104 protein-coding genes, 1 tRNA gene and 1 pseudogene (2 of these 106 only partly in view) are annotated in these 111,873 nt (G+C 71.4%); 56 read left to right on the top strand and 50 right to left on the bottom strand.

The annotated features are described in order from the left end of the window. The 4 genes from AC4BEG_RS12730 to AC4BEG_RS12715 all read left to right on the top strand — a co-directional run. Positions 1–766 carry the 3' portion of a flavin-containing monooxygenase gene (locus AC4BEG_RS12730; RefSeq protein WP_490706005.1) on the top strand. It extends 761 nt beyond the left edge of the window, so only the last 766 of its 1,527 coding nucleotides appear in the window; its start codon lies off the left edge, out of view; its stop codon occupies positions 764–766. Next, entirely contained in the window at positions 763–1,725 is a 963-nt protein-coding gene (locus AC4BEG_RS12725) for an alpha/beta fold hydrolase (RefSeq protein WP_490706004.1), read from the top strand. The genes AC4BEG_RS12730 and AC4BEG_RS12725 overlap by 4 nt, the downstream gene beginning before the upstream one ends. Further along, positions 1,722–2,627, top strand: coding sequence for an SDR family oxidoreductase (locus tag AC4BEG_RS12720; RefSeq protein WP_490706003.1), 906 nt, complete (start codon positions 1,722–1,724; stop codon positions 2,625–2,627). The genes AC4BEG_RS12725 and AC4BEG_RS12720 overlap by 4 nt, the downstream gene beginning before the upstream one ends. 121 nt (positions 2,628–2,748) lie before the next feature. Beyond that, on the top strand, positions 2,749–3,015 hold the full coding sequence (locus tag AC4BEG_RS12715; RefSeq protein WP_490706002.1) for a hypothetical protein: 267 nt from the start codon (positions 2,749–2,751) through the stop codon (positions 3,013–3,015). A gap of 102 nt (positions 3,016–3,117) precedes the next feature. Here the strand turns inward: AC4BEG_RS12715 and AC4BEG_RS12710 are convergent, their stop codons facing one another. Then, positions 3,118–6,438: a S41 family peptidase gene (locus tag AC4BEG_RS12710; RefSeq protein WP_490706001.1), complete on the bottom strand. Its 3,321-nt coding sequence runs from the start codon at positions 6,436–6,438 to the stop codon at positions 3,118–3,120. 132 nt (positions 6,439–6,570) lie between these two features. On the opposite strand from AC4BEG_RS12710, the gene AC4BEG_RS12705 reads away from it, so the two are divergent. From AC4BEG_RS12705 to AC4BEG_RS12680, 6 genes are all read left to right on the top strand, one after another. Further along, positions 6,571–7,185, top strand: coding sequence for a TetR/AcrR family transcriptional regulator (locus tag AC4BEG_RS12705; protein WP_490706000.1), 615 nt, complete (start codon positions 6,571–6,573; stop codon positions 7,183–7,185). Between the two features lie 134 nt (positions 7,186–7,319). Then, positions 7,320–9,536 carry an MMPL family transporter gene (locus AC4BEG_RS12700; protein WP_490705999.1) on the top strand — a complete coding sequence of 739 codons (2,217 nt, stop codon included), beginning with the start codon at positions 7,320–7,322 and terminating at the stop codon, positions 9,534–9,536. Between the two features lie 159 nt (positions 9,537–9,695). Next, positions 9,696–10,832, top strand: a complete 1,137-nt coding sequence (locus AC4BEG_RS12695; RefSeq protein WP_490705998.1) for an energy-coupling factor ABC transporter permease — start codon at positions 9,696–9,698, stop codon at positions 10,830–10,832. A gap of 2 nt (positions 10,833–10,834) precedes the next feature. Further along, entirely contained in the window at positions 10,835–11,599 is a 765-nt protein-coding gene (cbiQ, locus tag AC4BEG_RS12690) for a cobalt ECF transporter T component CbiQ (protein ID WP_490705997.1), read from the top strand. Further along, positions 11,596–12,393 (top strand): energy-coupling factor ABC transporter ATP-binding protein, encoded by a 798-nt coding sequence (locus AC4BEG_RS12685; protein WP_201876407.1) that lies wholly within the window; start codon positions 11,596–11,598, stop codon positions 12,391–12,393. The genes cbiQ and AC4BEG_RS12685 overlap by 4 nt, the downstream gene beginning before the upstream one ends. A gap of 117 nt (positions 12,394–12,510) precedes the next feature. Then, a complete protein-coding gene (locus tag AC4BEG_RS12680) occupies positions 12,511–13,734 on the top strand; it encodes a serine hydrolase domain-containing protein (RefSeq protein WP_490705996.1) in 1,224 nt (407 codons plus the stop codon). Between the two features lie 81 nt (positions 13,735–13,815). On the opposite strand, the gene AC4BEG_RS12675 is transcribed toward AC4BEG_RS12680, so the two are convergent. Beyond that, positions 13,816–14,727, bottom strand: a complete 912-nt coding sequence (locus tag AC4BEG_RS12675; RefSeq protein WP_490705995.1) for an EamA family transporter — start codon at positions 14,725–14,727, stop codon at positions 13,816–13,818. A gap of 287 nt (positions 14,728–15,014) precedes the next feature. Here AC4BEG_RS12675 and AC4BEG_RS12670 point away from each other — a divergent pair, with 287 nt between their 5' ends. Beyond that, positions 15,015–15,953, top strand: coding sequence for a TIGR03564 family F420-dependent LLM class oxidoreductase (locus AC4BEG_RS12670; protein ID WP_490705994.1), 939 nt, complete (start codon positions 15,015–15,017; stop codon positions 15,951–15,953). A 62-nt stretch (positions 15,954–16,015) separates the two neighbouring features. Beyond that, entirely contained in the window at positions 16,016–16,411 is a 396-nt protein-coding gene (locus tag AC4BEG_RS12665; RefSeq protein ID WP_490705993.1) for a cupin domain-containing protein, read from the top strand. A 95-nt stretch (positions 16,412–16,506) separates the two neighbouring features. Here the strand turns inward: AC4BEG_RS12665 and AC4BEG_RS12660 are convergent, their stop codons facing one another. Then, a complete protein-coding gene (locus AC4BEG_RS12660) occupies positions 16,507–18,135 on the bottom strand; it encodes a penicillin-binding transpeptidase domain-containing protein (protein WP_490705992.1) in 1,629 nt (542 codons plus the stop codon). Between the two features lie 127 nt (positions 18,136–18,262). Next, on the bottom strand, positions 18,263–20,029 hold the full coding sequence (locus AC4BEG_RS12655; protein ID WP_490705991.1) for a dolichyl-phosphate-mannose--protein mannosyltransferase: 1,767 nt from the start codon (positions 20,027–20,029) through the stop codon (positions 18,263–18,265). 104 nt (positions 20,030–20,133) lie between these two features. On the opposite strand from AC4BEG_RS12655, the gene rsmI reads away from it, so the two are divergent. The 9 genes from rsmI to AC4BEG_RS12610 all read left to right on the top strand — a co-directional run bounded on the left by rsmI (position 20,134) and on the right by AC4BEG_RS12610 (position 30,896). Further along, positions 20,134–21,009, top strand: a complete 876-nt coding sequence (rsmI, locus tag AC4BEG_RS12650; protein WP_490705990.1) for a 16S rRNA (cytidine(1402)-2'-O)-methyltransferase — start codon at positions 20,134–20,136, stop codon at positions 21,007–21,009. 175 nt (positions 21,010–21,184) lie between these two features. Next, positions 21,185–21,655 carry a hypothetical protein gene (locus AC4BEG_RS12645; RefSeq protein ID WP_490705989.1) on the top strand — a complete coding sequence of 157 codons (471 nt, stop codon included), beginning with the start codon at positions 21,185–21,187 and terminating at the stop codon, positions 21,653–21,655. Positions 21,656–21,750: 95 nt separating this feature from the next. Further along, positions 21,751–22,671, top strand: a complete 921-nt coding sequence (locus tag AC4BEG_RS12640) for a TatD family hydrolase (RefSeq protein WP_490705988.1) — start codon at positions 21,751–21,753, stop codon at positions 22,669–22,671. A gap of 48 nt (positions 22,672–22,719) precedes the next feature. Beyond that, the gene (locus tag AC4BEG_RS12635; RefSeq protein ID WP_490705987.1) at positions 22,720–23,982 is read left to right on the top strand and encodes a resuscitation-promoting factor; all 1,263 of its coding nucleotides are present in this window, start codon (positions 22,720–22,722) and stop codon (positions 23,980–23,982) included. Positions 23,983–24,069: 87 nt separating this feature from the next. Beyond that, positions 24,070–24,939 (top strand): 16S rRNA (adenine(1518)-N(6)/adenine(1519)-N(6))-dimethyltransferase RsmA, encoded by an 870-nt coding sequence (gene rsmA, locus AC4BEG_RS12630; RefSeq protein WP_490705986.1) that lies wholly within the window; start codon positions 24,070–24,072, stop codon positions 24,937–24,939. Positions 24,940–25,083: 144 nt separating this feature from the next. Next, positions 25,084–26,010, top strand: a complete 927-nt coding sequence (locus AC4BEG_RS12625) for a 4-(cytidine 5'-diphospho)-2-C-methyl-D-erythritol kinase (RefSeq protein WP_490705985.1) — start codon at positions 25,084–25,086, stop codon at positions 26,008–26,010. Between the two features lie 60 nt (positions 26,011–26,070). Further along, on the top strand, positions 26,071–27,888 hold the full coding sequence (locus tag AC4BEG_RS12620; RefSeq protein ID WP_490705984.1) for an ABC-F family ATP-binding cassette domain-containing protein: 1,818 nt from the start codon (positions 26,071–26,073) through the stop codon (positions 27,886–27,888). Positions 27,889–28,121: 233 nt separating this feature from the next. Then, a complete protein-coding gene (locus AC4BEG_RS12615) occupies positions 28,122–29,963 on the top strand; it encodes a PQQ-binding-like beta-propeller repeat protein (protein WP_490705983.1) in 1,842 nt (613 codons plus the stop codon). Positions 29,964–30,209: 246 nt separating this feature from the next. Further along, entirely contained in the window at positions 30,210–30,896 is a 687-nt protein-coding gene (locus tag AC4BEG_RS12610; protein WP_490705982.1) for a response regulator transcription factor, read from the top strand. Positions 30,897–31,117: 221 nt separating this feature from the next. Here AC4BEG_RS12610 and AC4BEG_RS12605 read toward each other — a convergent pair whose 3' ends face one another. Together AC4BEG_RS12605 and AC4BEG_RS12600 are read right to left on the bottom strand one after the other, a co-directional pair. Continuing rightward, on the bottom strand, positions 31,118–31,441 hold the full coding sequence (locus tag AC4BEG_RS12605) for a hypothetical protein (protein WP_490705981.1): 324 nt from the start codon (positions 31,439–31,441) through the stop codon (positions 31,118–31,120). Positions 31,442–31,466: 25 nt separating this feature from the next. Continuing rightward, the gene (locus AC4BEG_RS12600; protein ID WP_490705980.1) at positions 31,467–33,137 is read right to left on the bottom strand and encodes a sodium:solute symporter family protein; all 1,671 of its coding nucleotides are present in this window, start codon (positions 33,135–33,137) and stop codon (positions 31,467–31,469) included. Positions 33,138–33,317: 180 nt separating this feature from the next. Between AC4BEG_RS12600 and galT the strand changes: the two genes are divergently transcribed. The 4 genes from galT to AC4BEG_RS12580 all read left to right on the top strand — a co-directional run bounded on the left by galT (position 33,318) and on the right by AC4BEG_RS12580 (position 37,721). Further along, on the top strand, positions 33,318–34,361 hold the full coding sequence (gene galT / locus AC4BEG_RS12595) for a galactose-1-phosphate uridylyltransferase (RefSeq protein WP_490705979.1): 1,044 nt from the start codon (positions 33,318–33,320) through the stop codon (positions 34,359–34,361). Beyond that, positions 34,358–35,335: a UDP-glucose 4-epimerase GalE gene (gene galE / locus AC4BEG_RS12590; RefSeq protein WP_490705978.1), complete on the top strand. Its 978-nt coding sequence runs from the start codon at positions 34,358–34,360 to the stop codon at positions 35,333–35,335. Before galT ends, galE begins: the two co-directional genes overlap by 4 nt. Continuing rightward, complete coding sequence (gene galK, locus AC4BEG_RS12585) at positions 35,302–36,543, top strand: galactokinase (RefSeq protein ID WP_490705977.1); 1,242 nt, start codon at positions 35,302–35,304, stop codon at positions 36,541–36,543. Before galE ends, galK begins: the two co-directional genes overlap by 34 nt. A gap of 356 nt (positions 36,544–36,899) precedes the next feature. Next, complete coding sequence (locus AC4BEG_RS12580; RefSeq protein WP_490705976.1) at positions 36,900–37,721, top strand: LuxR C-terminal-related transcriptional regulator; 822 nt, start codon at positions 36,900–36,902, stop codon at positions 37,719–37,721. On the opposite strand, the gene AC4BEG_RS12575 is transcribed toward AC4BEG_RS12580, so the two are convergent. After that, positions 37,680–38,177: a MarR family winged helix-turn-helix transcriptional regulator gene (locus AC4BEG_RS12575; RefSeq protein WP_490705975.1), complete on the bottom strand. Its 498-nt coding sequence runs from the start codon at positions 38,175–38,177 to the stop codon at positions 37,680–37,682. The genes AC4BEG_RS12580 and AC4BEG_RS12575 overlap by 42 nt on opposite strands. Positions 38,178–38,309: 132 nt before the next feature. Here AC4BEG_RS12575 and AC4BEG_RS12570 point away from each other — a divergent pair, with 132 nt between their 5' ends. Continuing rightward, the gene (locus AC4BEG_RS12570) at positions 38,310–39,137 is read left to right on the top strand and encodes a trans-aconitate 2-methyltransferase (protein WP_490705974.1); all 828 of its coding nucleotides are present in this window, start codon (positions 38,310–38,312) and stop codon (positions 39,135–39,137) included. 63 nt (positions 39,138–39,200) lie between these two features. Here the strand turns inward: AC4BEG_RS12570 and AC4BEG_RS12565 are convergent, their stop codons facing one another. After that, positions 39,201–39,908 carry a TetR/AcrR family transcriptional regulator gene (locus AC4BEG_RS12565; protein ID WP_201876573.1) on the bottom strand — a complete coding sequence of 236 codons (708 nt, stop codon included), beginning with the start codon at positions 39,906–39,908 and terminating at the stop codon, positions 39,201–39,203. Continuing rightward, on the bottom strand, positions 39,908–40,888 hold the full coding sequence (locus AC4BEG_RS12560) for an acyl-CoA desaturase (protein WP_490705973.1): 981 nt from the start codon (positions 40,886–40,888) through the stop codon (positions 39,908–39,910). Before AC4BEG_RS12560 ends, AC4BEG_RS12565 begins: the two co-directional genes overlap by 1 nt. 246 nt (positions 40,889–41,134) lie before the next feature. Here AC4BEG_RS12560 and ppc point away from each other — a divergent pair, with 246 nt between their 5' ends. Further along, the gene (gene ppc / locus AC4BEG_RS12555; RefSeq protein ID WP_490705972.1) at positions 41,135–43,855 is read left to right on the top strand and encodes a phosphoenolpyruvate carboxylase; all 2,721 of its coding nucleotides are present in this window, start codon (positions 41,135–41,137) and stop codon (positions 43,853–43,855) included. 80 nt (positions 43,856–43,935) lie between these two features. Here ppc and AC4BEG_RS12550 read toward each other — a convergent pair whose 3' ends face one another. From AC4BEG_RS12550 to AC4BEG_RS12525, 6 genes are all read right to left on the bottom strand, one after another. Next, positions 43,936–44,466: a hypothetical protein gene (locus AC4BEG_RS12550; RefSeq protein ID WP_490705971.1), complete on the bottom strand. Its 531-nt coding sequence runs from the start codon at positions 44,464–44,466 to the stop codon at positions 43,936–43,938. Positions 44,467–44,534: 68 nt separating this feature from the next. Further along, positions 44,535–45,128, bottom strand: a complete 594-nt coding sequence (gene pth, locus AC4BEG_RS12545; protein WP_201876433.1) for an aminoacyl-tRNA hydrolase — start codon at positions 45,126–45,128, stop codon at positions 44,535–44,537. 105 nt (positions 45,129–45,233) lie between these two features. Next, positions 45,234–45,827 (bottom strand): 50S ribosomal protein L25/general stress protein Ctc, encoded by a 594-nt coding sequence (locus AC4BEG_RS12540; protein WP_490707072.1) that lies wholly within the window; start codon positions 45,825–45,827, stop codon positions 45,234–45,236. 207 nt (positions 45,828–46,034) lie between these two features. Then, positions 46,035–47,012 carry a ribose-phosphate diphosphokinase gene (locus AC4BEG_RS12535; RefSeq protein WP_490705970.1) on the bottom strand — a complete coding sequence of 326 codons (978 nt, stop codon included), beginning with the start codon at positions 47,010–47,012 and terminating at the stop codon, positions 46,035–46,037. Positions 47,013–47,083: 71 nt separating this feature from the next. Next, positions 47,084–48,541 carry a bifunctional UDP-N-acetylglucosamine diphosphorylase/glucosamine-1-phosphate N-acetyltransferase GlmU gene (gene glmU / locus AC4BEG_RS12530; RefSeq protein ID WP_490705969.1) on the bottom strand — a complete coding sequence of 486 codons (1,458 nt, stop codon included), beginning with the start codon at positions 48,539–48,541 and terminating at the stop codon, positions 47,084–47,086. Between the two features lie 117 nt (positions 48,542–48,658). Next, positions 48,659–48,730, bottom strand: a tRNA-Gln gene (locus AC4BEG_RS12525). A gap of 201 nt (positions 48,731–48,931) precedes the next feature. Between AC4BEG_RS12525 and AC4BEG_RS12520 the strand changes: the two genes are divergently transcribed. Beyond that, positions 48,932–50,362 (top strand): sensor histidine kinase, encoded by a 1,431-nt coding sequence (locus AC4BEG_RS12520; protein ID WP_490705968.1) that lies wholly within the window; start codon positions 48,932–48,934, stop codon positions 50,360–50,362. Between the two features lie 304 nt (positions 50,363–50,666). On the opposite strand, the gene AC4BEG_RS12515 is transcribed toward AC4BEG_RS12520, so the two are convergent. Both AC4BEG_RS12515 and AC4BEG_RS12510 read right to left on the bottom strand, forming a co-directional pair. Next, complete coding sequence (locus AC4BEG_RS12515) at positions 50,667–51,167, bottom strand: SUKH-3 domain-containing protein (protein WP_490705967.1); 501 nt, start codon at positions 51,165–51,167, stop codon at positions 50,667–50,669. Then, positions 51,164–51,685, bottom strand: coding sequence for a YwqJ-related putative deaminase (locus AC4BEG_RS12510; protein ID WP_490705966.1), 522 nt, complete (start codon positions 51,683–51,685; stop codon positions 51,164–51,166). The genes AC4BEG_RS12515 and AC4BEG_RS12510 overlap by 4 nt, the downstream gene beginning before the upstream one ends. 220 nt (positions 51,686–51,905) lie before the next feature. Here AC4BEG_RS12510 and AC4BEG_RS12505 point away from each other — a divergent pair, with 220 nt between their 5' ends. The 3 genes from AC4BEG_RS12505 to AC4BEG_RS12495 all read left to right on the top strand — a co-directional run bounded on the left by AC4BEG_RS12505 (position 51,906) and on the right by AC4BEG_RS12495 (position 56,804). Next, on the top strand, positions 51,906–52,883 hold the full coding sequence (locus AC4BEG_RS12505) for an SMI1/KNR4 family protein (protein ID WP_490705965.1): 978 nt from the start codon (positions 51,906–51,908) through the stop codon (positions 52,881–52,883). Between the two features lie 5 nt (positions 52,884–52,888). Beyond that, positions 52,889–55,627 carry an SUKH-4 family immunity protein gene (locus AC4BEG_RS12500; protein WP_490705964.1) on the top strand — a complete coding sequence of 913 codons (2,739 nt, stop codon included), beginning with the start codon at positions 52,889–52,891 and terminating at the stop codon, positions 55,625–55,627. A 247-nt stretch (positions 55,628–55,874) separates the two neighbouring features. After that, positions 55,875–56,804, top strand: coding sequence for a cellulose-binding protein (locus tag AC4BEG_RS12495; RefSeq protein WP_490705963.1), 930 nt, complete (start codon positions 55,875–55,877; stop codon positions 56,802–56,804). A gap of 656 nt (positions 56,805–57,460) precedes the next feature. On the opposite strand, the gene AC4BEG_RS12490 is transcribed toward AC4BEG_RS12495, so the two are convergent. Next, positions 57,461–59,053 (bottom strand): MFS transporter, encoded by a 1,593-nt coding sequence (locus AC4BEG_RS12490; RefSeq protein ID WP_490705962.1) that lies wholly within the window; start codon positions 59,051–59,053, stop codon positions 57,461–57,463. Positions 59,054–59,505: 452 nt separating this feature from the next. Here AC4BEG_RS12490 and AC4BEG_RS12485 point away from each other — a divergent pair, with 452 nt between their 5' ends. From AC4BEG_RS12485 to AC4BEG_RS12470, 4 genes are all read left to right on the top strand, one after another. After that, positions 59,506–60,294, top strand: a complete 789-nt coding sequence (locus AC4BEG_RS12485; RefSeq protein WP_490705961.1) for an ABC transporter ATP-binding protein — start codon at positions 59,506–59,508, stop codon at positions 60,292–60,294. After that, complete coding sequence (locus AC4BEG_RS12480; protein ID WP_490705960.1) at positions 60,291–62,870, top strand: ABC transporter permease; 2,580 nt, start codon at positions 60,291–60,293, stop codon at positions 62,868–62,870. The genes AC4BEG_RS12485 and AC4BEG_RS12480 overlap by 4 nt, the downstream gene beginning before the upstream one ends. A 198-nt stretch (positions 62,871–63,068) precedes the next feature. Continuing rightward, positions 63,069–64,055: an aldo/keto reductase gene (locus AC4BEG_RS12475; RefSeq protein ID WP_490705959.1), complete on the top strand. Its 987-nt coding sequence runs from the start codon at positions 63,069–63,071 to the stop codon at positions 64,053–64,055. A gap of 126 nt (positions 64,056–64,181) precedes the next feature. Next, entirely contained in the window at positions 64,182–64,598 is a 417-nt protein-coding gene (locus tag AC4BEG_RS12470; RefSeq protein ID WP_490705958.1) for a VOC family protein, read from the top strand. A gap of 77 nt (positions 64,599–64,675) precedes the next feature. On the opposite strand, the gene AC4BEG_RS12465 is transcribed toward AC4BEG_RS12470, so the two are convergent. From AC4BEG_RS12465 to AC4BEG_RS12430, 8 genes are read right to left on the bottom strand one after another with little or no spacing between them, the layout of a single operon-like run. Further along, positions 64,676–64,954: a gas vesicle protein K gene (locus AC4BEG_RS12465; RefSeq protein ID WP_490707071.1), complete on the bottom strand. Its 279-nt coding sequence runs from the start codon at positions 64,952–64,954 to the stop codon at positions 64,676–64,678. After that, positions 64,951–65,175: a gas vesicle protein gene (locus AC4BEG_RS12460; protein ID WP_490705957.1), complete on the bottom strand. Its 225-nt coding sequence runs from the start codon at positions 65,173–65,175 to the stop codon at positions 64,951–64,953. The genes AC4BEG_RS12465 and AC4BEG_RS12460 overlap by 4 nt, the downstream gene beginning before the upstream one ends. Beyond that, positions 65,172–65,966 carry a GvpL/GvpF family gas vesicle protein gene (locus AC4BEG_RS12455; RefSeq protein ID WP_490705956.1) on the bottom strand — a complete coding sequence of 265 codons (795 nt, stop codon included), beginning with the start codon at positions 65,964–65,966 and terminating at the stop codon, positions 65,172–65,174. Before AC4BEG_RS12455 ends, AC4BEG_RS12460 begins: the two co-directional genes overlap by 4 nt. Next, on the bottom strand, positions 65,963–66,304 hold the full coding sequence (locus tag AC4BEG_RS12450) for a gas vesicle protein (protein ID WP_490705955.1): 342 nt from the start codon (positions 66,302–66,304) through the stop codon (positions 65,963–65,965). Before AC4BEG_RS12450 ends, AC4BEG_RS12455 begins: the two co-directional genes overlap by 4 nt. Continuing rightward, positions 66,301–66,558, bottom strand: coding sequence for a gas vesicle protein GvpG (locus AC4BEG_RS12445; RefSeq protein WP_490705954.1), 258 nt, complete (start codon positions 66,556–66,558; stop codon positions 66,301–66,303). The genes AC4BEG_RS12450 and AC4BEG_RS12445 overlap by 4 nt, the downstream gene beginning before the upstream one ends. Next, positions 66,546–67,307 carry a GvpL/GvpF family gas vesicle protein gene (locus AC4BEG_RS12440; RefSeq protein WP_490705953.1) on the bottom strand — a complete coding sequence of 254 codons (762 nt, stop codon included), beginning with the start codon at positions 67,305–67,307 and terminating at the stop codon, positions 66,546–66,548. Before AC4BEG_RS12440 ends, AC4BEG_RS12445 begins: the two co-directional genes overlap by 13 nt. Before the next feature lie 3 nt (positions 67,308–67,310). Continuing rightward, positions 67,311–67,793, bottom strand: a complete 483-nt coding sequence (gvpJ, locus tag AC4BEG_RS12435; RefSeq protein ID WP_490705952.1) for a gas vesicle protein GvpJ — start codon at positions 67,791–67,793, stop codon at positions 67,311–67,313. A 38-nt stretch (positions 67,794–67,831) separates the two neighbouring features. Next, a complete protein-coding gene (locus AC4BEG_RS12430) occupies positions 67,832–68,161 on the bottom strand; it encodes a gas vesicle protein GvpO (RefSeq protein WP_490705951.1) in 330 nt (109 codons plus the stop codon). A 196-nt stretch (positions 68,162–68,357) separates the two neighbouring features. Between AC4BEG_RS12430 and mfd the strand changes: the two genes are divergently transcribed. The 3 genes from mfd to AC4BEG_RS12415 all read left to right on the top strand — a co-directional run bounded on the left by mfd (position 68,358) and on the right by AC4BEG_RS12415 (position 73,192). Continuing rightward, positions 68,358–71,894 (top strand): transcription-repair coupling factor, encoded by a 3,537-nt coding sequence (mfd, locus tag AC4BEG_RS12425; RefSeq protein ID WP_490705950.1) that lies wholly within the window; start codon positions 68,358–68,360, stop codon positions 71,892–71,894. Positions 71,895–72,193: 299 nt separating this feature from the next. Next, a complete protein-coding gene (locus tag AC4BEG_RS12420) occupies positions 72,194–72,706 on the top strand; it encodes a hypothetical protein (RefSeq protein ID WP_490705949.1) in 513 nt (170 codons plus the stop codon). A gap of 138 nt (positions 72,707–72,844) precedes the next feature. After that, entirely contained in the window at positions 72,845–73,192 is a 348-nt protein-coding gene (locus tag AC4BEG_RS12415) for a DUF1330 domain-containing protein (RefSeq protein ID WP_490705948.1), read from the top strand. Between the two features lie 69 nt (positions 73,193–73,261). Here AC4BEG_RS12415 and AC4BEG_RS12410 read toward each other — a convergent pair whose 3' ends face one another. Then, positions 73,262–73,855 (bottom strand): hypothetical protein, encoded by a 594-nt coding sequence (locus tag AC4BEG_RS12410; protein WP_490705947.1) that lies wholly within the window; start codon positions 73,853–73,855, stop codon positions 73,262–73,264. A gap of 371 nt (positions 73,856–74,226) precedes the next feature. Here AC4BEG_RS12410 and AC4BEG_RS12405 point away from each other — a divergent pair, with 371 nt between their 5' ends. Beyond that, complete coding sequence (locus AC4BEG_RS12405) at positions 74,227–74,766, top strand: helix-turn-helix domain-containing protein (protein WP_490705946.1); 540 nt, start codon at positions 74,227–74,229, stop codon at positions 74,764–74,766. A gap of 50 nt (positions 74,767–74,816) precedes the next feature. Here the strand turns inward: AC4BEG_RS12405 and AC4BEG_RS12400 are convergent, their stop codons facing one another. The 5 genes from AC4BEG_RS12400 to AC4BEG_RS12380 form a co-directional block, all read right to left on the bottom strand. Next, complete coding sequence (locus AC4BEG_RS12400; RefSeq protein ID WP_490705945.1) at positions 74,817–75,431, bottom strand: ClpP family protease; 615 nt, start codon at positions 75,429–75,431, stop codon at positions 74,817–74,819. Between the two features lies 1 nt (position 75,432). After that, positions 75,433–76,086: a ClpP family protease gene (locus tag AC4BEG_RS12395; protein ID WP_490705944.1), complete on the bottom strand. Its 654-nt coding sequence runs from the start codon at positions 76,084–76,086 to the stop codon at positions 75,433–75,435. 180 nt (positions 76,087–76,266) lie between these two features. Next, on the bottom strand, positions 76,267–77,178 hold the full coding sequence (locus AC4BEG_RS12390; RefSeq protein ID WP_490705943.1) for a phosphorothioated DNA-binding restriction endonuclease: 912 nt from the start codon (positions 77,176–77,178) through the stop codon (positions 76,267–76,269). Between the two features lie 74 nt (positions 77,179–77,252). Next, entirely contained in the window at positions 77,253–77,699 is a 447-nt protein-coding gene (locus AC4BEG_RS12385; protein WP_490705942.1) for a hypothetical protein, read from the bottom strand. 35 nt (positions 77,700–77,734) lie between these two features. Then, entirely contained in the window at positions 77,735–78,868 is a 1,134-nt protein-coding gene (locus AC4BEG_RS12380) for a substrate-binding domain-containing protein (protein WP_490705941.1), read from the bottom strand. Between the two features lie 437 nt (positions 78,869–79,305). Here AC4BEG_RS12380 and AC4BEG_RS12375 point away from each other — a divergent pair, with 437 nt between their 5' ends. From AC4BEG_RS12375 to AC4BEG_RS12360, 4 genes are read left to right on the top strand one after another with little or no spacing between them, the layout of a single operon-like run. Continuing rightward, positions 79,306–81,756 carry an ATP-binding protein gene (locus AC4BEG_RS12375; protein WP_490705940.1) on the top strand — a complete coding sequence of 817 codons (2,451 nt, stop codon included), beginning with the start codon at positions 79,306–79,308 and terminating at the stop codon, positions 81,754–81,756. Beyond that, positions 81,740–82,210 (top strand): roadblock/LC7 domain-containing protein, encoded by a 471-nt coding sequence (locus tag AC4BEG_RS12370; protein WP_201876465.1) that lies wholly within the window; start codon positions 81,740–81,742, stop codon positions 82,208–82,210. Before AC4BEG_RS12375 ends, AC4BEG_RS12370 begins: the two co-directional genes overlap by 17 nt. A gap of 54 nt (positions 82,211–82,264) precedes the next feature. Next, a complete protein-coding gene (locus AC4BEG_RS12365) occupies positions 82,265–82,726 on the top strand; it encodes a DUF742 domain-containing protein (protein ID WP_490705939.1) in 462 nt (153 codons plus the stop codon). Further along, complete coding sequence (locus tag AC4BEG_RS12360; RefSeq protein WP_490705938.1) at positions 82,674–83,288, top strand: GTP-binding protein; 615 nt, start codon at positions 82,674–82,676, stop codon at positions 83,286–83,288. The genes AC4BEG_RS12365 and AC4BEG_RS12360 overlap by 53 nt, the downstream gene beginning before the upstream one ends. 204 nt (positions 83,289–83,492) lie before the next feature. Here the strand turns inward: AC4BEG_RS12360 and AC4BEG_RS12355 are convergent, their stop codons facing one another. Beyond that, positions 83,493–84,092 carry a TetR/AcrR family transcriptional regulator gene (locus AC4BEG_RS12355; protein ID WP_490705937.1) on the bottom strand — a complete coding sequence of 200 codons (600 nt, stop codon included), beginning with the start codon at positions 84,090–84,092 and terminating at the stop codon, positions 83,493–83,495. Positions 84,093–84,163: 71 nt separating this feature from the next. On the opposite strand from AC4BEG_RS12355, the gene AC4BEG_RS12350 reads away from it, so the two are divergent. After that, on the top strand, positions 84,164–85,012 hold the full coding sequence (locus AC4BEG_RS12350; RefSeq protein WP_490705936.1) for a class I SAM-dependent methyltransferase: 849 nt from the start codon (positions 84,164–84,166) through the stop codon (positions 85,010–85,012). Here AC4BEG_RS12350 and AC4BEG_RS12345 read toward each other — a convergent pair. Then, positions 84,972–85,316 (bottom strand): hypothetical protein, encoded by a 345-nt coding sequence (locus tag AC4BEG_RS12345; protein WP_490705935.1) that lies wholly within the window; start codon positions 85,314–85,316, stop codon positions 84,972–84,974. The genes AC4BEG_RS12350 and AC4BEG_RS12345 overlap by 41 nt on opposite strands. Before the next feature lie 43 nt (positions 85,317–85,359). Beyond that, positions 85,360–86,097: an SDR family oxidoreductase gene (locus AC4BEG_RS12340; protein WP_490705934.1), complete on the bottom strand. Its 738-nt coding sequence runs from the start codon at positions 86,095–86,097 to the stop codon at positions 85,360–85,362. A gap of 99 nt (positions 86,098–86,196) precedes the next feature. Here AC4BEG_RS12340 and AC4BEG_RS12335 point away from each other — a divergent pair, with 99 nt between their 5' ends. Continuing rightward, the gene (locus AC4BEG_RS12335; protein WP_490707070.1) at positions 86,197–87,027 is read left to right on the top strand and encodes a helix-turn-helix transcriptional regulator; all 831 of its coding nucleotides are present in this window, start codon (positions 86,197–86,199) and stop codon (positions 87,025–87,027) included. A gap of 61 nt (positions 87,028–87,088) precedes the next feature. Here the strand turns inward: AC4BEG_RS12335 and AC4BEG_RS12330 are convergent, their stop codons facing one another. Further along, complete coding sequence (locus tag AC4BEG_RS12330; RefSeq protein WP_490705933.1) at positions 87,089–87,451, bottom strand: SH3 domain-containing protein; 363 nt, start codon at positions 87,449–87,451, stop codon at positions 87,089–87,091. Positions 87,452–87,701: 250 nt separating this feature from the next. On the opposite strand from AC4BEG_RS12330, the gene AC4BEG_RS12325 reads away from it, so the two are divergent. Further along, positions 87,702–87,989, top strand: coding sequence for a hypothetical protein (locus AC4BEG_RS12325; protein WP_490705932.1), 288 nt, complete (start codon positions 87,702–87,704; stop codon positions 87,987–87,989). A 73-nt stretch (positions 87,990–88,062) separates the two neighbouring features. Here AC4BEG_RS12325 and AC4BEG_RS12320 read toward each other — a convergent pair whose 3' ends face one another. After that, positions 88,063–89,187 carry a hypothetical protein gene (locus tag AC4BEG_RS12320; RefSeq protein WP_490705931.1) on the bottom strand — a complete coding sequence of 375 codons (1,125 nt, stop codon included), beginning with the start codon at positions 89,185–89,187 and terminating at the stop codon, positions 88,063–88,065. Positions 89,188–89,594: 407 nt separating this feature from the next. Between AC4BEG_RS12320 and AC4BEG_RS12315 the strand changes: the two genes are divergently transcribed. Further along, on the top strand, positions 89,595–90,644 hold the full coding sequence (locus AC4BEG_RS12315; RefSeq protein WP_490705930.1) for a right-handed parallel beta-helix repeat-containing protein: 1,050 nt from the start codon (positions 89,595–89,597) through the stop codon (positions 90,642–90,644). A gap of 146 nt (positions 90,645–90,790) precedes the next feature. Here the strand turns inward: AC4BEG_RS12315 and AC4BEG_RS12310 are convergent, their stop codons facing one another. The 3 genes and pseudogenes from AC4BEG_RS12310 to AC4BEG_RS12300 all read right to left on the bottom strand — a co-directional run. Continuing rightward, on the bottom strand, positions 90,791–91,015 hold the full coding sequence (locus tag AC4BEG_RS12310) for a hypothetical protein (protein ID WP_490705929.1): 225 nt from the start codon (positions 91,013–91,015) through the stop codon (positions 90,791–90,793). Positions 91,016–91,062: 47 nt separating this feature from the next. Next, entirely contained in the window at positions 91,063–91,326 is a 264-nt protein-coding gene (locus AC4BEG_RS12305) for a hypothetical protein (protein WP_490705928.1), read from the bottom strand. A 255-nt stretch (positions 91,327–91,581) separates the two neighbouring features. Continuing rightward, positions 91,582–91,890: pseudogene (locus AC4BEG_RS12300) on the bottom strand (transcriptional regulator); the annotation flags it as partial. A gap of 40 nt (positions 91,891–91,930) precedes the next feature. Here AC4BEG_RS12300 and AC4BEG_RS12295 point away from each other — a divergent pair. Further along, positions 91,931–92,494 carry a flavoprotein gene (locus AC4BEG_RS12295; protein WP_490705927.1) on the top strand — a complete coding sequence of 188 codons (564 nt, stop codon included), beginning with the start codon at positions 91,931–91,933 and terminating at the stop codon, positions 92,492–92,494. A 3-nt stretch (positions 92,495–92,497) separates the two neighbouring features. Here AC4BEG_RS12295 and msrA read toward each other — a convergent pair whose 3' ends face one another. Together msrA and AC4BEG_RS12285 are read right to left on the bottom strand one after the other, a co-directional pair. Then, positions 92,498–93,157, bottom strand: coding sequence for a peptide-methionine (S)-S-oxide reductase MsrA (msrA, locus tag AC4BEG_RS12290; RefSeq protein WP_490705926.1), 660 nt, complete (start codon positions 93,155–93,157; stop codon positions 92,498–92,500). Positions 93,158–93,229: 72 nt separating this feature from the next. Continuing rightward, on the bottom strand, positions 93,230–94,327 hold the full coding sequence (locus tag AC4BEG_RS12285; protein ID WP_490705925.1) for a hypothetical protein: 1,098 nt from the start codon (positions 94,325–94,327) through the stop codon (positions 93,230–93,232). A 118-nt stretch (positions 94,328–94,445) separates the two neighbouring features. Here AC4BEG_RS12285 and AC4BEG_RS12280 point away from each other — a divergent pair, with 118 nt between their 5' ends. Next, positions 94,446–95,603 carry a cystathionine gamma-synthase gene (locus AC4BEG_RS12280; protein ID WP_490705924.1) on the top strand — a complete coding sequence of 386 codons (1,158 nt, stop codon included), beginning with the start codon at positions 94,446–94,448 and terminating at the stop codon, positions 95,601–95,603. A gap of 37 nt (positions 95,604–95,640) precedes the next feature. Here AC4BEG_RS12280 and AC4BEG_RS12275 read toward each other — a convergent pair whose 3' ends face one another. The 3 genes from AC4BEG_RS12275 to AC4BEG_RS12265 form a co-directional block, all read right to left on the bottom strand. Then, positions 95,641–95,892, bottom strand: coding sequence for a hypothetical protein (locus AC4BEG_RS12275; RefSeq protein WP_490705923.1), 252 nt, complete (start codon positions 95,890–95,892; stop codon positions 95,641–95,643). Beyond that, the gene (locus AC4BEG_RS12270) at positions 95,889–96,443 is read right to left on the bottom strand and encodes a sigma factor-like helix-turn-helix DNA-binding protein (RefSeq protein WP_490707069.1); all 555 of its coding nucleotides are present in this window, start codon (positions 96,441–96,443) and stop codon (positions 95,889–95,891) included. The genes AC4BEG_RS12275 and AC4BEG_RS12270 overlap by 4 nt, the downstream gene beginning before the upstream one ends. 144 nt (positions 96,444–96,587) lie before the next feature. Next, entirely contained in the window at positions 96,588–97,136 is a 549-nt protein-coding gene (locus AC4BEG_RS12265) for a MarR family winged helix-turn-helix transcriptional regulator (protein ID WP_490705922.1), read from the bottom strand. A gap of 540 nt (positions 97,137–97,676) precedes the next feature. On the opposite strand from AC4BEG_RS12265, the gene ilvA reads away from it, so the two are divergent. From ilvA to AC4BEG_RS12250, 3 genes are all read left to right on the top strand, one after another. Further along, positions 97,677–98,840: a threonine ammonia-lyase gene (ilvA, locus tag AC4BEG_RS12260; RefSeq protein ID WP_490707068.1), complete on the top strand. Its 1,164-nt coding sequence runs from the start codon at positions 97,677–97,679 to the stop codon at positions 98,838–98,840. 365 nt (positions 98,841–99,205) lie between these two features. After that, positions 99,206–100,312: an ATP-binding cassette domain-containing protein gene (locus tag AC4BEG_RS12255; protein ID WP_490705921.1), complete on the top strand. Its 1,107-nt coding sequence runs from the start codon at positions 99,206–99,208 to the stop codon at positions 100,310–100,312. Then, a complete protein-coding gene (locus AC4BEG_RS12250; protein WP_490705920.1) occupies positions 100,312–101,175 on the top strand; it encodes an ABC transporter permease in 864 nt (287 codons plus the stop codon). Before AC4BEG_RS12255 ends, AC4BEG_RS12250 begins: the two co-directional genes overlap by 1 nt. 91 nt (positions 101,176–101,266) lie before the next feature. Here AC4BEG_RS12250 and greA read toward each other — a convergent pair whose 3' ends face one another. Beyond that, entirely contained in the window at positions 101,267–101,764 is a 498-nt protein-coding gene (gene greA, locus AC4BEG_RS12245; protein WP_490705919.1) for a transcription elongation factor GreA, read from the bottom strand. A 239-nt stretch (positions 101,765–102,003) separates the two neighbouring features. Then, positions 102,004–102,414: a DUF4307 domain-containing protein gene (locus tag AC4BEG_RS12240; protein WP_490705918.1), complete on the bottom strand. Its 411-nt coding sequence runs from the start codon at positions 102,412–102,414 to the stop codon at positions 102,004–102,006. A 95-nt stretch (positions 102,415–102,509) separates the two neighbouring features. On the opposite strand from AC4BEG_RS12240, the gene mca reads away from it, so the two are divergent. After that, a complete protein-coding gene (mca, locus tag AC4BEG_RS12235; protein ID WP_490705917.1) occupies positions 102,510–103,382 on the top strand; it encodes a mycothiol conjugate amidase Mca in 873 nt (290 codons plus the stop codon). Between the two features lie 7 nt (positions 103,383–103,389). Further along, positions 103,390–103,635, top strand: coding sequence for a hypothetical protein (locus AC4BEG_RS12230; RefSeq protein WP_490707067.1), 246 nt, complete (start codon positions 103,390–103,392; stop codon positions 103,633–103,635). Positions 103,636–103,765: 130 nt separating this feature from the next. Here AC4BEG_RS12230 and AC4BEG_RS12225 read toward each other — a convergent pair whose 3' ends face one another. Then, positions 103,766–107,047, bottom strand: coding sequence for a tetratricopeptide repeat protein (locus AC4BEG_RS12225; protein WP_490705916.1), 3,282 nt, complete (start codon positions 107,045–107,047; stop codon positions 103,766–103,768). Positions 107,048–107,200: 153 nt separating this feature from the next. Between AC4BEG_RS12225 and AC4BEG_RS12220 the strand changes: the two genes are divergently transcribed. Then, positions 107,201–109,237: a thioredoxin domain-containing protein gene (locus AC4BEG_RS12220; RefSeq protein ID WP_490705915.1), complete on the top strand. Its 2,037-nt coding sequence runs from the start codon at positions 107,201–107,203 to the stop codon at positions 109,235–109,237. 238 nt (positions 109,238–109,475) lie between these two features. Here AC4BEG_RS12220 and AC4BEG_RS12215 read toward each other — a convergent pair whose 3' ends face one another. Together AC4BEG_RS12215 and trhA are read right to left on the bottom strand one after the other, a co-directional pair. Then, complete coding sequence (locus AC4BEG_RS12215; protein ID WP_490705914.1) at positions 109,476–110,102, bottom strand: TetR/AcrR family transcriptional regulator; 627 nt, start codon at positions 110,100–110,102, stop codon at positions 109,476–109,478. Positions 110,103–110,194: 92 nt separating this feature from the next. Then, positions 110,195–110,896: a PAQR family membrane homeostasis protein TrhA gene (gene trhA / locus AC4BEG_RS12210; RefSeq protein WP_490705913.1), complete on the bottom strand. Its 702-nt coding sequence runs from the start codon at positions 110,894–110,896 to the stop codon at positions 110,195–110,197. 255 nt (positions 110,897–111,151) lie between these two features. Between trhA and AC4BEG_RS12205 the strand changes: the two genes are divergently transcribed. After that, on the top strand, positions 111,152–111,873 hold the beginning of the coding sequence (locus AC4BEG_RS12205; RefSeq protein ID WP_490705912.1) for a phosphoenolpyruvate carboxykinase (GTP). The gene runs 1,120 nt beyond the window's last position; the window shows 722 of its 1,842 coding nt (coding positions 1–722); the start codon lies at positions 111,152–111,154; its stop codon lies beyond the right edge, outside the window.

Raw genomic sequence — 111,873 nt, 5'->3', positions numbered from 1 at the left:
GAACGAACTCGGGCTGATCGAGCGGATGGCGGCCGCGCATATGAAGCGGGTGATCAGGGACCCGGGGCTGCGGGCCGTGCTGACCCCCGACTACCGCATCGGCTGCAAGCGCATCCTGCTCTCCAACGACTACTACCCGGCGCTGGCCCAGCCGCATGTGGACGTGGTCCCCGCCGGGCTGAGCGAGGTGCGCGGTCCGACCCTGGTGGCTGCCGACGGCACCGAGACCGATGTCGACGCGATCGTCTTCGGCACCGGCTTCCATGTCACCGACATCCCCATCGCCCACCGGGTGACCGGGGCGAACGGCACCACACTCGCGGAGGAGTGGAAGGGCGGGATGGAGGCGCTGCGCGGCAGCAGCGCGGCCGGATTCCCCAACTTCCTCACCATCATCGGCCCCAACACCGGGCTCGGGAACAGCTCGATGATCCTGATGATCGAGGCCCAGCTGAACTACATGACCGACTATCTGCGGCAGTTGGACGTCCTGGGCGGCAAGGTCGCGCTGGACGCCCGGCCGTCGGCGGTGCGCGACTACAACGACATGATCCAGCGACGGATGGAGCGCACCGTCTGGAACACCGGCTGCGACAGCTGGTATCTGGACAACGGGCGCAACACCACCCTGTGGCCCGGGACCACCGGCGAGTTCAAGAAGGTCACCCGGCGGGTGGACCTGGCCGAGTACAGGGTGCTGCGGCCCGCGGCGGTGCCCGCCAAGGCCACCGTCTCCACCGCCGACGCGGGGCGGGGATCCCGGTGAGCCGGCGGCCCGCCCCCTTCGCCTCCGGCCCGTACGCGCCGCCGGTCCCGGAGCGGGAGCTGACCGTGGTATCGGCCGACGGCAGCCGGCTCCACGCCGAGCTGCACGGCCCCGAGGACGCCCCCGCCGTGGTCCTCGCCCATGGCTGGACCTGTTCCACCGCCTTCTGGGCACCGGTGCTGCGCCGGCTGAGCGCCGATCACCGGGTGGTGGTGTACGACCAGCGCGGCCACGGCCGCAGCCCGGCCCCGGGACCCGGCGGCTACAGCACCGAGGCGCTCGCCGACGACCTGGTGGCCGTGCTGGACCAGGCGCTGCCGCCGGGGCGGCGCGCCGTGGTGGTGGGCCATTCCATGGGCGGAATGGCGGTGATGGCCGCCGCCGGGCGTCCGCAACTGCGCGAGCGCGCCGCCGCGGTGGTGCTGTGCAACACCGGCGCCGCACGGCTGGTGGAGCGGGCGCGGGTGGTGCCGCTGCGCGCCGGGCGGCTGCGCACCCGGGTGCAGCGCGCGGTGCTGGGTTCGCGCGCCCCGCTCGGCCCGGTCAACCCGCTCGGCAAGCGGGTGCTGCGGTACGCGACGATGGGGCGCGGCGCGGATCCCGCCATGGTGGCGGCGTGCGCGCGGATCGTGCACGCCTGTCCCCGTACCGTGCGCGCCGAGTGGGCCCATGTGCTCGCGGAGCTGGATCTCGACGCGCGGATCGCCGGACTCACCATGACCGCGGCCGTGATCGTCGGCACTGCCGACCGGCTCACCCCGCCCGAGCACGCCCATGCCCTGGTGGCCGGGCTGCCGCGGTGCACGGGCCTCACCGAGCTGCCGGGGCTCGGCCATATGACCCCGGTCGAGGATCCGGCGGCGGTCAGCGGTGTGATCCGCGGCCTCGCCGTCGCCCATGGACAGCCGGCCGAACCGGTTGCGGAAGCAGCCCCCGACACGGAGGAGCAGACGACATGAGTGCGCGCAGGAGCCTGGACGGCAAGGTCGCGGTGGTGACGGGCGCGGCACGGGGCGTCGGCGAACTGCTCGCCCGCAAGCTGTCCGCGCGCGGTGCCCGGGTGGCGCTGGTGGGGCTGGAACCGGACGGGCTCAAGCGGGTGTCGGAGCGGCTGATGACCGAGTCCGGCCATTGGTGCGCCGATGTGACCGACTCCGAGGCGATGGCGCGGGTCGCGCGGGAGGTCGTGGAGCGCTTCGGCTCGGTGGACATCGTCTGTGTCAACGCCGGGGTGGGGCAGGCCGGTCCGTTCCTGGACACGGACGAGACTTACTGGCGGCGGGTGATCGAGGTCAATCTGCTGGGCAGTGTCACCACCGCGCGCGCCTTCCTGCCCGCGCTGATCGCCAGCCGTGGCTATCTGCTTCAGATCGCCTCGCTCGCCTCGATCACCCATGCGCCGATGATGACGGCGTACTGCGCGTCCAAGGCGGGGGTCGAGGCGTTCGCCCACAGTCTGCGGGCCGAGGTGGGCCACCGCGGGGTGCGGGTCGGGGTCGGCTATCTCAGCTGGACTGACACCGACATGGTGCGCGGTGCCGACCGGGACGAGGTGATGCGGGAGTTGCGGCAGCGGCTGCCCTGGCCCGCGAACCGCACCTATCCGCTGGGCCCGGCCGTGGACCGGCTGGTGGCCGGGATCGAGCGCCGGTCGGCGCATGTGTACGCGCAGTGGTGGCTGCGCGGAACGCAGTCGGTGCGCGGTTATCTGCCCGCGATCATCGGGGCCGTGGGCGGCTGGGAGATGCGCCGCGCCGAACCGCGGCTCGCGGCCACCCGGGGGGAGCGCGGCGGTCTGCTGGGGGAGGGCGGGGCGGCCGACGAAAGGGCCCGCGCGGCGGGCACCCAGCGTCACCAGTAACGCTGTGTGGTCCGTTCTGACCTGCGCCTTCTCCATGAACACCGATCCGACATGCGGAGCGTGTCGCTGCGTGTAACTCTGGTCGGGCCCGACCCCCTTCACCCGATGAGGAGTGACACTCATGGGCACGAGCGACGAGTTCAACGAGAAGGCTCAGCAGGGCAAGCGCAAGGCTCAGGGCGAGCGGAGCCGCCAGCAGCAGCGCGGTCAGAAGTCCGGTGAGCGGATGGAGGAGCGCGCCCGTCAGGACATGGGCGCCCGCCCCCAGGACCGGCCGCGGAACCGGCCCCAGGACCGTGAGCAGGCGCAGGCCAAGAGCCAGGAGCGCCGTCAGCAGGGCGAGGGCAGGGAGACGCGGGAACAGCAGGAGCCCTTCGAGGAGATGTGACCTCCCGCGGCTGACGCCGGGGCGCCGCCCGGCCGGAGCCGAAGGGCAGCAAGGGGCGTGTCCGACGCGGGACACGCCCCTTGGCCGTGCGGCCGGTGTGTCTCAGTTCCCCTCGCGCGGCGGCAGTTTGGGGCGCCGCAGATCCGGGACGTCCGAGTAGTCGGGCGGGGTGGCCCCCGGATGGCGCTCCAGCAGATCCAGTGCGGTACGGACCGCGATGCCCAGCTGCGGATGGCGTCCCTCGGCCCAGTCCAGCGGGGAGCGGAGCACCTCGATGTCCGGCTCCACACCGTGGTTCTCCACACCCCAGCCGTAGGCGTCGAACCACGCGGCGTTCATCGGCACGGTGATCGCCGTACCGTCGGCGAGGAGATGACGGCCGGTCATCCCGACCACCCCGCCCCAGGTGCGCCGTCCCACCACCGGGCCGATGCCCTGGAGCTTGATCGCCGCGGTGATCATGTCGCCGTCGGAGGAGGTCATCTCGTCGGCGACGGCCACGATCGGGCCGCGCGGCGCGTTGCTGGTGTAGGACACCGGCTGGGCGTTGCGGGTGAGGTCCCAGCCCATCACCGTACGGGTGAGCTTCTCGACCACCAGCTCGCTGATGTTGCCGCCCGCGTTGCCCCGGACGTCCACGATCAGCGCGGGCAGCGACATCTCCCGGCGTACATCCCGGTTGAACTGGGCCCAGCCCGAACCGCCCATGTCGGGGATGTGCAGATAGCCGCACCGCCCGTCGCTCAACTTCCGGACCACCGCGCGGCGTTTGGCCACCCAGTCCTGGTAGCGCAGCGGCCGGTCGTCGATCAGCGGGACGATCGCGACCCGGCGCGGCGGCCCTTCCCCGTCGGCCGATGTGAAAGTGAGCTCCACCGTGGTGCCGCCCGCGGCGGTCAGCAGCGGATACGGTCCGGCGAACGGATCCACCGGGCGTCCGTCGACATGGGTGAGCGTGGCGCCCTCCCGGATGCCCGCCCCCGCCAGCGGTGAGCGCGCCCGGGAGTCGGAGGACTCCCCGGGCAGGATGCGGGAGACGACCCAGGCGCCGTCCTTGGTGCGGGCCAGGTTGGCGCCGAGCAGTCCGATGGGGCGCTGGTAGTGGGCCGGGCCCTCGTTGCGCCGCGCGGGGCTGACATAGGCGTGGGAGGTGCCCAGTTCGCCCATCACCTCGCGCAGCAGATCGGCGAACTCGTCCGGGGAGGCGACCCGTTCGACCAGCGGCCGGTACTGGTCGAGCACCGCGTCCCAGTCGATGCCGCACATCCGGGGCTCCCAGAAGTAGGCCCGGGTGATCCGGCCCGCCTCCTCGTACGCCTGCCGCCACTCGGCCGCCGGATCGACGGTGTGCTGGATCCGGCGCATGTCGATGTGGACGGTGGAGTCGCTGTCGCCGGACTCGGTGGCGGGCACCGCGCGCAGATCGCCCTCGTCGTAGACCACCAGCCGGGAGCCGTCGCCGCTGACCGCGAACCAGTCCAGCTCGTCGGCGAGTTCGGTGCGCTTGGCCTTGGCCAGGTCGAAGTGTTCCAGGGTGGGGCGGGCGGAGGTGTCGGCCGGATTGGCGAACGTCTCGCCGAGCGCACCGGAGATCGGCCAGCGCAGCCACACCAGCCCACCGCCGCTGACCGGGTACAGCGAGGAGTACTTGGAAGCGGGCACGGGGAAGACGGTGACCCGGCTCGGCAGCCCCTCCACCTCGACCGTGACGGTGCCGTCGCCCTCGGCCGTGCCGTCGTCCGGGTCGAGCCCGCCCGCCGCGGGGCGTCCCTCGGGGGACAGCGCGAAGGGGGAGGGGGTGGCGGAGGAGAGCGGTACGAGATAGGGGCGGCAGCCGAGGGGGAAGGAGAGGTCGCCGGTGTGTACGTCGTAGACCGGGTCGAAACCGCGCCAGGAGAGGAACGCCAGATAGCGGCCGTCGCTGGTGAAGACCGGCTCCTCGTCCTCGAACCGGCCGTTGGTCACATCCACCGTGGTCCGGTCCGACAGCCGGGCGATCTTGATCGAGCGCAGGGAACGCCCGATGCCCGGATGGGACCAGGCCAGCCAGGCGGAGTCGGGGGAGAAGGCGAGATCGCCCACCGGACCGTTGAGCGACCGCACCAGCTCGGTGACCTCGCCGTCCCCGTCCGGGGAGGTGTCCACCAGCAGCAGTCGTCCGTCGTGGGAGGCCACCGCGAGCCGGGTCCCGTCCGGGGCGGGTTCCACCTCGTGCACCCGGCCCAGCTTCCCGGCGGCCAGCCGCCGCGGTTCGCCGGTCTCGGTGGCCCGCGGCAGATACCCGATCTGTATCGCGTCCTCGCCCTCGGCGTCCGTCACATAGGCCACCCGTCCCGTGGAGCCCAGGATCGCGGGCAGCCGCACCCGGACCCCGGGGGTGTCGGCGAGGGTGCGGGCGGGGCCGTCGCGGTGGGTCAGCCAGTACAGGCTGCCGCGGACGCACACCGCGCTGGCCCTCCCGGTGGCGTCCACTGACAGCGAGTCGACATGGGAGGCGGCCGCCACCTGGTAGGACCGCCGCCCGGCCCGTGGCCCGCCCAGCCGTACGGCCAGTCTGCGCGGTACGGCGTCCGGGGCGAGGTCGTCCACCAGCCACAGCTCACCGGCGCACTGGTAGACCACGCGGGAGCCGTCGGTCGAGGCGTGCCGGGCGTAGAAGTCCTCGTGGTCGGTGTGGCGGCGCAGATCGGAGCCGTCGGGCAGACAGGAGTAGAGATTGCCGATGCCCTCGTGGTCGGAGAGGAAGGCGATCCGGCCGCCGACGAACATCACCGAGTCCAGATGGCCGCCCAGGTCGGGCACCAGCTGGGTGCCGTGCAGCCACAGCCGCCCCATCGCCCCGCCCCGGTAGCGCTTCCAGGAGGCGGGCTCGTGCGGCGGCTTCCCGGTGAGCAGCAGGGTGCGGTGCTCACCGTCCAGATCGGCCACCGCGATGTCGGACACCGGCCCCCACGGCAGCCGCCCGCCGGGGCCGCCGTCGGTGGACAGGGTGTAGGCCCAGGAGAAGTAGGAGAAGGGCTGGCCGTGGGAGGAGACGGCGAGGATCTGCGAGTGGCCGTCGGCGTCCGGGGGTGTCCAGCCGCAGACCCGGGCGTCCGTGCTGCCCCAGTAGCTCAGCCGCCGGGACGGGCCGCCGTCCACCGGGGCGAGATGGATCTCCGGATCCAGGGTGCGCCAGGTGGTGTAGGCGATCTTCGAGCCGTCGGGGGAGAACCGGGGATGGCCCACTCGGGTGCGGTCCACGGTCAGCCGCCAGGCCCGCCCCGGTGTCTCCCCGGGGGCGGCCAGCGGCGCCACCCACAGATCGTCCTCGGCGGCGAAGCAGAGCAACTCGCCGTGCAGATGCGGATATCGGAGATATGCGGAGTCATGATCGCTGCCAGGGCGGGGTGGTTCGCGGTGTGCGTCGCTCACTCCACCCATGTTTTCGGGCTCGGCGACCGGGAGCAACTCGGTTCTGTGATGGACACCACGAGCGAAACGGCTCGGTTTCGTTAGTGGGGGGCTTATGCTGATGGGGTACGAAACCGTTTCGTTCGGAGGGAGGCGCGCGCCATGCAGGCGACGGACCAGCGGACAGAAGACCGGCCCACCGCCCGGGTGCGCCGCAGTCGTCTCTCCGCCGAGCGAGAGCGTGAGCTCTACGAGGCCGTGGTCGAGATGCTCCAGGAGGTGGGGTACGACGCGCTGACGATGGACGCCGTCGCGGCCCGCACCCACTCCAGCAAGGCCACGCTGTACCGCCAGTGGAAGAGCAAGCCGCAGCTGGTGGCCAGCGCGCTGCGGGGCACCAAGCCCGTACTGCTCGAGGACATCGACACCGGATCGCTGCGCGGCGATCTGTACGAGGTCGTGCGGTGTTCGGGGCCCTCCCGGGAGCGGGACACGGCGCTGATGAGGGGACTTGCCCAGGCCGTCCATGAGAACGAGGACCTCCAAGAGGCCCTGCGCGAGTTGTTGATCTACCCCGAGCTCGAGGCACTCAAGGCACTGCTGGGCCGTGCCGTCGACCGGGGTGAGATCGCCCCGGACGTACCCGCGCTGCGCTTCATCCCGCACATCGTGTGCGGCGCGTATATCGCCCGCCCGTATGTCGAAGCGAAAGAGCCCGATCGCGAGTATCTCGAGGGCTTCATCGATGCCGTGATTCTCCCCGTTCTCGGCGCCTGACCCCCGCACTCCCCAACTCCCCCCACTTTCCCCACCCTCACAACTCCATAGGCCCCAGCCGGCGCGCCGCTCTCGTCGCCGGTCTGGCAACCCCACCTGTTCGCATCATCTATCCGACGGGAGCACCTCTTCTCGTGGCCACGTTCCTCTACAAACTCGGCCGTTTCGCCTTCCGGCGACGCGGTTTTGTCGCCCTGATATGGGTGGCGTTGCTGGTGGTCGCCGGTGCCGGCGCGGCCACCGCCTCTCCGCCCGCCACCGAAAACTTCTCCGTCCCGGGTACGGAGGCGCAGAAGGCGTTCGACCTGCTGGAGCAGCGTTTCCCGGGCAGTAGTGCCGATGGCGCCACCGCGCGCGTGGTCTTCCGTGCTCCCGACGGCGAGAAGATGACGGACCCGGAGAACAAGCAGGCCGTCAAGAAGGCCGTCGCCGAGCTCAAGTCCAGCTCCGACCAGGTCGCTTCGGTCGCCGACCCCTATGCCGCCAAGGGGGTCAGCAAGGACGGCTCCACGGCCTACATCCTGACCAGCTACAAGGTCAACTCCATGGAGCTGGAGGACAAGACGCGGGACGCGCTGGAGAAGGTGGGCGAACACGCCCGTGACTCCGGGATGACTGTGGAGATCGGCGGTGACGCGCTCCAGGAGATGCCCGAGAGCGGCGCCACCGAGGTGATCGGTATCGCGGTCTCCGCCGTGGTCCTCGCCATCACCTTCGGCTCGCTGATCGCGGCGGGAATGCCGCTGCTGACCGCGCTGATCGGCGTCGGTATCGGGATCTCCTCGATCACCGCGCTGGCCTCCACCCTCGGTCTCTCCAGTACCACGTCGACACTGGCGATGATGATCGGCCTCGCGGTCGGTATCGACTACGCGCTCTTCATCGTCTCCCGCTACCGAGCGGAGCTGGCCGAGGGCCGGGACCGGGAGGAAGCCGCCGGACGGGCCGTGGGCACCGCGGGCTCCGCGGTGGTGTTCGCCGGACTCACGGTGGTCATCGCCCTGGTCGGTCTCGCGGTGGTCAACATCCCGATACTGTCCAAGATGGGCTTCGCCGCCGCGGGCACCGTGGTGATCGCCGTCCTCATCGCGATCAGCCTCATCCCGGCGCTGCTCGGCTTCGCGGGCAAGCGGATCATCAGCCGCAAGGCCCGCAAGGCCGCCGAGCAGGGCGCCGACACGGGCGAGAAGAAGGAGAACGCGGGCACCCGCTGGGCCCGGTTCGTCCTGCGCCGTCCGGTCATGGTGCTGGTGGTGGGCGTCCTCGGCCTGGGTGCCGCCGCCGTCCCCGCGGCGAGCCTGGAGCTCGGACTGCCCGACGACGGCTCGCAGCCGACCAGCAGCGCCAAGCGCAAGGCGTACGACATGATCTCCGAGGGCTTCGGCCCCGGGTTCAACGGCCCGCTGATGATCACCGTCGACACCAAGAACAGCGACGACGCCAAGGGCGCCGTCAACGAGGTCCGCAAGACCATCAAGGGCGTCGACGGCGTCGCCGGGGTCACCCCGGCCACCTTCAACAAGGCCGGTGACACCGCCATGCTGTCGGTGGTGGCCAAGTACAAGCCCAGCAGCATCGACACCGAGCACGTGGTCGCCGACATCCGGGACAAGGCGGACTCCATCAAGTCCGACACCGGTGCCGAGATGCTGGTCACCGGGCAGACCGCGATGAACATCGATATCTCGAAGAAGCTCAATGACGCGCTGCTGCCGTATCTGGCGCTGGTGGTGGGCCTGGCCTTCCTGCTGCTGATGGTCGTCTTCCGGTCCGTCCTGGTCCCGCTCAAGGCGGCGCTCGGCTTCCTGCTCTCCGTGGTCGCGGCGCTCGGCGCGGTCGTGGCGGTGTTCCAGTGGGGCTGGGGGGCGAGTCTGTTCAACGTGGAAGAGCCCGGCCCGATCATGAGCATGATGCCGATCTTCATGATCGGTGTGGTGTTCGGTCTCGCGATGGACTACGAGGTCTTCCTCGTGACCCGGATGCGAGAGGCGTTCGTCCACGGCGAGCGTCCCGGCCAGGCCATCGTCACCGGCTTCCGGCACGGTGCCCGGGTGGTCACCGCCGCCGCGGTCATCATGATGAGCGTCTTCGCCGGGTTCATCGGTGGAGACGACTCGATGGTGAAGATGATCGGCTTCGGTCTCGCCATCGCGGTCTTCTTCGACGCGTTCATCGTCCGGATGGCCATCGTCCCGGCGGTGCTGGCCCTGCTCGGCAAGTCCGCGTGGTGGCTGCCGCGCTGGCTGGACAAGGTGCTGCCGAACGTGGACGTGGAGGGTGAGGGACTCCAGAAGGAGCTCGGCACCGGCCCCTCGGCAACGGAGAAGGACGCGGAGCTGACGCGCGTCTGACCTGCGGACGTCCACGGGACGTCAACTGTGCCCTCGGCGGCCTTCCCACCAGCGGAAGGCCGCCGTCGGCGTTTTTTGCGATGACTCCGCTCTTGCGAACCCTTTGCAGGCAGGCGCTACCATCGAGCCGAAACGCGCAGCTCAGGAGCGGAGCCCCGGATGCATGTCCCCGACGGATTCATCAACGCCCCGGTGTCGGCGGCGACCGGTGTGGTCGCGGCCGCCGCCGTCGCGGTCAGTCTCCGCGGTGCCCGCAGGGAGCTGCTGGACACGGCGGGCGGGGCCGGTGAGGGCGGCGGGGAGCGCACCGCCCCGCTGGCCGGACTGGTCGCCGCGTTCATCTTCGCCGTGCAGATGCTCAACTTCCCGGTGGCCGCCGGGACCAGCGGCCATCTGCTGGGCGGGGCGCTGGCGGCGATACTCGTCGGCCCCTACACGGGTGTGCTGTGTGTCTCCGTGGTGCTGCTGATGCAGGGGGTGCTCTTCGCGGACGGCGGACTCACCGCGCTCGGCGTCAACATCACGGACATGGCGGTGGTCACCACCGTCGTGGCGTACGCGATCTTCCGCGGGGTGCTGAAGCTGGCCCCGGGCCGCCGCCGCACGGTCACCGTCGCCTCCTTCGTCGCGGCGCTGGTCTCCGTACCGGCCGCCGCCGCCGCCTTCACCGCGCTCTACGCGCTGGGCGGCACCACCGACATCGCCATCGGCAAGGTCTTCACGGCCATGGTCGGGGTGCATGTGCTGATTGGCATCGGCGAGGCGATGATCACCGCGCTCACCGTCGGCGCGGTGATGGCCGTCCGCCCGGACCTGGTCCACGGCGCCCGCGGACTGACCGCACGCCCCCTGGAGCTGCGCAACACCGGCCCGGTGGCCGCCCCCGGCGCACCCGCCGCCGTGCGGACGGCCGAAGAGCCCGAGGCCGCTCCGGCCCCGGCGGACACCGCCCCCGCCCCGGCCGCCGTCACCCCGCGCCGCTCCGTGCGGCGGGTCTGGCTGGCCGGTCTCGCCGCGGCCCTGCTCTGCGCCGGTGTGGTCAGCTTCTACGCCTCCGCAAGCCCCGACGGGCTGGAGAAGGTCGCCCACGACAAGGGCATCGACGAGAAGACCGAGGACCACGCCACCCAGGACTCCCCGCTCGCCGACTACGGCGTCAAGGACATCACCGACGCCCGGCTCTCCGGCGGACTCGCCGGGGTCATCGGGGTCGGGGCCACGCTCGCCGTGGGCACCGGGGTCTTCGTGGTGGTGCGCAGGCGCCGGGCATCGGCCGAGCCCGCCGAGACGGTCTGACGATGGGTGCCGGCCACGCCCACCAGCTCTACCGGGAGGGCCGCTCTCCCGTGCACGCCCTGCCTCCGCACTGCAAGATCGCGGCGGTGTTCTGCTTCGTCGTGGTGGTCGTCTCCACCCCGCGCGAGGCGGTCTGGGCCTTCGGGGCGTACGCGCTGCTGCTGGCGGGGGTGGCCGCGGTGGCGCGGATCCCGGCGGGCTTTCTGCTGCGGCGGCTGCTCATCGAGATCCCGTTCGTGGCCTTCGCCCTGCTGATGCCGTTCGTCGCGGAGGGCGAGCGGGTCCAGGTGCTGGGTCTTTCGCTCAGCCAGTCCGGGCTGTGGAGCGCCTGGAACATCCTGGCCAAGGGCACCCTCGGCGTCGCGGCCTCGGTGCTGCTGGCGTCCACCACCGAGCTGCGCTCCCTGCTGCTCGGGCTCCAACGGCTGCGGATGCCCCCGCTGATGGTGCAGATCGCCTCGTTCATGATCCGCTACGGGGACGTGATCACCGACGAGATGCGCCGGATGCGGATCGCCCGCCGCTCGCGCGGTTTCGAGGCGCGGGGCGTCCAGCACTGGGGGGTGCTCGCGAAGTCGGCCGGGGCGCTGTTCATCCGCTCCTACGAGCGGGGTGAGCGGGTCCATCTGGCGATGGTCAGCCGCGGCTATACGGGCACCATGCCAGTGATCGACGATGTGACGGCGTCCCGGACCCAGTGGACGTACGCCGCCGCCCTCCCGCTGACCGCGCTGGCGGTCTGCCTGACCGGATGGATGCTCATATGACCGTCGCCGAGACGCCCCGGACACCGGCCACGGAGCCGGATGTGCCGCCCTCGCTCCAGGTGTCCGGCCTCGCCTACGCCTACCCCGACGGCCATCAGGCCCTCTTCGGTGTCGATCTGACCGTCGCCCGTGGTGAGCGGGTGGCCCTGCTCGGGCCCAACGGGGCGGGCAAGACCACCCTCGTACTGCATCTCAACGGCATCCTCGACGCGGGCGCCGGAACGGTGACGGTCGCCGGACTGCCGGTGGCCAAGCGGAATCTGCCCGAGATCCGCCGCCGGGTGGGCATCGTCTTCCAGGACCCCGACGACCAGTTGTTCATGCCGACCGTCCGCGAGGACGTGGCCTTCGGCCCAGCCGCGGCCGGACTGCGCGGCGCGGAGCTGGAGGAGCGGGTGCGCACCGCGCTGGAGCGGGTCGGCATGGCGGACTTCGCCGACCGGCCGCCGCACCATCTCTCCTTCGGGCAGCGGCGGCGGGTGGCCGTCGCGACGGTGCTCGCGATGGAGCCGGAGATCCTGGTCCTGGACGAGCCGTCGTCCAACCTCGACCCGGCCTCGCGCCGCGAACTGGCCGACATCCTGCGCTCGCTGGACGTCACGGTGCTGATGGTCACCCACGATCTGCCGTACGCGCTGGAGCTGTGCCCGCGCTCCGTGGTGCTCTCCGGCGGGGTGATCACGGCCGATGGCTCCACCCAGGAGCTGCTGTGCGACGAGGAACTGATGCGCGCCCACCGGCTGGAGCTGCCGTTCGGCTTCGACCCGAGGTCGGTGACGGTCCCGCCGCGGTGAGGGAACCGTGCGCGGAGGGGCCCGGTCCGGGTCGTCGCCGGGGCCCGTTGCACCATAAGGGGTCACAGCGGTAGACCCGGAGTACGCAGTCGGGTCGGCAGGGCAGGAGTCGGATCAGTGGTGGACGTCCAGGGCACGGTGGCCGACGGTTTCGAACCGGTCCGGGACGCTTTCGCGGAGAACTTCGCCCGGCGCGGTGAGCGCGGCGCGGCCGTTGTCCTCTACCGGGAGGGCGAGAAGGTCGTCGACCTGTGGGGTGGTGCCAAACACGCGGACGATGCGGACGACGCGGCCGACGAGACCGGTGAGCCGTGGGCGTGGGACACCGCGCAGGTCGTCCGGTCCGTCACCAAGGGCGTCGCCGCCGCGGTGCCGCTGCTGCTCCACCAGCGCGGCCAGCTCGACCTGGACGGCCGAGTGGGCACCTACTGGCCGGAGTTCAAGGCGAACGGCAAGGAGCGGGTGCTGGTACGGCATCTGCTGGGCCACCGGACCGGGGTGCCGGTGCTCGACACCCCGCTGACTCCGTACGAGGCACTGGACGGCATATCCGGGCCGCGGGCCGTCGCCGCCCAGCGGCCCGTGTGGGAGCCCGGCACGGACCACGGCTACCACGCACAGACCTACAGCTGGCTGATGAGCGAGCTGGTGCGGAGGGTGACCGGGCGGACCATCGGACGCTGGATCGCCGAGGAGATCAGCCGCCCGCTCGGCCTCGACCTGTGGCTCGGGCTGCCCGAGGAGCGGCGCGGACGCGTCGGCCGGATCGCGTCGGTGGAGGCGCCCGCGGGCCCCGCCACCCCGGGGCTGCGGCTGCGGCCCAAGCGGTCGGTCACCGAGGCGTACCAGGACCCGGAGTCGCTGACCCGGCGGGCGTTCGCCGCGATCACCCCGCTGCCGGACGAGAACGACCCGGCGTATCTCGCCGCCGAGTTGCCCGCCTCGGGCGGGGTGGCCACCGCCGACGCGCTGGCCCGCTTCTACGCGGCGCTGATCGGCCCGCTGCCCTCGGCCCGTACCGCCCGCGCGGGCGGACGGCTCTTCGCCCCGGCGACCCTGACCCTGGCCCGTACCGAGGAGTCCGCGGGGCCGGACCGGGTGCTGGTGGTGGGCACCCGGTTCGGGCTCGGCTACATGCTGCACGGACCGGCGTCCCCGCTGCTGGGGCCCGGTTCCTTCGGCCACCCGGGCCGCGGCGGCTCCCTGGCCTTCGCCGACCCCGAGGCCCGGATCGGCTTCGGCTACGTCACCAACGGGATGCAGCGCGGGGTCACCGCGGACCCGCGTGCGCAGGCGCTGGTGCGCGCGGTGCGGGCGGCCCTGGCCGCCCAGGGCGCGTAGCGCGCGGCCCGGAGGGCGGGCGCGGGGTACGGCGTGAACTACCTCTGGTCGCACGGGGACCGAGTCGAGGCGTCGGAGGCGTCAACCGGCGTGCAGCATCAGGCCGATACCCGCCACCATCAGACCGGCCGCCGCGATCCTCGGGGCGCCGAACCGTTCCTTGAAGAAGAGCGCGCCGATCGCCGCGCCCACGATGATCGACGACTCGCGCAGCGCCGCGATCGGGGCGAGCGGCGCCCGTGTCTGCGCCCACAGCACCAGGCCGTACGCGAAGACCGACAGCACCCCGCCGAGCAGCCCGCGCAGCGCGACCGGGCGCAGCTGACCGATGAGCGCACGGCGGCGTACGGCAAGGGCGTACACCGGGATCGCGAAGCCCTCCAGGATCATCAGCCAGGCGATATAGCCCATCGAGCTGCCGGAGGCGCGCACCCCGAGGCCGTCCACGACGGTGTACGTGGCGATGGACAGCCCGGTGGCGACGGCCGCGGTGAGCGCCAGCCAGGGCCGTCCACCGTTCGCCGCGCCCTTCTCGCCGCCCTCGCCGTTGTCACCGTCGGCACCGGAGGGCTGACGGCGGCCGCCCCGGATCCCCCACAGCGCCACGCCCAGCAGCCCCGCGGAGGCCAGCGCGATGCCCGCCGCCTGCCAGCCGTCCGGCGTCTCACCGACGAAGACCGCGGCCAGCACGGTCACCACCAGCGGGGCGGTGCCGCGGGCGATGGGATACATCTGGCCGAAGTCGCCGAGGTGGAACGAGCGCATCAGCAGCAGGTAGTAGATGACGTGCACCACCGCGGAGGCCAGCAGATACGGCCAGGCGGCGGCGTCCGGCACCGGGGTGAAGGCGGCCAACGCCAGCCCGCACACCGCCCCGCCGCCGCCCACCAGGGTGAAGGCGAGCAGCTGGTCCCTGATGCCGTGGGCGATGGCGTTCCAACTGGCGTGGGTGATGGCCGCGATCAGCACCGCGGCCGCGACGAGCGGGGTCACGCGGTGCGCTCGCGCACACCCGCGTCCGTGCGCCGGACGGTCACCTCCGCCGCCGGGCCGAATGCGCGCGGGGCGTCGGCGAACCGTCCATGAGCTGCGGTATCCGGAAGGGTCATGGCCCGACGCTATCGGGGCGCGGATGAGCCACGCGAGGGCATTTCCCCGGTACCGGAATGACGTTCGGGCCCGCCCTGTTGCCGATGTCAGGAGCCCGGGGGCGGGTTGTCCCCCTCCCCGCGCACCACAACGTCATGAACGTCACAACGCCTTGAAGAGGAGACGCGCGGATGTCTGTGGGTATCGCTCTGCCCGCCGGTGACGACCACACCGGCAATCTGGTGACCGAGCTGATCGACCAGATTCAGGAGGCCGCCGCGGCCGGGATCGGCACGGTGTGGTTCGCACAACGCCAGGACGTCGACGCGCTGACGCTGGCCGCGCTCGCCGGTCAGGCCGTACCCGGGATCCGGACCGGCACCAGCGTGGTGCCGATCTACCCCCGGCATCCGATCACCCTCGCCGCGCAGGCGCGCACCGCCCAGGCGGCCTCCGCCGGGCGGTTCCAGCTCGGTCTGGGACTGTCCAGCAAGACCTTCGTGGAGGAGAGCTTCGGAGTCCGCTTCGACCGGCCCATCCGGCATCTGCGCGAATACCTCACGGTGCTCGGCGGTCTGCTGCGCGAGGGCGCGGCCGACTTCGAGGGTGAGACGCTGCGCGCCCGTACCGTCTTCGGCCCGGCCACGGTGGCGGGCGCCGGGGTGCCCCCGGTGCTGGTCGCCGCGATGGGCCCGCAGGCGCTGCGCGCCACCGGCGAACTGGCCGACGGCACCGTGCCGTTCCTCGCCGCGCCGAAGGCGCTGGCCGAGTACGTGGTGCCCACGATCGGCGCCGCCGCGCGGGCGGCCGGGCGGCCCGCGCCGCGGGTGGCCGCCATGGTGCCCGCGCTGGTCACCGCGGACCCCGAGGGCGTACGGCGGCGGGCCCGCGAACAGTTCGCGTTCTACGAGGGGATCCCGTCCTACCGCGAGGTCCTGGACCGCGCGGGCATCGAACGGGCCGGGGACCTCATGGCGATCGGCGACGAGGAGACCGTGGCCGCGGAGCTCCGCCGCTACACCGAGGCGGGCGCCACCGAACTGATCGTCTCCCAGACCGGTGTGGGCACCGACGAGGAGCGGCGGCGCACCTGGCGGCTGCTGGGCGAACTGTCGGCCGCGAGCAGCTGAGATCAGCCGGGGGCGCACCGGCGTTCAAGACGGCGCCCGGACCGCCCGCCGAGGATCGGGGCATGGACATCGCACCCGTCAACCTCACCGAGGCGCTGGCCTCCTTCGACGACGTCTACAGCCCGCGCATCGTGGCCCGGATGAACGACTACGACATCCGGATCGCCCACACCCGGGGCGAGCACGTCTGGCACGCCCACGACGACACGGACGAGTTCTTCCTGGTCCTCGACGGCCGGTTCGACATCGCCCTGAGGAACGCCGACGGCACCGAGACCACCGTCGTCCTGCGCCGTGGCGACACCTTCGTCGTCCCCCGGGGCACCGAGCACAAGCCGTCCTCGCCCGGAGCCTCGATCCTCATGGTCGAGCCCTCCGGGACGCGGACGACCGGGGACCGCCACGAGGGCGAGGTCCCGGCCCATGTGGACAGCACCACGGGCCACGCGCTCTCCTGACCGGCCAGGCGGTCGCGCCCTCGTAGGCGTCAAAAGAGCCGGGCGGGCACGGAGTTCCCGTGCCCGCCCGGCTCAGCCGTCTGCCGGTCCCGTCGTCAGCCCGCCCGCAGCAGCGAGGCCACGATCGGGCCCGCGGTGTCACCGCCGTGGCCACCGCCGGGGACCACACCGGCCGCGGCCAGGTCGCCGCGGTACGCGGTGAACCAGCCGTTGGGCTTCTTCTGGCCGTCGACCTCCGCCGAGCCGGTCTTGGCGCCGAAGTCACCGCTCATCCCGGACATCGCCTCGGCGGCGGTGCCGGAGGTGGCGGTCAGATGCATCAGCTTGCGCAGCTGATCCTGGGTGCTCGACTTCATGGTGCGGGTAGCCTTGGCCAGGCTCCGGTCGTCCACCGACGGTGAGACCAGATACGGCTGGCGGAAGACACCGGTGGAGGCGGTGGCCGAGACCGACGCCATGTTGAGCGGGTTCATCCGCACCCCGCCCTGGCCGATCAGCGAGGCGGCCTTGGAGGCCCCGGACTGCACCGGCACCGCGCCGTCGAAGGAGGGCGCGCCCGTCTGCCAGTTGAGGCCGATACCGAAGACGTCCCGGGCCTCCTTGGTGAGGTCGTCGTCCTTCAGCTTCGGGGCCTGGCTGATGAAGGCGGTGTTGCAGGAGCGGGCGAAGCTCTGCTCGAAAGTGCCGTGCTTGATCTCGAACTTGTCGTCGTTCTGGAACTTCCAGCCGCCGTAGGAGAAGTACTTGGGGCACGGGTGCTGCTTGCCGTACCCGGCCAGGCCCTTGTCGAGGAGGGTGGCCGAGGTGATGACCTTCATCGTGGACCCGGGCGCGTAGGAGCCCTGGAGGGCCGCGTTGAAGCCGTCCGCGGGGGAGTTGGCCACCGCGAGGATCTCCCCGGTGCTGGGCTTGACGGCGACCACCGACGCCTTGGAGCGCTTGCTCACCGCCTGCTCGGCGGTGCGCTGGAGCGTGGGGTCGATGGTGGTGCGCAGGGTGCCGGGGGTGCCCTTGGACAGCACCTTCAGCGTCTCGTCGGGGGACTTGGAGCCCTTGGCACGCGCGATCCAGGTCTCCACGCCCGCCGTGCCGCCCGCCTTCTTGCCGTAGCGCTCGCGCAGCCCTTCCAGCACGGTCTTCAGCGTCGGGTGGCCGGCGGCGGTCAGCTCCCCGCCGTCGCGGTCCACGGCCTTGATCGGCGGGGCCTCGGACTCACCCGTCTTCAGGGTGTCGCCGGTGTGCAGCTTGGGATGGACCACCGACGGCTTCCAGTCGACGACGGCCTTGCCCGAGTGGGTGTCGCGCGTCACCGTCAGCGAGGATTCATACGTCCAGGGGACCTGGCGGCCGCTGTAGGAGATCTGCGCGCTCACCGAGAACGGCACGGTCCGGCCGCTCGGCTGCCCCGGCTTCAGCGCCACCTTGCCGATATGCGCCTTCGTCCGGTATCCGGTGAGTGCTGTGGTGGCCGTCTTGGTGTCGTCGGTGAGCGCCGCGGCCTTCGCCGCCGACCCGGACGACCAGGCCGCCAGGAACTCCTTGGCGGTGGTCCGCACCTCGGCCGCGCTGGGCGGCCCGGTCTTCGCGCTCTTCAGGGACGACTTGTCGTCGCCCCCGGCGTTCGCGCCGTCCGACGCGTCGTCCTGGCCTCCGCCGCAACCGGCCGTACCGATCATGGCGGCGAACAGCGCACCGGCAATCGCGGCTCTCGCGCCACTCCGCATTACAGAACCCCCACAGTCCTCGAATCCCCCCACCAGATCCGATGGGGGCCGCGGTGCAGGGCACTCTACCGGCATCCTCCGGACCGCCCGGCGCCACCGCCGGACGGCCCGGCACCCGGCCCCGGGCTCAGATCCAGGTGTCCAGCCACATCCGGGCCTGCCAGGCGTCGACCGGCATCATCTGCCCGGTGTAGAGCGGGTAGAAGTAGATGAAGTTCCAGATGATGAGCAGGACCAGCGCTCCGGAGCCGACGGCGCCCACCACCCGCCGGGTCTCCGAGGCCCCCGGCGGCCCCAGCAGCGCGCCGATCATCATCGCCACCGCCAGACACAGGAACGGCACGAAGATCACGGCGTAGAACGAGAAGATCGTGCGGTCCTGGTAGAGGAACCACGGCAGATAGCCCGCGGCCACCCCGCACAGGATCGCGCCCGCCCGCCAGTCGCGCCGCAGCGCCCAGCGGAAGAGCAGGTACAGCAGCGCGAAGCAGGCGGCCCACCACAGCAGCGGGGTGCCGAGGGCCAGCACCTCGCGGGCGCACTTCTCGGTGGTGTCGGCGGGACAGCCCGACTCGCCGGGTTTGGGTGACTCCCAGAAGTAGGAGACCGGGCGGGACTGGACCAGCCAGCTCCAGGGGTTGGACTGGTAGATGTGCGGCGAGTGCAGGTCCACATGGAACTGGTAGACCTCGGTCTCGTAGTGCCACAGGCTGCGCAGCGGGTTGAGCAGCCAGGAGAACGGCCCGCTGGTGCTGTAGCCGCCGTCGGTCTCGGCCCAGTGCCGGAAGTAACCGCTCTCCCGCCACCCGGTGCGCTTGCTGTACGAGCCGGTGGCCGCGAACCAGCCGGACCAGGACGCGATGTAGGTGACCACCGCCACAGGCACCAGCGACAGGAAGGCCCATCCCAGATCGCGCCGGAGCACCGCCCGGTAGGGGCTGTCGGCGCCCGCGAGACGGCGTGCGCCCACATCCCACAGGACGGTCATCAGACCGAAGGCCGCCAGGACGTAGAGCCCGTTCCACTTGGTGCCGATGGCCAGGCCCAGCAGCACCCCGGCCGCGATCCGCCAGGGCCGCGGGCCCAGCTTCAGACTCCGGGCGACCGCCGGATCCGGCCGCGCGGTGCCGTCCTCGCCGACCGGCAGCGCCGCGGCGAGCCGGGTCCGCGCATGGTCCCGGTCGATCAGCAGACAGCCGAAGGCGGCCAGCACGAAGAACATCAGCACCAGGTCGAGCAGTGCGGTGCGGCTCATCACGAAGTGCAGCCCGTCCACCGCGAGCAGCGCGCCCGCAAGGCAGCCGAGGAACGTCGAGCGGAACAGCCGCCGCCCGATCCGGCACAGCATCAGCACCGACAGCGTGCCGAGCAGCGCGACCATGAACCGCCAGCCGTACGGATCCAGCCCGAAGATCTGCTCGCCGATGCCGATGACCCACTTGCCGACCGGCGGATGGACCACATAGGCGGCGGCGTCACTGAGCGGGATGTGCTGCGGTGAGCCGAGGATCTGGTCGTTGGCGTTCTTCGGCCAGGTGCCCTCGTAGCCGAACTCCCAGATCGACCAGGCGTCCTTGGCGTAGTACGTCTCGTCGAATATGACGTTGTCCGGGCTGCCCAGCCGCCAGAAGCGGACCAGCCCGGCGCACAGCGCGACGAGCAGCGGTCCGGCCCACCCCGTCCAGCGGGCGATTCCGGCCGCCGCGGTGGGGGTCGCGCCGAGCGTCTCCCACAGCCGGGTGCCCGGCTGTGGATACGGCGGGACCAGCCGCTCGCGTACGTCGGACCGGGGTCGGCCGGCGTAGCCGAAGCGGCGCAGCCGGCGCTGCCAGGCCGGCGGATGCTGGCCGGCGGCTTGGCCCGGCTGGGCGTGGGTCGCGGTGTCACTGCTCACCGGGCCATCGTAGGGAAGCGGCCGGTGGCTGTGGTGCCCTGTCGCGGCGGGCCGGGCAATCGTCCCCGTCACGGCGGTGCGGCGCGGCTGCGAGGATGGTGGGCGTGACTGGAACGCTGGTACTGGCAGGGACCCCCATCGGCGACACCGCGGACGCGCCGCCGCGGCTGGCTGCCGAGCTCGCCGCCGCCGATGTGGTGGCCGCCGAGGACACCCGGCGGCTGCGCCGCCTCACCCAGGCCCTGGACGTCCAGCCGGGCGGCCGGGTGGTGTCCTACTTCGAGGGCAATGAGTCGGCCCGAACCCCCGAGCTGGTCGAGGCGCTGGCGGGCGGCGCCCGGGTGCTGCTGGTCACCGACGCCGGGATGCCCTCGGTCTCCGACCCCGGCTACCGGCTGGTCGCCGCCGCCGTGGAGCGCGGCATCACGGTCACCGCGGTGCCCGGCCCGTCCGCGGTGCTGACCGCGCTCGCGGTCTCCGGGCTGCCGGTGGACCGCTTCTGCTTCGAGGGCTTCCTGCCGCGCAAGGCGGGGGAGCGGCTGGGACGGCTGCGGGAGGTCGCGGCCGAGCGCCGCACGCTGGTGTACTTCGAGGCCCCGCACCGGCTGGACGACACCTTGGCGGCCATGGCCGAGGTGTTCGGCGCGGACCGGCGCGCCGCGGTCTGCCGGGAGCTGACCAAGACCTACGAGGAGGTCCGGCGCGGCCCGCTCAAGGAGCTGGCCGCCTGGGCCGCCGAGGGCGTACGGGGTGAGATCACCGTGGTGGTCGAGGGAGCCGCCGAACCCGGGCCGGAGGACGCCGACCCCGCGGAGCTGGCCCGCCGGGTCGCGGTGCGCGAGGAGGCGGGGGAGCGCCGCAAGGAGGCCATTGCCGCGGTCGCCCAGGCGGCGGGTGTGCCCAAGCGCCAGGTCTTCGACGCCGTCGTGGCGGCGAAGAACGCGACCGGAAACACGCCACGCACAGGTAAAGGGGAGTAGCGGAAAGCAAAGGCCGGGTTAGCGGCCGGACCGTTTGGTAAAGCCCCTCGCCAAAACTGCCTCAAGGTCGGGGAACAGCTACTGCGGTATCGCGCGGAAAGGCGTCCACTGGTGTGGACGGCGCGGACGGGGTCCCAGCCCGGAACCCTTGTCCCGCGCGACAGGAGGAGCTGCCATGAGCGACATAGCGGGAACCTCGAACGGTGTTCAGCCGACAGCCCGCCTCCCCATCGGCCCCGTGGTCGGCGAAGTGGCCCACGAGGCCTATGCCTTCGCCTGTATGAAGTGTGGACACGGCTGGGAGCGGTCGTACGACATCGAGCACCACGTGGACGGCGAGGGTCGGGCCTTTGTGGTGTACTTCACCGACGGGGAGCCCGTCCGATCCCCGCTCACGAGCCCCGACTGCGTCAACTGCGGTGCGCACCTGGTGCGCATCATGCGCTCGGGACAGGTCTCCTCGGCCCTGGAGGGCGCGCGGCGCGGCCGCCGTGCCGCCTCGGGAGCGTCTGCGGTGTCCGGGGCGTCGGCGGTGTCCGGGGCGTCCGCGGCGCCGTCGGGGGACGAGGAGGACGACACCAGGCGCCGTAAGCACCACTGGCACCTGTCGGGTCTGCTGCACCCCTTTCAGCACCACCGCCCCTGATCCGGACCGCCCGGCGCTTATGAGCCCGTTACCGGACAACTGAGCGGCCGGACGCGATTCACCGCGCATTCACCGGCATTCATAGAATCGCGGTCATGGAGAAAACAGGACCGGCCCCCGGCGGTAGCGAGAAGGCGAACGGAGCACAAAAGGAAAAGAACGCTCCGCCACCGCTTCCCGAACCGCTGCGGGTGCCGGTTGCCGACTCCCACACCCACTTGGACATGCAGAGCGGCACGGTCGAGGAGGCCCTCGCGAAGGCCGCCTCCGTCGGAGTGACCACCGTCGTCCAGGTGGGCTGTGACATCGCCGGGTCCCGGTGGGCGGCCGAGACCGCCGCCGCCCACGAGAGCGTCTGGGCCACCGTCGCCCTGCACCCCAACGAGGCGCCCCGGATCGTGCTGGGCGACCCCGACGGCTGGTCCCGGCAGGGCGCGCGGGAGCCCGGCGGCGAGGCGGCGCTGGACGCCGCGCTCGCCGAGATAGACGCGCTGGCCGCGCTGGACCAGGTGCGCGGCATCGGCGAGACCGGCCTGGACTACTTCCGCACCGGTCCCGAGGGCATGGCCGCGCAGGAGCGCTCCTTCCGCCGCCACATCGGCATCGCCAAGGCGCACGGCAAGGCGCTGGTCATCCACGACCGGGACGCCCACGACGACGTGTTGCGGATCCTGGCGGAGGAGGGTACGCCCGAGACCGTCGTCTTCCACTGCTTCTCCGGCGACGCCGCCATGGCCGAGGTGTGCGCCGAACGCGGCTATTACCTGTCCTTCGCCGGGAATGTGACGTTCAAGAACGCCCAGCCGCTGCGGGACGCCCTCGCCGTCGCCCCGCTCGACCGGGTCCTCGTCGAGACGGACGCACCCTTTCTGACCCCCGCCCCGTACCGCGGACGGCCTAACGCTCCGTATTTGATTCCGATCACCCTGCGCGCCATGGCCGAGGTCAAGGGTGTCTCCGAGGACACGCTCGCAGCCGCCGTAGCAGCCAATACGTCCCGCGCCTTCGGTTACTGACCGCTCCCGGAACCCTCGCGACACCACGACACAGCGTGACCAGTTGGCTTGGGAGGGTCACGATCACCCGCTACAGTCCCGGATCCAACGCCCCATCCCCGGACGTTGTGGAGTGTTGTCGTGAGCCAAACGCAGGACAGCCACCCCGTCCCGGGCGGCCGCGCCGCCGCGCGCCGAGCCGCCCGGCGCCGACGCGTCGCCGACCGGTCCGACCCGATGCGGCGGCTGCTGCCGCAGGCGCTGGTGGTCGCCGCACTCGCCGGAGGCACCTCGGCCTTCGTAGCCCATGACAAGGCGGTGCAGCTCACCGTCGACGGTGAGCAGCGCACCCTGCACACCTACGCCGACGATGTCGGCGAGCTGCTGGCCGAGGAGAAGGTGCGGGTCGGCCGCCACGACATCGTGGCCCCCGCCCCCGGCGACAGCCTCGCCAGCGGCGACGAGGTGGCCGTCCGCTACGGCCGCCCGGTCACCCTCACCCTCGACGGCCGGCGCCGCCAGGTGTGGACCACCGAGGGCACCGTCGACGGCGCGCTGCGCCAGCTGGGGGTGCGCGCCGAGGGCGCCTTCCTCTCCGCCTCGCGCTCCGCCGGTATCTCCCGGCGCGGCCTCTCCCTGGACGTCCGCACCGAGCGCACCGTCACCTTCATGGCCGACGGGCGCGAGCACACCGTCCGCACCAACGTCGCGACCGTCGGCGAGGCGCTCAAGGCCGCCGGGCTCACCCTGCACGGCAAGGACACCACCTCCGTGCCCCCGGGCAGCTTCCCGCGCGACGGCCAGACGGTGACGGTGATGCGGATCACCGGTGGCAAGGAGTCACACGACACCCCCCTGCCCTACAACACCGTCCGGCGCAACGACCCCACCCTGGCCAGGGGCGCCGAGGTCGTGGCGCGCCAGGGCGAGCCGGGCTCCCTGCGCACCACCTATCGGGTGCGCAGCGTCAACGGCGTCCGCCAGCGGCCGCACAAGCTGGGTTCCGAGGTCGTCAAGGCGCCGGTGTCCAAGATCGTCCGGGTCGGCACCAAGACCCCGCCGCCCCCCGCGTCGTCGCCCGGCGGCGGCTCCGACGGGCTCAACTGGCGGGCGATGGCGCACTGCGAGTCCGGCGGCCGGGCCAACGCGGTCGACAGCAGCGGCCGCTACGGCGGGCTCTACCAGATGGACCAGCAGACCTGGCGGTCCGTCGGCGGCACCGGCAACCCCCAGGACGCGCCCGCCTCCGAGCAGACCTACCGGGCGAAGAAGCTGTATGTGCAGCGCGGCGCGAGCCCCTGGCCGAACTGCGGCAGCAGACTGCACCAGTGAGGCCCCGGGCCGGGCACCCCGTCGTCACGGAGTGCTCCGGCCCCGGAGGTGAACCGAGCCACAAGAAATTCAGCCTAAACTTCCCCGGTGAGCTCCACCGACCCCGACGTCCTGCTCGGCCCCGCCGACATCCGCGAACTCGCGGCCCGGCTCGGCGTGCGCCCTACCAAGCAGCGCGGCCAGAACTTCGTCATCGACGCCAACACGGTCCGGCGGATCGTGCGCACCGCCGGCGTACGGCCCGATGACGTGGTCGTCGAGATCGGCCCGGGGCTCGGCTCGCTGACCCTGGCCCTGCTGGAGGCCGCCGACCGGGTCACCGCGGTGGAGATCGACGATGTGCTGGCCGCCGCCCTGCCCGCCACCGTCGAAGCCCGGCTGCCCGGCCGCGCCGACCGTTTCACGCTGGTGCACCAGGACGCGCTGCGGGTCACCGAACTCCCCGGGCCCGCCCCCACCGCGCTGGTCGCCAACCTCCCGTACAACGTCGCGGTCCCGGTGCTGCTCCATATGCTCGCCCGGTTCCCGAGCATCGAGCGGACACTCGTCATGGTGCAGTCCGAGGTCGCCGACCGGCTCGCCGCGGCGCCGGGCTCCAAGGTCTACGGCGTCCCTTCGGTGAAGGCCGCCTGGTACGCGCGGGTCAAGCGCGCGGGCGCCATCGGGCGCAATGTGTTCTGGCCCGCGCCCAACGTCGACTCGGGGCTGGTCTCCCTGGAGCGCCGCCCGGAACCGCTCCGGACCACCGCGTCCCGGGAAGAGGTGTTCGCGGTCGTGGACGCGGCCTTCGCCCAGCGCCGCAAGACGCTGCGGGCGGCGCTCGCGGGCTGGGCCGGTTCGGCCGCCGCGGCCGAGGCGGCCCTGACGGCGGCCGGGATATCGCCCCAGGCCCGGGGAGAGGCGCTCACCGTCGAGGACTTCGCCGCCATCGCCGAGCACGGGCCCGCCTCCGGTTAGGGTCCCGCCCGTCGCCGGCGCGACAATGGCCTCACCCGCCGCCGAGTCAGCGGCACCCGTCGCTGTGCGGTTCCTTGTCCTGCCGACAGTGGCTTGTGTGCCCCGGAGGCGAACCGAGCCCCAAAAAGAGAGGAACCCGCACCCGTGACCCGCCCCGTGACCGCCCGCGTCCCCGCGAAGGTCAACGTCCAGCTCGCGGTCGGCGGCCTGCGCCCCGACGGCTTCCACGACCTGGCCAACGTCTTCCTGGCCGTGGGCCTCTACGACGAGGTCACCGCCACCCCCGCGGACTCCCTGCGGATCACCGTCTCCGGGGCCGACGCCGACCAGGTGCCGCGGGACCGCACCAACCTCGCCGCCCGAGCCGCGCTCGCCCTCGCCGAGCGGCACGGTGTCGACCCGGCCGTCCACCTCCACATCGCCAAGGACATCCCGGTCGCCGGGGGCATGGCGGGCGGCAGCGCGGACGCGGCCGGGGCGCTGCTCGCCTGTGACGCGCTGTGGGGCACCGGCGCCTCCCGCGAAGAGCTGCTGGCGATCTGCGCCGAGCTGGGCAGCGACGTCCCGTTCAGCCTGGTCGGCGGTGCCGCGCTGGGCCGGGGCCGCGGTGAGCTGCTCGACCCCCTGGAGACCGGCGCCGCCTTCCACTGGGTGTTCGCGGTCGCCGACGGCGGACTGTCCACCCCCGCCGTCTACCGTGAGTGCGACCGGCTCCGCGAGGCATCCGGTACCGGCGCCACCGTCGAGGACATCCCCGACCCCGAGCCCTCCCCGGCCCTCCTGGAGGCCCTGCGCACCGGGGACCCGGCCGCGCTCGCCGCCGCGGTCACCAACGATCTCCAGCCCGCGGCGCTGTCCCTGCGCCCCTCGCTCGCCGAGACCCTGCGCGCCGGAGCGGACGCCGGAGCGCTGGCCTCCCTCGTCTCCGGCTCCGGCCCGACCTGCGCCTTCCTCGCCAAGGACACCGAAGCCGCGGAAGCCGTGGCCGCCGGGCTGGCCGCCTCCGGCACCTGCCGCGCGGTGCGGACGGCGTCCGGTCCGGCGCCCGGTGCGACGGTACGGGCCGACTGAGCGGGCGGTCGCCCGCGGCGACTACCCTGGGACGTCGATCGATCCGCGTACAGGAGTGTGATGGCCACCAACCTGGTCAACGTCGAAGCCGTCGGCAAGGTGTACGGCACCCGTGCACTGCTCGACGGCATCTCCCTCGGAGTCAACGAGGGCGACCGGATCGGCGTCGTCGGCCGCAACGGCGACGGCAAGACCACTCTCATCCGGATCCTCGCCAAACTGGAGCCCGCCGACACCGGACGGGTCACCCACGCCGGGGACCTGCGGCTCGGTGTGCTCACCCAGCACGACTCGCTCGACCCCGCGGCCACCGTCCGCCATGAGGTGATCGGCGATCTCGCCGACCACGAGTGGGCGGGCGACGCCCGGATCCGGGATGTGCTCACCGGGCTGTTCGGCGGGCTGGACCTGCCCGCCTTCCCGCAGGGCCTGGACACCGTCATCGGCCCGCTCTCCGGCGGTGAGCGCCGCCGGATCGCGCTGGCCAAACTCCTCATCGCCGAACAGGGCATGATCGTCCTGGACGAGCCCACCAACCACCTCGACGTCGAGGGGATCTCCTGGCTGGCCGGTCATCTGCGGGCCCGCCGCTCGGCGTTGGTGGTCGTCACCCACGACCGCTGGTTCCTCGACCAGGTCTGCACCCGGATGTGGGACGTCCAGCGCGGTGCGGTCCACGAGTACGAGGGCGGCTACAGCGACTACGTCTTCGCCCGTGCCGAACGGGAGCGCATCGCCGCCACCGAGGAGGCCAAGCGGCAGAACCTGATGCGCAAGGAGCTGGCCTGGCTGCGCCGTGGCGCCCCGGCCCGCACCAGCAAGCCGCGCTTCCGGATCGAGGCGGCCAACGCGCTGATCGCCGATGTACCGCCGCCGCGCGACAGCGCCGAGCTGATGAAGTTCGCCAACTCCCGCCTCGGCAAGACCGTCTTCGACCTGGAGGACGTGACCGTCACCGCCGGGCCCAAGGTGCTGCTGCGCCATCTGACCTGGCAGTTGGGGCCGGGCGACCGGATCGGCCTGGTGGGTGTGAACGGCGCGGGCAAGACCTCGCTGCTGCGCGCCCTGGCCGAGGCGGCCCGTACCGAGGGGGAGACCCAGCCCGAGGCGGGCCGGATCGCGGTCGGCAAAACCGTCAAACTGGCCTACCTCTCCCAGGAAGTGGCCGAACTCGACCCCAACTGGCGGGTCCTGGAGGCCGTCGAGCAGGTGCGGCAGCGGGTGGACCTCGGCAAGGGCCGGGAGATGACCGCCTCCCAGCTGTGCGAGAAGTTCGGCTTCACCAAGGAGAAGCAGTGGACTCCGGTCGGTGATCTGTCCGGTGGCGAGCGGCGCCGTCTCCAGATCCTGCGGCTGCTGATGGACGAGCCCAATGTGCTCTTCCTCGACGAGCCCACCAACGACCTGGACATCGAGACCCTGACCCAGCTGGAGGACCTGCTCGACGGCTGGCCCGGATCGCTGGTGGTCATCAGCCACGACCGCTACTTCATCGAGCGCACCACCGACCGGGTGCTGGCGCTGCTGGGCGATGCCGCCCTGCGGATGCTGCCGCGCGGTGTGGACGAGTACCTGGAGCGGCGGCAGCGCGTCGTGGCCGCCGCTGCCCCGGCCGCGACCGCCCGGCAGAAGGCGGCCGAACAGCCCGCGGGCGGCCGTCCGTCCGCCGCCGAGCAGCGTGCCGCCAAGAAGGAGCTGCAACGGATCGAACGGCGTCTGGACCGCATCAGCGAGCAGGAGTCCGCCCTGCACGATGACATCGCCCAGAACGCCACAGACTTCACGAAGGTGGCCGAACTCGACGCCCAGCTAAGGGAGCTGACGGGGGAGCGCGAGGAGCTGGAAACCCGCTGGCTGGAGCTGGCCGAGGACGTCTGACGGACGGCGCGACGCGCGTCCCGCAACGGTCCCGTCACGGGCCGGTCTCAGCTGTTCTATGACGTGGAGACCGGCCAGGGTGATGTCGGCGGCGGGTGATACAAAGAACTCCCGCCTGCCTGCCGTTCACTGGCGGGTCTCATATCCGATTCGCTCCTTCCCGGAGGGTTTTGACCTCCGGGATCGCGGGGGAGGCCGGTCGGACCCTGGGTCCCGCGTAAGAAGGATTCCGCATGTCACAGCCGCCTCCGCCGCCCAACCAGCCGCCGCAGGGCGGCTTTGGAGCGCCGCAGAACCCCGGTTACGGCTATCCGCAGCAGCCGCCCGCCGCGCCCCAGCAGGGCCATGGCGCGCCGCAGGCACCGGGACAGCCGCCGCAGGGCCCGCCTCCGCCTCCGCCGGTGGCTCCGTCGGCCGCGCCGCAGACGCCTCCGCAGGGCGCCGGTGGTTATGGCTACCCGGGCCAGGGGCAGTCGGTGCACGCCCAGCCGACCCAGGTGGGCATGGCCTCGCCGTTCCAGTCCGGCCAGCAGCCGTTCCCGCCGGGTCAACAGCCGTTCCCGCCCGGCCAACAGCAGTACGGCTACCCGCCTCAGGGCCAGTACCCCGGTGCGCCGGTGCCGGGCCCCGGCGGTGGCGGCTCCAACCAGTCCAAGCAGCGCCTGATGATCATCGTGGCGGCCGTGGTCGCGGTCGCGCTGGTCATCGGCGGCGGCATCTGGTTCGCCACCAAGGACAAGGGCGACAACCAGGCCAAGGACGACGACAAGAAGAGCAGCCAGGGCAGCTCGAGCGGCAGTGACGGCGGCTCCTCGGGCGGGTTCGAGAAGAAGCCCGCGCCGAAGACGGTCGACGCCAAGCTGCTCAACAAGGTCCCGATGCCCACGGTCAAGGACCAGGTCACGGTCAAGGGCAGTTGGGTCACGGACGACACCTTTGTGAAGGTCGGTGCCTTCAAGGTCGTCGGCTACCCGCTGGACGGCGGCAAGCCGAAGTGGGAGATACCGCTGAGCGGTGCGGTGTGCTGGCCCTCGGACCACGTCACCGAGGACGGCCTGACCGCGGTGGTCTACCAGGACGCCAAGCCCTCCAAGAAGGACAAGTACGGAGGCGACTGCAACCAGGTCGGACTGCTCGACCTCAAGCAGGGCAAGTTGCGCTGGCACAAGAGCGTCGAGGGCGACTACAACAAGATGGACTTCGAAGAGGTGACCATCGGCGGCGGCACCGTGGCCGCCGGCGGCTACGACGGCGGGGTGGCCTGGTCCCTCGACGGCAAGCAGCTGTGGAAGCCCTCCGAGAGCGACGAGTGCGAGGACACCGGGTACGGCGGCGGCGAGAAGCTGGTCGCCGTGCGCAAGTGCGGTGACTACAACAACGAGCGGGTCGAGGTCCAGTCGCTGAACCCGAAGACGGGCGCGGTGAAGTCGACGTACAAGGTCTCCCCCGGTATCGAGTATGTGCATGTCGTCTCCACCGACCCGCTGGTGATCGGTCTGGACGCGGGGGACGACACCGGCAACTCGGTCTCCGACTTCCTGGCGATCGACGACAGCGGCAAGGCCGGCCAGGTCCGTGGCAAGATCAGCACGGACAACGGCAAGTACGACCCCGAGTGCGACTCCAGCAATGTCGAGGGCTGCCGGAAGATCGCCATCAGCAAGGCGACGGACACCCTCTTCATGCCGTCGGAGGCCCGCAGCTTCAGTTCCGATGGCCCCCGCAACGAGGTCGTCGCCTTCAGCATGAAGACCGGCAAGGCGATCGGGAAGAGCGACGGTGTCGACAAGGCCGCCATGACGCCGCTCGGCACCGACAAGGACGGCTATGTGATCGCGTACCAGGACGGCGGCTACTCCCAGGGCGGCGCGGTCTGGCGGATCGACCCCAAGTCGTACGAGAAGGACAAGCTGCTCCAGAACCCCACCGAGTCCGCCGAGACGGAGTCGGACTTCAGCGTCGACTCCGCGGAGTACCTCTTCGACGGTGAGCGGCTCCACATCTCCGATACCTACGCCAGGAAGCCCGCGAGCTATGACAACGGCCCCCTGAGCGTGACCTTCGGCGCGAGCTGACCCGCGCTCCGGCACACCTCCGGCGGCCCCGCCCGTACCCACCGTACGGGCGGGGCCGCCGTCGTACGCCCCGGCTTAGGCGCCCCGGCGCATGAACCGCTCGCATCGATCGGATTCGGACGCCGATCGGATGTCAAGTAGGCACGAATGGCCGGGATTTCGGCATTCCGGGGGGCTTCTTCCCGGTAGGGGGCGCGCGACGTCGAACAAGCGTGTAGCTTCCCCCTGGGCGAATGGGGGGAGCTCATGGGCGTGCGACTCATGGTGGTCGACGATCACCGTCTGCTCGCGGAGGCGCTCGCCTCGGCGTTGAAGCTGCGCGGGCACCGGGTGCTCGCCGCGGCCGCGCCGAGCGCGGGGGCGGCCGAGCTGGTGGTGAGCCGGGCACCGGAGGTGTGTCTGCTGGGCACGGCGACACCGGCCGAGCCGGGGGTGTTCGATCCGGTGGTGCGGATCAAGAAGGAGCGGCCGCAGGTCGCGGTGGTGGTGCTCGGCCCGGTGCCGAGCCCGCGCGGCATAGCGTCCGCGTTCGCGGCCGGGGCGTCCGGCTATGTGCGCCACGACGAGCGGATCGAGGGCGTGGAGCGCGCCATGATGAAGGCGCGGGCCGGAGAGGCGGCGGTGGCCCCGCAGCTGTTGCAAGGGGCGTTCGCGGAGTTGCTGAACCCCGCGGCCCAGCCCGACGACGAGGGCGCACGGCTGCTGCGGATGCTCACCCCGCGCGAGGTGGAGGTGCTGGTGCGGGTCGCGGAGGGCGAGGACACCCGGCTGATCGCGGCCGGGATGGGGATCGCGCCCAGTACCGCCCGCACCCATGTGCAGCGGGTGCTGATGAAGCTGGGCGTCGGATCGCGGCTGGAGGCGGCCGCGCTGGCGGCGCGTACGGGACTGCTGGAGCGGGCGGCGGCGCACCGGGCGTCGCCGCCCGTCTAGGCCCTGTCCGGTGGATCTCATCGGGCCCGCGACGCCTGGCACCGCGCCCCCGGCTAACGCTGGGAGGTGCCCCCGGCCGCGTTGTCGAAAGGCGCCCGAGTACGCCGCCCAGTACGAGGGCGATCCTCCTGCGATCCGCCCCAGCTACCGCTGGGAGGCGCCCCCTCACCAGACGCCGTGGGCTGCTCCTCAAAGATCCACCGGACAGGGCCTGGGGCCCGTCAGGCCGCTTCGTCCCCGGGCCGGGCCGGACCCGGCGGCGACTCGGGAGCGGGCTCCGGGGCGACCGCGGGCCGCAGCCACATCCAGAGCAGAAACAGCAGCCCCACGACCAGCATCGACAGCCCGGTCCACAGGTTGATGTTGATGTTCTGGGCCTTCTTCAGATCCGCGTCCGAGGCGGTGAACCCGGCGATCGTCACGATGATCCCGTAGATCACGAACAGACCGCCGATGATCCGCCGGACGTCGAACAGCCGGGCCGCGGTCGCCGACTTCTGCTCCAGTTCCTCGACCTGGTGCTGATACTCGTACTCGTCGCTCATGGCACGAACTCCTTTCCGGCCGGCGTCACAGGGAGAACGGGACGTAGCACAGGGCCGCGAGGACGATCGCGCCCCAGCCCAGCAGGGCGGGCTTGCGGTACCAGGCCTCGTCGCCCGCGGCCGGGGGTTCGGCCACCCCGGGCGAGGTGGTGCCGTAGACCAGCCCGGCCAGCGACTCCACCGGCTTGGGCGTGGTGAACAGCGAGACCCCGCCCATCACCACACCGCCGACGACGAACGCCACGATGGCGGAGACGAAGTTGGCCCCCTGATCGCTGGGGATCGAGATGACACCCTGCTTGTAGAACCAGAAGTAGTTGATCATCGCGGCCACGGTGCCGCTGAGCAGCCCCCAGAACCCGGCGGCGGCGGTGGCCCGCTTCCAGAACATGCCGATGATGAAGACGCAGAACAGCGGCACGTTGAAGAAGGAGAACAGGGTCTGGAGGTAGTTCATGATGTTGCTGAACGAGGAGGCGATGAACGCCGTCCCCATGCCGAACAGCACCCCGAAGGCGGTGACCACCCGTCCGGTCAGCAGGTAGTACTCGTCGGGGCGGCCCTTGCGGATGTAGGCGCCCCAGATGTCGTTGGTGAACACCGTGTTGAACGCCGAGACATTGGCCGCCATGCCCGCCATGAAGGCGGCCAGCAGACCGGTCACCGCCAGGCCCAGCACCCCGTTGGGCAGCAGATCGCGCATGAGCAGCGGGATCGCGTCGTTGTACTGCAACCCGCTCTTCTCACTTCCGATGCCGGGTTCGATGACCAGGGCGATCAGCCCGGGGACCACCACGATCAGCGGGATGAACATCTTGGGGAACGCGGCGATCAGCGGGGTGCGCTGGGCGGCCGAGAGGTTCTTGGCCGACAGGGCGCGCTGCACCTCGGCGAAGTTGGTCGTCCAGTAGCCGAAGCTCAGACAGAAGCCCAGACCCAGCACGATGGTCAGCCAGTTGGCGCCCAGCGGATTGGCGGAGCCGATGCCGGTGCCGCCCCAGGCCGAGGTGAAGTCGGCGCCGTGGGAGCTCTCGAGGGAGTCCTTCAGCCCGCCCCAGCCGCCGACCCGCTTGAGGCCGACGACGGTCAGCGGGATGAGGGCGGCGAGGATGACGAAGAACTGGAGCACCTCGTTGTAGATCGCCGAGGAGAGACCGCCCAGGGTGATGTAGGCCAGCACGAAGAGGCCCGCGACGACGACGGCCACCCACTGCGGCCAGCCCAGCAGGGCCTCCACCACGATCGCCATCGCGTACAGGTTGACTCCCGCGATCAGCACGGACGCGATGGAGAAGATCACCGAGCTGAGCAGATGCGAGGACTGCCCGTAGCGGTGCAGCAGGAACTCGGGGACGGACCGCACCTTCGATCCGTAGTAGAAGGGCATCATCACCAGGCCGAGGAAGACCATGGCCGGGATGGCGCCGACCCAGTACCAGTGCACGGTGTAGACGCCGTACTGCGCGCCGTTGGCCGCCATGCCCAGGATCTCCAGGGCGCCGAGGTTGGCGGCGACGAAGGCGAGTCCGGTGACCCAGGCGGGCAGCGACCGCCCGGAGAGGAAGAAGTCGAGGCTGGTCTTCACGCTCCGTCTGGCAGCGAACCCGACGCCGAGGACCACCGCGAAGTAGAGGATGAGGATCGTGTAGTCGAGTGCGTTGGTGGGGAGCCGTAGTCCCTCGGCCAGATAGTGCATGGGTGACTCGCTTCTTCTCGCTTCATTGCGTGAACGGAATGCACCACAAACGTGCGGTGAAGGTATCCGAATTCTCCAGCTTTGTCCGAGCACCTCCACTCTCCATTGACGTCTCTGTGCGCTTGTGGTTCATTATGTTGAGTTGTGTTGAGTGCCATGGCAAGGTGAGGAGCCGGCGGAGTGAAGAAGACGGCGACGCTGCTCGCGGACGGACGCGAGCTCATCTACTACGACGCGCACGGTGACGCGGTGCGCGACGCCGTCGACCTGCGGCCGCTGGACCCCATCGGCACCCGTTCCGAGATCCGCCACGACCCGCTGCTCGACGAGGACGTGGCCATCGCCTCGCACCGGCAGGGGCGCACCTACCATCCGCCCGCCGACGAGTGCCCGCTGTGCCCCTCCCGGGGCGGGCGGCGGAGCGAGATCCCCGCACCCGACTACGACGTGGTGGTCTTCGAGAACCGCTTCCCGTCGCTGGCGGGGGAGTCCGGCCGGTGCGAAGTGGTCTGCTTCACCTCGGACCACGACGCCTCCTTCGCCGATCTGTCCGTCGAGCGCGCCGCCCTGGTGCTCGACGTCTGGGCCGACCGCACCGCCGAGCTGGCCCAACTCCCCTCCGTCGAGCAGGTCTTCTGCTTCGAGAACCGCGGCAGGGAGATCGGCGTCACCCTCGGCCATCCGCACGGTCAGATCTACGGGTATCCCTTTGTGACCCCGCGTACTCGGCGGATGCTGGATTCCGTCGCCGCTCACCGTGAGCGGACCGGTCGGAATCTGTTCGACGATGTGCTGGCCGAGGAGCTGGCCCACGGAGAGCGGCTGGTGCTGGACGGCGAGCACTGGACCGCCTTCGTCCCCTATGCCGCCCACTGGCCGTACGAGGTGCACCTCTACCCGAAGCAGCGGGTCCCGGACCTCACCGAGCTGGACGACGCCGCACACAAAGAGTTTCCACAGGTGTATCTGGAACTCTTGCAGCGCTTCGACCGGATCTTCGGGGAGGATGAGCCGCCCACGCCGTACATCGCCGCCTGGCACCAGGCGCCGTTCAGCGCGGCGGACCGGCGGGATTTCGCTCTGCACCTCGAGCTTTTCACCATTCGCCGCACTTCCGGCAAGCTGAAGTTTCTCGCGGGTTCCGAATCCGGCATGAATGTGTTCATCAATGATGTGCCGCCGGAGGCCGCGGCCGAGCGACTGCGAGAGGTAGCGAGCAAGTGAGCAATGCGCAGCAGAAGAAGTACCTGGTCACCGGCGGTGCGGGCTATGTCGGCAGCGTGGTCGCGGCGCATCTGCTGGAGGCCGGCCACCAGGTGACCGTCCTGGACGATCTTTCCACCGGGCACCGCGAGGGCGTCCCCTTGGGGGCGGAGTTCATCGAGGGCCGTATCCAGGACGCGGCCAAGTGGCTCGACTCCTCCTTCGACGCGGTGCTGCACTTCGCCGCCTCCTCGCAGGTCGGCGAGTCCGTCGTCCGCCCCGAGAAGTACTGGGCGAACAATGTCGGCGGCACCACCGAACTGCTCGCCGCGATGCGTGACGCGGGGGTGCGCGCCCTCGTCTTCTCCTCCACCGCCGCCACCTACGGTGAGCCCGACGAGGTGCCGATCACCGAGGACGCGGTCACCGCGCCCACCAACCCCTACGGCGCCAGCAAGCTGGCCGTCGACCACATGATCAGTGGCGAGTGCGCGGCCCATGGCCTGGCCGCCGTCTCGCTGCGGTACTTCAATGTCGCGGGTGCCTACGGGGTGTACGGCGAGCGTCATGACCCCGAGACCCATCTGATCCCGCTGGTGCTCCAGGTCGCCCAGGGCCGCCGCGAGACGATCTCCGTCTTCGGCGATGACTACCCGACCCCCGACGGCACGTGTGTACGTGACTACATCCATGTCGCCGACCTGGCCGAGGCCCATCTGCTGGCGCTGGACGCCGCGGCCTCCGGTGAGCATCTGATCTGCAACCTCGGCAACGGCAACGGCTTCTCCGTCCGTGAGGTCATCGAGACCGTGCGCCGGGTCACCGGCCACCCCGTCCCCGAGACCGTGGCGCCCCGTCGCGGCGGCGACCCGGCGGTCCTGGTGGCCTCTGCCGAGCGCGCCAAGGAGCGTCTGGGCTGGCGCCCGAGCCGTACCGACCTGGCCGGAATCGTGGCGGACGCATGGGAGTTCGCACAGCGGAGGGAGAGCGAGTGACCGACAGTGACAGGGCGTGGCAGGCGGCGGACCGGTTCCGCGAGGTCTACGGAACCGATCCCGCCGGGGTGTGGGCGGCGCCGGGGCGGGTCAATCTGATCGGTGAACACACCGATTACAACGACGGCTTCGTCATGCCGCTCGCGCTGCCCCACACCTGCCTGGCCGCCGCCGCCCCGCGCCGTGACGGTGTGCTGCGGGTGCACTCCGGGGACGCGCCGGGCGGCACCGTCGAACTGCGCGTCGCCGACCTGGCACCGGCCGTGACCAGCGGGGCGGGCGGGGACCGCGGCGGCTGGGCGGCCTATCCGGCGGGTGTGGTCTGGGCGCTGACCGGGGCCGGGCTGCTTCCGGACTCCGACGACGGCCCGGCGGGGGCGGATCTGTACTTCACCTCCACCGTGCCCACCGGCGCCGGGCTCTCCTCGTCCGCCGCGCTGGAGGTCGTCACCGCGCTGGCGCTGAACGACCTGTACGAGCTGGGCCTTGAGCCGGGGGAGATCGCCCGGCTGTGCCAGCGCGCGGAGAACGACTTCGTGGGCGTCCCCTGCGGGATCATGGACCAGACCGCGTCCGCCTGCTGCACCCAGGGCCATGCGCTCTTCCTCGACGCCCGGGATCTGACGCGCCGCCAGGTGCCGTTCGACCTGGCGGCGGAGGGGCTGCGGCTGCTGGTGGTGGACACCCGGGTCACCCATGAGCTGGGTGACGGCGCCTACGCCGCCCGGCGCGCCGCGTGCGAGGCGGCCGCGCGGGAGCTCGGGGTGCGGGCGCTGCGCGATGTGCGGATCGAGGACCTGGACGCGGCGCTCGCCCGGCTCGCCGGGGCGGGCCAGGGCGACAGTGTGCTGCGGCGGGTCCGCCATGTGGTGACCGAGAACCGCCGGGTGGAGGAGGTCGTCGCACGGCTCGACGCGGGGGACGTCCGCGCCATCGGGCCGGTGCTGACCGACGGGCACGCCTCCTGCCGCGACGACTTCGAGATCTCCTGTGCCGAGCTGGACCTCGTCGTGACGTCCGCGAACGAGGCGGGTGCGCTGGGGGCGCGGATGACCGGCGGCGGCTTCGGCGGTTCGGCGATCGTCCTCGTCGAGGAGGTAGCCGCGGAGACCGTGGGCAAAGCGGTCATGGAGGCGTTCGCCGGGGCCGGATACGCGGAGCCGCGGATCTTCACCGCCATGCCGAGCGCGGGGGCACGGCGCCTGTAGGGCCCGTCTCCACAGGGGCCCCAGCCCGATGCCCTCGGCCACTCCTCGATCAGATTTCGCCGTTCTGCGCCGACGTACTCCACAAGACCGAACACAAAACTCACAGTAAACGAGTGAGGACGGACAGTTTCGCGAAACGGCCCCGGATCGTGGGTCCCGGCCTTACGCTGAGCACAGCACCGGTGGGGGCCGGTGCTTCATCAGGGGGCGAGACAGTACAGGTACGACGCCCGGGGTGGGGTAGTGATGACGGCGTGGCGGCGGCCGCGCGGATTGCGATGACCCCGTGCCGGGCGCCGTACCCGCACTGATGCTCGGTGCAGTCCGGGAAGTATCCGGCGATGTGGGGGGTGTCCGTGGCACGTATTCGGGTTCTCGTGGTCGACGACCATCGCATCTTCGCCGAGTCGCTGGCCGCCGCCCTCGCGGCGGAGCAGGACGTGGACGTGGCGGCGGCGGGGAGCGGTCCGGCGGCGCTGCGCTGTCTGGAGCGGGGCGCCGCGGAGGGGCGCCGTTTTGATGTCCTTCTGGTCGACGCCGATCTGGGCACCGCGGTCGGCGACAGTGTGCCCGTGCCGCTGCCCGCGCAGCCCGACACGGCGTACGGCGGGGCGCGGCCACCGGGCCAGGGCGGGCCTGCGCGTCCGGTCAACGGCCGGGCGGCGGACGGGATTTCCCTGGTCGGCGGGGTCCGCACCGCCCAGCCGGGGGTGCGCACCGTGGTGCTCGCCGAGCGGGACGACCCGCGCCGGGCGGCCGCCGCGCTCCAGGCCGGGGCATGTGGCTGGGTCGCCAAGGACTGCTCGCTGGTCCGGCTGCTCGCGGTGATCCGGGGGGTGCTGCGGGACGAGACCCATCTGCCGCCCGCTCTGCTCACCGGTGTTCTGCGGGAGTTGACGGCCGCGCGCAAGCACCGCACCGAGAGCGAGCGCCTGGTGGAGTCGCTGACCCCGCGTGAGCGCGAGGTGCTGCGCTGCATGGTGGCCGGGCTCGGCCGCAAGGCGGTCGCCGAGCGGCTCTTCCTCTCCCCGCACACCGTCCGCACCCATATGCAGAATGTGCTGGGCAAGCTGGGGGTGCACTCCACTCTGGCGGCGGTGGCGCTGGCCCGGCGGGCCGGGGTCGGTCCGGCCGACCTAGCCGGGGAAATTGTCGAAAGGGGCGGTCAGCTGGCGTAGCAGCGCCGCCAGTTCCGCGCGCTGGGTCTGCGAGAGCTCGGCGAGGATGGCGTGCTCCTGGTCCAGCAGCCCGGCGAGTGCCTGGTCCGCGCGGTCCCGTCCCTCGGCGGTGAGCCGGACGAGCACTCCGCGCCGGTCGCTGGGGTCGGGCTCCCGCTGCACCAGGCCCTTTTTGGCGAGCCGGTCGATCCGGTTGGTCATGGTGCCCGAGGTCACCAGGGTCTGGGTGAGCAGCTGGCCGGGGGAGAGCTGATAGGGGTCCCCGGCTCGGCGCAGCGAGGTCAGGACGTCGAACTCCCAGGGCTCCAACTGATGCTCGGCGAAGGCGATCCGCCGTGCCCGGTCCAGATGGCGGGCGAGCCGGCTGACCCGGCTGAGCACTTCGAGCGGTTTCACATCGAGGTCGGGGCGCTCCCGCCGCCACGCCGCGACCAGCCGATCGACCTCGTCCTCCATGGCGATCAGTGTAGTAGGTCTGTCGACATGAAGTCTCTTGACATCAAGAGATAATCTGGAGCACGGTGAGGGCGCCCGGAAGCGCGATCACAACGTCCCGACCCGACCGTACCCGCAGGGGGCTTGACGACCATGACCACCGCACCCAACTGGGACCCCCAGCAGTATCTGCGGCACTCCGGCTACCGCACCCGGCCCTTCCTCGACCTGCTGGCCCGGGTCCCCCGGCTGCCCGCCGCCGGCTCCGGCCGTCCGCCCCGGATCGCCGACCTCGGCTGCGGCCCCGGCAATGTCACCGTGCTGCTCCTCGACCGCTGGCCCGACGCCGAGGTCACCGGCCTGGACAACTCCGCAGAGATGCTGGACGCCGCCCGTCCGCTGGCCGGTCCCACCACCGGCGGCGGCCATCTGGACTTCCGCTCCGCCGACATCCTGAGCTGGGCCCCCGACGAGACCTACGACCTGATCGTCTCCAACGCCGCGCTCCAGTGGGTGCCCGGCCACGCCGACGCCTTCCCGACCTGGCTGGCCGCCCTGCGCCCCGGCGGCTCCCTCGCCTTCCAGATTCCCGGCAACTTCACCGCGCCCAGCCACACCCTGATGCGCGAGCTGTGCGAATCGCCCCGCTGGCGCGACCGGCTCGGCGAAGTGCTGCGCCACCGCGACGCGGTTCTGGACCCGGTCGGCTATCTGGACCGGCTGGCCGGGCTCGGCTGCGAGGTCGACAGCTGGGAGACCACCTACATCCAGACCCTCACCGGCACCGACCCCGTCCTGGACTGGGTCAAGGGCACCGGACTGCGCCCCGTGCTCACCGCGCTGGCGGACGACCCGCGGGCGCGCGAGGAGTTCATCGCGGAGTACCGCGAGCGGCTGCGCGAGGCGTACCCGCCGCGGCCGTACGGCACGCCCTTCCCCTTCCGCCGCATCTTCGTGGTCGCCCGTAAGAGGGAGAAGTGACCGCCGTGGAGCCCAACGACTGACCCTTCGGCCGGAACGGGGGTCCGGCCGAAGGGTCTCAGGTCAGTTCTTGCGGTGGCCTATCAGCCGGGGCTTGGGCTCCAGACCGTCGAGACCGTGCCAGGCCAGATTCACCAGATGGGCCGCCACCTCGGCCTTCTTCGGCTTGCGGACGTCCAGCCACCACTGGCCGGTCAGCGCGACCATGCCCACCAGGGCCTGGGCGTACAGCGGGGCCAGCTTGGCGTCGAAGCCGCGCGCCTTGAACTCCAGCCCGAGGATGTCCTCCACCTGGGTGGCGATATCGCTGATCAGCGAGGCGAAGGTGCCCGTCGACTGAGCCACGGGGGAGTCGCGCACCAGGATCCGGAAGCCGTCGGTGTACGCCTCGATGTAGTCGAGGAGCGCGAACGCGGCCTGCTCCAGCAGCTCGCGGGGGTGGCCCGCGGTCAGTGCTCCGGTCACCATGTCCAGCAGCTGGCGCATCTCGCGGTCCACCACGACCGCGTACAGCCCCTCCTTGCCACCGAAGTGCTCGTAGACCACCGGCTTGGAGACCCCGGCCTTGGCCGCGATCTCCTCCACCGATGTGCCCTCGAAGCCCCGCTCGGCGAAGAGTGTGCGACCGATGTCCAGCAGTTGCTCCCGGCGCTCCTTGCCGGTCATCCGGACCCGGCGGGTACGCCGAGTCCCGGAGCCGGAGTGCCGGGCGGCCCTGGCGGGCCGGTCCCTGTTGCCGCTGGTATTACTATCGGTCGCCACAGGCTCCATCATGCCGCTCCGACGGACTCCTCTTTACGCCGGGAGTCGATACGGGCCTCGTTGGGCCACCGGACGTCATACGCCCAGCCCGCCTTCTCGAACCAGCGGATGATCCGGGCGCTGGAGTCCAGCTGGCCCTTCATCACCCCGTGCCGGGCACAGGTCGGGTCCGCGTGGTGCAGGTTGTGCCACGACTCACCGCACGAGAGCACCGCGAGCCACCACACATTGCCGGAGCGGTCACGCGACTTGAACGGGCGCTTGCCCACCGCGTGGCAGATCGAGTTGATCGACCAGGTGACATGGTGCAGCAATGCCACCCGGACGAGCGACCCCCAGAAGAACGCGGTCACCGCGCCCTGCCACGACCAGGTCACCAGACCGCCGATCAGCGGCGGCAGCAGCAGCGAGACCACGGTCCACAGGACGAACTGCCGGGAGACCGCACGAACGGTGTTGTCCTTGATCAGATCCGGTGCGTACTTGTACTGCGGAGTCTGCTCCTGATCGAACATCCAGCCGATATGTGCCCACCACAACCCCTTCAGCAGGGCCGGGACCGTCTCGCCGTACCGCCACGGAGAGTGAGGGTCACCCTCGGCGTCGGAGAACTTGTGGTGCTTGCGGTGGTCGGCCACCCAGCGCACCAGCGGCCCCTCCACCGCCAGCGACCCGGCGATGGCCAGCGCGATCCGCAGCGGGCGCTTGGCCTTGAACGAGCCATGGGTGAAGTAGCGGTGGAAGCCGATGGTGATGCCGTGGCAGCCGATGTAGTACATGGCCACCATCAGTCCCAGGTCCAGCCAGCTCACCCCCCAGCCCCAGGCCAGGGGAATGGCGGCGAGCAGTGCGATGAACGGGACGGTGATGAACAGCAGCAGGGTGAGCTGTTCGATGGAACCTTTGCTGTCCCCGCCGAGCGTGGCGGAGGGAAGTGGCGTTTCCTGGGCCTTCGGCGCGTCGTGGACCACGTCGGGGCTTGCAGTCATGGGATCCCTCGTGGGGCTCGGGGGCTGGGCTACGGATCCGTAACCTACGGCGACGTAAGTATGGCAGGGCCACGAAGCGGGGCAAGAGGGCTCTGGTCCCTCTCAGGTGTGCGCCGCATATCCTGGGGTGCGTCGGACAGCGCGGTCCGCACCTGGCCGAAAGCATGGGGGCCATGGCCCGCGGTCCCGCCGCGCAGGCGCTTTGCCCCGCTTGAGAACCCCGTTCGCTGCAAGGAGCCCGCACCTGTGAGCAGTGCCGACCACACCAATGCCGCTCTTCGCGCCGATATCCGCCGACTGGGCGATCTGCTCGGCGAAACCCTCGTCCGCCAGGAGGGCCCCGACCTTCTCGACCTCGTCGAGCGCGTCCGCGCCCTCACCCGCAGTGACGGAGAGGCCGCCGCGGAGCTGCTCGGCTCGACCGACCTCCAGACCGCGGCCAAGCTGGTACGGGCGTTCTCCACCTACTTCCATCTGGCGAACGTCACCGAGCAGGTGCACCGCGGCCGTGAGCTGCGCGCCCGCCGCGACGCCGAGGGCGGAATCCTCGCCCGCACCGTCGATCAGCTCAAGGACGCCGACCCCGAGCACGTCCGGCACACCGTCGAGCGGCTGAACGTACGCCCGGTGTTCACCGCGCACCCCACCGAGGCCGCCCGGCGCACCGTCCTCAACAAGCTCCGCCGGATCGCCGAGCTTCTCGACGCGCTCGCCGCCGGGGGCGAGGAGCGCCGCACCGATCTGCGCCTCGCCGAGAACATCGACCTGCTCTGGCAGACCGATGAGCTGCGGGTGGCCCGCCCCGAGCCCGCCGACGAGGCCCGCAACGCCATCTACTACCTCGACGAACTGCACGCCCACGCCGTCGGCGACGTTCTGGAGGACCTCAGCGCCGAGCTCGAACGCGTCGGCCTGGAGCTGCCCGCCACCACCCGCCCCCTGACCTTCGGCACCTGGATCGGCGGCGACCGCGACGGCAACCCCAACGTCACCCCCGAGGTCACCCGTGAGGTGCTGATCCTCCAGCACGAGCACGGCATCACCGACGCGCTGGAGATCATCGACGATCTGCGCGCCGCCCTCTCCAGCTCCATCCGCAACTCCGACGCCTCCGAGGAACTGCTCGACTCCCTCCAGCGCGACCTGGAACTCCTCCCGGAGATCAGCCCCCGCTACAAGCGGCTCAACGCCGAGGAGCCCTACCGGCTCAAGGCCACGTGCATGCGGCAGAAGCTGATCAACACCCGTGAGCGGCTCGCCTCCGACACTCCCCACCAGCCCGGCCGCGACTACCTCGGCACCGCCGAGCTGCTCGCCGACCTCCACCTCATCCAGGACTCGCTGCGCGCCCACCGGGGGCGGCTGATCGCCGACGGTCAGCTCGAGCGCGCCATCCGCACGCTGGCCGCCTTCGGCCTCCAGCTCGCCACCATGGACGTCCGGGAACACGCCGACGCCCACCACCACGCGCTCGGCCAGCTCTTCGACCGGCTCGGCGAGGAGTCCTGGCGCTACGCCGACATGCCGCGCGACTACCGGCGCAAGCTGCTGGCCAAGGAGCTGCGCTCACGCCGTCCGCTCGCCCCGTCCCCGGCCCCGCTGGACGCCGCCGGGGCCAAGACCCTCGGCGTCTTCCGCACCATCCGGGATTCCTTCGAGCGGTTCGGCCCGGAGATCGTCGAGTCCTACATCATCTCCATGTGCCAGGGCTCCGACGATGTCTTCGCCGCCGCCGTCCTCGCCCGTGAGGCCGGGCTGATCGATCTGCACGCGGGCTGGGCCAAGATCGGCATCGTGCCGCTCCTGGAGACCACCGACGAGCTGAGGATCGCCGACACACTGCTCGACGAGATGCTCGCCGACCCCTCCTACCGGCGGCTGGTCGCCCTCCGCGGCGATGTCCAGGAGGTCATGCTCGGCTACTCCGACTCCTCGAAGTTCGGCGGCATCACCACCTCCCAATGGGAGATTCACCGGGCCCAGCGGCTGCTGCGTGACGTCGCCCACCGGCACGGTGTACGGCTGCGTCTCTTCCACGGCCGCGGCGGCACCGTCGGCCGGGGCGGCGGCCCCACCCACGACGCCATCCTCGCCCAGCCCTGGGGCACCCTCGAGGGCGAGATCAAGGTGACCGAGCAGGGCGAGGTCATCTCCGACAAGTACCTCGTCCCCTCCCTCGCCCGGGAGAACCTGGAGCTCACCGTCGCGGCCACGCTCCAGGCGTCCGCCCTGCACACCGCCCCCCGGCAGTCGGACGAGGCGCTCACCCGCTGGGACGCGACGATGGACACCGTCTCCGAGGCCGCCCACGCCGCGTACCGCAGGCTGGTCGAGGACCCCGATCTGCCCGCCTACTTCTTCGCCTCCACCCCCGTGGACCAGCTCGCCGAACTCCACCTGGGCTCCCGGCCCTCCCGCCGCCCCGACTCGGGCGCGGGACTGGACGGACTGCGCGCCATCCCGTGGGTGTTCGGCTGGACCCAGTCCCGGCAGATCGTGCCCGGCTGGTTCGGGGTGGGCTCCGGGCTCAAGGCCGCCCGTGACGCCGGACTCGACAGCGGCCTCGACGAGATGCACCAGCACTGGCACTTCTTCCGCAACTTCCTGTCCAACGTGGAGATGACCCTCGCCAAGACGGATCTGCGGATCGCCCGCCACTACGTCGACACCCTGGTGCCCGACGAGCTGAAGCATGTCTTCGACACCATCGTGGCCGAGCACGAGCTGACCGTGCGCGAGGTGCTGCGGATCACCGGCGGGACCGAACTCCTGGACTCCAACCCGGTGCTGAAGCAGACCTTCCATGTCCGGGACGCCTATCTCGACCCGATCTCCTACCTCCAGGTGTCGCTGCTGCACCGGCAGCGCACCGCCCGCGAGCGCGGTGCGGAAGCCGATCCGCTGCTCGCCCGCGCCCTGCTGCTCACCGTCAACGGTGTGGCGGCGGGTCTGCGCAACACCGGCTGACGCCTGATACACACACAGCGGGCGGGGCCACCCTCATGAGGGTGGCCCCGCCCGCTGTTCGTGCCGTTCAGGCGCGCGCGTCAGAAGGTGAGCGCGGCGTACGAGGCGCCGAGCAGGGCCGCGCCCAGCAGCCCCATCACCCATGCCGTACGCCGCAGCCGCATACCGCCCGCCACCAGCAGCGAGGCCAGCAGCAGCGAACCACCGAACGGCACCCAGGCGTGCAGCACCCCCGCCGGACCGGTGCGGACGCCCTCCTTCGTGCCCGGTTTGAGCGCCACCGCCACCACGTCGCCCGACCCGTCGGTGACCGCCTTGTCGATCTTGATCCGGCCGTGCTTCTCACCGCCGCCCCGGGCGGACGCGAAGGGGCCGGTGCACCAGTCCTCGCCACAGTCGGAGACCGTGATCACGCCCTGCTCAAGGCCCTTGGTGAGCATGGCCGGACGGGCGTCACTCCAGGACGACCACACCCCGGCGACCAGCAGGAACAGCGCGATCAGCGCCGCCGCCGCGCTCTTCGCGATCAGCAGCAGCCCATACGCGCTCTCGCGGGCACGCCGGGTGCGGCTGCGCTTGGCGGTCACAGTGGTCACACCGGTGGAAGCCATGGCGGCGATCCTGGCCATGACAGGTCCCGGGGTCAACCTCGGTGAAGAAACGGGCGAACGGCCCTTTGTCAGGAGTTGTACGTGGACTGCGCGCGCTCCAGACCGTCCACGATCAGCGTCTCCACCGCATCGGCCGCGCGGTCCACGAAATAGTCCAACTCCCTGCGCTCAGCAGAGGAAAAGTCCTTCAGGACGAACGCCGCGACATCCATCCGGCCGGGCGGACGGCCGATTCCGAAGCGCGCCCGGAAGTAGTCAGGGCCCAGCGATTTGGTGATCGACTTCAGCCCGTTGTGGCCATTGTCACCACCGCCGAGCTTCAGGCGCAGCGCCCCGTAGTCGATGTCCAATTCGTCATGGACCGCCACGACATGACCCACCGGCACCTTGTAGAAGTCGCGCAGCGCGGTGGTCGGCCCGCCCGAGAGATTCATGAACGACATCGGTTTGGCGACGACAACCCGGCGGCTTCCCGGACCGGGCGGGCCGATCCGCCCCTCGACGACCTGGGCCCGCGACTTGTGCGCCTTGAACCGGGCGCCCATCCGCTCGGCCAGCAGATCGGCCACCATGAAGCCGACGTTGTGGCGGTTGGCGGCGTACTCGCCCCCGGGGTTGCCGAGACCCACCACCAGCCAGGGGCTCGTGTCGTCCGTCGTCATGCTTGTGTCTCCTGGAGGGACGGCCGCCGTCCCTCCCGCCGCACCGGGACACGGGGCGGCAGGGCGGAACGGCGGCCGGAGAAAAGGAAGGGAGGAAGCCGGAGCTTACGCCTCTTCGCCCTCGGTCTCCTCGGCCTCCTCGGCGGGAGCCTCGGCCTGGGCGGCGACCACGTGCAGCACCGGGGCGTCGTCCTCGACGGCGAGGGTGGTCCCGGCCGGCAGCGTGATGTCCTTGGCGTGGATGGTGGCACCCGCGTCCAGGCCCTCGATGGAGATGGTGACACCCTCGGGGATGTGGGTGGCCTCGGTCTCGACCGGCAGCGCGTTCAGCACGTGCTCGAGCAGGTTGCCGCCCGGGGCCAGCTCGCCCTCGGTGAGGATCGGCACCTCGACGGTGACCTTCTCGCCCTTCTTCACCAGCAGCAGGTCGATGTGCTCAAGGATGCCGATCTTGATGGGGTGGCGCTGCACGGCCTTGGGGATGACCAGCTCGCTCTTGCCGCCCTCGATGTCCAGGCGGATCAGCACGTTCGGGGTCTTCAGCGCCATCAGCAGGTCGTGGCCCGGCAGGGTCACATGCAGCGGCTCGGCGCCGTGGCCGTAGATGACACCGGGGACGCGGCCGGCGACGCGGGTGCGGCGGGCCGCACCCTTGCCGAACTCGGTACGGGGCTGAGCGGAGATCTTGACCTCGGCCATGGGGCACTCCTCGTAGATCGTGTCCTGATATGTGGGCGTCACCCGGCCCACGACAGACCTGCTACGAAGAGCGCGTCGATAACGGACAGCTGTGCCGAGCACAGCCTCCCTCGCCGAGCAACCCCATGAGTCTACCAATGGCCGGATACGGCTGAGGCCACCCCGTGGCGGGGTGGCCTCAGCCGGGTCGCTCAGTACCTAAGCCCATCAGGCGTGCTCCTCGAAGAGGCTGGTCACCGAGCCGTCCTCGAAGACCTCCTGTACCGCGCGGGCGATGGTGGGCGCCATCGACAGCACGGTGACCTTGTCGAGCTCGACCTCGTTCGGGGTGGGCAGCGTGTTGGTGAAGACGAACTCGCTGACCTTCGAGTTCTTCAGCCGGTCGGCGGCCGGACCGGACAGCACACCGTGGGTGGCGGTCACGATCACGTCCTCGGCGCCGTTGGCGAACAGTGCCTCGGCCGCGGCGCAGATGGTGCCACCGGTGTCGATCATGTCGTCGACCAGGACACAGACCCGGCCGCGTACATCACCGACGACCTCGTGGACGGTGACCTGGTTGGCCACATCCGGGTCGCGCCGCTTGTGCACGATCGCCAGTGGGGCGCCCAGCCGGTCGCACCATCGGTCGGCGACCCGCACCCGGCCGGCGTCCGGGGAGACCACGGTGAGCTTGGTGCGGTCCACCTTGGCGCCCACGTAGTCGGCGAGCACCGGAAGCGCGAAGAGGTGGTCCACCGGGCCGTCGAAGAAGCCCTGGATCTGGTCGGTGTGCAGATCGACGGTGAGGATGCGGTCGGCGCCGGAGGTCTTCAGCAGATCCGCGATCAGACGGGCCGAGATGGGCTCGCGGCCGCGGTGCTTCTTGTCCTGGCGGGCATAGCCGTAGAAGGGGACGATCACCGTGATGGAACGCGCGGAAGCCCGCTTCAGCGCGTCGATCATGATGAGCTGCTCCATGATCCACTTATTGATCGGAGCGGTGTGGCTCTGGATCAGGAAGCAGTCGGCGCCCCGCGCGGACTCCTGGAAACGGACGTAGATCTCGCCGTTGGCGAAGTCGAATGCCTTGGTCGGGACCAAGCTGACGCCCAGCTCGTGGGCGACCTCCTCGGCCAGCTCGGGGTGGGCGCGGCCGGAGAAGAGCATCAGCTTCTTCTCGCCGGTCGTCTTGATCCCGGTCACAGCAAGTCTCCTTGGATGTCACTTTGGTGCGCTTCTCACGGTACGCCCCGCCCGGCATACCCGTGTACGGGTCACTGGTCGCTCTGGTGCTCCTGGTGAGCGCTCTCCGCGGCCCGCGCCGCGGCGCTTCCGGGGCGCTTGCGAGCCACCCAGCCCTCGATATTCCGCTGCTGTCCGCGGGCGACGGCCAGCGAGCCGGGGGGCACATCCTTGGTGATGACCGAGCCGGCGGCGGTGTAGGCGCCGTCCCCGATCGTGACAGGAGCCACAAGCATGTTGTCGGCTCCGGTGCGGCAGTGGCTGCCGATGGTGGTGTGGTGCTTGCTGACGCCGTCGTAGTTCACGAAGACGCTCGCGGCACCGATGTTGGTGTGGTCGCCGATGGTCGCGTCGCCCACATAGGACAGATGCGGCACCTTGCTGCCCTCGCCGATCGTGGCGTTCTTCATCTCCACGTAGGTACCGGCCTTGGCCTTGGTGCCGAGCCGGGTGCCGGGGCGCAGATACGCGTACGGCCCCACGCTGGCGCCCGCGCCGATCTCGGCGCTGTCGGCGACGGTGAACGAGGCGACAGCGCCCTCGCCCACGGTGGTGTCGGTGAGCCGGGAGTTCGGGCCGACCTCGCTGTGCGCGGCGAGATGGGTGGTGCCCAGCAGCTGGGTGCCGGGGTGGACCAGGGCGTCCGGTGCGAAGGTGACGGTCGCGTCGATCCAGGTGCTCCCCGGGTCGACCACGGTCACCCCGCTGAGCATGGCGTGCTCCAGCAGCCGGTCGTTGAGCAGCCTGCGGGCCTCGGCCAGCTGGACACGGTTGTTGATGCCCAGGATCTCCCGGTGGTCGGCGGCCACGGCGGCGCCCACCCGGTGACCGGCCTCGCGCAGGATGCCGAGCACATCGGTGAGGTACTCCTCGCCCTGGCTGTTGTCGGTGCGCACCTTGCCGAGCGCGTCGGTGAGCAGCTGGGCGTCGAAGGCGAAGACGCCGGAGTTGATCTCGCGGATCGCGCGCTGGGCGTCGGTGGCGTCCTTGTGCTCGACGATCGCGGTGACGGCGCCGCTCGCCGGGTCCCGCACGATCCGGCCGTAGCCGGTGGAGTCGGGCACCTCGGCTGTGAGTACGGTCACGGCGTTGCCGTCGGTGGCGTGCACCGAGGCGAGCCGGTCCAGTGTCGCGCCAGTCAGTAGCGGGGTGTCACCGCAGACGACGATCACGGTGCCGTCGAGGGCGACTCCGCTGCCGGACAGCTCCTCCAGGCCCATCCGGACGGCGTGGCCGGTGCCGTTCTGCTCGTGCTGGACGGCGGTGCGCACCTCCGCGTCGATCTCGGCGAGATGCGCGGTGACCTGCTCACGGGCGTGGCCGACGACGACCACCAGATGCTCGGGCGAGAGCTCGCGAGAGGCGGCGACGACATGCCCGACGAGGGATCGGCCGCAGATCGCGTGCAGGACCTTGGGGGTCGCCGACTTCATACGGGTGCCCTCACCCGCGGCGAGGACGACGACGGCTGCCGGGCGGTTGGCGCTCACGGGTGTGCCCTTCGGCTTCGGGGGTGGACACCCGCAGGATACCGAGAGGTTTCGGGGCGGAAACGTGCGCGGGTCCCGATCGGGGCGATCGGGACCCGTGGGGACGGAAGGAAAGAGCTCCCCTGCCAGGACTCGAACCCGGAACAACCGGACCAAAACCGGTAGTGTTGCCTATTACACCACAGGGGATAGAAAAGCACTCAAGTCGGACACCTGGTCAGGCGGTCGACTTGGCCCCCACCACTATGCCGTACCACCAGCCCTCGATGCGACGGTATAGATCAGCGTTGTTGCCCCGTTCCGGGGCGCGGCGCTGTCCGCCGTTCGAGTGTCCTTCACCCCGCCGTGTCCCGGGGAATTCCATTGCGGCACGGCCGTAGTCTGGTCGCTATGAGTGCTACGGGGGTAGTCGAGGCAGCGAGCGCGCGGGGTACGCCCGCCGGTCCGTGGTGGTGGTCGCGGCGGCGGAGCATGGTGCTCGATGTGGGTCTCGCCATCGCGTCGGCGGCGGAGTGCGCCGCGGAGGGTGTCGTTTTCGCCGATGACGCCCGGATTCCCGCGGTGCTCGGGGTGCTGCTCGGGATCGTCGTCGGCTCGGCGCTGGTGGTGCGGCGCCGGTGGCCGATCGCCGTCGTCCTGATAATGATCGCCGTCACCCCGGCCGAGATGGGTCTGCTGCTCGGCGTGGTCGGCCTCTACACCCTGGCCGCCTCCGAGGTGCCGCGGCGGATCACAGCGGTGCTCGCCGGGATGGCGGGCTCCGGGACGCTCATCATCACCATGATCCGTTTCCAGCAGGACATCGAGAAGGGCGTCTGGGATCCGGGGCTCTGGGTAGTGCCGCTGGTCTCGGTGACGATGGCGCTGGGGATGACCGCCCCGCCGGTGCTGCTCGGGCTGTACGTCAGGGCGCGGCGGCGGCTGGTGGAGAGTCTGCGGGAGCGGGCCGACGGGCTCGAGCGCGAGCTGTCGCTGCTCGCGGACCGCGCGGAGGAGCGGGCCGAGTGGGCCCGCAACGAGGAGCGCACCCGGATCGCCCGCGAGATGCACGATGTGGTGGCGCACCGGGTGAGCCTGATGGTGGTGCACGCGGCGGCGCTCCAGGCGGTGGCGCTGAAGGACCCGGAGAAGGCGTCGAAGAACGCGGCGCTGGTCGGCGACATGGGGCGGCAGGCACTCACCGAGCTGCGGCAGATGCTGGGGGTGCTGCGCTCCGAGGACGGGCAGCGGTCCGGCGGGGGCGCGGCCGCTCCGGCCGCCCCCGAGGAGAAGCGGGTGCCGCTGGCCGCGGTGGCGGTGGCCGCGTCGGCCGCCGCGCAGGCCGCGGGGGCGGCGGCGCGGGAGGCGGAGCCCCTGGACGGGCCGCGCCTGGCGGAGCTGGACGCGCTGGTCGGGCAGTCGCGCGCGGCGGGGATGACCGTGGAGCTCTCGGTGGAGGGCGAGGAGCGGCGCTATGCGTCGCCGGTGGAGCAGACCGCGTACCGCGTGGTGCAGGAGGCGCTCACCAACGTCCACAAGCACGCCCCGGGCGCGAGCGCCCGGGTACGGGTCGCCCATCGTGCCGAGGAGATCGCGGTTCTGGTGGAGAACGGCCCGAGCGAACGCGGCGCGGCGGACGCCGGACTGCCCAGCGGGGGCAATGGCCTGGTCGGCATGCGCGAGCGGGTCTCCACGCTGGGCGGGGGCTTTGTATCGGGCCCGACCGAGGCGGGCGGCTTCCGGGTCTCGGCGATCATCCCGGACCGCACGGGCGCCGAACAAGCGGAGTCCGCGGACGCCGCCGGGGAGTTGAAGGACGTGGAGCGCGCCAAGACCGCATAGCGCGCCCGTGCGGCGCGGTGGCGCGAGGTGCGGTGGGCCGCGGGCCGGTGGGGTGTTGTCGCGTCGTACCCGCGTATCGGCGTTGCGTTCCGCACGCCCCGGCGTGGGTATTCGGCGGCTTTCCGGAGCGGGTTCCGGTGGGCGTGCGGGACCGCGGTGCCGGGAGGCCGGCGCGGTCGTGACAGGAGGACCGTTCGTGCGGCGTACCCGCCGCCCCCCGCGTGGGTATTCCGCGGCTTCCCGAGGGCCGGAGGGTCGTTGTCGCGGCGTACCGGCAGGTCGGCGGGCTCGCCGCTCGGGCGGGCTACGCCCGGGGCAACCTCGGCGGGAGGGTGCCCGTGACCAGGGTGGCCAGCGCCGCGTCCACGCTTGCGCCCAGATACCAGTCACCGCAGTGGTCCAGGCTGTAGACCCGCCCCTCCGCGTCGATGGCCAGCAGCGCCTGTCCGTCCGCCTCTTCGCCCAGCGGACAGACCTCCGTCTCCAGCGCCCGCCCCAAGTCGCCGAGGGTACGGGCCAGATGGAGGCCCGGCAGCGGGTCGATCCGGAACGGGGTCGGGGCGATCTGCCGCCCCGCCGCGGGCGGCCGCACCTCCAGTCCGCCGAACTCCGCCCACGCCTCGACGGCCGCCGGGAAGACCGCGTGCTGGTGTCCGGCCGGGGAGGTGTGGGCGCGCAGGGAGTCGGCCCAGACCTCGGCGCGCCGGATGTCCCAGCGGCCGGGCTCCCAGCCCGCCTCGCGCAGCGCGGCGTCGACGGCGATGGGGAAGCGGGTGACGTCCCTGCGGCCGTATGCCTGTTTCACTCGGTCTCACCCACGACCCGTACGCCGAAGTGGGCCAGCAGCGCCGTGCAGGACAGACAGGGCGGGGCGTAGCTGCCGTGCTGGGGGTCGCCCGCCTCGCGGATGCGGCGGGTGGTGAGCTTGGCGTGCTTGAGGGAGCGGCGGGCCTCGCCCTGGCTGAGCGGTTTGCGGGAGGCCCGCTTGGAGCGGCTCGCCTCGAAGGCCGTCAGATGGCGGGAGAGCAGGATCACCTCGGCGCAGCGGCCGGTGAAGCGTTCGCGCCGGCCGGTGGGGAGCGCGTCGAGGAACTCCTTGACCAGGGGGTGCAGCGTGGGCGGCAGATCGCCCTTGATTCCGGTGCAGGTGAGGGTCTCGCCGCGGACGGACAGCGCGGCGGCCACCGCGGGCAGGATGCCGTCGCGCCGGTGGTGCACCGGGGGCGGCCCGGCGTCGGGGTCGACGCTGCTCCATCCCAGCCGGGGATCGCCGGCCGCGGGGGCGGCGTCGTTGCCGCTCCCGCTGTTCCGCGTGGTGTGCATGTGGTGATTCCCTCCCTGCCGCAATCCCCCCGGTTGCAGTGATCAGAGTGCCAAATGTGCCGGGAGGTGCGGTAGTCCGGGCTTGTACCGCCAGGTGGGCGGCGCGTCGGGCCCGTGGCCGTGCGCCGGGACGGGGGCGGCCGGGCGACCGACCGGCTCCGCCCATTGCGCCACCACATAGGCTGTGGGCAGTAGACAGCATCAGCAGGGGGCAACCGCCATGACGACAGGTCGGCTCGGGCAGCAAGCCGCGCCACCGAACACGGCCTACGCCGGGCAGGTCGTGCACTTTCCGGATCCGGTCCGGGCCGCTCGCCACCCCAAGGGCGTCCGAGTGGACGAAAACGGCTATCCGGACTTCTCGCCCTATGCTCGCGCGGCGGCCGAAATCGCCGAGCCCCCGGAGGGGTTCGGCGTCGACGAGCTGCGGCTGACCGACTACGTCTCGGCGAACGCGGCACAGTTCGCCGCCGGGCACGAACTGTGGAAGGACTCCACGCCGGTCGCCACCCCGCACGGCTGGACCTGGCACCACGTCGCCGGCACCCGCCGGATGGAGCTGATCCCGGTCGAGGTGAAGGCGCTGCTGCGGCACCACGGCGGACTGGCCACCGCGCCGGTCGACCAGAACAAGCGCGGCACCCGCCCCCTCCAGGAGACCCGGCCGATCCACTTCGGGCTGCCCGTGCGCGGCCTTTCGGTCACCGAGGAGCAGGTGCTGGGCGTCGAGGAGGACCTCGGCTACCGGCTGCCCGACGCGTACCGCTCCTACCTCAAGGCGGCGGGCGGCTGCGCACCGGTCGGCGCGGCGCTCGACCCGGAGCTGGGGCTGCTGATCGACCAGCCCTTCTTCACGGTGCGCGACGAGGCCGCGGTCAACGACCTCGTGTACATGAACAAGTGTCTGCGCGACCACTTCACCAAGGACTATCTGGGCGTCGGCTTCGTCCAGGGCGGGGTGATCGCGGTGAAGGTGAAGGGCGACGCGATCGGCTCGGTGTGGTTCTGCGCGTACGACGACGCGCGGGACCGCGACGGCTGGACGGTCCAGGACCGGGTGACGGAGCTCATGCTGCCGTGCGGCGATGACTTCGACGCCTTCCTGCTGCGGCTGGCGGGCAATCCGCCGGAGCTGGACACCGTGGCGAACCTGATGGTGGACGGCGGATTCGCGTACGCCGTCCCGGTGGAGGAGTGAGCGCGATGGTGACCTTCGCACAGGCGCAGGAGCGCGCGGAACTCTGGATCAACGCCGATGTGCCCGCCTATCAGCAGCGCGAGGTACGGGTCCGGGAGTTCGACCTGGGGTTCGTGGTCTGGGCCGAGGACCGGCCCGACGGTCCGGTCTCGGACGAGGCCACCGAGGGCGCGCGGATGGTCATCGCCCGCGACAGCGGTGACACCACGCTGTGGCCGGGACTGCCGGTCGGTGAGGTGATCCGCCGTTACGAGGAGACGTACGGGGCGACGGCCGATGCCGCCCCCGCGGACACCACCGGCGGGCGCCAGGACCGCATCGACCTCAACGCCACGTCCTTCCTGCTCACCCCGCCGGAGTGGTTGCAGGAGGCGGCGGACGCGATGAGTCTGCCGGACCAGCGGCTGGACATCCCCGACCAGCGGTCGGACGCCGCGCCCGCGGGCGCGGCTTCGGCCGGGTCCGGGGGCGGGGGGCGGCAGGACGCGCCGCCGGTGCCGGGCGCTCCGGCCCCGGCCGCTTCCGCTTCGTCCGCCGGATCCTCTTCGTCCAGCTCCTCCGCCGCGTCGGTGCCCTCCGGCGGTACGCCGTGGGCCGACATCAACTCCAGGGGCGACGACGGCGATCGCTCGGTCGCGCCGCCCGCGACGGTCTTCGCCCCGCCGCTGGCGGGCTCCGACGACGAGGACACCCCACCGCCGGGCGTACGGCCGGACGCCAAGACCGAGCTGCTGTCCGGCGGCAGCGCGTTGCCGCCCACGGCCATCGCCCCGCAGGTCGACCTCCCGGAGGGCGCGGGCGCGGGTCCGGCCGCCGGTCCGGCGTCCGGCGCCGCTCCCGGCGCGGCCGACATCGCGAACGAGGCCACCCGCAAGGCGACACCCGGCGGCCCGACGCCTCCGCCGCCGCCCGGCGCCCCGGGTGCGCCCGGCGCCCGGCCGGGCGCGGGCGGGCAGACCCCGCCGCCCCCGTCACCGCCGCCCGCCCCGTCCGGGCCCGGCGCCCCGGGCGCTCCGGCGGGGGGCTATGTACCGACCCAGCTGGTCTCGCAGCTCGACCCCGACGCGGGACCCGGAGGGCAGACCCCGCCGCCGGGCGGTCCGGGTGCGCCCGGTGCTCCGGGCACTCCGGGTGGCGGCCATGTGCATGCCGCGGCGACGATGCTGGCGGGTGGCCCCGGCCAGCCCGCCGCGCTCGGTGGCCCTGGTACGCCGGGTGCTCCCGGTGCTCCGGGTCAGACCCCGCCGCCCGGTGCTCCGCAGCCGCCCCAGGCGCCCGGTGCCCCGGGCACTCCCGGCGGCGGCCATGTGCATGCCGCGGCGACGATGCTGGCGGGCGGTCCCGGTCAGCCCGGCGCACCCGGTGCTCCCGGTCAGACGCCGCCGCCCGGTCCGGGCGGTCCCGGCTTCCCGGCTCCGCCCGGCGCCCCGGGCGTTCCCGGTCACGCTGCCCCATCCGGCCCGCAGCCGCCCGGCCCACCCGGGGTCCCCGGTGCGGGTGGTTCCGCGACGCCGCCGCCTCCGTTCCCCGGTGCGCCCGGCGCCCCGGGTGCGCCGGGCGCTCCCGGCGTTCCCGGTGACGGTGTGCACGCCGCCGCGACCATGCTGGCCGGTGGCCCCGGCGCCCCGGGCGCTCCCGGTGCTCCCGGCGCCCCCGGTATGGCTCCGCCGACCGGTCCTCCGGTGCCCGGGATGGCCCCGCCCCCCGGCGCCGCGGCCCCCGGAATGGCCCCGCCCGGATACGCGTATCCGCAGCCGCCGCCCGGTCAGCCGACGGTGGGCCCCGGCTATATGGCGGTCCTCCGCTACCGCGCCCAGGACGGCTCGGAGCAGCAGCTCATCCGCCGTTCCGCGCCGGGCACCCCGCATCCGGAGTGGCAGATCCTGCATGAGCTGCGGTCGATGAACGTCCCGCCGCAGCAGGTGCTGGAGCTCCACACCGAGCTGGAGTCCTGTGATCTGCCGGGCGGTTACTGCGCCCGGATGATCCGCGAGTCCTGGCCACAGGTGCGCATCAGCCACACCGCGCCGTACGGCCGTGACCACGCCACCCGCCAGCAGGGCGTCCGCCATCTGCTGGAGCACCAGGGCGAGTTGCACCAGGTCGCGGACGGCCCGGCCCGTCCGGCGCCGAACCGGGTGCCGCTGCCGCACCCCAGCCAGGTGCAGCCGGTGCCGCCGGTTCCGCCCGAGGGTCTGGCGCATGAGCTGGGTCAGGCGTTCGGGCCCGGTGTGTTCCGCTTCGACCAGCGCGCGGTCTCCCGGATGGGCGTACCGGACGTGGTCGCGCAGACGCTGGTCCGGGCGGGCCTCCCGGTGGACTTCGGACCGTTCTTCTGGGCCCAGGCCCAGCCGGGCCGCCCGGTGCCGACGCTGGCCGAGCTGGCGGCCGAGCGCGGGGTGCAGCCCGCGGCCGACGCCGGGTCGTACCTGGTCATGGGCAATGACTTCGGCCGTCAGCTGTGTGTGCAGTACGGCACCGCGCACATCGTGGCCATCCCCCTGGAGGCGGTGGCGCAGCCGGTGCCGGCGCAGTTCGTGAACACCGGTCTGCCGGAGTTCGTGCGCTGCATGGGGCTGCTGGGCCGGATGTGGCGGCTGCGCTACGGGCTGACGCCCGAGCAGGCGGGCCGCTGGACGGTCGACTTCCAGGCTCAGCTCGCCGCCCTGGACCCGGCGGCGCTGTCCGCACCGGACAACTGGTGGTCGGTGCTGCTTGAGCAGATGTGGGACGGCCTGCTCTGACGTAGTCCAGCAGGCAGCGCCGGCAGCCCGATCGAGGCGCCCGACCCCCGTGACGGGGGCGGGCGCCTCGTCGTTGTTGTCACCGGATTCCGGCGGGATACCGGGGGATTCCGCGGGCGGGCCGGAGCGGGTCCCGGTCCTCGCCACGAGGACAGCTGGGCGGAGTGTCGCGTTATGGGTGATTAGGGGCGATCCATCAAGATGTGCGCCGAAGCGCGTTGCATGCCGGACAAAAGGGGTTCCAAGGATGGGCGCATCGGTGTCACCACAGGGCTTCACCATCGTCGGACGGGGCCGCGGCTACCGTCCCGTGCAGGTCGACCGCTGTGTGGCGGAGCTGTCCCAGGCGCGTGACGCGGCGTGGGAGCGGGCGGCGCGCCTCACCGTGCTCGCCAATGAGCTGTCCGCCGACGCGGAGCGGTTGCGCGAGGCGGTCTCCCAGCTGGCCCCCCAGACGTATGAATCGCTGGGCGACCGCGCCCAGCTCATCCTGATGGCGGCCGAGGAGGAGGAGACCCATCTGCGCGCGCAGGCCGAGGCGTGGGCGCAGGAGCAGTGGGAGATCGCGCAGGCCGACGCCCGCAGGGTGCGGGACGAGGCGCGCGACGAGGCCGAGCGGGTGCGCGAGGCCGCCGAGGCGTCGGCGCGCAGCGCCCTGGAGGCGGCCCAGGCCGAGGTCGAGGAGGTACGGGCGGTCTCGCGCCAGGACGTCAAGGAGTGGCGGGGCGAGGCGCTGTCCGCGCTCAAGGACATGCGGCAGCGCACCGCCGCGGTCCTGGTCGGGCAGGAGCGGGAGCACGGCGACCGGTGGGAGGCGGCGAGCCGCGAACTGGCCGAGCGGGACAGCGCGATGACCGCCCGGCTGGCCCAGCTGGAGGAGTTCACACAAGCCCGGCTGACCGACGCCAAGCGGGAGTACGCGATGGCCGAGCAGGCCGCGCGGCTGCGCCAGGAGGACGCGCAGGCGCAGGCGGCGGAGATCGTCGCCCAGGCACGGGCCCGCGAGGAGCGCCTCGCCCGGGAGACCGAGCGGACGCTGCGCGAGCACATGGACCGGCGCGAGGAGCTGAAGGCCCACCTGGAGCATGTGCGAGGCAGCCTGGCGGCCCTGACGGGCAAGCCGGTGTCCGACGACCCCGGCCCCAACTCCCACCCGGAGCTGAGCCCCGAGTCCTGAGCGACCTGGCCTCCGGCCCGGAACGCCGGGGACGCGCGGCGGGTACGGCGATGCGGCCGTACCCGCCGCGCGGTGCGCCGGGCCCTGCCGGGGGCGTGGCGGGGCGGCGGCGGTTGTCGCGGCGGCGTTCCGTACCCGCCGCGCGGTGCGCCGGGCCCTGCCGGGGGCGTGGCGGGGCGGCGGCGGTTGTCGCGGCGGCGTTCCGCATGCTGTCCGTCGGGTGGCGGTTGGCGGGGGGTTCGGGCCGTATGGCCTGCGAGTGCGGCTGGTCCCGGGGTGCCGTGTTCGGCGCTCACGGGTATGCGGGGCGTACGGCCGGTTGGCGGGGTCACCGGGGCTGGCCGTCCCGGGCAGTACGGCTGTCGTCGGGCGGGGGCGTTGAGCGATGACCTCCCGGGGAGGGGGCGTACCGACCGCCGTTGGTTCCGGTGCGACGACAGCCCGCTCGCCGTCCGGCAGGGGCGGGGGTGCTGCTCTTCGGTGCGGAGGCCGGGTTCAGCGACCGGCGGCGCCGAAACCCGCGGTGGGTGATGCCCGCCCGCCGGGCTTGACCGGCCCGGGGGCGGTACGGCCGCCCCGAGCGGGGGCGTTCAGCGGCCTCCCGGACGGGTCGCACCACCCACCACGCGGGTCGACGCCCGCCCGCTGCCCGCCGCTCACGGCTCTCGCTCCGTGGCCTCCTCCTCCGGGGGGACCGGAAAGGTGCGCGGGGCGAGGAAGGTGAGGACCAGCAGGGCCACGAGTGCCGCGGCGGCGGCGCCCAGGTAGACGTGGTCGACGGCGGTGTCCACCGCCCGGCGCAGATAGTCCGCGGCCCGGTCGCTGAGGGCCGCCGGGTGGTCCAGGGCGTGGGAGACCCCGTCGAGGTCGTCGGGGAGCCCGGTCCGGATGGCGGTCGGGGCCTCGGTCAGCCGTGCGGCCAGCGTCGCGTTGGCGACGGCGCCGAAGAGCGCGGCGCCCACGCTCTGGCCGACCTGGCGGCAGAAGAGGATCGAGGCGGTCGCGGTGCCGCGCTCGGACCAGCCGACGGACGACTGCACCCCGATGATCAGCGGCAGTTGGAACAGCCCGAGGGCCGCCCCCAGCGCCAGCGTGATCAGCGCCGGTTGCCAGGCGGCCCCGGGGTAGGGGAGTAACGGGAAGACGGCCAGGACCAGCGCGGCGGCCCCGATCCCGGTCATCGCACAGCGCCGGAAGCCGATGCGGTTGTAGACGCGGTTGCTGCACGCGGCCGAGATCGGCCAGCTCAGCGTCATCACGGAGAGGACAAACCCGGCCGCGATCGGACCGAGCCCCAGCACCGACTGGGCGTAGGTGGGCAGAAAGACCGTCGGGGCGATCATCAGCAGTCCGAGCGCGCCGAACGCCAGATTGACCGCCGAGATCGTCCGGCGCCGCCAGACCCAGCCCGGGATGATCGGTTCGGCGGCCCGCCGTTCGATGACCACGGTCGCCACCCCGCACACCGCACTGCCCGCCAGCAGCGCCAGCGAGGGCGCCGACAGCCAGTCCCAGGCCACCCCGCCCTGGACCAGCGCGGTCAGCAGCAGTCCGCCGGAGGCGAAGACGGCCAGGGCACCCGCCCAGTCGATCCGCGGCCGGTGCCCGGCGGACCGCTCCGGCTCGTGCAGATGACGGGCGATCAGTGTCCAGGCCAGCGCCCCGACCGGCAGGTTGATCAGGAAGATCCAGCGCCAGTCGGCGTATCCGGCGAGCACTCCGCCGATCGCCGGGCCCGCCACCGCGGACACCGCCCATACCGAGGAGAGCCGGGCCTGGATCTTCGGGCGTTCCTTGAGCGGATAGAGATCGGCGGCGATCACCTGGATGGTGCCCTGGAGCGCGCCGCCGCCCAGCCCCTGGACGATCCGGAAGGCGATGAGGGAGGCCATGTTCCAGGCCCCGGCGCACAGCAGCGAGCCGGAGACGAAGATGACGATGCCGGTGAGGAGTACCGGTTTGCGGCCGAAGGTGTCGGAGAGCTTGCCGTAGACCGGGAGGGTGACGGTCACGGCGAGCAGATAGCCGGAGAACAGCCAGGAGAAGACGGAGAAGCCGCCGAGGTCACCGACGATCTGCGGAACGGCGGTGGAGATGACGGTCGAGTCCAGGGCGGCCAGCGCCATACCGAGCATCAGGGCGGCGACGACCGGGCGGCGCTCACGGGCGCTCGGTGGTGTCGCCGAGGCCGCCCCGGAGGCCGGAGGAGTGGGTTCCGCGTCCGTTGGCCGTGGTGCGGTGCCGCCCACCGTGGCGCACTCCTTCCGCCGGACCGCGCCCGGCCGCCCTCCGGGGTCCGGCCGCCTCCGGCGTCCGGCTGACGTCCGGAATTCTTGTACGACCCACCCTTCCATGCCGGGCCGGACCGGGGGAAGGTTGCATACGGGCTGTTGCACCCCCGGAATTGAGCCTCACCCAGGGTCAGGGTGCAGGATCGACCCGGAGACCGGCTCCCCCTCAGGGCTGAGACCCCTAGGGGATGTCCACCCGTACCTCCTACCCGTGGCTCGTTCCGGCGGAGGAGGAGGCGGGCTCATCCGCTCTTTAGTGTTGCTACGGGCAGCGCGACCACGGGGGTGGGGCTGTCCCCACCGCGAACACGGAGCCAGGCACCATCGCGGCGGTTCCCCGGGCTCGGCAGGCTGGATGCCGTGAGCGATCAGGGAACCGGGATCGCCAACACATATCGAGGAGAGTCACCGTGACAACGGCTGTATCGATTCCCAAGACCGGGGGCAGCGGGGGACATACGGCCGTCGCCGCCCGTGCACGACAGGTGGTCAAGGCGTACGGCTCGGGGGAGACCCGGGTGGTCGCGCTGGACCATGTGGACGTGGACATCGCCCGCGGCCAGTTCACCGCGATCATGGGCCCCTCCGGCTCCGGCAAGTCCACGCTGATGCACTGCCTGGCCGGTCTTGACACCGTCTCCTCGGGCCAGATCTTCATCGACGAGACCGAGATCACCGGGCTCAAGGACAAGAAGCTCACCAAGCTGCGCCGGGACCGCATCGGCTTCATCTTCCAGGCGTTCAACCTGTTGCCGACGCTGAACGCGATAGAGAACATCACGCTGCCGATGGACATCGCGGGCCGTAAGCCGGACCGTGCCTGGCTGGACCGGGTGGTGGAGACCGTCGGCCTCGCCGGGCGGCTCAAGCACCGGCCGAACCAGCTCTCCGGCGGTCAGCAGCAGCGCGTCGCCGTGGCCCGTGCCCTGGCCGCCCGGCCCGAGATCATCTTCGGTGACGAGCCGACCGGAAACCTGGACTCGCGGGCCGGCGCCGAGGTCCTGGGCTTCCTGCGGCGCTCGGTGGACGAACTGGGCCAGACCATCGTGATGGTCACCCACGACCCGGTCGCCGCCTCCTACGCCAACCGCGTGCTGTACCTGGCCGACGGCCGGATCGTGGACGAGATGCACAACCCGACCGCCGAACTGGTCCTGGAGCGCATGAAGAGCTTCGACGCGCGCGGGCGGGTGTCATGACCGTCCTCAAGACCTCGATGCGCAACTTTGTCGCGCACAAGGGACGGATGGCGCTCTCCGCCATCGCCGTCCTGCTGTCGGTGGCCTTCGTCTCCGGCACCCTGGTCTTCACCGACACCACCAACGCCACGTTCGACAAGCTCTTCGCGGCCACCTCCTCCGATATCACGGTCAGCCCGAAGAACGCCAACAACGGCGACGATTCGCAGACCAGCACCCGGATCGAGACGCTGCCCGCCGCCGAGAAGAAGCGGCTCGAGGGCGTCAAGGGCGTCAAGTCGGTGGCCGGAGACGCGACCAGCCAGAAGATCACCGTCGTCGACAAGAAGAACAAGGACATCGGTCCCAGCTCCGGTGCCCCCACCATCGGCACCAACTGGGACCCGACCGAGCACCGCTCGGTGAAGCTCACCTCCGGCCGCGCGCCGCGCGGTCCCACCGAGGTGATGCTCGACGCCGACACCGCCAAGTCCAAGAAGGTGAAGATCGGTGACGAGCTGCGGGTGATCGCCATCCCCGGCGAGTTCCGCGCCAAGGTCGTCGGTCTGGTCACCTTCCAGGTGACCAACCCCGGTTCCACCGTCCTCTATATGGACAACCCCTCGTCCCAGCGGCTGCTGCTCGGCCGCGCCGAGGCGTTCACCAGCTTCGCGCTCACCGCCCAGCCGGGCATCAGCAACGACCAGCTGAAGAAGAACGTGCTGGCCGAGCTCGGCACCGGATTCAAGGTGCAGACGAAGGCCGAGGCCAGTGCGGAGGCCGAGGACGACATCGGCTCCTTCCTCGACATCATGAAGTACGCGATGCTCGGCTTCGCCGGTATCGCCGTCCTGGTCGGCATCTTCCTGATCGTCAACACCTTCTCCATGCTGGTCACCCAGCGCACCCGGGAGATCGGGCTGATGCGGGCCATCGGGTCCAGCCGTAAGCAGATCAACCGCTCGGTGCTGATCGAGGCGCTGCTGCTGGGCATCATCGGCTCGGTCCTCGGGGTGCTCGCCGGTGTCGGGCTCGCGGTCGGGCTGATGAAGATCATGGGCAGCGCCGGTCTGCATCTGAGCACCGACCAGCTGACGGTGAAGCCCGCCACGCCCATCGTCGGTCTCAGCGTGGGCATCGTCGTCACCGTCATCGCCGCGTACATCCCGGCCCGCCGGGCGTCGAAGATCTCCCCGATGGCGGCGCTGCGCGACGCCGGTACCCCGGCGGACGCCAAGGCCGGGCGGATCCGCGCCGTGATCGGCACCGTGCTCACCGCGGCCGGGGCCATCGCCCTGTTCGCCGCGGGCAGCGCGGACAAGGCGACCGACGGCTCGATGTTCCTGGGCCTGGGTGTGCTGCTGACCCTCGTCGGCTTCATCGTGATCGGCCCGCTGCTGGCCGGTCTGGTGATCCGGGTGCTCGCCGCCGTGATCCTGCGGATCTTCGGCCCGGTCGGCCGGCTGGCCGAGCGCAACGCGCTGCGCAACCCGCGCCGCACCGGCGCCACCGGCGCGGCCCTGATGATCGGTCTGGCCCTGGTCGCCTGTCTGTCGGTGGTCGGCTCCTCGATGGTCGCCTCGGCCAGCGACGAGCTGGACAAGTCGGTCGGCGCGGACTTCATCGTCCAGCCCAAGGGCCCCGGCAAGGCGATCACCCCGGGGATGGAGAAGGCGATGGAGAAGGCCAAGGGCCTGGACCACATCAGCCATCTGAAGGTGATCGGCAACGCCCGGCTGACGCTGCCGGACGGCAAGACGGTCGGCAAGGATCTGTCCGCCGCCACCCCGACCTACGCGGAGGATCTGCGGAGCCCGGTAGTGGAAGGCTCGCTCGGCGACGCCTACGGCGAGAACGCCATGTCGCTGCCCGAGGGCTTCGCCAAGGACCACAAGGTGAAGAAGGGCGACACGGTGACCGTCGCCTTCGACCACGGCCGGAAGGCCAAGCTCACCGTGGCCGCGATCACTTCGGACGACACCTCCCTGGACAAGGGGGCGATGTACCTCAGCATCGCGACCGTCCAGCGCTATGTCCCGGCCGACCGGATCCCGACGGACACGATGGTCCTCGGAACGGCCAAGGACGGCCAGGAGGACCAGGCGTACGCCTCGCTCAAGAAGCAGCTGGCGGAGTACCCGAGCATCCAGGTCCGCGACCAGACCGACTACAAGAAGATGATGGAGGACCAGATCGGCCAGCTGCTCAACCTGGTCTACGGTCTGCTCGCCCTGGCGATCATCGTCGCCATCCTCGGTGTGGTGAACACCCTGGCCCTGTCGGTCGTCGAACGGACCCGTGAGATCGGCCTGATGCGCGCCATCGGCCTCTCCCGCCGCCAGATGCGCCGCATGATCCGTCTGGAGTCCGTGGTCATCGCGCTCTTCGGCGCCCTGCTGGGCCTCGGGCTCGGGATGGGCTGGGGCGCGACCGCGCAGAAGCTGCTGGCGCTCGAGGGTCTGAAGACCCTGGAGATCCCGTGGCCGACCATCCTCACGGTCTTCATCGGCTCCGCCGTGGTGGGCCTGGTGGCGGCGCTGATCCCGGCCTTCCGCGCGGCCCGGATGAACGTCCTGAACGCCATCGCCACGGAGTAGGAAGCGACGGAAGGTCGGCCAGGACCCGCCTCTCGTACTTACGGGGCGAGGGGCAACGGCGACCCGGCCCGGTGTGCTCTCGGGGGTGCACACCGTGCCGGGTCGCGGCCGTTTTCCCGGTCTTTGACTTCGAGTGCGCTCCAGCTCCTAGCGTGATCGACACGACCGCGAGAAGCATCGCTTCCAGGAGGTACACCCATGACCCCGCTTCCCACCCGCAACCTCGGCTCGCTGAACGTCTCCGCGCAGGGGCTCGGCTGCATGGGGATGAGCCACGCCTACGGCGACTCCGACGACCAGCAGTCGATCGCGACCATCCACCGTGCCCTCGATCTCGGCGTCACCCTTCTGGACACCTCCGACTTCTACGGCGCGGGGCACAACGAGGAGTTGATCGGCCGGGCCCTGACCGGCCGCCGGGACCAGGCGGTGATCGCCACCAAGTTCGGCTTCGCCAACCGGCTGGGCGAGCAGGCCCGGATCCGGGGCGACGCGGCGTACGTACGGCAGGCGTGCGACGCCTCGCTGCGCCGCCTCGGTGTCGACCACATCGACCTCTACTACCAACACCGCGTCGACCCCGACGTGCCCATCGAGGAGACCGTCGGCGCGATGGCCGAGCTGGTCCGGGCGGGCAAGGTGCGCTTCCTCGGGCTCTCCGAGGCGAGCGCGGACACCATCCGCCGCGCCCACGCCGTCCACCCCGTCTCCGCGCTCCAGAGCGAGTGGTCGCTGTGGACCCGGGACCTGGAGGCGGAGATCGCCCCGGTCTGCCGTGAACTGGGCATCGGCCTGGTGCCGTTCTCGCCGCTCGGACGCGGTTTCCTGACCGGCCGGATCACCTCGCTGGACGGGCTGGAGGAGAAGGACCTGCGCCGCAGCCAGCCCCGGTTCGCCGACGGCAACCTGGACCGGAACCTGGCCATCGTGGAGCGGCTGCGCGCACTGGCCGCCGACAAGGGCGTCACCGCCGGTCAGCTCGCCCTGGCCTGGGTGCAGCACCGGGGCGACGATGTGGTGCCGATCCCGGGCACCCGCCGGGAGCGCTATCTGCGGGAGAACCTGGGGGCGCTGGACATCGAGCTGTCCGCCGAGGAGCTCGCCGCGATCGACGCCGCCGCACCGGCCCAGGAGATCGCCGGCAACCGCTACGACGACAACGCCGCGCGCCTCGTCGACGGCTGAGACGGCTGAGCCCCAGGGGGTCCGGACCGGCAGGGGAAACCGGCCGGAAAATCCGTCGGTGCGAGCGATGAGTTTTCCGGTGCCCCGCGGTCTTAAGGGAAAAGCCGCACACCAGGGAGGTTCCCCATGACCGAGACCACGAAGGGCACCCGGCTCAGCGAGCTGGGCCGGGTGGCCGTCACCGTCACCGACCAGGACCGGGCGCTGGACTTCTACGTCGGCACGCTCGGCTTCGACAAGCGTGCCGACATCCCGTTCGGCGAGGGCAACCGCTGGATCGAGGTCGGGCCGTCGGGCGGCGGGGCCGGGATCGCGCTGGTGCTCCCGCGGAACTGCGAGGACGCCGGTGGTTCCGGCTCCGGGCCCAGCACCGAGACCGGCATCATCCTCACCTCCGAGGACATCGACGCCGACCACGCCACGCTGCGGAAGGCCGGAGTGGACACCGACCCGGAGGTCATGCGCTGGGGCGCCCCCGTGCCGCCCATGTTCTCGTTCCGCGACCCCGACGGGAACGCGATCATGGTCGTCAGCGAGGAGTGAGCGCCGGGGAACCGTCCTGACCCGCGCGCGCCGGTCCGCCGACGGGGGAGCGGACCGGCGCACGCCCGGGGCGGGATTCAGTCCCGGGGGAGCAGGGTGCCGAGCGGGCCGAGGTCGAGATTGAGGTCCTCCGGTTCCAGACCGTGCTGTTCGCGCAGCTCCGCCATCCGCCGGTCCAGCAGCATCAAGGTGGTGCCGATCCGTTCCACCTGCTCATCGGTGAGATCGCCCGCGTCGATCCGGCGCAGCGCCTGGCGTTCCATCAGCTGCCGCAGGAGCTCCACGATGGTGAGGACGAGCGCCACCAGATCGCGGCCCATCGCCTCCTGGTCGATATCGACCCGGGCGCCGGTCACAGCGGGCCCGAGTCGGTCCACGGCGCGGCGACACGCTCGTTGACCGAGGACAGCAGGGCGTGCAGGGACAGCCGTACGAGGGGCACCTCGGCGATGGCGATCACCAGGTCACCGCTGACCACCACCCCGGTGGCCAGCACCCGGTCCAGCAGATCCACCAGCGGTACCCCGATGGGCCCATAGGTCTCGGCGGGGGCCGAACCCCAGGCGGCGACGGTCATGGCGCGGCACCTCCGTCGGCGAAGGAGTAGGGGGCCCAGGGGCCGGACAGTTCGATCTCGACGGCCGCCTCGTCCCGGCCGAGCGAGGCGAGCGCGGCGCGCAACTGCCGCTCCCGCCCGCGGTCCATGAGATACGCCGCGTTGAGCACATGGGTGCGGCGTGGGCCCGTCACCTCGGCCCCGTGCGGGCGCAGCCGCCGCGCGGCCACCGCGAGGCCCCGCACCACGGTGTCCACCCGCTCGGCGGCTCGGAGCGCCGCGCCCTGGCGCTCCTCCCGGCCGCGCCGGCGGCTGCGGATCTGTTCCAGATAGGCGCGGCCGGTGGCCGCCGCGGCGCCCGGGGCGGACGCGGGGGTGGCGGGCCCTCCGGCGAGGGCGTAGACCTTCACCCCCCACTCGACCCGGCCGGTGATCCGGTCGAGGGCGGTGAGCAGGGAGTCCTCGCGTGCGCGCAGCGCCTCCCGGGCCCGTTCATCACCGCGGTAGAGGGTGGCCAGCGGCAGCGGAACGGTCGGTGCCGCGGCCATGGCCGCCGTGATCACCTCATGGTGGGCGCGGGCGCAGCGCTCCAGCTCGGCGCGGTCGGACAGCCGCTGCCGCAGGGCCTCTTCGGCGTAGTCGGCGGCCGGGACGTCCTGGACCACGGCGGTCAGCGGACCCATCGCGAGGGTACGGACGGGGGCGGGCGGGCCGACACCGGCCAGCCCGCCGAGCACCGCCGCCGTCCGCTCTCCGGAGGGGCGGCAGACGGCGAAGGCATAGGTGAGGGTGGTGTCCTGGACCGTCGTCATGCCGTGCTCCTGTCGGCCGCGTTGGACTCGGCGGACTCGATCGCCCGCAGCCGCTCGCGCAGCTGTGCGTTCTCCGCGGCCAGGGCGTCGTGCGCGGCGCGGGAGGACAGCGCGGGGTCGGTCTCCCACCAGTCGATCCCCGCCTTGCGGGCGGTGTCGACGGACGAGACGAACAACCGCAGCCGGATGGTGAGCAGTTCGATGTCCAGCAGGTCGATCTTGATGTCCCCGGCGATCACAATGCCCTTGTCCAGGACGCGTTCCAGGATGTCGGCGAGGTTGGAGGTGGTCGGACCGGTGGGTTCCGGCCGCTCCCATCTCGTGTCGAGCTCGGTCACGGCCGCCTCGCCCCCGACCGGCCGGCGGAGTCCGGCCGCTCCAGCAGATCCAGCAGCCGGTCCTCCTCACGTTCGAACTCCTCGGGGCCGATCTCCCCGCTCTCCAGCGCCTCGTTGAGCGCGGCGAGCCTGGCGCGCACCACCGCCGGATCGTTCAGCTGCCGCTCCGCGGCGTCCCGCAGCTGCTCCGCCACCCACACCACACCCCGCACCGGCGCCAGTGGCAGCAGTACCACCTCGGTCAGGACGCCCATGCGCCCTCCACAAAGCTGTAGCAGGGCAGCGGACCGGTCAGCCGCAGCTCGACCCGGGTCCCGTGCCGGGCCGCCAGCCGCCCGACGGCCTCCTCGAAGCGCCCGGTGGCGCTCCGGGGGAGGAGGAAGGACGCGTTGAGGACACAGCCGGGCACCTCGGGTCCGGCCACCCGCGCGTCCGCCAGGGCGGACAGCTCGGCCACCACCCCGGACGCCACGGCGGCGGCCCGGCGGGTCAGCCCGCGCGCCACGGCCTCACCGAGCCGGATGCTCGCCTCGTAGCCCGGGGCGCCGCGGGCGGCGGCCCGGGCGCGGCCCACCTCCGGGTCCTCGCGCACCAGCGACTCCAGATCGCCCTGCGCCGGGATCGCCTTGACGTTCATCTCGACGCGGCCCTCGACGCGCCGCAGCGCGGCCAGACAGTCCTGCTGCGAGGACAGCAGCTGCCGCAGTACCGACTCCTCGTCGGGGGCGACCATCCCGAAGCGCATCGGCAGCACCGGGCCGTCCCTCCCCAGGGCCAGCGCCAGATCCTGATGGGCCAGGAGGTCGCGGCGCTTGGCACGCAGCCGGTCCGGGGCGTCGCCGACGACGGCGGCCAGCTCACCGACGGGCAGCGTACGGACGTCGCCGGGCGGCTCACCGACCCCGGTGCGGCCCGGGGGCACCCGATGACCGGCGCGGACCACGCCGTAGACGTACACACCCGCTGCGGTGCTCCCGGGCGTGGGCTGTGGTGCGGCGGCCATCGGTCAGTCCTCCTCGGAACGGCGGCGGGAACGGCTCGTGGGGCGTCTGCGGGGACGGGACTCCGCGTACGCGTGCTCGTCGTCCTCGTCGTGTTCGTCCCCGTTGTCGTGTTCGTCCTCGTCATCACCGGCGCCGACGGCCTTCTTGACCTTCTCGCCCACCGCCCCGACCGCCTTCTTGGCCTTCCGCTTCCCCACGCTCTTGGCCATGCCCCCGCCCCCGCCCCCGCCGCCGAACAGCTCGGGCACGGTCATGCTGCTGTTGTACTCCAGGTCCAGGCGGTTGCATGCCTCGGCGAAGCGCAGATAGGTGTCCACGCTGGCGACCACGATCCGGGCGTCGATCTTCAGGATCTCGATACCGACCAGGGAGACCCGGATGAAGACGTCGATCACCATGCCGCGGTCGAGGATGAGTTCCATGACGTCGTAGAGCGTGCCCGCCCGTGGGATGACGACGACCTCGTCGGTGTAGGTGGCGACCATGATTGGACCGTCCCTTCGGTTGCGCTGCGCGCTGCGGGTCAGCAGTCGTCGGCCGCGCCGCGCCGGTAGCGGCGGACCCTCCGGTACTCGCGGAGCTCGCCATGGCCGTCGAGGTTCACCTCGTACGTGGCCAGCAGGCTGGTGGTGTCGGGGATCCGGGCGACCTCCAGGACATCCACGTTCACCCGCCAGCCGTCCTCCTCCCGGCACACGGCGGAGACCCCCTCGGGCGGATGGGAGATCAGTGCGGCGAGCCGCTCGCAGGCCCGTCCGGCCGCCTCCTCGGGGCCGGTCTCCCGGGAGCGTCGGCTCGTCGGCGTGCGCCGGCCCGGCTCCTTGGTGGTCGTACGGCGCTCTCGCTCTGCCATGTGCAACAGTCTGGTCACACACCGTGCGCGGGCGCGCGCTGGACTGGGCCAGACGCGGGACCCGGGTCCCGCGGGTCCGCGGCGGGGGTGGACCCGGCCACCGGTGTCCGTGGGGGGTCGTACTCTGGAAGACCCCCGGCCCGTGTCACGTGTCGGGTGATTCGCGTTGTCCGCCTCCGGGATGGAATACCCCTTTATGAGCCTCACCGGTCTGCTCGACGCCGTCGTACGGGACCCCGCGCTCGCCGAGGCGGTGCGCGGCGCCGCCGACGGAAACCGCCCCCATGTCGATCTGGTCGGCCCGCCCGCCGCCAGGCCCTTCGCCGTCGCCGCGCTGGCGCGCGAGACCGGCCGCCCCGTCCTGGCGGTGACCGCCACCGGCCGCGAGGCCGAGGACCTCGCGGCCGCGCTGCGTTCGCTGCTGCCACCGGACCGGGTGGTGGAGTACCCGTCCTGGGAGACGCTGCCGCACGAGCGGCTGTCCCCGCGCTCGGACACGGTCGGCCGCCGGCTCGCCGTGCTGCGCAGGCTGGCCCACCCCCGTGCGGACGACCCGGCGGCCGGTCCGGTCTCCGTGGTGGTCGCTCCCGTCCGCTCGGTCCTCCAGCCGCAGGTCAAGGGGCTCGGCGAGCTGGAGCCGGTCAGTCTGCGGGCCGGGCAGACCGCCGATCTGGAGGAGGTCGTGGACGGGCTCGCGGCCGCCGCCTACTCCCGGGTCGAACTGGTCGAGAAGCGCGGTGAGTTCGCCGTGCGCGGTGGCATCCTGGACGTCTTCCCGCCCACCGAGGAGCATCCGCTCCGGATCGAGTTCTGGGGCGACGACGTCGAGGAGATCCGCTACTTCAAGGTCGCCGACCAGCGGTCCCTGGAGGTCGCCGAGCACGGGCTGTGGGCCCCGCCCTGCCGTGAGCTGCTGCTCACCGATGACGTACGGCAGCGGGCCGCGGCGCTGGCCGAGGACCACCCCGAGCTGGGCGAGCTGCTCGGCAAGATCGCCGAGGGGATCGCGGTCGAGGGTATGGAGTCCCTGGCCCCGGTCCTGGTCGACGAGATGGAACTGCTGCTGGACGTCGTCCCGGCGGGCAGCATGGCCGTCGTCTGCGACCCGGAGCGGGTGCGCACCCGGGCGGCCGACCTGGTGGCCACCAGTCAGGAGTTCCTCCAGGCGTCCTGGGCGGCCACGGCCGGTGGCGGAGAGGCCCCGATCGACGTCGGCGCCGCCTCGCTGTGGGGTCTGGCGGACGTCCGGGACCGGGCCCGTGAGCTGGGCATGATGTGGTGGTCGGTGAGCCCCTTCGCGGCCGACGAGGAGCTGGACGATGCCACCCTCAAGCTGGGTATGCACGCCCCGGAGAGCTACCGCGGCGACACCGCCCGCGCGCTCGCCGACACCAAGGGCTGGCTCGCCGATGGCTGGCGGGCGATCTATGTCACCGAGGCGCACGGCCCGGCCTCCCGCACCGTGGAGGTGCTCGGCGGCGAGGGGATCGCGGCCCGGCTGGAGGCGGACCTCGACGGGATCTCCCCGTCCGTGGTCCATGTGGCCTGCGGTTCGATCGACTACGGCTTCATCGACCCCGCCCTGAAGCTGGCGGTGCTCACCGAGACCGATCTGTCCGGGCAGAAGGCGGCGGGCAAGGACGGCGCCCGGATGCCCGCCCGGCGCCGCAAGACCATCGATCCGCTCACCCTGGAGGCGGGCGACTTCATCGTCCACGAGCAGCACGGCGTCGGCCGCTACATCGAGATGGTGCAGCGCACCGTCCAGGGCGCCACCCGTGAGTATCTGGTCGTGGAGTACGCCCCGGCCAAGCGCGGCCAGCCCGGCGACCGGCTCTACATCCCCACCGACCAGCTGGAGCAGATCACCAAGTACGTGGGCGGCGAGGCCCCCACCCTGCACCGGCTCGGCGGCGCCGACTGGACCAAGACCAAGGCGCGCGCCAAGAAGGCGGTCAAGGAGATCGCCGCCGATCTCATCAAGCTCTACTCGGCGCGGATGGCCGCCCCCGGCCACGCCTTCGGCGCGGACACCCCCTGGCAGCGGGAGCTGGAGGACGCCTTCCCGTACGCCGAGACCCCCGACCAGCTGACCACCATCGGCGAGGTCAAGGAGGACATGGAGAAGTCGGTTCCGATGGACCGGCTGATCTGCGGCGACGTCGGCTACGGCAAGACCGAGATCGCGGTGCGGGCGGCGTTCAAGGCGGTGCAGGACGGCAAGCAGGTCGCCGTGCTGGTGCCCACCACTCTCCTGGTCCAGCAGCACTTCGGCACCTTCGGTGACCGCTACGGCCAGTTCCCGGTGGTCGTCAAGGCACTCTCCCGCTTCCAGACCGACACCGAGGCCAAGGCGGTCCTGGAGGGGCTGCGGGACGGCTCGGTCGACATCGTCATCGGCACGCACCGGCTCTTCTCCTCCGAAACCAAGTTCAAGGACCTCGGCCTGGTCATCGTCGACGAGGAGCAGCGCTTCGGCGTCGAGCACAAGGAACAGCTGAAGAAGCTCCGGGCCAATGTGGATGTGCTGACCATGTCCGCCACCCCCATCCCGCGCACCCTGGAGATGGCGGTCACCGGCATCCGCGAGATGTCCACGATCACCACCCCGCCGGAGGAGCGCCACCCGGTGCTGACCTTCGTCGGCCCCTACGAGCAGAAGCAGATCGGCGCGGCCATCCGCCGTGAACTGCTCCGCGAGGGCCAGGTCTTCTACATCCACAACCGGGTGGAGTCCATCGACCGGGCCGCGGCCAAGCTCCGCGAGATCGTCCCCGAGGCGCGGATCGCCACCGCCCACGGCCAGATGTCGGAGAACGTGCTGGAGCAGGTGGTCGTCGACTTCTGGGAGAAGAAGTTCGACGTCCTGGTCTCCACGACCATCGTCGAGTCCGGGATCGACATCTCCAACGCCAACACCCTCATCGTCGAGCGCGGTGACAACTTCGGCCTCTCCCAGCTGCACCAGCTGCGCGGCCGGGTCGGCCGGGGCCGCGAGCGCGGCTACGCCTACTTCCTCTACCCGCCGGAGAAGCCGCTCACCGAGACCGCCCACGAGCGGCTGGCCACCATCGCCCAGCACACCGAGATGGGCGCCGGTATGTATGTCGCGATGAAGGACCTGGAGATCCGCGGCGCGGGCAATCTGCTCGGCGGCGAACAGTCCGGCCATATCGCGGGCGTCGGCTTCGACCTGTACGTACGGATGGTCGGCGAGGCCGTCGCCGACTACCGCGCGGCCCTGGAGGCGGGCGGCGGAGAGGTCGAGGAGGCCCCGCTGGAGGTCAAGATCGAGCTGCCGGTCGACGCACACGTCCCGCACGACTACGCCCCCGGCGAGCGGCTGCGGCTCCAGGCGTACCGCGCCATCGCCGCCGCCACCGGCGAGGACGACATCCGCGCGGTGCGCGAGGAGCTCACCGACCGCTACGGCAAGCTGCCCGAACCGGTGGAGAACCTGCTGCTGGTCGCCGGGCTGAGGCTGCTGGCGCGGGCCTGCGGGGTCAGCGACATCACCCTCCAGGGCTCCAACATCCGCTTCAGCCCGGTGGAGTTGCGGGAGTCGCAGGAGCTGCGGCTCAAGCGGCTCCACCCCCGTACGGTGATCAAGCCCGCCACCAAGCAGGTGCTGGTGCCCCGGCCGGCGACGGCGAGGATCGGTGGAAAGCCGCTGGTGGGGCGGGAGTTGCTGGCCTGGACCGGGGAGTTCCTCACCACGATCCTGGGGTCCTGACCACGATCCGGGGCTCCTGACCACGCGGCGGCGAAGCGGAAGCCGTCCGGGCCCTGGGCCGGCGGGGGCGGGTAGGACTGTGCCGTGCCCCGGGCCCGGACGGACAGGGGCTGCCGCCGCGCGACACCCCCGTGGCCGCGCCGCGGACCGCCCCGGCCGGTGGCGCCCGGCGGTCCGCACCGTGCCGTGGTGCCGCCGTACGAGCGGGAAGGGAGCGCCCACAGGGCCCTCGGGGAGGTTCGAGGTGGGGCGGAACGGCCCGCCGGGTCGTCGGCAGGACAGGACCTAGGATGCGGTGGGTGTCCGCCGTCATAGCAGCGATGATCAGCGCAGTGGTCGGTGTCCTCGGCACCCTCTTCGCACCACTGCTCCACCAGCGGCTCACCGTGCGCCAGCGCCTGGAGGAGGCGCGGGCCGAGGAGCGCCGACGGCGTTACGAGGACCGCCGGGCCGCGTACACGGGGATGAACCGGGCCTCCCGGCAGTTCCACACCTTACTCAAGGACGCGCTGCACCGGATCCGGGACGGTGTCTACACCGACGAGGACCGGGTCCAGGTCGAGGAGGTCCGGCGGGACTACCGGGACCGCTATGCCGAGGCGCAGATGATCGTCCCCGAGAGAGTGCTGGCCGCCTCCCGTGAGGTCAACAAGGTCCTGGCCGGCATCGACGCCGTGGCCAAGCGGATCGACCGGGGGCTCGCCCGGGACGGCGAGACCGCCGCCACCGCGCTGCTCCGGCTGAAGGACGCCGAGCCCCGGCTCTCGGAGATGCGGCGGATCATGCGGGAGGACCTGGGGATCGCCGACTGACAGCGGGGTCCGTGCGCCGTTACGCCGGAGGTAATCGACCCTGCTCCCGGGGCACGGCAGGGTGGTGGATGTCAGCGGGGGACAACCCCAGACCCCGGACCTCAGACCCCGGACCCGACCAAAAGCCCTGGAGGAGCCATGCCCGCCTACGCCCTCGCGCATCTGCGCACCGGCAGCTCGCACGCCGACGTCTTCGCGTACATGGAGCGTATCCAGGCCACCATGGACCCCTTCGGCGGCCGCTTCCTCATCCACGGGGCCGAGGTGGAGGTGGTGGAGGGCAGTTGGCCGGGGCATGTGGTGCTGCTCGAGTTCCCCGGGAAGGCCGAGGTCCGCGCGTGGTACGAGTCGCCCGCGTACCAGGAGATCCTGCCGCTGCGGACCGACCACATCCCGGGTGATCTGATCTTGGTGGACGGGGTCGGCCCGGACTACGACGCGGCGGGGACCGCCGCGAAGCTGCGGGAGTTGGCCGCCCGGAGCTGACCCGGTGGGCCCCTCCCCGGTTCAGCGGCCCACCGCGTAGCCCTGCGCGCCGTGCTGGGCAGGGCGCTGTCAGCCCGTGGGCCTGGTGCGGACGAAGCGATCGGGTTCGCCGCTGGTCCAGTTGAAGGTGAGATTCTCGCCGCCGTTGCTCACCACGGCGGTGCCGCTCGAGGTCTCCCCGGCGCAGGTGCTGGAGATGGCCATCCCGGAGTTGATGGTCCCGGAGCAGGACTTGCCGCCGTATGCCATGGTCCACGACGTACCGCTGACGTTCAGGGTCGCCAGGCCGTTCGTCCCGCTGACGGGGACGTACCAGGTGCCCTGGGCACTCGACGGACCGGCGGGGCGGGCGGGAGCGGCCGTCTTGGTGCGCGTGCGGGTGGGAGCGGGCGCCGGGGCGGCGGAGCTACGGGTGGGGCGCGGAGTGGCGCTGGTGGCGGGGCCCTTGTCGGCGCCGCCCGAACGGCTCGGACGGGGTGTGGCGCTCGCCTTGTCGTCCGCGCTGGGCGAGGAGGAGGTCTTGCCCTTGCCCGTGGTCCGATCGGCGGCCACCTTGTCCTTCTTGCCCGGCGACGCCGAGTCCTTCGCGTCGTCGCCGCAGCCGGTCAGGGTGAGCGCCAGCACCGCGACAGCGGCGGCGGCGATCGAAGTCGATTTATGCACCGAGATTCCTGTGATTCCGAGATCAAAAGAGATGAGACACGTGATCCTGGCAGCAGCGCTCACGGGAATTCCATGCTTTCCGGAAACAATCCTCCAGAACATTTCCGCTGACCTGCGGATGATTTCCGGCTTTCCGTGCCGTGCAATGCGGTGGGGTCAACGACCCGATCCCGGCGTGTTGTTGTCGGCTTCCACTCCGGAATGTCGTCCATGATGACCCGAACGGCTACCCCGCACAGGAATTCCGGATCGCGGGCGTGCCGGACCGCTGGCGGCGCACCGCACGCAACCTCCCTTCGCCGGGAGCCGATTTCGCGGGGGGCGGAACGCCACGGCCTTCCTCCCGGGCCCAACACTCCTACGCTGAGGGGGTGAGCAGCTACGCGACGAACCCAGCCCGCGTCATTCCGCTGCGTCCGGCCACCGCGCCGCCGCCGACCACCGCGCCGCGGGAGACCGCGCCTCCGGACGCGGCGCCCAGGGAGCCCCTGTGGCGCCATGTGGTCGGCGGGGTGCTGCGCCGCGAGCGCCGCGCCCAGCAGCGCACGCTCAAGGACGTGGCCGACGCGGCCCGGATCTCGATGCCGTACCTCTCGGAGCTGGAGCGCGGCCGCAAGGAGGCGTCGTCCGAGGTGCTCGCGGCCGCCGCGCACGCCCTGGGGCTCGGCCTGGCCGATGTGCTCGCCCTCGCCCATGACGAGCTGGCCCGTGCCATCGCCCCGCGCGCCCGGCGGCGGCCCCTGGGGGCGGCGGACGAGCGCACACGGGGCGACGAGGCCGAGCTCACGACGGCGGAGCCGGCCGAGGTGACCAGCACCACGGCCCTCGCCGAGCTGCGCGGCCGGCGCACCGGCGGCCACCGGGTCACGGGTACCTCCCGGTACCAGGGCGAGGTGCGGCTCGCCGCCTGAGGCGCCTGAGCCGCCTGTCGGTGCGGGTCGGCGCCGGTCGGCGCCCGTCCTCAGGCGGCGAAGGCCGCGGACACCCTCCGGCGGCTGAGCACTTGGTCGGCCAGCCCGTACGCGACCGCCTCCTGTGCCGTGAAGACCTTGTCGCGGTCCATGTCCTCGCGCAGGGTGGCGATGTCGTGCGGGGTGTGCCGGGCCAGCACCTCCTCCACCTGCGAGCGGATCCGGAGCATCTCCTTGGCCTGGAGGCTGAGATCGGAGACGGTGCCCTGGCGGCCACCGCTCGCGGGCTGCCCCAGCAGCACCCGGGCGTGCTCCAGGATGAACCGCCGCCCGGGGTCCCCTCCGGCCAGCAGCACCGCCGCCGTCGAGGCGGCCTGGCCGACGCAGAACGTGGAGATCGGCGCGGAGACGAAGGTCATCGTGTCGTAGATCGCCATGAGCGAGGTGTACGAGCCGCCGGGCGAGTTGATGTAGATCGCGATCTCCTGCTCCGAGCCGGCCGACTCGAGGTGGAGCAGCTGCGCGATGACCACATTGGCGACCCCGTCGTCGATCTCGGTGCCGAGGAAGATGATCCGCTCGGACAACAGCCGGCTGTAGATGTCGTAGGCCCGCTCGCCCTGCGTGGTGCGCTCGACCACGGTCGGAATCGTGTACTGGCTCATTTCAGATCCCCATCCGCTGTCGTGCTCCGCCCGGCCGCACATCGTCGAGGTTCTCGACGATCCGGTCGACCATGCCGTACTCCTTGGCCTGCTCCGCCGTGAACCACCGGTCGCGATCGCCGTCGCGGGAGATGGTCTCCTCGGTCTGGCCGGTGTGCGCCGCGGTGATCCGCTCGATGGCCTTCTTGGTGAACTCCAGGTTCTCGGCCTGGATCGCGATGTCGGCGGCCGTCCCGCCGATCCCGGCCGACGGCTGATGCATCATGATCCGCGCGTTGGGCAGCGCGAAGCGCTTGCCCGCCGTGCCGACGCAGAGCAGGAACTGCCCCATGCTCGCGGCGAATCCCATGGCGAGCGTCGTCACGTCGTTGGGGATCAGCTGCATGGTGTCGTAGATGGCCAGCCCGGCCGTCACCGAGCCGCCCGGACTGTTGATGTACAGGCTGATGTCGGTCCGCGGATCCTCCGCCGAGAGCAGCAGCAGCTGGGCGCACACCCGGTTCGCGGAGACATCGTCCACCTGGGTGTTGAGGACGACGATGCGCTGGGTGAGGAGCTGCGCGGCCAGATGGTCGTCGAACCGCGTCGGGGACGTATCGCCCTCCATGGCGCGGGGGTTCAGGGCCGGATCCCGGCCGGTGATGAGTGGTGACATCGGACCTCCCGTGGTCGACCGCGGCGGGTGGTGCCGCGGTGTCACCACTGTCGGCCGCCCGGTGGCCCTCCGTCAGTGTTCTTGGCCCCGAGCAGATTCGCCCACGGCAGAGCGCTTCGGACGCGGCCCCGCCGGTAGCCGCCGCGGAAGCCTCCCTGGGGTGTGCGGCCTCCGGGGACCTCAGCCGGTGGCGACGGGCCCGGCTGTCCGGGCCTCGCCCCGGAACACCTGCTCGCTGTGCCAGGCGATGTTCTCCGACGCGATCGGCTCGCTGCCGCGGCGCGGCTCTTCGACCTCGCGGCCGGCCAGTTCGAGGACCTGGTCGCGCGCCGCCCGGCCACGCCCGGTGAACCTGTCCGAGACCCTGATCCGCCGAGCGGGGTCGAGGCCCAGCACACCCCGGTCGAAGAGCCTGTGGTGCAGGGAGCACAGACACAGCGCGTTGTGCAGCGAGTTGGCGCCGCGGAAGGCCCACCACCGCACATGGGCGGCCTCCAGCCCGACGGGCACCCGGCCGATCGCCCCGTCGAACCCGCAGAACGCACAGCGGTACGCGTAGGCGCTCAGCACCTCGCGCCGCAGCTCCGCCGCCCGCCGACGGTCCCGTACCGAGACCGTCACCCGCCGCGCCTCCTCGACGTCCTCCAGGTCGAGCCGCACGGCGGCGGCGATATCGGCGTGCAGCGAGGGCGGGAAGTGGGTGTCCAGCAGCAGATGTGTCAGCCGTCCCAGCAGCAGCGGATCCGTGGCCAGCGCGGACCGCAGCTCCGGGGCCAACTGCCCGCGCGCCCCGCTCGACCGCAGTACTCCCACGGTCGATCCCGGACTGCCGTGGCCGTGGTCGGTGCGCACCTCCCACACCCCGTCACTCTCCAGGTGGTGGAACGGGTAGGAGGGCGAGGACGTGCGTGGAGGTCCGAAGTCGCGCAGCAGATCCTTGAGGTCCCGCTCGACCTCCGTATAGCGCAGGTCCTGTTCGGGCGCCTGCTGGAACCGCCCCAGGGCGTACAGCATCAGCAGCGGTTTGTGCGGAGCCCGTACCCCGTTGCCCGACCACTGCCGTAAGGTGCGCACCCGCTCGACCCAGTCCATGGCAGCGACTGTAGGCCCGGCCTCGGGGACGGAAATCGGTGGGGCCGGGCCATCACTCACCGCGTGCTGGACCGTCAGGGACGGCCGCCGGGCTCGGGCCAGGTGAAGACGAACCGACGGGCCGACTCGTCGAAGGAGACCCCGCCCGGGTGGGCGGGCAGCTCGAACTCCTCCTCGGCCCAGGCCAGAAGGGCCGCCGTCAGCCCCTCCGGCTGGAAGTGGGCCTCGTTGAACAGCACCCGCTCGACCGTGACCAGGACATACCGCCCGGCGGTCCGCGCCTCGATCGCGTCGGCCGCCAGGGCCAGCCCCGGCCGTAGCCGGGCCGCCTCGTCCGCCGTCAGCCGCAGTCCCGAACGGTCGTCCCGGGGGTGCTCGCGTACCGGGGTGGTGTCCAGCCACACCCGCTCGGAGACCCGCTCGCCATGGGATGGCGGCTCCGTGCCGAGCGCGGCGCCGGCGGTGAGGTCAATGGCGATGCCGCGGCCGGCGCGGGCTGTCCGGTACCTCGTCGTACGCAAAAGCCGCCGCGCCCCCGTGGTCGACCGTCATCGGGCTACTTGCCCCAGATCTTCCGGTACGCCTGACGGTACCCCTCGGAGTCCCACGACAGCGCGCCGCCGCTGTTGGCGGCCGTGGTGATGTGGACGGGGGCCACATAGCCGCTGGGCGAACGGCCCGCGAAGGCGCGGTTGAACTCGTCGATGATCTGCCAGCCCTGCTCGGAGAGCGGTTCGGGCACGGTCGCGGTCTGGAACTGGCTGCCGTTGATGCGCTGGAAGGCCGACGGATCGCCGTCCCCCGCACCGATGTTGTACGGGGCGCCCGCGCCGTCCTTGCCGGCGGCGCGCAGGGCGGCGGCGCTGTGCCGGAAGTACAGGTCGTTGATGGCGGCCGAGTCGGTCCACTTGTCGCCGAAGCGGGAGAGCAGGGCGCGGACCTCCCCGAGGGTGCGCCGGTTGGCCTCGGGGATGGGGATGTTCTGGTAGCTCAGCAGCTTCACATCGGAGCAGGTGGCGAGCTGCTTCTTGATGAGGTCGGACTTGTTCTTGGCGAAGGGCACGGTCGCGTCGGTGAACAGCACGACCCCGGCACGGCCGTTGGACCGGGCGATGATCCAGTCGGCGCTGATCCTCGCCACGTCCTCCACCCGGGAGGTCACATTGGTGAACAGCTTGGGTTTCACGCTGGGGCCGGGAGTGGCGGCGGCATGCCAGCCGATCACCTCGATGCCCAACGCGTTGGCCCGTTCCAGCTCGTCCGCCACGCTCTTGGGGTCGAAGCCGCCGATGACGATGCCGTCGGGCTTGAGGGCGAGAGCCCGCTTGAAGGCGGAGCGGAGAGCGGTGGGCGTGCCCTTGCCGTTGATGGTGCGGGCGTGCCAGCCGAGGATCGACGCGGCCTCCTGGACGCCCTGCGCGACACCCACGGGACCGGGATTGCTCAGCGTCTGGGGGATGTAGACCACGCTCTTGCCGCGCACTGCCTTCGGCCCGGTGGTGGGGCCCCGCCAGGGGGCGTCCACGTCCTGCGCCTTCTTGACCGCCTGCTTTGCCTTGGCGAGCGCGGTGGGGCATCCGGGCCCGGCGGAGGTCCGGTGGGACGCGGTGGCGCCGCCGGGTTCACAGCCGGTGGCGGCCACGGCCAGGAGCACGACGGACGTCAGGACCGCCTTGCGGGTGGGGTGCACGGATCTCCTCGCAGGGCACGGAGGGGCGAAAGTTGCGGACGGAACGGGCTCGGGGGGCCCGCGCATGGTAACGAACAAGCCAGTCCATGTGATGTCCTCGGGTCCCCTCCGATGGTCACCGTACGGACACCCGGCCGCTACGGGGGAACGTTTCGCCGGGCGCGAGGCGAACGGAAGGCGACCCAAACCCAATAAACCATGGACATTCGGTGGCGGTTGCCCCGCCCCGTCTTGCATGGGCGCGCGCAGACGGTAGTGTTCACCGCCGGTCGGGTCTATGGCGTGATTCCGACGGTCGCGGTCCGCCCGTGCATCGTGTTGGCGTCATGTTCCCGGCTGTCGGCGGTCGACAGCAACAACCCCTCGGCACACAACCCATCTCGGCAGCACAACCACACCTCGGTCACGGCTCAGGAGCACATCGAAGGAGGACCTGGGTGTCTGTGGACACACCGGATCACCCACGCGAACCGGACCCGTCCGGACGCGACCCGCACAGCCCGCGGTCCCGTCTGCGGACGGACGCCCTCCTCGACCGATGGCCGTTCCGCCGGAAACTCAACGTCCTGGTGATCGTGCCGATCGCGGTCGTCGGCGTTCTCCTCGGCGTGGGCGTCTACGGCCAGGTGGAAGAGGCCCGGGACGCCGACCGGGTCGCCCAGCTGGTGCGGGACAGCCAACAGGTCACCCAGCTGATCAACGACGTCCAGGCCGAGCACCGGGAAGCCCTGCTGCTGGCCGTGCGGCAGGAGGCCGCCGGCCCCGGCGCCGCCCTGCCGTCCACCACGGACTACGACCGGGCGCAGCGCGTCACCGAGCACGAGGCGGACGCCGTGCGCTCCGTGTTCGGCTCCGAGCTGTCCAAGGAGGAGTCGCGCGCCCTCGGCTACGTCCAGCGCCTCAGCGTGCTGCGGGACAAGGTCGAACGGGGCTCGGTCCCCGCCGCCGAGATCGACCCCGCGTACGCCGCCGCCGTCGGCTATCTGATCGACGGCATCGGGCTCGACCGCTACACCGGCACCTCCTCCGCCTCGGTCATCGCGCTGCTCGACGCGGTGCTGCGCGCCGACGCCGCCCACGCGGCCTTCGAGGGCGGGGTGTTCTCCGCCCAGACCCGGGACGCCAACGCGATCACCGAGTACACCCGCGCGGTCGGCGCCCACCGGATCTTCGAGGAACAGTCGGAACGCTTCGCCAGGATCGCCGACCCGTCCCAGGTCCTGCGGATGGACGGAATCGAGCGGAGTTCCGAGGAGCACGGCATCGAGGACCGGTTCGCCGAGCTCCAGATCGATCCCGGCTCCCTCCAGGGCCAGTCGTCGAGCCAGCTGCACGACGCGATGACCGAGGAGACGCACCAGGCCGAGGCCCGTCTCGACATCACCCGTGCGCTCACCGACGACATCGCCGCCCGCGCCGACCACCTCTCCGACACCGCCCTGTACAAGGCACTGGGGCTGCTCGGCCTCGCCGTACTCGGCTTCGCCGTCTGGTTCGGCTTCTCCCTCCTGGTCCGCCGCTCGGTCGTACGGCCCCTGGCGGCCCTGACCGGTGCGGCCCACCAGGTGGTCAAGGTGGCGGACGAGGAACTCGCCAAGGTCGACGACGACGACGAGTCCGCGGATGCCCCGCTGCGGCCGCGGCCGATCCCCGTCCCGGTGCGCGACGAGATCGGCGATCTGGCCGAGGCGTTCAACCAGGTGCAGGTCACCGCCGCGGCGCTGCTGGAACGTCAGGTGATCAGCCGCCGTAACGTCGGCGAGATGTTCGGCAACGTCGGCCGACGGGTCAGCAACCTCACCACTCGCCAGCTGATGCTGATCGACGCCGTCGAACGCGAGGAGACCGCGCCCGACATCCTGGAACGGATGTACCGCATCGACCACATCGCGGTACGCCTCCAGCGCAATGCCGACAGCCTGATGCTGCTCGCCGGAATCCGCGAATCCGAACTGGACGCGCGGCCGACCACCCTGGCCGACGTCATCCGCGCGGCGCTCGGCCAGATCGAGGGCTACCAGCGGGTGTCCCTGCGGTCCGAGACCGAGGTCACGGTCGTCCCCGACATCATGGGCGACCTGACGCTGATGCTCGCCGAACTGCTGGAGAACGCGGTCGCGTTCTCCCCGGCCGACACCCCCATCGAGGTGGTCGTCCGGCCCGGCACCGATGTGACGGCCGACGGCGGTGCGCTGGTCGAGGTCATCGACCACGGCCTCGGTATGAGTGCGGAGCGCCTCGCCGAGGAGAACGCCCGGCTGGTGCGCCGGGAGCGGCTGGACCTGGTACCGACCAAGGTGCTCGGCCTGTTCGTGGTCGGCGGTCTGGCCCGCCGCTCGGGCATCCGGGTCACCCTGGGCCGGACACCGGGCGGCGGGGTCACGGGCACGGTGTGGCTGCCGTCGACACTGTTGCTGAGGATGGGACCGGGGGAGGAGACGGCGCCGGAGCCCACGCCGGAACGCGCGGTGGAACCCCTGCCGGAGCCGACACCGGAGCGGAGCGAGCAGCGGGTGCCGCTGCCCCCCGCGGCAACCACCGCGGCGACGACGGACTCCGGCCTCCCGAAGCGCGTCCCAGCCCGTACGAACGAGCCGGAGCCGGTGCCCACTCCGTCGGCCGCCTCCGCCGTCCGTCCACTGCGGCGCCGGGTACGGGGCGCGACGCTCGACAAGACCGCCGCACCGGCCGCCAGGGCGGTGGCGGCCGTACGTCCGGACGCCGACGCCGACGAGGTCCGCTCCGAACTCGACGAGTTCGAGGCGGCCGTACGCCGGGCGGAGCGGGATGCCGAACAGGACGGCCCCCCGGCGGACCAACACGCCCCCACACCTCCCTCGACACATCAGCTTTTCCGGAAGGAGTCGGGCAGTGAACACGCCGACTGATAACACCGGTTCGGTGGCGGACGAGTCCACTGATCTGCGAGCCGCCGCGGCGGACTTCACCTGGCTGCTCGACCGCTTCGCCACCCAGACCGCGGGTGTGGTCGACGCCATCGCGGTGTCCTCCGACGGTCTGCTGATCGCCGTCTCCCAACTGCGTGAGCAGGCCGACTCCGAGCGGCTCGCCGCGATCGTCTCCGGCGTGACGAGCCTTGCCGCCGGTGCGTCCGGCAACTACGGCCTCGGCGGCCTCAACAAGGTCATCATCGATCTGGAGGGCGGCCATGTGCTGGTGTCGTCCATCGGCTGCGGTGCCGTGCTCGGCGTGGTGACCTCCAAGGAGGCGAAGCTGGGCAACATCGCTTATGAGATGACCCTGTTCGCCAACCGGGCGGGAGCCGCGCTCACTCCCCAGCTCGTCCTGGAGCTGAAGAAGAGCGCGGGCGCCACCGGCTGACCCGTTCCGCGGGGCACAGGGCAAGGCAGGGCACAGGGCAAGGGAGGGGTGAAGATGGCCGCCGGTGAACCGGCACCGCACGAAGCGGAGGCGGCGGAAGCCACGGGCGCGTCGGCGGACACTCCGGTGGACGCGGTGGGCCGCGCCCCCGCCATCCGCCCCTTCCTGCTGACCGCGGGGAGGGTGTCGGGGAGCGGCACCGCTCCACCGCTCCCGGTCGAGACCCAGATCGTGACGACGCCGGAGGGGCTGACGGCCCTGCGGTCGCTGACCTTCGAACGCCACGACATCGTCGCCGCCTGCCGGCACCCGCAGTCGGTGGCGGAGCTGGCGGCCCGGCTGCGACTCCACCTCAACGTGGTCCGGGTCCTGGCGGACGACCTGTGCACCGCCGGATATCTGGTGGTCCACGTGCCGAACGCCAGGACAACCCAGGACATCTCCGTACTGCGAAGGGTTATCGATGGTCTCCGTGCCGTCCCCGACTCACGGGGCACACTCCGTGACAGCGGCTGAACAACCGCCCCTGCCGGTCAAGCTGGTCATCGCCGGCGGCTTCGGGGTCGGCAAGACCACGGCGGTGGGCTCGATCTCCGAGATCCGGCCGCTGACCACGGAGGCGGCCATCACGGAGGTCGCGGCGGGCGTGGACGACCTCACCCACACCCCCGGCAAGACCACCACCACGGTCGCCATGGACTTCGGCTGCATCACCATCGACCCGACCCTGAAGCTCTATTTGTTCGGCACCCCGGGCCAGGAGCGGTTCGGCTTCATGTGGGACGACGTGGTCCAGGGCGCCCTCGGCGGCCTGGTGATCGTGGACACCCGCCGCCTGGACGACTGCTACGCGGCGGTGGACTACTTCGAGCACAAGGACATCCCGTTCGCCGTCGCCGTCAATGCCTTTGACGGCGAGGTCCAGCACACGCTGGACGAGGTCCGCTGGGCCCTCGACGTCTCCGACCACACCCCCCTCGTCGTCTTCGACGCCCGCGAGACCGGCTCCGTCCGCGACGCCCTCCTGGTCGTCCTCGACGTGGCCCTCACCCGCGCCGAAGCCGCCGGACAGGGCTGAGGCCCTGTCCTGCCGATCTTCGCGGGCCCGCGACGCCTGGCACCGCGCCTCGCCGCGTTGTCGGGATCGTCCGAGTACGCCCAGTACGAGGCCGACCCTCCGCCTTGCGATCCACGGCACCAGACGCCGCGGGCTGATCCACGAAGATCGACAGGACAGGACCTAGGCCCCGCCCGCCTCAGCCCTTCGTGATCGTGAGCGCGCTCATGGCCGCGGTTCTCGTACGGCGCCGCCGATCACCGTGGTCACGACCTTGTGGACCGCTTCGGCGTCCGGCGGGGCGCCCTCGCGGTCGGCGAAGAGCAGATGTCCGGCGCCGATCAGTGTGGGGGCGAGCGTGCCGACATCGGCGTCCGGCGTGAGGCGGCCGAGATCGCGTTCGGCCGTGAGATAGGCGGCGAGCACGGTCGTGGCCTCGGTCAGGATCGGGATCCCGGTAGGCGTGGACTCGCGCAGCCGGGCGCGCAGTTCGTCCCGTGAGATGACGAGGCCGACGATGGCCACGGCGACCGACTCGAACAGCTCGGTCAGCGCGCCGGTGAGGTTGTCGGCCACGGTGCCGGTCCCGGCGGAGTCGCGCAGTGCGGTGGCCTGGTGGTCGAGCCGGGCGATGCGGTCCAGGACGAGTGCGGCGAGAAAGCCGTCGAAGTCGGCGAAGTGCCGGTGCAGAACGCCTTTGGCGCAGCCCGCCTCCGTGGTGACCGCCCGGCTGGTCAGCGCGCTCGGCCCGTCCCGGAGCAGGATCCGCTCGGCCGCGCCGAACAGCTGCTCGCGTACATCACGCATGGCCACCCCTGTTGGCACCGCGCGTCCCTCCTTCGCTCGCCGGCCCGTCCCGGTTGACGAGTGGGCATGTGCCCACTCATAGTGGGCGCATGCCCACTATACCTCCGGCGGGCCCTCGTCCCGCTGCGGACGAACCCCATCAACACCGCCACGCGGCCGAGTCGTTCGGCTCCGACGCCGCCCGCTACGACCGGGCCCGCCCCCGCTACCCCCAGGCCCTGGTGGACCGCGTCGTCGCCGCTGTCCCCGGCCCCGGCCCCGATGTGCTGTCCGTGGGCTGCGGGACCGGTATCGACGCCCGGCAGTTCCAGACCGCCGGATGCACGGTGCTCGGGGTCGAGCCCGACGCGCGGATGGCCGACCTGGCCCGGCGCGGCGGGCTCGACGTCGACATCGCCACCTTCGAAGCCTGGGATCCGGCCGGCCGTACCTTCGACGCGGTCGTCGCGGGCCAGGCATGGCACTGGATCGACCCGGTCGCGGGCGCGGCCAAGGCGGCCCGGGTGCTGCGCCCCGGTGGCCTGCTGGCGGCGTTCTGGAACGTCATCCAGCTCCCGCCCGAGGTGGCGGACGCCTTCGCCACCGCCTGCCGACGGGTGATGCCGGACTCGCCGTTCGACGCGCGGGCGATGCGGAAGCGGGGCCCGGACGCGTACCAGCCGCTGCTCACCAAGGCCGCCGACGGGATCCGGGAAGCGGGCGGATTCGGCGAACCGGAGCAGTGGCGCTACGACTGGGAGTGGACCTACACCCGGGACGCCTGGCTCGACCAGCTCCCCACCCAGGGCATCCTTACCCAACTCCCCCCGGACGAGCTGAAAGAGGTGCTGTCCGACGTCGGCGCCGCCATCGACGCGATGGGCGGCAGCTTCACGATGCCGTACGCGACGGTGGCGCTCACCGCGGCGCGCGGAAACGTGGCTCCGGCCACGCGGTGACCGGCTCGGCGGCGGCCGCGTGGATCTCCAGGAGCGAGAGATAGCCGTCCGCCGTGAGCACCATGACTCCGGCGTCCTCGGGTGCGGTATACCAGCCGTCCGCCGCCGGATTCCCGTGAGCGGGGGCCGGCGGCACCGCGGTACGGTCCACCTCCAGGTCGACCGTCGCGCAGCCGCACCCGCACCGGCCCACCACGCGCGTATGCGGAATCTGCGCCCGCAGCGCGCCGCTGACCGCGTCCGTGCCCGCGAGCAGCGCCTCCAGCGTCGCCGTCACCTCGGGCGACAGGGGTTGGGGTGCCATGGCCATCCCTTCGGTGGTGTTGCCGCGGCTCGGCGGCGGAGGGTCAGGTCTGCGCCGTCGGCCGGACGACGATCTCGTTCACATCGACCGTAGCGGGCTGCTCGATCGCGAACGCGATGGCCTGCGCGATCGCCCGGGGCGGGATCGCGATCCGGTCGCGGGCCTCCATGATCTGCGTTCTGACCTGCTCATTGGTCGATGCTTCGACGAAGTCCGTCCCCACCAGACCGGGCGAGACGGTGGTCACGCGCAGGGAGTCACCGGCCTCCTGGCGCAGACCTTCACAGATGGCGCGGACCGCGAACTTCGTACCCGCGTAGACCGCCATCGTCGGCACGACCCGGAACGCGGCCGTGGAGGCGATGGTGATGAAGTGTCCGGAACCCTGCGCCCGGAACACCGGCAGCGCGGCGCCGATGCCGTGCAGCACACCCTTGATGTTGACGTCGACCATGGCGTCCCACTCGTCGACGCGCAGATCGTCGAGGGGCGAGATCGTACCGAGCCCGGCGTTGCCGATCAGTACGTCGAGCCGGCCGAACCGCTCACCGGCCAGGGCGACCAGGGCATGCAGATCGTCCCGCCGGGTCACATCGGTACGGCACTGCACGGCCGTGCCGCCCGCCTTCTCGATCCGGGCCACCAGATCCGCGAGGCGCTCGGACCGGCGCGCTCCCAGGACGAGACGCGCGCCCCGCTCGGTGAGCAGCAGTGCTGTCGCCTCGCCGATACCGCTGCTGGCGCCCGTGATCGCCACGACCTTGCCATCGATTCCCGGCACGATGTCCTCCTCTTTCGTTCGGACATCAGTCTGTGAGGAACGGAAGCTGGTATACAGAATGCGTTTATCCTGGAATCAGAGGTGCCAGCCACCATCACCATGCCGAACGAGCCGAACCAGCAGAACCAGTCAGGTCAGCCGAACCAGCGAAGTCCGCAGGCTCAACGCCGCGAGCTGGCCGCGTTTCTGCGCAGCCGCAGAGAGCGGATCACCCCTGATCAGGTCGGACTGCCCCGGTCGGGGCGACGCCGGACTCCGGGCCTCCGCCGGGAGGAACTCGCGCTGCTCGCCGGGATCAGCGCCACCTGGTACACCTACCTCGAGCAGGGCCGGGACATTCGCGCCTCGGACCAGGTGCTCAACGCGCTCGCCTCGGTGCTGCGCCTGGCCCGGTACGAGCGCGACCACCTCTTCCAGCTCGCCGGTCACGCGCCAGCGGCGGACCCCGAGGCACCCGAACCGCTCGCTCCCGAGGCCGCGGCCGTCCCCCTGCTGCTCCAGCCGCATCCGGCATACATCATCGGTGGCACCTACGACGTGCTCAGCCACAATCCGGCGGCCGATGAACTCTTCCCCCACCTCACCGCGGCCACCGACCGCCCGCCCAACTTCGTCCGCTGGGCGTTCCTCGAACCCGCGGCCCGGGACGTTCTCGTCGACTGGGAGCCCGAGGCCCGCGGTCTGCTCGCCCGCCTCCGCACCCTGGCCGGACGCCACCCCGGCGACCCCCGCTACACCCGGCTGATCGACGAACTGAAGGCGGGTAGCCCGGAAGTGCGGTCCTGGTGGCCGCAGTACGAGGTCCAGGCCCGGCAGGGCGGCCGGAAGCGGCTGCGGCACCCGGGGCGCGGAGTGATCGAGTACGCGTACACCGCATTCCACCTGGCGGAACAGCCGGAACAGACCCTGGTGATCTATTCCGACGGCTGAAGGGGTGGTGTGGCGCGCTCGCCGCACCACCCCTGCCTTCACCGGTTCAGCGGCGCGACGGTCAGAAGGCGCCCTTGGTGGAGTAGTACCCGTAGACCCAACCCTTCTGACCGCTGGGCAACTTGGAGTAGTACCAGATCTTCCCGGCGTGGCTGTAGGCGGTGCAGTACGCCTTGAAGTCGTCGGCGTAGTCGAGCCCGCGCTTGGCCGAGTAGTCGGCTCCGGGACCGGTGCGCAGGTAGGTCGTGTGGGGATCGGTGTCACCGGCGAGGACGTCGATGTGACGCCAGTGGTTGGCGATGTTCCTGGAGCAGGCGCTGCTGCCCACCGCACTCGCGGACGGTGCAGTGGTGACGGCCCCCGCGAACAGGACAGCGCCCATGGCGAGCACGGCGGCGATCCTGCTCTTACCCGTCTGCTTCACGTATTCTCCTTACTCAACTCGGCTTATCTGTATGCTCCATCAACCTATCGCTCACCACTGACACAAGATCATTTGGGGAGCGCCAGGCGTAGCCGGAGATGCGGACATCGGCGGCGGTGGATGACCGGCCCACGCCGACTCAGCCACGCACGTGCCGTTTTTCACCTCTGTGGATCGGGTTGCGGCCCGGCGTCACGGGCCAGCATGGCTGCCTGGACACGGTTATCTGACCCTCATCTGCGGATTCTCCATGGGAGTGGCCACGATGCTGCGCAGCTCGACGCGCTCGTTGGGCATCCTTCTCCCGCTGCTCTTCCTCGGCTCCCAGGGGCTCGGCAACATCCCCAAGATCAAGGGAGTGGTGCAGTATCTCCCGGACCAGACCGGCTTGGTGATCATGCACATCACCAGCGGTCCGCAGGGTGACCCCAGGTTCGCCCACGACTACGGCACTGGGGGCGCCGTGGCCATTCTGGCCCTCTGGACATCCGCGGCGCTGCTCGGCGGATACCTGGCGCTGCGCGGCCGTGATGCCTGAGCATTCTCGCCCCCGGCCAACGTCGCTGGCCGGGGGGTGAGTTGTCCGGTGTTCGCGGAAGCGGCTGGCTGGATCATTTCTTTCGAGTGTCGCAGCCGGGGACGCTGTTGGGCGGGGCGCAGTTGGTCGGGTCGTTCTTGAAGACCGCGCTCTGGATGAGGTCCACCCTGAAGGGCGTCTGCTTGGTCGAGTTCCCCTTGCTCTTCTTGCTCCCCTTGTTCTCCTTGCTCTCCTTGACCGCCTTGTTCTCCTTGACCTCCTTGCGCGGGGAGCTGTTGGTGCCACCGATGAAGAGGCGGAGGAGAGTTCCGGGGTTTCCGATGCCGCCGCCGGTGGTGGGTCCGCCGTTCGACGTGTTGTGGGTGATGACGCTGCGGTTGATAGTTGTCGTCTCGTTCGCGCCGGTGAAGAGGCCGCCACCGTTGGTCCGGGCGATGCCGTCCCTGATCTTGATGTTGTCCACACGCAGCGGCCCAGTCCTGCTGTTGATCGCCAGGGTGACGATGCCGCCCCCGTACTCACCGGCGTCATTGCCGTTGATCAACACATGGTTGAGCTTGGTGTCCCCCGCGTTGGCGAGGCCGCCTCCCCATTCTCCGCCCGTGTTGTCGTGGAGGGTGCCGCCCTCCATCGTCATCGTGCCGTTGGTGGCCACTCCGCCACCGAAGCCCCCGCGGTTGTTGGTGACCCTGGTGTTCTTCAGGGTGAGCGTTCCCTGCCGGTTCCAGATCCCGCCGCCGACGCCGGCGATGTTGTTCCTGACCGTCGAGTCGGTCAGGGTGAGTGTGCCGCGCTCGTTGAAGACGCCCCCACCATCGCCGTCCCCGGCAATGGTCTGCCCATAGCGCACCGTGATGCACTTCAGGCTGAGGCTGCCACCCTCCTTCACATGGAAGATGCGGAAGCCTGCGGGGGAACTGCGTTCGATGATGCTGTTGTCTCCGGTGATCTGCACATTGCCGGTGATCTCGGGCAGGCCATCACCCGCGTTGTCGGCCTGCCTCAAGGTATAGACGCACCGCGGGGCAAGGACGATGCTGCCGCCGCCGGTGTTGGCGTCCGTGATGGCCGCCCTCAGGGCGGCGATGTCGTTGCACGGGACGCGGGTCGTCTGCGCTTGTGCTTGCCCGGCGGGCAGAAGAGTCAGGCAGAGACCGAGCCCGGTGGCGGCGGTGACGGTTGCGCGTATGTCAGGCATGCGGGTTCCCTTTGCTGTGGGGGCAAGGACTACGCGTTCCGGTGACGCTCAGTGACTGAGTCCTCACCTCTGAGTGTCACTGATCGCCACTCAGGTATATGCGAAGTGCGCATTCAGTGCATTTCGCGCCTGCCGTTCGGGTGCAGTCTCCGGGCAGCATGATTCGGGTGTGCGCGGGAGGCCCCGGTCGGGCAGCGGGCCCGGATGCGCCGCTCTCCGGGCGCCGACGTTGGTGCGCCGGGGTTTGCAAGGGCCGGGATCGTTCGGCGGTACACCAGATGAGGCCGCTGCGTCCGGCAGTTATCAATGAAGCGTCAGTTCATCATCCCGTTGATCGGCGGCGGCATGGCCGCTGGACGCCGGTGAGATGTGCCTTTTCGCTCTCCAGCACTGAGAAGGGCATAGCGATGAAGAACATGGTGCGAACCGGCGCGGTGACCGCCGCGGTTGGTGTGGGACTGTCCCTTGCCGGGCTGCCGGCTGAATCGGTCAGTGCTGCCGTGGGGACTCAGGTGCCGTGCAACGACATCACCGCCCTGAGGAATGCCATCCGCGAGGCCAACACCGGCGGCAGCATCACCCTCGCGTCGCATTGCACCTACACCCTGACCACACCCGACAACACGGATGACGGGCTTCCGGAGATCACCGGGAACGTGACCATATCCGGCCGCGGCACCACCATTCGGCGTGCCCCGGACTCGACGCAGAACTTCCGTATCTTCCATGTCCAGGACGGTGGCACACTCACCCTGAACTCGCTCACGGTCAGCGGCGGAAGCGTACCCAATTCCGCCGGCGGCGGCATATGGAACAGCGGCACCCTGAACCTGAACCGCGCAATCATCAAGCGCAATCGTGCCAGCTCGAGTGGTGGCATCCACAGCCCGGGTGGACAGCTCATATTCGACCGCAGCACCATTGAGCACAACACCGCAACCCGTAATGGCGGTGGAATCACCACCGGAAGCAGCATCTTCGGTATGGGCTCACTGACGATGAAGGGCGGGGCGCTGCTCAACAACCGGGCACTCGGCGACAACGGTGGAGCTCTGGAGAACCTCAGAAGTCCAGTGTCGTTGGACTCCGTATCGGTCAGGGGCAATACCGCCCTGCACGGCGGCGGCATCCACCAGTTCGGCGGAACCCTGAGCCTCACGTCGACCACCGTCAGCCACAACATCGCCGTGACAGGCGCGGGCCTGTTGAGCGAGTTCAGTACACCCACGCTGGTTCGAAGCCTGGTCACCCGCAATACGGCGATCACTGCCGGCGGCGGTATCTTCAACGGGACTTCCAGTCAGGTCACCCTCACCGACAGCAGGGTCATCCATAACGCACCGGACAATTGCAGTCCCGAAGGCAGCGTTCCCGGATGCACCAACCCCACCGACTCCACCAAGAACACGAAGTCGACATCGCGCCCGCCTGCCAAGGACCGCAAAGCCCGCAAGTGACCGGCCTGGCACTGGTTGAACTTCCGAGCGGGCATGAACCCAGTTCCCGAGCGATCAGCCGGACCACCCCCGAGCTGTCCAGGCATGGGGATGGTCCGGCGTTGCTTCTTCGGTTGTTGCGTCGCGTCATCCAGGCCGGAGCTGTCTCAGTACTGCTGGCGACCACCGGGGTAGCGGACCGGCTTCCGGCACTCGGGGGCATCCACCGGCGGAGTCTCCCGAGCGAGCGCGAAGCACAGGCCCGCGTGGAGCTGTTCCGCCTCATCCACGGACAGCACCAGCGGAGCGAGCGCCACATGCTTGCCCAGGCGGACGATCCCGAGTGTCACCGTGAGACAGCCGTCCAGATCACGGGATACGCGCAGTCCCACAGGGGTGGCTCCGAGACGCCACCCGGAGGAGAACCGCCGATCCGGGCTCACTGGTCCACCTCGCTCGCTTGAGCCGATCCATCGTCGTCCGACACCGGCAGACGCCTGCCACGACTCTCCGCGACCCGGAGGGCGTCACGTAGCGCCTCGACCAGACGGTTGGCGAGGAAGCGCAGATCTCCGGCCTCAGCTTTCGGATCACCGAGCAGCGCGCCAGCGTGAGCAAGGAGTTCAGTGCCCATGCGGAGCTGCACCGCTTCCATATCGACCGCAAGCCGCGACAAGAATCCCTCGCCGTCCGTATCGGACACCAGGTAGCACGGCTTACCGGCAGGCCCCGACCAAGGGAGCAGACGCCGTTGGGCACTCACCTGGCCATCACCACCCCGTGCGGAGCACACGCCGACTCCATGCGTGCGCGATCCCTCCGGCGCGCCTCCGACTGACGCTCATGCGCCACGACATACGGCCGGACAAGGCCCACGTCCTCGCCCCACAACACCGGCCGATGCAAGACCTGATGCACCCGAGGCAGCCGCAGTGTGGCGGCATCTCCCCACCTTGTGCCGCATCTCGACATGGGCCGACACCGCGTGCACCGTGACGTTCGTAGGTCCGAAGGACAGCCAGTGAACGTCCGTCGCTTCACCGACCCGGTCCGCGTAGGACCTCGCCTCCGCAAGGTGCTTCCGAACGGCATCTGCGTCATGGGCGCGGGCGGCGATGATGCTCGCTCCGAGGTGGAGCTGCCCGGCAACAGCGTGCCGTGCCCGTGTCTGAGCCGACTGTTCCAACAGGCCCTGCCCGGAGGCGACGAGCCGCTTGCCGATCGTGTACTCGCCCTCTCGGAAGTAGACCAGCGCACGCATGTACTTGGGTTTGCGGGTTGGAGGTGCTACGCGGTGGACTGCCCACATGACCACGAACCGCGTCCTCCACCTGTTCGGAAGCGCCGCTCCACCCGTGCTGAACATCGCAGATGTCATCGAGCGAGCGAAGTCAGCCGACTGGGAAGTCTGCCTCGGGTTGACCCCCACGGCCGCACGATGGCTTGACGAAGAGCTGCCAGCCTTGGAGGAGCTGACCGGACACCCGGTGCGCAGTCAGTACAAGCTGCCCTGGGAGCCCGACGTCTGGCCCCCTGCGGATGTCGCCGTCCTGGCACCCGCCACCTTCAACACGATCAACCAGTGGGCCCTGGGGATCACCGACAAGTTCATCGTCGGATTCGTGGCCGAGGCCATCGGCAAGGGCATCCCCACCGTGACCATGCCGTGCGTCAACGCCGCCTACGTCCAGCACACGCAGTTCGACACCAGCGTTGCCACGCTCCGCGCGATGGGCGTACAGGTGCTCTACGGGGCAGGCGGCTTCGTGCCCAACAAGCCGGGCCAGGGCCGACCGGAGAACTATCCGTGGCACCTGGCCCTCGACGCGGCGGCGTCAGTCCTCAGCGGGCCTGATGCCGCACGGCTGTGAGTCTCAGCCGTCGGCAGGGGCGACGCCGATCGGGCAGCTCACGCCCGTGCCGCCGATGCCGCAGTAGCCCGCCGGATTCTTGTCCAAGTATTGCTGGTGATACGCCTCAGCCGGGTAGAAGGGGCCCGCGGGGAGGATTTCCGTGGTGATGTCGCCGTACCCCGAGCCGGTCAGTACGGACTGGTAGGCGGCGCGGGAGGATTCGGCCTCGGCCTGCTGCTCGGGGGAGTGGGTGTAGATCGCCGAGCGGTACTGGGTGCCGACGTCGTTGCCCTGGCGGAAGCCCTGGGTGGGGTCGTGGGACTCCCAGAAGAGCTTCAGCAGGGCGGCGTAGGAGGTGACGGACGGGTCGAAGACGACGCGGACGGCCTCGGTGTGGCCGGTGAGGCCGCTGCACACCTCTTCGTAGGTGGGGTTCTGGGTGTGGCCGCCCTGGTAGCCGACGAGGGTGGTCCACACCCCCGGGGCCTGCCAGAACTTCCGCTCCGCGCCCCAGAAGCAGCCAAGACCGAAGTCGGCCACCACCAGGCCGTCCGGATACGGGCCGGTCAGGGCGTTGCCGAGGACCGTGTGGCGGTCGGGGAGGGAGAACGCCGGGTCCGGGCGGCCCTTCAGCGCCTCCTCGGGGGTCGGGAGGTGGTTCTTGTGGCGGCTGAACAGCATCTGGGCTCCTCGCTCGGGTACGCGGCGCATCCCCTACAACGGATGCGGGCCCGGCAGAATTCCAGGCTCCGTTCAGTGCGGCAGCGTCGCCGGGGAGCCGCCGTGGCCCTCCCAGCCCGCCACCGCCAGCGCCCGGTAGACCATGTACTCGGCCGCCGGGTCCGCGCCGTAGGACCACGGCACCGCGCCCACATGGCCGTCCACGTGCCGGAGCTGCTCCATGGCCTCCGCGTACCGCTCGGCCCGTACCAGGAACCACACCAGGAGATGGCGGACGTGCGGCAGCACCGGGTGGTCGGCGGGGGCCTGGTGGGTCGCGTAGAGGGCGCCCTCGATCGCCTTGGTGATCACTTCGCTCTGGTAGAGGCTGCGCACCAGGTTGACGTCCGGCAGATGCTCGAAGACGCCGAACAGCGGCAGCGCGGGCAGCAGGCTCTTCTGCGGGGCGGAGGCGGCGGCCGCGTGGGTGAAGGCGTCGGCGAGCTCCTGGGAGCCGTGCCACTTGCCGCACCAGTAGTGCAGCGCGGCCAGATGGGCGCCCATGTGGTGCGGGGCGCGCTCGGTGACCTTGGACCACAGCTCCTCGAAGTCGGCCTGCCGGTAGCCCAGGCCGCGGGCGACGCCGAGCTCGATGATGTACGGCACCGGGTCGCCGGGGGCCAGCAGCGCCGCCTCCTGGCAGACGGTCCGGGCCTCCTCGAGGATCATGCGGAAGTCGGGCGAGGCCGGGTCCAGCAGGGCCTGCCGGACCAGGAACTCGGCGTGCACCGCGGCGGCGCCCGCGTCCTTGGGGGCAGCCACCCGCCAGGTGCGCAGCCACATCCCGCCCTGTCCGGGCGTCCGGGCCAGCTCGTAGGCCGCCGCCCCGGCCAGCGTCTGGACCCGCTGCCAGCGCAGCTCCGAACCCGCCTCGGTCAGCGCGAGCAGCCGGGCGGCGGGCTGCCAGTCCTGGCTCGCCTGGACCTCCTCCAGGGCCTCGGTGAGCGGACGGTCCGGGCCGGGCAGCCGTACGTCGAGCCGCTCGCGCGGGACGAAGCCGTACTCCTCCGGGTCCGAGGCGCGCAGCGCGCCCCGCATGGCCTCGCGGCCCCCGCGCATCCGCCGCACCGCGGGCACGATGATCAGCCCGCCCACCATGACGAGGGCGATGAGGAAGATCAGAAGCTCCATGAGGTGTCCCCGTGAGAAGGTACGAACGGTTCCAACGGTCCTAACGGCCGGCTTCCAGCCTATGCGCCCGCTCGCACGAGGGGTCCGGCACCGCCCCGCCGGGCGTTACCCTCGGCCCATGACCGACCAGCATCAGCACCCGCAGAGCTTCGAGACGCTCGCCATCCACGCCGGCCAGGAGGCGGACCCGCTCACCGGGGCCGTCGTGCCGCCGATCTACCAGGTGTCCACCTACAAGCAGGACGGGGTGGGCGGCCTGCGCAACGGCTATGAGTACAGCCGCTCCGCCAATCCCACCCGCACCGCCCTGGAAGAGAACCTGGCGGCGCTCGAAGGCGGCCGCCGCGGCCTCGCCTTCGCCTCCGGGCTGGCCGCCGAGGACTGCCTGCTGCGCACCCTGCTGGTCCCGGGCGACCATGTGGTGATCCCGGACGACGCCTACGGCGGTACGTTCCGTCTGTTCGCCAAGGTCGTGGAGCGCTGGGGCGTGGAGTGGTCGGTCGCCAACACCTCCGACCCGGCCGCGGTACGGGCCGCGGTCCGCCCCCGTACGAAGGTGATCTGGGTCGAGACGCCCAGCAACCCGCTGCTCGGCATCACCGATATCGCCGCCGTCGCCGACATCGCCCGCGGTGCCGGGGCCCGCCTGGTCGTGGACAACACCTTCGCCAGTCCCTACCTCCAGCAGCCGCTGGCGCTGGGCGCCGATGTGGTGGTGCACTCCACCACCAAGTACATGGGCGGCCACTCGGACGTCGTCGGCGGTGCGCTGATCGTCGCCGACCCCGGTCTCGGCGATGAACTCGCCTTCCACCAGAACGCGATGGGGGCCGTCGCCGGGCCCTTCGACTCCTGGCTGGTCATGCGCGGCATCAAGACCCTCGCGGTCCGGATGGACCGGCACAGCGCCAATGCCAGCCGGATCGCGGAGCTGCTCTCCTCCCACTCCAAGGTGACCGAGGTCTACTACCCGGGCCTGCCGGAGCACACCGGGCACGAGGTCGCCACCAAGCAGATGCGGGCCTTCGGCGGCATGGTGTCGTTCCGGGTCGCGGGCGGCGAGGAGGCGGCGGTCGAGGTCTGCAACCGGGCCCAACTCTTCACGCTGGGCGAGTCGCTGGGCGGTGTCGAGTCGCTGATCGAGCACCCGGGCCGGATGACGCACGCCTCCACGGCGGGGTCGGCCCTCGAGGTGCCCGCCGACCTCGTCCGGCTGTCGGTCGGTATCGAGTCGGTCGACGACCTGGTGGCCGACCTGACCCAGGCCCTGGGCTGATCCGGTCCCCGGCCCCGGCCCCGGGCTGACGCCTGTCTCACCACCCCTCCAGCGGAGGGGTGGTGTCGGTCGGCGGTGCCGTCCACGGCTCGACGATCGCCGCCCACACGCTGAACGCGAGGACCGCGGCGATCAGCAGGACCCAGCCGACGGTGCGTACCGCGTGGTGGCGGCGGAGGATCCGCCGCCCCCGGTCGGCCGCCCGGTCCGCCAGGTCCGGGGGCAGCAGGGGGTGCGGGCCCTCCATCATCCGGCGGACCTCGTCCTCCTTGCGGTCCCAGGCGCTCATGGGCCCGCCCCGGCCGTTTCCGCCGCCCCGGCCGCCTTGGGGGCGTCTGCCGCTGTGCCCGTTGCCGTATCCGTTGCCGGGTCCCCGCGCCGTGGCGGTGACGGCTGCCGTGGCACCCCGCTGCGCATCACCGACACCGCGCGGGTGCAGATCGCCCGTACCCGTTCGACCGGGAGCCCGAGCGCGGCGGCCGTCTGCTCCTCGGCCACGCCCTCGTAGAGCCGCAGCACCAGCACCAGCCGCTCGCGCGGGGCGAGCCGGTCCAGGGTGCCGCCGCGCGGACGCCGGTAGTGATGGCCGCTGTGGGCGAAGAGGGCGGCAAGCTCCATACGGGTGCGGTCGTACGGATCCTCACCGCGCAGCCGGTCCCAGCGGGCGTACGTGCGCGCGAGCGCGGCGGTCAGCAGGTGCTGGGCGGCGGTGGTGTCCCGCGTCGGTCGTTCCCCCGTGAGCAGCGTGGCCGCATGCAGCAGCCGGCCACCCGCGCCCGCGACGAATGCCTCGAACTCCCGGGCCCGGCGGCTCTCCCGTGCTGCCCGCCGTTCTCGCACCACGCCTCCGCCTCCCCGTTCCTTTAGGACACGGCAGGCACGGGCGCGCGGTCAAGAGGTCTGCCGCCGGTGCATGACGGTCCGCGAGGCGGGCGCGGTGGGCCCGAGCGGTGTCCGCGGTGTCCGCAGTGGGTGCGGTGGACCTCAGGAGGCGGGCGCGGCCTGCGGCACGGCGTTGTGCGTGGTCTGCGGCAACGCGCTGTTCGGGTCCTGGACCAGCGTGTTGTGCGCGGTGGAGAGGGCACCGTTGAAACGGGTCAGCAGGTCGCAGAACACATCGCGCTCGTCCTCGGTCCAGCCCGCGGTCACCTGGGCCATCAGCTCACGCCGGGAGGAGCGGACCTCCTCCAGCCGGGCCTTGCCGCGGGGGGAGAGCTGGAGGACGACCGCGCGGCCGTCCTCGGGGTGCGAGGTGCGCTTGACCATGCCGGAGTCGACCAGCGGGGCAACCTGGCGGGTCACGGTGGACGAGTCGATGCCCATGCCTCCGGCGAGCGCCTTCACTCCCATCGGGCCTTCCTGGTCAAGCCGGTTGAGCAGCAGATACGCGGCTCGGTCCATGGAGTTGCGGGCCTGTCCGACGCCGCCGAGGCGGGTCTGTTCCGCGCGGCGCGCGAAGACCGCGACCTGATGCTGGAGGGAATCCAGTACGCCTGTGTTGAGTTGAGTCGTCATGTCCGATTGGGTGGGCATGGCCTAGGGCTCACTTCATGCGGTGGTCTGTGGGATGTGGCACAGAGTACGCGGCCGGGGCCCTGCCCGTACGAGAGCTGCAAAAACCTGCCGTTCCCCATGCGCCGCTATTGGCCGCCGCCCTGTGCCGTGACAGAGGGTTATGCCTGGTGGCGGGGGTGGCGCGGCCGCGTGGCGCGGTGGTTGGACCTGTGGCGGCGGGTTTCCGGCAGGTTCCGGCCGGTCCGGCTCGCGGGCCCGGAACGCGGTCCCATTGGCCCGATACGGTCATGGCGGAGGCGATGCGGTGACGGTGGGACGCGCTGCCATGACGCGATGCGGCCACGGCGGACGGGGTGCGGTGACGGTGGAACGCGGTGCGCTGACGGCGGAACGCCGTGCTGGCGGTGCCGGCGGGCACCGCCCCGATCCGCTCTCGCGGCGACAAGCTGTAAGACTGGGGCCATGGCTCCACGACCCGGCGACGAGGACGGGCCCCACACCGCCCCGCGCATCGCACCCTCCGTGATCACGCTCGACGATGTGCGCAAGGCACAGAAAATGCTGTCGGGGGTCTCCCGGATCACCGCGCTGGAAGGCAGCCGCCACCTCTCCTCCCTGGTCGGTGCGCCGGTGCAGCTGAAATGCGAAAACCTCCAGCGCACCGGCTCGTTCAAGCTGCGCGGCGCCTATGTGCGGATCGCGGGCCTGAGCCCCGAGGAGCGGGCGGCGGGTGTGGTCGCGGCGAGCGCGGGGAACCATGCGCAGGGCGTCGCACTGGCCGCCTCGCTGCTGGGGGTGCGCTCGACCGTCTTCATGCCGGAGGGCGCGCCGCTGCCGAAGATCGCGGCGACCCGGGACTACGGCGCCGAGGTGCGGCTGTGCGGCCAGATCGTGGACGAGACCATGCGGGCGGCGCAGGAGCACGCCGAGCGTACGGGCGCGGTCTTCATCCACCCCTTCGACCACCCGGACATCATCGCGGGCCAGGGCACGGTGGGGCTGGAGATCCTGGAGCAGTGCCCCGAGGTGCGCACCGTGGTGGTGGGGATCGGCGGCGGCGGTCTGGCGGCCGGGATCGCGGTCGCGGTGAAGACGCTGCGCCCGGACGTACGGGTGGTGGGGGTGCAGGCGGAGGGCGCCGCGGCGTATCCGCCCTCACTGGCCGCCGGACAGCCGGTGTCGATCGAAGCGCCGGTGACCATGGCCGACGGCATCAAGGTGGCGCGGCCGGGCGACGTTCCGTTCAGAATCATCGACGACCTGGTCGACGAGGTCCGTACGGTCACCGAGGACGAGCTTTCCAGCGCGCTGCTGCTGTGTCTGGAGCGGGCGAAGCTGGTGGTCGAGCCGGCGGGCGCGAGTCCGGTGGCCGCGCTGCTGTCGGCGCCGGAGTCGTTCGACGGTCCGGTGGTGGCGGTGCTCTCGGGCGGCAATGTGGACCCGCTGCTGATGCAGCGGATCCTGCGGCACGGTATGGCCGCGGCGGGGCGCTATCTGTCGCTGCGGCTGCGGCTGACCGACCGGCCGGGCGTGCTGGCCTCGCTGCTGGGGGCGCTGTCGGTGGTGGATGCCAATGTCCTGGACGTCAGCCATGTCCGTACCAATCCGCGGCTGGGGCTCAGCGAGGCGGAGGTCGAGCTGCACCTGGAGACGAAGGGGCCGGACCACTGCGACGAGGTGCGGGAGGCGCTGAGCGCGGCGGGATACAGGGTGATGGCCTGACGCCCGACGGCTGACCGCGGACGGCCGGGGGACCGTGCCCCCGGCCGCGGAGTGCCGTGCTTCGGGGGCCCGTTGGGGCTCGTGGCGGCTCCTCGCGGGGGCTCGTGAGGGTTGGCCGGAGCTCGTTGGCGCCCGTTCGCCCTCGTGTGACCTGGGGGCTTACGACTGTCGCGTTGATGTTCGCCAAACGTATGTCGCGATGTATCGCGTCTACGCTATTCTTCTTATCTGCTTGCTGCCGCGCGCTGCACAAGTTGGCGGACATGTGCCTTTATTGAGGGGCGCTCCGCCGTGGCCAAAAACAGTCGCACAGCGCGGCGTCAGCCGATCTCCGTGGAACGACCCAACCTCCTGGGAGTGCCAACATGCCAGGCGCTATTCATGCCGAGGGTCTGGTGAAAACCTTCGGCAACGTAAGGGCTCTGGACGGCGTCGACCTCGACGTACCCGAAGGAACCGTGCTCGGACTGCTCGGCCCCAATGGCGCCGGCAAGACCACTGCGGTGCGTGTCCTCACCACGCTGCTCCGCCCGGACAGCGGGAGGGCGGTGGTCGCGGGGGTGGATGTGCTGAAACACCCCAACGAGGTACGCCGCTCGATCGGGCTGTCCGGGCAGTTCGCGGCCGTGGACGAGTATCTGACCGGCCGCGAGAACCTCGAGATGGTCGGGCGGCTCTACCAGATGGGCGCGCGGGCATCGAAGGCCCGCGCGGGTGAGCTGCTGGAACGGTTCAGCCTCGCGGATGCCGCGGACCGCACCGCCAAGACCTACTCCGGCGGGATGCGCCGCCGGCTCGACCTCGCCGCGGCCCTGGTCGTCAGCCCGCCCGTGATGTTCATGGACGAGCCGACCACCGGTCTGGACCCGCGCAACCGGCAGGCGCTGTGGGAGGTCATCCAGGAGCTGGTGGCCGGTGGCACGACGCTGCTGCTGACCACGCAGTACCTGGAGGAGGCGGACCACCTGGCGCATGACATCTGCGTCATCGACCGCGGCCGGGTCATCGCGCGCGGCAGCTCCGACCAGCTCAAGGCCCGCACCGGTGGGGAGCGGGTGGAGGTCGTGGTGCACGAGCGCGACCACATACCCGTCGCGGACCAGGTGCTGCGCGCCCTGGGCAAGGGCGAGACCGCCGTGCAGGAGCACACCCGCAAGGTCACCGTCCCGGTCGTCGGCGGGGCGAAGCTGCTCGCCGAGGTCATCCGTGAACTGGACAGCCGCGGAGTCGAGATCGACGACATCGGGCTGCGCCGCCCGACCCTCGACGACGTGTTCATCTCCCTCACCGGCCACGGTGCCGAGGAGGACGGCGCGGACCAGGCGTCCAGGGGCGCCGGCCAGGCGTCCAGCGGCGCGGACCAGGCGTCCACCGGCAAGGCGTCCGAAGGCAAGGCGCCCAAGGGCAAGGCGCCCAAGGGCAAGGCGCCCAAGGGCAAGGCGTCCGCGGGCGCGGGCAGGGGAGGAAAGTGATGGCCGTCGTCGAGGAGACCGGTGCCACCGTCGCGGCAGCGCCCCGCCCGCGCGGCGGACCGCTGGCGTCCGTCCGCGACTCCCTGGTGGTCGCCAAGCGGAACCTGATCCGCATGCTGCGCATCCCGGAGATGGTGATTTTCGGCCTGATCCAGCCGGTGATGTTCGTGGTGCTGTTCAGCTATGTGTTCGGCGGCGCGATCATGATCCCGGGGCAGAGCAGCACAGACGCGACTGTATATCGCGAGTATCTGATGGCCGGGATCTTCGCCCAGACCGTGACCTTCGCCACGGCGGGCGCGGGCGCCGGGATCGCCGACGATATGCACAAGGGCCTGATCGACCGCTTCCGCTCACTGCCGATGGCCCGCGGCGCGGTGCTCACCGGCCGTACGCTCGCGGATCTGGTGCAGACGGCGCTGACGGTGGTCGTGCTGGCGATCGTCGCGCTCATCGTGGGCTGGCGGGTCCACGACGGCATGCTGAACGCGTTCGCCGCCTTCGGTCTGCTGCTTCTGCTCGGTTATGCCTTCTCCTGGATCGGCGCGCTGATCGGGCTGTCCGTACGGACCCCTGAGGCGGCCACGTCCGGCGGGTTGATCTGGCTGTTCCCGCTGACCTTCATCTCCAACGCCTTTGTGCCGTCCAGTCAGATGCCCGCCTTCCTCCAGCACGTCGCGGACTGGAACCCGTTCAGCGCCACGGTGCAGGCGTGCCGTGAGCTGTTCGGCAATCCGCAGGGCGTGGTCTCGGACGCCTGGCCCATGCAGCACCCCGCCATCGCGTCTCTGCTCTGGTCCGTTGTGATCATCCTGGTCTTCCGGACGCTGTCGGTCCGCAAGTACCGCTCGGCGACCGCCTGAGCCGCGGTGGACACCGGAACCCCGGACAGCGGAGAGCCCCGGCCGTGTCGACGGCCGGGGCTCCTCGCGGTGTTGGTGGGGCGAGGGGCGCTCAGCCCTGGTACGGCTTGGCCTCCAGGATCCGCACCGAAGCGGTGCGGCCGTTGGGCAGTTCGTAATCGGCGTCCTGGCCGACCTTCTTGCCGGTCACACCCGAGCCCAGCGGGGACTGCGGCGAGTAGGTCTCAATGTCCGAGCTCGCGTACTCACGGGAGGCGAGCAGGAAGGTCAGGGTGTCGTCCGGATCGCCGTCGAAGGCGATCGTGACCACCATGCCGGGGGCGACCACACCGGTGTCCGCGGGTGCCTCGCCGACCTTCGCCTGCTCCAGGAGCTGCGTCAGCTGACGCACCCGGAGCTCCTGCTTGCCCTGCTCCTCCTTGGCGGCGTGGTAACCGCCGTTCTCCCGGAGGTCACCCTCCTCCCGTGCGGCCTCGATCTTCTTCGCGATCTCGATACGTGCGGGACCCGACAGGTACTCCAGCTCGGTCTTGAGCTGGTCGTACGCCTCCTGGGTCAGCCAGGTGACGTTCTCGCTGGTCTGGGTCACAGGTGCTCCTCGTCGGTGCTGGGAATACAAATGAACGCCCTACTCAGAAGGGTGCGCCTTCAAAGCCGGGCGAAACCACGAGCCTAACAATTCCGGCTAGAAACGGGGAGGAGGGAACTGGGCGGAATGCGGAGGAAACCCGTCAGCCCTGGTCAGATCGCACTCCGCTCACCGACACGTACCGTCCGTTTATCGGGTACCCGGTCGGCGGCGGCCCCGCTCGGCCTTCCCCGGGCGGTTCAGCTGCCCGAAGCGGCTTCGCAGTCGACGAGCTCGGCAGCGGTGGCACGCCCCGTGGTGCGCACGGTGACGACCTTGACGAACTCGTCCTCACGCTGGGTGAAGGTGAAGTCCTTGCGGCCCACCTCGGCGTGGTCCTTGTCCAGGGTACGCAGCGTACAGACGCCGGTGGCGTCCTGGTCCTTGATGACTTCCAGCCGGACCTCGACGGCGTCGTCCGAGACCACCTTGAAACCGAGCACCCGGCCGGTGACGTCCTCGCCGGTGATGTAGTCGTACCCGAACCAGGAGATCAGGGCGAGCAGCCCGGCGCCGAGCACCGCGCCCACGATTTTCAGCGTGCGGTCGGCGCGGGCGTCGGCCGACCGGCCGTAGCGCCCGTCGGGCAGGCCATCGCGCACCGCGGCCATGATCCTTCCTCCTGCTGGGGGGACTCGGAATTATTCGACCCCGCTGTGGGTCACTATAGAAGCCGTCTTCCACGACGAATCACTGAGGATCGAACTTGACTGAGCAGCTGCGTTTGATGGCCGTGCACGCGCACCCGGACGACGAGTCGAGCAAGGGCGCGGCCACCATGGCCAAGTACGTGTCCGAGGGGGTGGACGTGCTGGTCGCGACCTGCACAGGCGGTGAGCGCGGCTCCATCCTCAACCCCAAGCTCCAGGGGGATCCTTATATCGAGGAGCACATCCACGAGGTCCGCGCCAAGGAGATGGACGAGGCGCGCGAGATCCTCGGCGTGAAGCAGGAGTGGCTGGGCTTCGTGGACTCCGGGCTGCCCGAGGGCGACCCGCTGCCGCCACTGCCCGAGGGCTGCTTCGCGCTCCAGGATGTGGAGGAGGCGGCGGGTGAGCTGGTGAAGCTGATCCGCGCCTTCAAGCCGCAGGTGATCACCACCTATGACGAGAACGGAGGCTATCCGCACCCCGACCACATCATGACCCACAAGATCTCGATGGTGGCCTTCGAGGCGGCGGGTGACCCCGAGCGCTACCCCGAGGCCGGGGAGCCGTGGCAGCCGCAGAAGCTCTACTACAACCAGGGCTTCAACCGGCCGCGCACGGTCGCGCTGCACGAGGCGCTGCTGGCCCGGGGGCTGGAGTCGCCGTACGGGGAGTGGCTGGAGCGCTGGAAGGACTTCGGGCGGCCCGAGCGCACCCTGACCACGTATGTGCCGTGCGCCGACTACTTCGAGATCCGCGACAAGGCGCTGATCGCACACCGTACGCAGATCGACCCCGACGGCGGCTGGTTCCGGGTCCCGATGGACGTCCAGAAGGAGGTCTGGCCGACGGAGGAGTACGAGCTCGCCAAGTCGCTGGTGGATACCTCCCTCCCCGAGGACGACCTCTTCGCGGGCATCCGCAACAATTGACCGCATGATGAGCGCGACCAGCACCCTCGCCGTAACGCATCTCGTCCCGCTCGCCAAGGAGCTGGACGAGAACAAGGTGACTCCGGGCGTCCTCGGTTTCATCGTCTTCGCACTGATCGGCGGCGCGGTGTGGCTGCTGATGAAGTCCATGACCAAGCACATGAACAAGGTGGACTTCGAGGAGGGCCCGGAGCCCGCCAAGGCCGCTGCCCCCGCCTCCGCCGACCACCCCAAGGGCGGAAGCCCGGCCTGACCCGGAGGGGCCTGGCCGCCGAGGCCGCCGACCGGGCGGACAGAGGCCCGGGAAAGGCCGCGTCCGCCCGGGGGCGGGCGGCCGCGGGCGTCCGTGCCCCGGACGGGTCCGGGCGACCCGCCCGGACCGGTCAGGGGCGGGATGTGTCCGGCAGCACCGCCATGACCTCGCGGGAGTGGCGGCTCGGGACCATGCCGAGCTGCCACGCCTGCCAGCCCGTCTCGGGCTCCACTCCGCGCTCCAGCACCAGCGCGAACGCGTCCACACAGCCCTCCAGCCGGGTGTCTCCGGGCGGACCCTGCTCGCGGAGCTCACGGCGGAGCTCCGCCAGCTCCTCCTGGGCCACCGCGGTGCCGATCACGGAGCCGCCCGCCGAGGCGAACGGCAGCAGGGTGCAGCGCAGGAACCGGGCCCAGGAGCGGCCGCGCCGGTCGCCGTATCCGGCGAAAAGCGCGGCCGCCTCGTCGATCAGCTCCAGCGCCTGGGCCGCCTTGCCGTTGCCCGCGTCGATCACGGCCAGCTCCACACAGGACCATGCCTCGCCATGGGCCACTCCCACCCGGTGGAAGTCCTGCCGCGCGTCCTGGAGCAGCTGCCGGGCGAATCCGCTGTTGCGCAGGGAACCGGTCTGTGCCGCCCGGAGATCGCGGGTGACCCGCGCCGAGTGATGCCGGGCGCACGCCAGGCCGTACGCATCCCGCATCCGGCTGAACATCGTGCGCGCCCGCTCCAGCTCGCGCACCGCCGAATCGTGATCGCCGCGCTCCTCCAGTGCCTGGCCCAGGTGGTACAGCGTCCATGCCTCGCCGCGCGCGTCCTCGTTCTCCCGGTGGCGGGAGAGGGCCTGGCGGAGCTGGTCGACGGCGGCCGACGCCTCGCCGTCCACCAGCCGGGCACGGGCCAGCTGGGTCAGCGCCCATGCCTCACCGCGCTGGTCGTGGGTGGTGCTGTACGCGTCCAGCGCCTCCCGCAGCTCGGCCTCCGCGCGCGCCACTTCGCCCATCCGCAGACGGGCCTGGCCGAGCTGGAAGTGGGCCCACGCCTGGCCGTGCAGACTCTCGCTCTCCCGGTGCAGCTCCAGGGCCCCGGTGAGCAGCTCCAGCGCCTCGGCCAGCCGACCGCGGTCGCGCTCCACGGCGGCCAGGGCGTGCATCGTCCAGCCGCGGTCCCCGCGCAGCTCCTCGGCGGACTGGAGTGCCAGCGCCTCGCCCAGCTTCGCCGCGGCCTCCGCGAGCTGGCCCTGATGGTGCAGGGTGATGCCCAGGCTGCACAGCGCGCGGGCCGCCCCCGCCTCGTGCTGGGCCTCGAAATACAGGTCCACCACCGAGGACAAGGTGGTGCGCGCCTGGTCCAGCTCACCGAGCTGACGAGCGGCGATACCGGTGCGCCACTGCACGGAGCGCACCAGCAGCCCCTGGTCGACGGCCTGGGTCAGCTCGCTGATCTCGCCCAGCCGGTAGAGATCGCCGCGCAGCAGGCAGTAGTCGCACAGGGCGCCCAGGAGGTGCAGCACCGCGGACTGGTCCACACCCTCCGCATGGCGAAGTGCCGCCGTGATGAAGCTGGACTCGTCGTCCAGCCAGCGCAGCGCCGATTCCAGTGAGGTGAAGCCATGGCCCGCGCCCTTGGCGAAGATGTCGGCGCGGGTGGACGTCTTGCCGTCGACCAGCCGGATCACCGAGTCGGCCAGCTCGGCATAGCTGCGGATCAGCCGCTCCTGGGCGGCGGTGCGCTGATCCGGCTCCTCCTCGTCCAGCAGGCGGGCCTGGGCGAAGCTCCGCACCACGTCATGCAGGCGGTAGCGGCTGCCCCGCACATGCTGGATCAGCCCGGCGCGGCCGAGCGCCTCCAGATGGCGGGCCGCCTGCTGCTCATCGGTGGCCAGCAGCGCGGCGGCGGCCGCCGCGCCCAGACTGGCCCGCCCGGCCAGCGCCAGTCGGCGCAGCAGCTGCCGGGCGCCGTCCTGCTGGTCGGTGTAGCGCAGCCACAGGGTGCGCTCGACGGCGCCCACCGGGCCGTATGCCTCGAGCTCGGTGACCAGGGCGGCGGGGGTGCGCAGGCCCAGGGAGGAGCCCGCGATCCGCAGCGCCAGCGGCAGCCGCCCGCACAGCTCCGCGATCCGCTCGACGGACTGCGCGTCATACGGCCCGGCCCCCGCGGGCTCCTCGGCGGAGGCCCGCAGCAGTTCCTCGGCGCCCGGCTCGTCCAGCGGGCCCACCTCCAGCCGGTGCACCCAGGCGGCCAGATCGGCGGGCAGGGTGAGCGGGGTGCGCGCGGTGACCAGGATCAGGCTGTCGGACCGCTCGGGGACCAGCGTGCGCACCTGCTCGGCGTCGCTGGCGTCGTCCAGCACGATGGTGACGGGCAGCCCGGTCAGATGCTGGTGATAGAGCTCGGTGAGCCGCTTGACGTGCTGGTCCTGGGTGGAGCGCTCCCGGAACAGCAGCTGGTCCCGGGGCGCGCCCAGCCGGTTCAGCAGATGCAGCAGCGCGTCACGGGTCGGCAGCGGGGACTGCTCAGCGCTGTCACCGCGCAGATCCACCAGGCACGCGCCGCGGAACTGGTCCCGCAGATGGTGCGCCGCCCGCACGGCCAGCATGGTGCGGCCCGAGCCCGGCGGCCCCTCCAGCAGCACCACGGTGGGCCTGGTCTCGGTGCTCGCCCGTGCCTGCCGCACCCACTGCGCGATCTGGGTGATCTGGGTGCGGCGCCCGGCGAACGGGCCGTCCGCCTCCGGGAGATGGGCGAAGGACTGCTCCAGCACGGTGCGTCTGCGGGCGGCCTGGCTGCGGTCGGCGCCGCGCAGCCGCGGCGCCTGCCCGGTGGGGGAGGAGACGCGCTTCGATCCGCCGCCGCCCTGGCGGGTGGCGGCCGTGGTCATCCGGTGCTGGTCGATGAACGGGCGGATGCCCCGCACCTCGACCGCCGTGAGCCACTGGAGCCGCAGCTGCTCGGCGCCGCCGGGCTGATGGCGCAGGGCCGCCTCCCGGTGGGCCGCGGGCCAGTGCCCGGCGGTGAGCTTGAGGACCGCGGCGGCCGACCCGGCCACCGCCGCGCTCACCCCCGCGCCCAGGGCGGCGCCCGCCGAGACACCGAAGGTGAGATCCGCGCCGAACGCCGCGGCCGCCGCGACCCCGACCGCGAGTGCCGGGGTGCCGAGCCGCCCGCGGGTGAGCCGGTCCGACAGCGGACGGCTGCCCGCCTCTGACTCCTCCAGGGCGCGCACATACGCGCCGTACTCCTCGGCCGCGGAGGCCGCCATCCCCTCCAACGCACCGCGCGCCCGGCTGAGCAGCACCCCGCCGTCCGTGCGCCCGCCCGAGCGGCGCACCTCCTCCTCCACGGCGCGCGACAGCAGCCGCTCGACCTCGGTCCGGTGGCTGTCCCGCAGCACCTCCAGTGAGCCCGCCATGATTCCCCCTCCTTGCGCATGTGCCACACGTCGAGCGCGTGTTGCTCCCAAGTCTTCCGTTTCTGGCTCTTATCCGGCAGCCCTGTGGATAACTCTCTCCGGGGCCACCTGTGGATAACTCGCACAATCCGAGAGTTGGGAGAGGATGGGGGCATGCCCAACCGTCTGGCGCACGAGACGTCCCCGTACCTCCTCCAGCACGCCGACAACCCGGTCGACTGGCGGCCGTGGTCCGACGAGGCGTTCGAGGAGGCACGCCGCCGCGGGGTGCCCGTGCTGCTGAGCGTCGGCTATTCCAGCTGTCACTGGTGCCATGTCATGGCGCACGAGTCCTTCGAGGACGAGGCGACCGCCGGCTATCTCAACGAGCACTTCGTCTCCGTCAAGGTCGACCGCGAGGAGCGGCCGGATGTGGACGCCGTGTACATGGAGGCGGTGCAGGCCGCGACCGGCCAGGGCGGCTGGCCGATGACGGTGTTCCTCACCCCCGATGCCGAGCCCTTCTACTTCGGCACCTATTTCCCGCCCGCGCCGCGCCACGGCATGCCCGCCTTCCGGCAGGTGCTGGAGGGGGTGCGGACCGCGTGGACGGACCGCCGCGAGGAGGTCCGGGATGTCGCCGGGCGGATCGTGCGGGACCTGGCCGCGCGCACCGGGATCGCGCTGGGTCCGGGTGCGCCCCAGCCGCCCGGCACCGAGGATCTGCATGCCGCGCTCATGGGGCTGACCCGCGAATTCGACGCCATGCGCGGGGGGTTCGGGGGCGCGCCGAAGTTCCCGCCGTCCATGGCCCTGGAGTTCCTGCTGCGCCACCACGCCCGCACCGGCTCCGAGGGCGCCCTCCAGATGGTGTCGGCCACCTGCGAGGCGATGGCCCGCGGCGGTATCTACGACCAGCTCGGCGGCGGCTTCGCGCGCTATGCCGTGGACGCCACCTGGACCGTGCCGCACTTCGAGAAGATGCTGTACGACAATGCGCTGCTGGGCCGGGTCTACGCCCATCTGTGGCGTGCCACCGGCTCGGACCTCGCCCGCCGTATCGCTCTGGAGACCGCCGAGTTCCTGGTCCGCGAGATGCGTACCGAGCAGGGCGGTTTCGCCTCCGCGCTGGACGCCGACAGCGACGACGGCACCGGACGGCATGTGGAAGGCGCGTATTACGTCTGGACGCCCGGACAGCTGCGCGAGGTCCTGGGCGAGACCGATGCCGAGTTCGCCGCGGGGTATTTCGGGGTGACCGAGGACGGCACCTTCGAAAAGGGCTCCTCCGTGCTCCAACTCCCCGACGGCGCAGGGCCGGTGCAGGCCGAGCGGGTCGCCTCGGTGCGGCAGCGGCTGCTGGCCGCCCGGGAGCGGCGGGCCCGCCCCGGCCGCGACGACAAGATCGTCGCTGCCTGGAACGGGCTGGCCGTCGCCGCCCTCGCCGAGACCGGTGCCTACTTCGACCGGCCCGATCTCATCGAGTCCGCCATCGAGGCCGCCGATCTGCTGGTCCGTATCCACATGGACGAGCACGGGCGGCTCGCCCGCACCTCGCTGGACGGCACCGTCGGCGGCCACGCCGGAGTGCTGGAGGACTACGCCGACGCGGCCGAGGGCTTTCTCGCCCTGTCCGCGGTCACCGGCGAGGGGGTGTGGGTCGAGTTCGCCGGGCTGCTCCTGGACACCGTGCTGCGCCACTTCACCGCCGAGGACGGCACGTTGTTCGACACCGCCGATGACGCGGAGGCGCTCATCCGTCGCCCCCAGGACCCGACGGACAACGCCGCGCCGTCGGGGTGGACGGCGGCCGCGGGCGCCCTGCTGTCGTACGCCGCCGTCACGGGCAGCACACGCCACCGCGAGGCCGCCGAGCGGGCGCTCGCCGTGGTGCGCGCGCTCGGCGCGCGCGTCCCGCGCTTCATCGGCTGGGGGCTCGCGGTCGCCGAGGCGGTGCTCGACGGACCGCGTGAGGTGGCGGTCGTCGGGCCCGACGGCGATCCGGCGACGCGCGCCCTGCACCGCGCCGCGCTGCTGGGCACCGCGCCCGGCGCGGTGGTCGCGGTCGGCGAGCCCGGTTCCGAGGAGGTCCCGCTGCTGCTGGACCGCCCGCTGCTCGAGGGCCGCCCGGCGGCGTATGTCTGCCGCCACTTCACATGTGACGCGCCCACCGCCGACGCGGACGCGCTGGCCGCGAAGTTGGGGGGCTGAGGGGAGCGTTGTCCGCGCCCGGTCCTCGGCCGACAGCGTGCCTTGGGCCGGGCCCCGTGGGCAGCTACCGGGCCTCGCGGGCGTCGACCGGGACTCGTGGGCGTTTACCCGGCCCTGCAGCTCTCGGCCGGGCCCCGTGCCGTCTACCGGGCCCCGTGGTCCTCGGCCGGGCCACGCGGCCCTGGGCGGGCGGGCTCGCGCCCGCGCCCCGGTCCGGCGGCATCGGTGGGGTGTGGCGTCAGAGGGGGAGGCCGCGGGAGAGGAGGGCCAGGGCGTGGTCGATGGTGTCTTCCATGTCCTGGACCCGGCGGTGGTCCAGGCAGTGGAAGATGGCCTCCTGAAGCGCGCCCAAGAGCGCCCCGACCACGATGCGCACCTCGAAGTCGTCCGGTGAGCGGCCGCTGCGCTCGGCCATCGCCTCGCCCAGCGTCACACCCGTGGTGGCCAGGCCCTCGCCCATCCGGGCGCGCAGGGCCGGGATGCCGCGGACGAGGGCGAGCCGCGTCAGCAGTTCCTTGCGCTCCGCGGCGGTGAACTGCCCCAGCAGATCCAGGATGACGCGGCGCAGCGCGGCGACCGGGGGCTCGTCGAGGGGGCGTTCGCGGATCCCGGCCGCGATGATCGCGTCGTACTCGTCCGTGAGGACGAGGTCTTCCTTGGTGGGGAAGTAGCGGAAGACGGTGCTGGGGGACACATCGGCGGCCTCCGCGATCCGGTCCACCGGGGTGGCGTCGTAGCCCTGTTCGGCGAAGAGCCGATAGGCCGCTTGCCGGATCGCCCGCCGGGTCTTGATCTTCTTCCGCTCACGGAGCCCTGGAGCGGTCCGTCGCGCGGACCGCTCACCGGCGGACGTCGTGCGTGCCATGCCTCTCATTGTCCGGCATCGGCCGCGGGGCGGGGGCGATACGGCCTCCGCTTCCGGCGGCGGACGGACGGGAGCCCGCCGCCGCTCGGGCCTCAGGCGTGCTGATAGGCCACCATCGAGATGCCCACGTAGTGCACCACGAACGCCGCCAGCGTGAAGGAGTGGAACACCTCGTGGAAGCCGAACCAGCGCGGCGAGGGGTTGGGGCGCTTGGTTCCGTAGATCACCGCGCCCGCGCTGTAGAGCAGCCCGCCGACGATGATCAGCGTCATCACGGCGATGCCGCCGGTCCGCATGAAGTCGGGCAAGAAGAACACCGCCGCCCAGCCCAGCGCGATGTAGCACGGGGTGTAGAGCCAGCGCGGGGCGCCGACCCAGAACACCCGGAAGGCGATACCGGCGAGCGCCCCGGCCCACACCAGCCAGAGCAGCAGCTGCTGTTTGCCGTCCGGCAGGAGCAGCAGCGTGAAGGGTGTGTAGGTGCCCGCGATGATCAGGAAGATATTGGCGTGATCCAGCCGCCGCAGCACCGCGGCGGCCCGCGGGCCCCAATTGCCGCGGTGGTACAGCGCGCTCACGCCGAACAGCGCGCAGGCGGTGAGGGTGAAGACAGCGCACGCCAGGCGCCCGCGCGGGCTGTCGGCGAGCGCCGTGAGCACCACCCCGGAGATCAGCGCGGCCGGGAACATACCGGCGTGCAGCCAGCCGCGCAGCAGGGGCTTCAGGGGGAGCGGTGGGGCTGCTTCGGGCCCTGGGGGGTTGTCAACGGCGGCGTCGGGCGCGTCGGCAGTCATGGCGCTCATGCTACCTACGCGACCGTAAGTTACCGGCCAATGTCGAGTGGTGATGGTCACCAAGGCGCCCACTGGACAGATGGCTCACACAGTCGGATGATCAAATGAGCGCGGTCGGCACCGGATGAGCTGAGCATCCGGGTCGCAGCCCCCAAGGGGTAGCTGTCTCCATAAAGACGGATGTGCGTGCACATATCCGTACCAACCCTCAATCGATAACGCCGGACCATGCCATTCCGGCGGGATGGAGCGATCGTGGCGCCCAGCAATGTGGCTTCCTCCCTCACCAGCCCGGCCCCCACCAACCACCAGGAGCTCATCGCCTGGGTCGGCGAGATCGCCGCCCTCACCCAGCCTGATGAGGTGGTCTGGTGCGACGGGTCGGAAGCGGAGTACGACCGGTTGTGCGCAGAGCTGGTCGAGAAGGGCACCTTCAAACGCCTGGATCCGATCAAGCGCCCGAACTCGTACTACGCGGCCTCCGATCCCAGCGATGTGGCCCGGGTCGAGGACCGCACCTTCATCTGCTCCGAGAAGGAGGCGGACGCGGGCCCGACGAACCACTGGAAGGCCCCCGCCGAGATGCGCGAGATCTTCGCGGGCGAGCAGGGGATCTTCCGCGGCTCGATGCGCGGCCGCACGATGTACGTGGTGCCCTTCTGTATGGGCCCGCTCGGCTCGCCGCTGTCCGCGATCGGCGTCGAGATCACCGACTCCGCCTACGTCGCCGTCTCCATGCGCACCATGACCCGCATGGGACAGGAGGTGCTGGACGTCCTCGGTGACGAGGGGTTCTTCGTGAAGGCCGTCCATACCCTCGGCGCCCCGCTGGAGCCCGGCCAGGCCGATGTGCCGTGGCCCTGCAACTCGACCAAGTACATCTCGCACTTCCCGGAGTCGCGGGAGATCTGGTCCTACGGCTCCGGCTACGGCGGGAACGCCCTGCTCGGCAAGAAGTGCTACGCGCTGCGTATCGC

The sequence above is a fragment of the Streptomyces sp. JLBJ103 genome (genome assembly GCF_058215575.1).
Note: the sequence above shows the minus strand (reverse complement) of the source record. Positions and strands in the feature narration are given on the sequence as shown.

Excerpts from the sequence above, each read along its gene's own strand:
- AC4BEG_RS12720 (WP_490706003.1), top strand. The coding sequence starts at position 1,722 with ATGAGTGCGCGCAGGAGCCTGGACGGCAAGGTCGCGGTGGTGACGGGC.
- AC4BEG_RS12715 (WP_490706002.1), top strand. The coding sequence starts at position 2,749 with ATGGGCACGAGCGACGAGTTCAACGAGAAGGCTCAGCAGGGCAAGCGC.
- AC4BEG_RS12710 (WP_490706001.1), bottom strand. The coding sequence starts at position 6,438 with ATGGGTGGAGTGAGCGACGCACACCGCGAACCACCCCGCCCTGGCAGC.
- AC4BEG_RS12705 (WP_490706000.1), top strand. The coding sequence starts at position 6,571 with ATGCAGGCGACGGACCAGCGGACAGAAGACCGGCCCACCGCCCGGGTG.
- AC4BEG_RS12695 (WP_490705998.1), top strand. The coding sequence starts at position 9,696 with ATGCATGTCCCCGACGGATTCATCAACGCCCCGGTGTCGGCGGCGACC.
- cbiQ (WP_490705997.1), top strand. The coding sequence starts at position 10,835 with ATGGGTGCCGGCCACGCCCACCAGCTCTACCGGGAGGGCCGCTCTCCC.
- AC4BEG_RS12685 (WP_201876407.1), top strand. The coding sequence starts at position 11,596 with ATGACCGTCGCCGAGACGCCCCGGACACCGGCCACGGAGCCGGATGTG.
- AC4BEG_RS12670 (WP_490705994.1), top strand. The coding sequence starts at position 15,015 with ATGTCTGTGGGTATCGCTCTGCCCGCCGGTGACGACCACACCGGCAAT.
- AC4BEG_RS12665 (WP_490705993.1), top strand. The coding sequence starts at position 16,016 with ATGGACATCGCACCCGTCAACCTCACCGAGGCGCTGGCCTCCTTCGAC.
- AC4BEG_RS12660 (WP_490705992.1), bottom strand. The coding sequence starts at position 18,135 with ATGCGGAGTGGCGCGAGAGCCGCGATTGCCGGTGCGCTGTTCGCCGCC.
- AC4BEG_RS12645 (WP_490705989.1), top strand. The coding sequence starts at position 21,185 with ATGAGCGACATAGCGGGAACCTCGAACGGTGTTCAGCCGACAGCCCGC.
- AC4BEG_RS12640 (WP_490705988.1), top strand. The coding sequence starts at position 21,751 with ATGGAGAAAACAGGACCGGCCCCCGGCGGTAGCGAGAAGGCGAACGGA.
- AC4BEG_RS12620 (WP_490705984.1), top strand. The coding sequence starts at position 26,071 with ATGGCCACCAACCTGGTCAACGTCGAAGCCGTCGGCAAGGTGTACGGC.
- AC4BEG_RS12615 (WP_490705983.1), top strand. The coding sequence starts at position 28,122 with ATGTCACAGCCGCCTCCGCCGCCCAACCAGCCGCCGCAGGGCGGCTTT.
- AC4BEG_RS12610 (WP_490705982.1), top strand. The coding sequence starts at position 30,210 with ATGGGCGTGCGACTCATGGTGGTCGACGATCACCGTCTGCTCGCGGAG.
- AC4BEG_RS12605 (WP_490705981.1), bottom strand. The coding sequence starts at position 31,441 with ATGAGCGACGAGTACGAGTATCAGCACCAGGTCGAGGAACTGGAGCAG.
- AC4BEG_RS12600 (WP_490705980.1), bottom strand. The coding sequence starts at position 33,137 with ATGCACTATCTGGCCGAGGGACTACGGCTCCCCACCAACGCACTCGAC.
- galK (WP_490705977.1), top strand. The coding sequence starts at position 35,302 with ATGGGAGTTCGCACAGCGGAGGGAGAGCGAGTGACCGACAGTGACAGG.
- AC4BEG_RS12575 (WP_490705975.1), bottom strand. The coding sequence starts at position 38,177 with ATGGAGGACGAGGTCGATCGGCTGGTCGCGGCGTGGCGGCGGGAGCGC.
- AC4BEG_RS12570 (WP_490705974.1), top strand. The coding sequence starts at position 38,310 with ATGACCACCGCACCCAACTGGGACCCCCAGCAGTATCTGCGGCACTCC.
- AC4BEG_RS12565 (WP_201876573.1), bottom strand. The coding sequence starts at position 39,908 with ATGGAGCCTGTGGCGACCGATAGTAATACCAGCGGCAACAGGGACCGG.
- AC4BEG_RS12560 (WP_490705973.1), bottom strand. The coding sequence starts at position 40,888 with ATGACTGCAAGCCCCGACGTGGTCCACGACGCGCCGAAGGCCCAGGAA.
- AC4BEG_RS12550 (WP_490705971.1), bottom strand. The coding sequence starts at position 44,466 with ATGGCTTCCACCGGTGTGACCACTGTGACCGCCAAGCGCAGCCGCACC.
- pth (WP_201876433.1), bottom strand. The coding sequence starts at position 45,128 with ATGACGACGGACGACACGAGCCCCTGGCTGGTGGTGGGTCTCGGCAAC.
- AC4BEG_RS12540 (WP_490707072.1), bottom strand. The coding sequence starts at position 45,827 with ATGGCCGAGGTCAAGATCTCCGCTCAGCCCCGTACCGAGTTCGGCAAG.
- AC4BEG_RS12520 (WP_490705968.1), top strand. The coding sequence starts at position 48,932 with ATGAGTGCTACGGGGGTAGTCGAGGCAGCGAGCGCGCGGGGTACGCCC.
- AC4BEG_RS12510 (WP_490705966.1), bottom strand. The coding sequence starts at position 51,685 with ATGCACACCACGCGGAACAGCGGGAGCGGCAACGACGCCGCCCCCGCG.
- AC4BEG_RS12505 (WP_490705965.1), top strand. The coding sequence starts at position 51,906 with ATGACGACAGGTCGGCTCGGGCAGCAAGCCGCGCCACCGAACACGGCC.
- AC4BEG_RS12500 (WP_490705964.1), top strand. The coding sequence starts at position 52,889 with ATGGTGACCTTCGCACAGGCGCAGGAGCGCGCGGAACTCTGGATCAAC.
- AC4BEG_RS12495 (WP_490705963.1), top strand. The coding sequence starts at position 55,875 with ATGGGCGCATCGGTGTCACCACAGGGCTTCACCATCGTCGGACGGGGC.
- AC4BEG_RS12480 (WP_490705960.1), top strand. The coding sequence starts at position 60,291 with ATGACCGTCCTCAAGACCTCGATGCGCAACTTTGTCGCGCACAAGGGA.
- AC4BEG_RS12475 (WP_490705959.1), top strand. The coding sequence starts at position 63,069 with ATGACCCCGCTTCCCACCCGCAACCTCGGCTCGCTGAACGTCTCCGCG.
- AC4BEG_RS12470 (WP_490705958.1), top strand. The coding sequence starts at position 64,182 with ATGACCGAGACCACGAAGGGCACCCGGCTCAGCGAGCTGGGCCGGGTG.
- AC4BEG_RS12460 (WP_490705957.1), bottom strand. The coding sequence starts at position 65,175 with ATGACCGTCGCCGCCTGGGGTTCGGCCCCCGCCGAGACCTATGGGCCC.
- AC4BEG_RS12455 (WP_490705956.1), bottom strand. The coding sequence starts at position 65,966 with ATGACGACGGTCCAGGACACCACCCTCACCTATGCCTTCGCCGTCTGC.
- AC4BEG_RS12445 (WP_490705954.1), bottom strand. The coding sequence starts at position 66,558 with ATGGGCGTCCTGACCGAGGTGGTACTGCTGCCACTGGCGCCGGTGCGG.
- AC4BEG_RS12440 (WP_490705953.1), bottom strand. The coding sequence starts at position 67,307 with ATGGCCGCCGCACCACAGCCCACGCCCGGGAGCACCGCAGCGGGTGTG.
- gvpJ (WP_490705952.1), bottom strand. The coding sequence starts at position 67,793 with ATGGTCGCCACCTACACCGACGAGGTCGTCGTCATCCCACGGGCGGGC.
- AC4BEG_RS12430 (WP_490705951.1), bottom strand. The coding sequence starts at position 68,161 with ATGGCAGAGCGAGAGCGCCGTACGACCACCAAGGAGCCGGGCCGGCGC.
- mfd (WP_490705950.1), top strand. The coding sequence starts at position 68,358 with ATGAGCCTCACCGGTCTGCTCGACGCCGTCGTACGGGACCCCGCGCTC.
- AC4BEG_RS12415 (WP_490705948.1), top strand. The coding sequence starts at position 72,845 with ATGCCCGCCTACGCCCTCGCGCATCTGCGCACCGGCAGCTCGCACGCC.
- AC4BEG_RS12400 (WP_490705945.1), bottom strand. The coding sequence starts at position 75,431 with ATGAGCCAGTACACGATTCCGACCGTGGTCGAGCGCACCACGCAGGGC.
- AC4BEG_RS12395 (WP_490705944.1), bottom strand. The coding sequence starts at position 76,086 with ATGTCACCACTCATCACCGGCCGGGATCCGGCCCTGAACCCCCGCGCC.
- AC4BEG_RS12390 (WP_490705943.1), bottom strand. The coding sequence starts at position 77,178 with ATGGACTGGGTCGAGCGGGTGCGCACCTTACGGCAGTGGTCGGGCAAC.
- AC4BEG_RS12365 (WP_490705939.1), top strand. The coding sequence starts at position 82,265 with ATGGCCGCCGGTGAACCGGCACCGCACGAAGCGGAGGCGGCGGAAGCC.
- AC4BEG_RS12360 (WP_490705938.1), top strand. The coding sequence starts at position 82,674 with ATGGTCTCCGTGCCGTCCCCGACTCACGGGGCACACTCCGTGACAGCG.
- AC4BEG_RS12350 (WP_490705936.1), top strand. The coding sequence starts at position 84,164 with ATGCCCACTATACCTCCGGCGGGCCCTCGTCCCGCTGCGGACGAACCC.
- AC4BEG_RS12345 (WP_490705935.1), bottom strand. The coding sequence starts at position 85,316 with ATGGCACCCCAACCCCTGTCGCCCGAGGTGACGGCGACGCTGGAGGCG.
- AC4BEG_RS12335 (WP_490707070.1), top strand. The coding sequence starts at position 86,197 with ATGCCGAACGAGCCGAACCAGCAGAACCAGTCAGGTCAGCCGAACCAG.
- AC4BEG_RS12325 (WP_490705932.1), top strand. The coding sequence starts at position 87,702 with ATGGGAGTGGCCACGATGCTGCGCAGCTCGACGCGCTCGTTGGGCATC.
- AC4BEG_RS12320 (WP_490705931.1), bottom strand. The coding sequence starts at position 89,187 with ATGCCTGACATACGCGCAACCGTCACCGCCGCCACCGGGCTCGGTCTC.
- AC4BEG_RS12315 (WP_490705930.1), top strand. The coding sequence starts at position 89,595 with ATGAAGAACATGGTGCGAACCGGCGCGGTGACCGCCGCGGTTGGTGTG.
- AC4BEG_RS12295 (WP_490705927.1), top strand. The coding sequence starts at position 91,931 with ATGACCACGAACCGCGTCCTCCACCTGTTCGGAAGCGCCGCTCCACCC.
- msrA (WP_490705926.1), bottom strand. The coding sequence starts at position 93,157 with ATGCTGTTCAGCCGCCACAAGAACCACCTCCCGACCCCCGAGGAGGCG.
- AC4BEG_RS12285 (WP_490705925.1), bottom strand. The coding sequence starts at position 94,327 with ATGGAGCTTCTGATCTTCCTCATCGCCCTCGTCATGGTGGGCGGGCTG.
- AC4BEG_RS12280 (WP_490705924.1), top strand. The coding sequence starts at position 94,446 with ATGACCGACCAGCATCAGCACCCGCAGAGCTTCGAGACGCTCGCCATC.
- AC4BEG_RS12275 (WP_490705923.1), bottom strand. The coding sequence starts at position 95,892 with ATGAGCGCCTGGGACCGCAAGGAGGACGAGGTCCGCCGGATGATGGAG.
- AC4BEG_RS12265 (WP_490705922.1), bottom strand. The coding sequence starts at position 97,136 with ATGCCCACCCAATCGGACATGACGACTCAACTCAACACAGGCGTACTG.
- ilvA (WP_490707068.1), top strand. The coding sequence starts at position 97,677 with ATGCTGTCGGGGGTCTCCCGGATCACCGCGCTGGAAGGCAGCCGCCAC.
- AC4BEG_RS12255 (WP_490705921.1), top strand. The coding sequence starts at position 99,206 with ATGCCAGGCGCTATTCATGCCGAGGGTCTGGTGAAAACCTTCGGCAAC.
- AC4BEG_RS12250 (WP_490705920.1), top strand. The coding sequence starts at position 100,312 with ATGGCCGTCGTCGAGGAGACCGGTGCCACCGTCGCGGCAGCGCCCCGC.
- AC4BEG_RS12240 (WP_490705918.1), bottom strand. The coding sequence starts at position 102,414 with ATGGCCGCGGTGCGCGATGGCCTGCCCGACGGGCGCTACGGCCGGTCG.
- AC4BEG_RS12230 (WP_490707067.1), top strand. The coding sequence starts at position 103,390 with ATGAGCGCGACCAGCACCCTCGCCGTAACGCATCTCGTCCCGCTCGCC.
- AC4BEG_RS12225 (WP_490705916.1), bottom strand. The coding sequence starts at position 107,047 with ATGGCGGGCTCACTGGAGGTGCTGCGGGACAGCCACCGGACCGAGGTC.
- AC4BEG_RS12220 (WP_490705915.1), top strand. The coding sequence starts at position 107,201 with ATGCCCAACCGTCTGGCGCACGAGACGTCCCCGTACCTCCTCCAGCAC.
- AC4BEG_RS12215 (WP_490705914.1), bottom strand. The coding sequence starts at position 110,102 with ATGGCACGCACGACGTCCGCCGGTGAGCGGTCCGCGCGACGGACCGCT.
- trhA (WP_490705913.1), bottom strand. The coding sequence starts at position 110,896 with ATGACTGCCGACGCGCCCGACGCCGCCGTTGACAACCCCCCAGGGCCC.